General features: G+C 62.1%; 105 protein-coding genes (2 of these 105 running past the window's edge). 52 read left to right on the top strand and 53 right to left on the bottom strand.

Going from position 1 to position 115,343, the window contains the following annotated elements:
* From melA (AC1DV9_RS02030) to melA (AC1DV9_RS02055), 6 genes are all read right to left on the bottom strand, one after another.
* A protein-coding gene (gene melA, locus AC1DV9_RS02030; protein ID WP_477945883.1) for an alpha-galactosidase crosses the window boundary here: on the bottom strand, nt 1-990 show its 5' portion. 378 nt of this gene lie to the left of the window's left edge; only the first 990 of its 1,368 coding nucleotides appear in the window; it begins with the start codon at nt 988-990; its stop codon lies beyond the left edge, outside the window.
* Between the two features lie 22 nt (nt 991-1,012).
* A complete protein-coding gene (locus AC1DV9_RS02035) occupies nt 1,013-2,680 on the bottom strand; it encodes an ABC transporter ATP-binding protein (protein WP_112515237.1) in 1,668 nt (555 codons plus the stop codon).
* A gap of 10 nt (nt 2,681-2,690) precedes the next feature.
* A complete protein-coding gene (locus tag AC1DV9_RS02040; protein ID WP_477945884.1) occupies nt 2,691-3,821 on the bottom strand; it encodes an ABC transporter permease in 1,131 nt (376 codons plus the stop codon).
* A gap of 1 nt (nt 3,822) precedes the next feature.
* Nucleotides 3,823-4,830 (bottom strand): ABC transporter permease, encoded by a 1,008-nt coding sequence (locus AC1DV9_RS02045; protein WP_112514527.1) that lies wholly within the window; start codon nt 4,828-4,830, stop codon nt 3,823-3,825.
* Nucleotides 4,831-4,948: 118 nt separating this feature from the next.
* Nucleotides 4,949-7,036 (bottom strand): ABC transporter substrate-binding protein, encoded by a 2,088-nt coding sequence (locus AC1DV9_RS02050; protein WP_112515236.1) that lies wholly within the window; start codon nt 7,034-7,036, stop codon nt 4,949-4,951.
* Nucleotides 7,037-7,160: 124 nt separating this feature from the next.
* The gene (melA, locus tag AC1DV9_RS02055; RefSeq protein WP_477945886.1) at nt 7,161-8,627 is read right to left on the bottom strand and encodes an alpha-galactosidase; all 1,467 of its coding nucleotides are present in this window, start codon (nt 8,625-8,627) and stop codon (nt 7,161-7,163) included.
* Nucleotides 8,628-8,840: 213 nt separating this feature from the next.
* Between melA (AC1DV9_RS02055) and AC1DV9_RS02060 the strand changes: the two genes are divergently transcribed.
* A complete protein-coding gene (locus AC1DV9_RS02060; RefSeq protein ID WP_442208540.1) occupies nt 8,841-9,716 on the top strand; it encodes an AraC family ligand binding domain-containing protein in 876 nt (291 codons plus the stop codon).
* Nucleotides 9,717-9,783: 67 nt separating this feature from the next.
* On the top strand, nt 9,784-10,083 hold the full coding sequence (locus tag AC1DV9_RS02065; protein WP_112444142.1) for a YkgJ family cysteine cluster protein: 300 nt from the start codon (nt 9,784-9,786) through the stop codon (nt 10,081-10,083).
* 31 nt (nt 10,084-10,114) lie between these two features.
* On the opposite strand, the gene AC1DV9_RS02070 is transcribed toward AC1DV9_RS02065, so the two are convergent.
* From AC1DV9_RS02070 to arfA, 6 genes are all read right to left on the bottom strand, one after another.
* Nucleotides 10,115-11,038 carry an ArsR/SmtB family transcription factor gene (locus tag AC1DV9_RS02070; protein WP_112388666.1) on the bottom strand — a complete coding sequence of 308 codons (924 nt, stop codon included), beginning with the start codon at nt 11,036-11,038 and terminating at the stop codon, nt 10,115-10,117.
* Nucleotides 11,039-11,205: 167 nt separating this feature from the next.
* Nucleotides 11,206-12,030 carry a carbohydrate ABC transporter permease gene (locus AC1DV9_RS02075; protein ID WP_112388667.1) on the bottom strand — a complete coding sequence of 275 codons (825 nt, stop codon included), beginning with the start codon at nt 12,028-12,030 and terminating at the stop codon, nt 11,206-11,208.
* Nucleotide 12,031: 1 nt separating this feature from the next.
* Entirely contained in the window at nt 12,032-12,916 is an 885-nt protein-coding gene (locus AC1DV9_RS02080) for a carbohydrate ABC transporter permease (protein WP_405049558.1), read from the bottom strand.
* A 50-nt stretch (nt 12,917-12,966) separates the two neighbouring features.
* Nucleotides 12,967-14,235, bottom strand: a complete 1,269-nt coding sequence (locus AC1DV9_RS02085; protein ID WP_112444144.1) for an ABC transporter substrate-binding protein — start codon at nt 14,233-14,235, stop codon at nt 12,967-12,969.
* Between the two features lie 139 nt (nt 14,236-14,374).
* Nucleotides 14,375-15,460 carry an ABC transporter ATP-binding protein gene (locus AC1DV9_RS02090; protein WP_112388669.1) on the bottom strand — a complete coding sequence of 362 codons (1,086 nt, stop codon included), beginning with the start codon at nt 15,458-15,460 and terminating at the stop codon, nt 14,375-14,377.
* A gap of 62 nt (nt 15,461-15,522) precedes the next feature.
* On the bottom strand, nt 15,523-17,043 hold the full coding sequence (gene arfA, locus AC1DV9_RS02095) for an arabinosylfuranosidase ArfA (RefSeq protein ID WP_112514521.1): 1,521 nt from the start codon (nt 17,041-17,043) through the stop codon (nt 15,523-15,525).
* 240 nt (nt 17,044-17,283) lie between these two features.
* Here arfA and AC1DV9_RS02100 point away from each other — a divergent pair, with 240 nt between their 5' ends.
* The 8 genes from AC1DV9_RS02100 (at nt 17,284) to AC1DV9_RS02135 (ending at nt 28,300) form a co-directional block, all read left to right on the top strand.
* Nucleotides 17,284-20,118 (top strand): M16 family metallopeptidase, encoded by a 2,835-nt coding sequence (locus tag AC1DV9_RS02100; RefSeq protein ID WP_477945889.1) that lies wholly within the window; start codon nt 17,284-17,286, stop codon nt 20,116-20,118.
* 184 nt (nt 20,119-20,302) lie between these two features.
* Complete coding sequence (locus AC1DV9_RS02105; RefSeq protein WP_477945891.1) at nt 20,303-21,052, top strand: SDR family oxidoreductase; 750 nt, start codon at nt 20,303-20,305, stop codon at nt 21,050-21,052.
* A 224-nt stretch (nt 21,053-21,276) separates the two neighbouring features.
* On the top strand, nt 21,277-24,264 hold the full coding sequence (locus AC1DV9_RS02110) for an ATP-binding protein (protein ID WP_477945893.1): 2,988 nt from the start codon (nt 21,277-21,279) through the stop codon (nt 24,262-24,264).
* A gap of 3 nt (nt 24,265-24,267) precedes the next feature.
* Entirely contained in the window at nt 24,268-25,425 is a 1,158-nt protein-coding gene (locus AC1DV9_RS02115; RefSeq protein ID WP_477945895.1) for a YcaO-like family protein, read from the top strand.
* Nucleotides 25,415-26,185, top strand: coding sequence for a TfuA-like protein (locus AC1DV9_RS02120; protein WP_477945897.1), 771 nt, complete (start codon nt 25,415-25,417; stop codon nt 26,183-26,185). Before AC1DV9_RS02115 ends, AC1DV9_RS02120 begins: the two co-directional genes overlap by 11 nt.
* Before the next feature lie 48 nt (nt 26,186-26,233).
* A complete protein-coding gene (locus AC1DV9_RS02125; protein ID WP_477945899.1) occupies nt 26,234-27,442 on the top strand; it encodes a gluzincin family metallopeptidase in 1,209 nt (402 codons plus the stop codon).
* A gap of 21 nt (nt 27,443-27,463) precedes the next feature.
* Nucleotides 27,464-27,937, top strand: a complete 474-nt coding sequence (locus AC1DV9_RS02130; RefSeq protein WP_112597170.1) for a hypothetical protein — start codon at nt 27,464-27,466, stop codon at nt 27,935-27,937.
* Nucleotides 27,938-27,955: 18 nt separating this feature from the next.
* Nucleotides 27,956-28,300, top strand: coding sequence for a hypothetical protein (locus tag AC1DV9_RS02135; protein ID WP_477945901.1), 345 nt, complete (start codon nt 27,956-27,958; stop codon nt 28,298-28,300).
* On the opposite strand, the gene AC1DV9_RS02140 is transcribed toward AC1DV9_RS02135, so the two are convergent.
* The 8 genes from AC1DV9_RS02140 to AC1DV9_RS02175 form a co-directional block, all read right to left on the bottom strand.
* A protein-coding gene (locus tag AC1DV9_RS02140; protein ID WP_477945903.1) for an IS3 family transposase occupies nt 28,281-29,494 on the bottom strand; the annotation gives its coding sequence in 2 pieces (ribosomal slippage) (nt 28,281-29,158 and nt 29,158-29,494; 1,215 coding nt in all). The genes AC1DV9_RS02135 and AC1DV9_RS02140 overlap by 20 nt on opposite strands.
* A 239-nt stretch (nt 29,495-29,733) precedes the next feature.
* A complete protein-coding gene (locus tag AC1DV9_RS02145) occupies nt 29,734-30,456 on the bottom strand; it encodes an ROK family protein (protein WP_477945905.1) in 723 nt (240 codons plus the stop codon).
* Between the two features lie 63 nt (nt 30,457-30,519).
* Nucleotides 30,520-32,919, bottom strand: coding sequence for a glucan 1,4-alpha-glucosidase (locus tag AC1DV9_RS02150; protein WP_477945907.1), 2,400 nt, complete (start codon nt 32,917-32,919; stop codon nt 30,520-30,522).
* Between the two features lie 153 nt (nt 32,920-33,072).
* The gene (locus AC1DV9_RS02155; protein WP_477945909.1) at nt 33,073-33,807 is read right to left on the bottom strand and encodes an aspartate/glutamate racemase family protein; all 735 of its coding nucleotides are present in this window, start codon (nt 33,805-33,807) and stop codon (nt 33,073-33,075) included.
* A 1-nt stretch (nt 33,808) separates the two neighbouring features.
* Nucleotides 33,809-34,630, bottom strand: coding sequence for an ABC transporter permease (locus AC1DV9_RS02160; RefSeq protein ID WP_112514511.1), 822 nt, complete (start codon nt 34,628-34,630; stop codon nt 33,809-33,811).
* Nucleotide 34,631: 1 nt separating this feature from the next.
* The gene (locus AC1DV9_RS02165) at nt 34,632-35,546 is read right to left on the bottom strand and encodes an ABC transporter permease (RefSeq protein WP_477945911.1); all 915 of its coding nucleotides are present in this window, start codon (nt 35,544-35,546) and stop codon (nt 34,632-34,634) included.
* A gap of 159 nt (nt 35,547-35,705) precedes the next feature.
* On the bottom strand, nt 35,706-37,004 hold the full coding sequence (locus AC1DV9_RS02170) for an ABC transporter substrate-binding protein (protein WP_112388681.1): 1,299 nt from the start codon (nt 37,002-37,004) through the stop codon (nt 35,706-35,708).
* 29 nt (nt 37,005-37,033) lie between these two features.
* Nucleotides 37,034-38,116 carry an ABC transporter ATP-binding protein gene (locus AC1DV9_RS02175; RefSeq protein WP_477946356.1) on the bottom strand — a complete coding sequence of 361 codons (1,083 nt, stop codon included), beginning with the start codon at nt 38,114-38,116 and terminating at the stop codon, nt 37,034-37,036.
* A gap of 269 nt (nt 38,117-38,385) precedes the next feature.
* On the opposite strand from AC1DV9_RS02175, the gene AC1DV9_RS02180 reads away from it, so the two are divergent.
* Together AC1DV9_RS02180 and AC1DV9_RS02185 are read left to right on the top strand one after the other, a co-directional pair.
* Complete coding sequence (locus AC1DV9_RS02180; protein ID WP_477945912.1) at nt 38,386-39,099, top strand: GntR family transcriptional regulator; 714 nt, start codon at nt 38,386-38,388, stop codon at nt 39,097-39,099.
* A gap of 146 nt (nt 39,100-39,245) precedes the next feature.
* Nucleotides 39,246-40,607, top strand: a complete 1,362-nt coding sequence (locus tag AC1DV9_RS02185) for an APC family permease (protein WP_477945914.1) — start codon at nt 39,246-39,248, stop codon at nt 40,605-40,607.
* Here AC1DV9_RS02185 and AC1DV9_RS02190 read toward each other — a convergent pair.
* The 4 genes from AC1DV9_RS02190 to AC1DV9_RS02205 are packed head-to-tail and all read right to left on the bottom strand — an operon-like array spanning nt 40,604 to nt 44,660.
* Complete coding sequence (locus AC1DV9_RS02190) at nt 40,604-41,446, bottom strand: ABC transporter permease subunit (RefSeq protein ID WP_112514508.1); 843 nt, start codon at nt 41,444-41,446, stop codon at nt 40,604-40,606. The two genes, AC1DV9_RS02185 and AC1DV9_RS02190, sit on opposite strands and share 4 nt — an antisense overlap.
* A 3-nt stretch (nt 41,447-41,449) precedes the next feature.
* Entirely contained in the window at nt 41,450-42,331 is an 882-nt protein-coding gene (locus AC1DV9_RS02195) for an ABC transporter permease (protein WP_477945917.1), read from the bottom strand.
* Complete coding sequence (locus tag AC1DV9_RS02200) at nt 42,328-43,431, bottom strand: ABC transporter ATP-binding protein (protein ID WP_477945919.1); 1,104 nt, start codon at nt 43,429-43,431, stop codon at nt 42,328-42,330. The genes AC1DV9_RS02195 and AC1DV9_RS02200 overlap by 4 nt, the downstream gene beginning before the upstream one ends.
* 53 nt (nt 43,432-43,484) lie before the next feature.
* Nucleotides 43,485-44,660, bottom strand: coding sequence for an extracellular solute-binding protein (locus AC1DV9_RS02205; RefSeq protein ID WP_477945920.1), 1,176 nt, complete (start codon nt 44,658-44,660; stop codon nt 43,485-43,487).
* 207 nt (nt 44,661-44,867) lie between these two features.
* Here AC1DV9_RS02205 and AC1DV9_RS02210 point away from each other — a divergent pair, with 207 nt between their 5' ends.
* Complete coding sequence (locus AC1DV9_RS02210; protein WP_477945922.1) at nt 44,868-45,590, top strand: GntR family transcriptional regulator; 723 nt, start codon at nt 44,868-44,870, stop codon at nt 45,588-45,590.
* A gap of 39 nt (nt 45,591-45,629) precedes the next feature.
* Complete coding sequence (gene uxuA / locus AC1DV9_RS02215; RefSeq protein ID WP_477945924.1) at nt 45,630-46,817, top strand: mannonate dehydratase; 1,188 nt, start codon at nt 45,630-45,632, stop codon at nt 46,815-46,817.
* 102 nt (nt 46,818-46,919) lie between these two features.
* Here the strand turns inward: uxuA and AC1DV9_RS02220 are convergent, their stop codons facing one another.
* Together AC1DV9_RS02220 and AC1DV9_RS02225 are read right to left on the bottom strand one after the other, a co-directional pair.
* Entirely contained in the window at nt 46,920-47,993 is a 1,074-nt protein-coding gene (locus tag AC1DV9_RS02220; protein ID WP_477945926.1) for a Gfo/Idh/MocA family protein, read from the bottom strand.
* Nucleotides 47,994-48,004: 11 nt separating this feature from the next.
* Nucleotides 48,005-49,015, bottom strand: coding sequence for a Gfo/Idh/MocA family protein (locus tag AC1DV9_RS02225; protein WP_477945928.1), 1,011 nt, complete (start codon nt 49,013-49,015; stop codon nt 48,005-48,007).
* Between the two features lie 234 nt (nt 49,016-49,249).
* Between AC1DV9_RS02225 and AC1DV9_RS02230 the strand changes: the two genes are divergently transcribed.
* On the top strand, nt 49,250-50,389 hold the full coding sequence (locus tag AC1DV9_RS02230; RefSeq protein ID WP_477945930.1) for an HlyD family secretion protein: 1,140 nt from the start codon (nt 49,250-49,252) through the stop codon (nt 50,387-50,389).
* A gap of 1 nt (nt 50,390) precedes the next feature.
* Nucleotides 50,391-52,001 (top strand): DHA2 family efflux MFS transporter permease subunit, encoded by a 1,611-nt coding sequence (locus AC1DV9_RS02235; protein ID WP_477945931.1) that lies wholly within the window; start codon nt 50,391-50,393, stop codon nt 51,999-52,001.
* Nucleotides 52,002-52,004: 3 nt separating this feature from the next.
* On the opposite strand, the gene AC1DV9_RS02240 is transcribed toward AC1DV9_RS02235, so the two are convergent.
* Both AC1DV9_RS02240 and AC1DV9_RS02245 read right to left on the bottom strand, forming a co-directional pair.
* Complete coding sequence (locus tag AC1DV9_RS02240) at nt 52,005-52,928, bottom strand: DMT family transporter (protein ID WP_477945933.1); 924 nt, start codon at nt 52,926-52,928, stop codon at nt 52,005-52,007.
* A 116-nt stretch (nt 52,929-53,044) separates the two neighbouring features.
* Complete coding sequence (locus tag AC1DV9_RS02245) at nt 53,045-53,431, bottom strand: hypothetical protein (RefSeq protein WP_477945935.1); 387 nt, start codon at nt 53,429-53,431, stop codon at nt 53,045-53,047.
* Between the two features lie 132 nt (nt 53,432-53,563).
* Between AC1DV9_RS02245 and AC1DV9_RS02250 the strand changes: the two genes are divergently transcribed.
* Both AC1DV9_RS02250 and AC1DV9_RS02255 read left to right on the top strand, forming a co-directional pair.
* On the top strand, nt 53,564-54,739 hold the full coding sequence (locus AC1DV9_RS02250; RefSeq protein ID WP_477945937.1) for a M20 aminoacylase family protein: 1,176 nt from the start codon (nt 53,564-53,566) through the stop codon (nt 54,737-54,739).
* Nucleotides 54,740-54,751: 12 nt separating this feature from the next.
* Complete coding sequence (locus AC1DV9_RS02255) at nt 54,752-55,792, top strand: Ldh family oxidoreductase (RefSeq protein ID WP_477945939.1); 1,041 nt, start codon at nt 54,752-54,754, stop codon at nt 55,790-55,792.
* Between the two features lie 267 nt (nt 55,793-56,059).
* On the opposite strand, the gene AC1DV9_RS02260 is transcribed toward AC1DV9_RS02255, so the two are convergent.
* Both AC1DV9_RS02260 and AC1DV9_RS02265 read right to left on the bottom strand, forming a co-directional pair.
* Nucleotides 56,060-57,022 (bottom strand): dihydrodipicolinate synthase family protein, encoded by a 963-nt coding sequence (locus AC1DV9_RS02260; RefSeq protein ID WP_477945940.1) that lies wholly within the window; start codon nt 57,020-57,022, stop codon nt 56,060-56,062.
* Between the two features lie 125 nt (nt 57,023-57,147).
* Nucleotides 57,148-57,852: a GntR family transcriptional regulator gene (locus AC1DV9_RS02265; RefSeq protein ID WP_477945942.1), complete on the bottom strand. Its 705-nt coding sequence runs from the start codon at nt 57,850-57,852 to the stop codon at nt 57,148-57,150.
* Between the two features lie 186 nt (nt 57,853-58,038).
* On the opposite strand from AC1DV9_RS02265, the gene AC1DV9_RS02270 reads away from it, so the two are divergent.
* Genes AC1DV9_RS02270 through AC1DV9_RS02295 form a run of 6 tightly spaced genes read left to right on the top strand, consistent with a single transcriptional unit; the run spans nt 58,039 to nt 63,717 of the window.
* Nucleotides 58,039-58,920: a dihydrodipicolinate synthase family protein gene (locus tag AC1DV9_RS02270; protein ID WP_477945944.1), complete on the top strand. Its 882-nt coding sequence runs from the start codon at nt 58,039-58,041 to the stop codon at nt 58,918-58,920.
* Nucleotides 58,921-58,943: 23 nt separating this feature from the next.
* On the top strand, nt 58,944-59,603 hold the full coding sequence (locus AC1DV9_RS02275) for a GntR family transcriptional regulator (protein WP_112515226.1): 660 nt from the start codon (nt 58,944-58,946) through the stop codon (nt 59,601-59,603).
* Between the two features lie 53 nt (nt 59,604-59,656).
* Complete coding sequence (locus AC1DV9_RS02280; protein ID WP_477945946.1) at nt 59,657-60,988, top strand: ABC transporter substrate-binding protein; 1,332 nt, start codon at nt 59,657-59,659, stop codon at nt 60,986-60,988.
* Nucleotides 60,988-61,926 carry a carbohydrate ABC transporter permease gene (locus AC1DV9_RS02285; protein ID WP_112388703.1) on the top strand — a complete coding sequence of 313 codons (939 nt, stop codon included), beginning with the start codon at nt 60,988-60,990 and terminating at the stop codon, nt 61,924-61,926. Before AC1DV9_RS02280 ends, AC1DV9_RS02285 begins: the two co-directional genes overlap by 1 nt.
* Nucleotides 61,926-62,747 carry a carbohydrate ABC transporter permease gene (locus tag AC1DV9_RS02290; protein WP_162698697.1) on the top strand — a complete coding sequence of 274 codons (822 nt, stop codon included), beginning with the start codon at nt 61,926-61,928 and terminating at the stop codon, nt 62,745-62,747. The genes AC1DV9_RS02285 and AC1DV9_RS02290 overlap by 1 nt, the downstream gene beginning before the upstream one ends.
* A 22-nt stretch (nt 62,748-62,769) precedes the next feature.
* Nucleotides 62,770-63,717: a sugar kinase gene (locus tag AC1DV9_RS02295; protein ID WP_477945948.1), complete on the top strand. Its 948-nt coding sequence runs from the start codon at nt 62,770-62,772 to the stop codon at nt 63,715-63,717.
* Between the two features lie 4 nt (nt 63,718-63,721).
* Here the strand turns inward: AC1DV9_RS02295 and AC1DV9_RS02300 are convergent, their stop codons facing one another.
* The 5 genes from AC1DV9_RS02300 to AC1DV9_RS02320 all read right to left on the bottom strand — a co-directional run bounded on the left by AC1DV9_RS02300 (nt 63,722) and on the right by AC1DV9_RS02320 (nt 67,753).
* A complete protein-coding gene (locus AC1DV9_RS02300; RefSeq protein ID WP_477945949.1) occupies nt 63,722-64,366 on the bottom strand; it encodes a CDP-alcohol phosphatidyltransferase family protein in 645 nt (214 codons plus the stop codon).
* Entirely contained in the window at nt 64,363-64,755 is a 393-nt protein-coding gene (locus AC1DV9_RS02305; RefSeq protein ID WP_477945951.1) for a hypothetical protein, read from the bottom strand. The genes AC1DV9_RS02300 and AC1DV9_RS02305 overlap by 4 nt, the downstream gene beginning before the upstream one ends.
* Nucleotides 64,752-65,702: a phosphatidate cytidylyltransferase gene (locus AC1DV9_RS02310; protein WP_477945953.1), complete on the bottom strand. Its 951-nt coding sequence runs from the start codon at nt 65,700-65,702 to the stop codon at nt 64,752-64,754. The genes AC1DV9_RS02305 and AC1DV9_RS02310 overlap by 4 nt, the downstream gene beginning before the upstream one ends.
* The gene (locus tag AC1DV9_RS02315; protein WP_477946358.1) at nt 65,699-66,343 is read right to left on the bottom strand and encodes a lysophospholipid acyltransferase family protein; all 645 of its coding nucleotides are present in this window, start codon (nt 66,341-66,343) and stop codon (nt 65,699-65,701) included. Before AC1DV9_RS02315 ends, AC1DV9_RS02310 begins: the two co-directional genes overlap by 4 nt.
* A 108-nt stretch (nt 66,344-66,451) precedes the next feature.
* A complete protein-coding gene (locus AC1DV9_RS02320; protein ID WP_112514488.1) occupies nt 66,452-67,753 on the bottom strand; it encodes a hemolysin family protein in 1,302 nt (433 codons plus the stop codon).
* A 249-nt stretch (nt 67,754-68,002) separates the two neighbouring features.
* On the opposite strand from AC1DV9_RS02320, the gene AC1DV9_RS02325 reads away from it, so the two are divergent.
* The 3 genes from AC1DV9_RS02325 to AC1DV9_RS02335 all read left to right on the top strand — a co-directional run bounded on the left by AC1DV9_RS02325 (nt 68,003) and on the right by AC1DV9_RS02335 (nt 69,810).
* Complete coding sequence (locus AC1DV9_RS02325; protein WP_112388708.1) at nt 68,003-68,206, top strand: hypothetical protein; 204 nt, start codon at nt 68,003-68,005, stop codon at nt 68,204-68,206.
* 109 nt (nt 68,207-68,315) lie between these two features.
* On the top strand, nt 68,316-69,095 hold the full coding sequence (locus tag AC1DV9_RS02330) for a nucleotidyltransferase family protein (protein ID WP_112444412.1): 780 nt from the start codon (nt 68,316-68,318) through the stop codon (nt 69,093-69,095).
* A complete protein-coding gene (locus AC1DV9_RS02335) occupies nt 69,088-69,810 on the top strand; it encodes a metallophosphoesterase (protein ID WP_112597236.1) in 723 nt (240 codons plus the stop codon). Before AC1DV9_RS02330 ends, AC1DV9_RS02335 begins: the two co-directional genes overlap by 8 nt.
* Here the strand turns inward: AC1DV9_RS02335 and AC1DV9_RS02340 are convergent.
* Nucleotides 69,789-70,082, bottom strand: coding sequence for a DUF2934 domain-containing protein (locus AC1DV9_RS02340; RefSeq protein WP_477945955.1), 294 nt, complete (start codon nt 70,080-70,082; stop codon nt 69,789-69,791). The genes AC1DV9_RS02335 and AC1DV9_RS02340 overlap by 22 nt on opposite strands.
* 143 nt (nt 70,083-70,225) lie before the next feature.
* The gene (locus AC1DV9_RS02345) at nt 70,226-70,624 is read right to left on the bottom strand and encodes a VOC family protein (protein WP_477945957.1); all 399 of its coding nucleotides are present in this window, start codon (nt 70,622-70,624) and stop codon (nt 70,226-70,228) included.
* A 234-nt stretch (nt 70,625-70,858) separates the two neighbouring features.
* On the opposite strand from AC1DV9_RS02345, the gene AC1DV9_RS02350 reads away from it, so the two are divergent.
* Both AC1DV9_RS02350 and AC1DV9_RS02355 read left to right on the top strand, forming a co-directional pair.
* Nucleotides 70,859-72,016, top strand: coding sequence for a fumarylacetoacetate hydrolase family protein (locus AC1DV9_RS02350; protein ID WP_477945958.1), 1,158 nt, complete (start codon nt 70,859-70,861; stop codon nt 72,014-72,016).
* Between the two features lie 43 nt (nt 72,017-72,059).
* On the top strand, nt 72,060-72,221 hold the full coding sequence (locus AC1DV9_RS02355) for a hypothetical protein (RefSeq protein WP_477945960.1): 162 nt from the start codon (nt 72,060-72,062) through the stop codon (nt 72,219-72,221).
* Nucleotides 72,222-72,248: 27 nt separating this feature from the next.
* Here the strand turns inward: AC1DV9_RS02355 and AC1DV9_RS02360 are convergent, their stop codons facing one another.
* Nucleotides 72,249-74,417, bottom strand: coding sequence for a TonB-dependent siderophore receptor (locus AC1DV9_RS02360; RefSeq protein WP_477945962.1), 2,169 nt, complete (start codon nt 74,415-74,417; stop codon nt 72,249-72,251).
* Nucleotides 74,418-74,557: 140 nt separating this feature from the next.
* Here AC1DV9_RS02360 and AC1DV9_RS02365 point away from each other — a divergent pair, with 140 nt between their 5' ends.
* Entirely contained in the window at nt 74,558-75,508 is a 951-nt protein-coding gene (locus AC1DV9_RS02365) for a LysR substrate-binding domain-containing protein (protein ID WP_477945964.1), read from the top strand.
* Nucleotides 75,509-75,518: 10 nt separating this feature from the next.
* Here the strand turns inward: AC1DV9_RS02365 and AC1DV9_RS02370 are convergent, their stop codons facing one another.
* On the bottom strand, nt 75,519-76,088 hold the full coding sequence (locus AC1DV9_RS02370) for a helix-turn-helix domain-containing protein (protein ID WP_477945966.1): 570 nt from the start codon (nt 76,086-76,088) through the stop codon (nt 75,519-75,521).
* A 123-nt stretch (nt 76,089-76,211) separates the two neighbouring features.
* Here AC1DV9_RS02370 and AC1DV9_RS02375 point away from each other — a divergent pair, with 123 nt between their 5' ends.
* The 6 genes from AC1DV9_RS02375 (at nt 76,212) to AC1DV9_RS02400 (ending at nt 81,942) form a co-directional block, all read left to right on the top strand.
* A complete protein-coding gene (locus AC1DV9_RS02375; protein WP_477945968.1) occupies nt 76,212-77,156 on the top strand; it encodes an ornithine cyclodeaminase family protein in 945 nt (314 codons plus the stop codon).
* A 27-nt stretch (nt 77,157-77,183) separates the two neighbouring features.
* Nucleotides 77,184-78,317 (top strand): aminotransferase, encoded by a 1,134-nt coding sequence (locus AC1DV9_RS02380; RefSeq protein WP_477945970.1) that lies wholly within the window; start codon nt 77,184-77,186, stop codon nt 78,315-78,317.
* An 81-nt stretch (nt 78,318-78,398) separates the two neighbouring features.
* Nucleotides 78,399-79,178, top strand: coding sequence for a transporter substrate-binding domain-containing protein (locus AC1DV9_RS02385; RefSeq protein WP_112388718.1), 780 nt, complete (start codon nt 78,399-78,401; stop codon nt 79,176-79,178).
* 46 nt (nt 79,179-79,224) lie between these two features.
* Nucleotides 79,225-80,592: a M20/M25/M40 family metallo-hydrolase gene (locus AC1DV9_RS02390; protein ID WP_112514481.1), complete on the top strand. Its 1,368-nt coding sequence runs from the start codon at nt 79,225-79,227 to the stop codon at nt 80,590-80,592.
* Nucleotides 80,585-81,256: an ABC transporter permease subunit gene (locus tag AC1DV9_RS02395; protein WP_112388720.1), complete on the top strand. Its 672-nt coding sequence runs from the start codon at nt 80,585-80,587 to the stop codon at nt 81,254-81,256. The genes AC1DV9_RS02390 and AC1DV9_RS02395 overlap by 8 nt, the downstream gene beginning before the upstream one ends.
* Nucleotides 81,257-81,258: 2 nt before the next feature.
* Nucleotides 81,259-81,942: an ABC transporter permease subunit gene (locus AC1DV9_RS02400; RefSeq protein ID WP_112514479.1), complete on the top strand. Its 684-nt coding sequence runs from the start codon at nt 81,259-81,261 to the stop codon at nt 81,940-81,942.
* An 18-nt stretch (nt 81,943-81,960) separates the two neighbouring features.
* On the opposite strand, the gene scpA is transcribed toward AC1DV9_RS02400, so the two are convergent.
* Nucleotides 81,961-84,099 carry a methylmalonyl-CoA mutase gene (gene scpA / locus AC1DV9_RS02405; protein ID WP_477945973.1) on the bottom strand — a complete coding sequence of 713 codons (2,139 nt, stop codon included), beginning with the start codon at nt 84,097-84,099 and terminating at the stop codon, nt 81,961-81,963.
* Between the two features lie 103 nt (nt 84,100-84,202).
* Nucleotides 84,203-85,405 carry an MFS transporter gene (locus AC1DV9_RS02410; protein ID WP_112597259.1) on the bottom strand — a complete coding sequence of 401 codons (1,203 nt, stop codon included), beginning with the start codon at nt 85,403-85,405 and terminating at the stop codon, nt 84,203-84,205.
* Nucleotides 85,406-85,711: 306 nt separating this feature from the next.
* On the opposite strand from AC1DV9_RS02410, the gene AC1DV9_RS02415 reads away from it, so the two are divergent.
* From AC1DV9_RS02415 to AC1DV9_RS02425, 3 genes are all read left to right on the top strand, one after another.
* Nucleotides 85,712-86,761: an ABC transporter ATP-binding protein gene (locus tag AC1DV9_RS02415; protein ID WP_112388724.1), complete on the top strand. Its 1,050-nt coding sequence runs from the start codon at nt 85,712-85,714 to the stop codon at nt 86,759-86,761.
* A 117-nt stretch (nt 86,762-86,878) separates the two neighbouring features.
* Nucleotides 86,879-87,883 carry an extracellular solute-binding protein gene (locus AC1DV9_RS02420; RefSeq protein ID WP_477945975.1) on the top strand — a complete coding sequence of 335 codons (1,005 nt, stop codon included), beginning with the start codon at nt 86,879-86,881 and terminating at the stop codon, nt 87,881-87,883.
* Between the two features lie 51 nt (nt 87,884-87,934).
* On the top strand, nt 87,935-89,596 hold the full coding sequence (locus AC1DV9_RS02425; protein ID WP_477945977.1) for an ABC transporter permease: 1,662 nt from the start codon (nt 87,935-87,937) through the stop codon (nt 89,594-89,596).
* A 34-nt stretch (nt 89,597-89,630) separates the two neighbouring features.
* Here AC1DV9_RS02425 and AC1DV9_RS02430 read toward each other — a convergent pair whose 3' ends face one another.
* From AC1DV9_RS02430 to AC1DV9_RS02440, 3 genes are read right to left on the bottom strand one after another with little or no spacing between them, the layout of a single operon-like run.
* Nucleotides 89,631-90,623, bottom strand: a complete 993-nt coding sequence (locus AC1DV9_RS02430) for an aldo/keto reductase (RefSeq protein ID WP_162708454.1) — start codon at nt 90,621-90,623, stop codon at nt 89,631-89,633.
* The gene (locus AC1DV9_RS02435; RefSeq protein WP_477945980.1) at nt 90,620-91,495 is read right to left on the bottom strand and encodes an amidohydrolase family protein; all 876 of its coding nucleotides are present in this window, start codon (nt 91,493-91,495) and stop codon (nt 90,620-90,622) included. Before AC1DV9_RS02435 ends, AC1DV9_RS02430 begins: the two co-directional genes overlap by 4 nt.
* 12 nt (nt 91,496-91,507) lie before the next feature.
* The gene (locus tag AC1DV9_RS02440) at nt 91,508-92,494 is read right to left on the bottom strand and encodes an aldo/keto reductase (protein ID WP_477945981.1); all 987 of its coding nucleotides are present in this window, start codon (nt 92,492-92,494) and stop codon (nt 91,508-91,510) included.
* A gap of 205 nt (nt 92,495-92,699) precedes the next feature.
* Here AC1DV9_RS02440 and AC1DV9_RS02445 point away from each other — a divergent pair, with 205 nt between their 5' ends.
* From AC1DV9_RS02445 to AC1DV9_RS02470, 6 genes are all read left to right on the top strand, one after another.
* The gene (locus AC1DV9_RS02445; protein WP_310290735.1) at nt 92,700-93,851 is read left to right on the top strand and encodes an ABC transporter substrate-binding protein; all 1,152 of its coding nucleotides are present in this window, start codon (nt 92,700-92,702) and stop codon (nt 93,849-93,851) included.
* A gap of 101 nt (nt 93,852-93,952) precedes the next feature.
* On the top strand, nt 93,953-94,822 hold the full coding sequence (locus AC1DV9_RS02450) for a branched-chain amino acid ABC transporter permease (protein WP_112514474.1): 870 nt from the start codon (nt 93,953-93,955) through the stop codon (nt 94,820-94,822).
* 19 nt (nt 94,823-94,841) lie between these two features.
* Complete coding sequence (locus AC1DV9_RS02455) at nt 94,842-95,861, top strand: branched-chain amino acid ABC transporter permease (RefSeq protein WP_112514473.1); 1,020 nt, start codon at nt 94,842-94,844, stop codon at nt 95,859-95,861.
* The gene (locus AC1DV9_RS02460; RefSeq protein ID WP_112514472.1) at nt 95,858-96,580 is read left to right on the top strand and encodes an ABC transporter ATP-binding protein; all 723 of its coding nucleotides are present in this window, start codon (nt 95,858-95,860) and stop codon (nt 96,578-96,580) included. The genes AC1DV9_RS02455 and AC1DV9_RS02460 overlap by 4 nt, the downstream gene beginning before the upstream one ends.
* Nucleotides 96,577-97,305, top strand: coding sequence for an ABC transporter ATP-binding protein (locus tag AC1DV9_RS02465; protein WP_477945984.1), 729 nt, complete (start codon nt 96,577-96,579; stop codon nt 97,303-97,305). Before AC1DV9_RS02460 ends, AC1DV9_RS02465 begins: the two co-directional genes overlap by 4 nt.
* 2 nt (nt 97,306-97,307) lie before the next feature.
* A complete protein-coding gene (locus AC1DV9_RS02470) occupies nt 97,308-98,594 on the top strand; it encodes a nickel-dependent lactate racemase family protein (protein WP_477945986.1) in 1,287 nt (428 codons plus the stop codon).
* A gap of 4 nt (nt 98,595-98,598) precedes the next feature.
* Here AC1DV9_RS02470 and AC1DV9_RS02475 read toward each other — a convergent pair whose 3' ends face one another.
* Nucleotides 98,599-99,345, bottom strand: coding sequence for a FadR/GntR family transcriptional regulator (locus AC1DV9_RS02475; protein WP_477945988.1), 747 nt, complete (start codon nt 99,343-99,345; stop codon nt 98,599-98,601).
* Nucleotides 99,346-99,449: 104 nt separating this feature from the next.
* Here AC1DV9_RS02475 and AC1DV9_RS02480 point away from each other — a divergent pair, with 104 nt between their 5' ends.
* From AC1DV9_RS02480 to larB, 4 genes are read left to right on the top strand one after another with little or no spacing between them, the layout of a single operon-like run.
* Nucleotides 99,450-100,379 carry an NAD(P)-dependent oxidoreductase gene (locus AC1DV9_RS02480; RefSeq protein WP_477941805.1) on the top strand — a complete coding sequence of 310 codons (930 nt, stop codon included), beginning with the start codon at nt 99,450-99,452 and terminating at the stop codon, nt 100,377-100,379.
* An 11-nt stretch (nt 100,380-100,390) separates the two neighbouring features.
* On the top strand, nt 100,391-101,680 hold the full coding sequence (gene larC, locus AC1DV9_RS02485; protein WP_477946359.1) for a nickel pincer cofactor biosynthesis protein LarC: 1,290 nt from the start codon (nt 100,391-100,393) through the stop codon (nt 101,678-101,680).
* On the top strand, nt 101,677-102,468 hold the full coding sequence (gene larE / locus AC1DV9_RS02490) for an ATP-dependent sacrificial sulfur transferase LarE (RefSeq protein WP_477945990.1): 792 nt from the start codon (nt 101,677-101,679) through the stop codon (nt 102,466-102,468). The genes larC and larE overlap by 4 nt, the downstream gene beginning before the upstream one ends.
* Nucleotides 102,465-103,127: a nickel pincer cofactor biosynthesis protein LarB gene (gene larB / locus AC1DV9_RS02495; protein WP_477945992.1), complete on the top strand. Its 663-nt coding sequence runs from the start codon at nt 102,465-102,467 to the stop codon at nt 103,125-103,127. The genes larE and larB overlap by 4 nt, the downstream gene beginning before the upstream one ends.
* Before the next feature lie 34 nt (nt 103,128-103,161).
* On the opposite strand, the gene AC1DV9_RS02500 is transcribed toward larB, so the two are convergent.
* Genes AC1DV9_RS02500 through AC1DV9_RS02515 form a run of 4 tightly spaced genes read right to left on the bottom strand, consistent with a single transcriptional unit; the run spans nt 103,162 to nt 106,964 of the window.
* Nucleotides 103,162-104,007, bottom strand: coding sequence for a fumarylacetoacetate hydrolase family protein (locus AC1DV9_RS02500; RefSeq protein ID WP_442208472.1), 846 nt, complete (start codon nt 104,005-104,007; stop codon nt 103,162-103,164).
* Nucleotides 104,008-104,035: 28 nt separating this feature from the next.
* A complete protein-coding gene (locus AC1DV9_RS02505; RefSeq protein WP_112514465.1) occupies nt 104,036-104,779 on the bottom strand; it encodes an SDR family oxidoreductase in 744 nt (247 codons plus the stop codon).
* Nucleotides 104,780-104,796: 17 nt separating this feature from the next.
* Nucleotides 104,797-105,516: a FadR/GntR family transcriptional regulator gene (locus tag AC1DV9_RS02510; protein WP_112388741.1), complete on the bottom strand. Its 720-nt coding sequence runs from the start codon at nt 105,514-105,516 to the stop codon at nt 104,797-104,799.
* The gene (locus tag AC1DV9_RS02515) at nt 105,513-106,964 is read right to left on the bottom strand and encodes an FAD-binding oxidoreductase (protein WP_112388742.1); all 1,452 of its coding nucleotides are present in this window, start codon (nt 106,962-106,964) and stop codon (nt 105,513-105,515) included. Before AC1DV9_RS02515 ends, AC1DV9_RS02510 begins: the two co-directional genes overlap by 4 nt.
* A gap of 161 nt (nt 106,965-107,125) precedes the next feature.
* Between AC1DV9_RS02515 and gloA the strand changes: the two genes are divergently transcribed.
* Entirely contained in the window at nt 107,126-107,539 is a 414-nt protein-coding gene (gloA, locus tag AC1DV9_RS02520) for a lactoylglutathione lyase (RefSeq protein WP_112514463.1), read from the top strand.
* A 77-nt stretch (nt 107,540-107,616) separates the two neighbouring features.
* Here gloA and AC1DV9_RS02525 read toward each other — a convergent pair whose 3' ends face one another.
* From AC1DV9_RS02525 to AC1DV9_RS02540, 4 genes are all read right to left on the bottom strand, one after another.
* Nucleotides 107,617-108,585 (bottom strand): ABC transporter permease, encoded by a 969-nt coding sequence (locus AC1DV9_RS02525; protein WP_477946361.1) that lies wholly within the window; start codon nt 108,583-108,585, stop codon nt 107,617-107,619.
* A gap of 10 nt (nt 108,586-108,595) precedes the next feature.
* Entirely contained in the window at nt 108,596-110,098 is a 1,503-nt protein-coding gene (locus AC1DV9_RS02530) for a sugar ABC transporter ATP-binding protein (RefSeq protein WP_112514462.1), read from the bottom strand.
* A 5-nt stretch (nt 110,099-110,103) separates the two neighbouring features.
* Nucleotides 110,104-111,144 carry an ABC transporter permease gene (locus AC1DV9_RS02535; protein WP_003592569.1) on the bottom strand — a complete coding sequence of 347 codons (1,041 nt, stop codon included), beginning with the start codon at nt 111,142-111,144 and terminating at the stop codon, nt 110,104-110,106.
* A gap of 107 nt (nt 111,145-111,251) precedes the next feature.
* Nucleotides 111,252-112,331, bottom strand: a complete 1,080-nt coding sequence (locus tag AC1DV9_RS02540) for a sugar ABC transporter substrate-binding protein (RefSeq protein WP_112388744.1) — start codon at nt 112,329-112,331, stop codon at nt 111,252-111,254.
* Nucleotides 112,332-112,552: 221 nt separating this feature from the next.
* Here AC1DV9_RS02540 and AC1DV9_RS02545 point away from each other — a divergent pair, with 221 nt between their 5' ends.
* Complete coding sequence (locus AC1DV9_RS02545) at nt 112,553-114,163, top strand: GMC family oxidoreductase N-terminal domain-containing protein (protein WP_112514461.1); 1,611 nt, start codon at nt 112,553-112,555, stop codon at nt 114,161-114,163.
* A gap of 26 nt (nt 114,164-114,189) precedes the next feature.
* Nucleotides 114,190-115,343 carry the 5' portion of a glycerate kinase type-2 family protein gene (locus AC1DV9_RS02550; RefSeq protein ID WP_477945996.1) on the top strand. The gene runs 115 nt beyond the window's last position, so the window shows 1,154 of its 1,269 coding nt (coding positions 1-1,154); it begins with the start codon at nt 114,190-114,192; the stop codon falls past the right edge of the window.

The raw sequence follows: 115,343 nt of genomic DNA on the forward strand, positions 1-115,343 counted from the left end.
GTTGATGATCGAGGAAGCATATTCCTTCGACTGCTTGACCTCGATGGTGTTGGCTGTCCGGTAGGTTTCGGCCTGGCCCTTCCAGCGCTCGATCTGCTCGATGCAGCGCTTCGGATATTCGTCGAGCGGGATGCCGAATTTCTCGATCAGGTCCTCGCGGCCTTCCTTGATGAAATAGGGCGTGTATTCGGCGAAATGCTCCGAACTTTCGGTGACGAAATAGCCGAGGCGGGTCAGCATCTCGTAGCGCACCTTGTTCGGGCAGCGCGGGTTCCAGCCGGGCTTCGGCGCTCGGCCTTCGCGGTAACCACGGACGAGATCCGGATAGAGATCGCGGTAGGAGCCGTCCGGCTGCCGATGCTCGAACTTCAGATAGAAGGCCATGTGGTTGATACCGGCAGAGCGGTAGCGGATCTCTTCGTAGGGAATGTCGAGGTCATGGGCCAGTTCCATCGCCGTGCCCTGCACCGAGTGGCAGAGGCCGACCTGCTTGATGGTGGGATACTTCTCGGAGATCGCCCAGGTGTTGATCGCCATCGGGTTGACATATTGCAGCATGATCGCCTCGGGGCAGACGGCGAGCATGTCTTCGCAGATCTTCCAGAGATGCGGGACAGTCCGCAGGCCGCGCATGATGCCGCCGACGCCGAGCGTATCGGCGATCGTCTGGCGCAGGCCGTATTTCTTCGGCACTTCGAAATCGGTCACCGTGCAGGGCTCGTAGCCGCCGATCTGGAAGGCGACGACGACGAAATTGGCACCGGTCAGGGCCTTCCGCTGGTCCGAATAGGTCTCCGCCTTGGCATCGACGCCGAGCGTCGAGATCAGCTTGTTGACGACGATGGCGCTTTCTTCAAGCCGCTGCGGATTGATGTCCATCAGCGCAATCGTGGCGCCCGACAGCGCCGGGCGCTGCAGGATATCGCCGACGATATTCTTCATGAAAACGGTGGAGCCAGCTCCGATGAACGTAATTCTGGGATTTGCCATATGAACCTCCGGCGTCAGGCAGTCAGGCTACCTCGAAAGCGGCTTTCACGAGCCGTTCGGTGTAGGCGGTCTTGGGATTGGTGAGAACTTCGTTGACGGGACCCTCTTCCATGATCCGGCCATGCTGCATGACGATCACACGATGGCAGAGGGCACGCACGACCTTGAGATCGTGCGAAATGAACAGGTAGCTGAGGCCGCGCTCGTCCTGCAGCTTGCGCAGAAGCTCGATGATCTGCGCCTGGACGGAGAGATCGAGCGCCGAGGTCGGCTCGTCGAGCAGGATGAATTCGGGCTCGAGCGCAATGGCTCGGGCAATGGCGATGCGCTGGCGCTGGCCACCCGAGAATTCGTGCGGAAAGCGCGAGAGAATATTGCCCGGCATGCCGGCTGCAATGAGCGCCTCGCGCACGCGGTCGAGACGTTCAGCCCTGGTGGCGCCGAGCTTGTTGACGACGAGTCCTTCCTCGATGATCTGGCCGATCGTCATGCGCGGGTTGAGCGACGAGAAGGGATCCTGGAAGACGATCTGCATGCGCGAGCGCAGCGGCCGCATTTCGGATCGCGACTTGCCGTGGATCGGCTGCCGGTCGAAATAGATCTCACCGGTATCCGGGTCGTTGAGGCGCACCAGGGCCTGGCCGAAGGTCGTCTTGCCCGAACCAGATTCGCCGACGAGACCGAGCGTCTCGTGCCGGCGGAGCGTCAGGTTGAGGCTGTCGACGGCGACGAGCTCCTTCAGCTCCGGCTTGAAGAAGCCGCCATGGCGCATCATGAACGAGACGCGCACTCCGCGGGCGTCGAGAATGATATCCGATCCCTCTGGCAGCGGATTGGCCTGGCCGCGCGGCTCCGATGCCAGGAGATGCTTGGTGTAGGGATGCTGCGGATTGGCGAAGAGCTGCTCGGTCGTGTTGTGCTCGCGCATCTCGCCATGCTGCATCACATAGACGTAATCGGAGAACTGGCGGACGACCGTCAGGTCGTGGGTGATCAGGATCACCGCCATCCGCAATTCCTTCTGCAGGTTGCGGATGAGATTGAGGATCTGCGCCTGCACGGTGACGTCGAGCGCCGTTGTCGGCTCGTCGGCGATCAGCACATCGGGATTGTTGGAGAGCGCCATGGCGATCATCACTCGCTGGCGCTGCCCCCCGGAAAGCTGGTGCGGATATTGCTGCAGGCGGATTTCCGGATCGGGGATCTGCACCTGCTTCAGAAGCTCCAGCGCCCGCGCCTCAGCCTGCTTACGGCTGACCCTGTTGTGGACGCGGATGGCTTCGACGATCTGGCTGCCGATCGTATAGATCGGGTTCAGCGAGCTCATCGGCTCCTGGAAGATCATGGAAATCCGGTTGCCGCGCAGCTTGCGCCGGGCAGGCTCCGAGAATTTCAAAATGTTCTTGCCGTCGTAATCGACCGAAGACTGCGGGGCGACGACGGCGCGCTTCGACAACAGCCCCATGACGGTGCGCGCCGTCACCGACTTGCCGGAACCGGATTCGCCGACGATGGCGATCGTTTCGCCGCGATAGAGCTGGAAGGAAATGTCCTTCACCGCTTCCACGGTCCCGTGTTCGACCTTGAAATTCACGCCGATATTGCGCGCATCGATGATCGGTGTTTCGTCGCGGCCATCGTGGTCGTGGCGGACGGGTGGAGCGAAGGAACTGACGAGAGCGAGAGCCATCTGCATCACCTCAATAAGGATCGACTGCGTCGCGCAGACCATCACCCAGCGCGTTGAACGCGAAGACGGTGACGAGCACGAAGCCGACGGGAGCAAGGATCCAGGGATAGGTCCCGATGACGGAATAGTTTGCCGTGTCCTGCAGCATCAGGCCCCAGGAGATCAGTGGCGGCTTCACGGCAAAGCCCAGGAAGCCGAGGAAGGACTCCAAGAGCACGACGCTTGGAATATGCAGCGTCACGGCAACGATGACGTGGCTCATCACATTCGGGAAAATGTGCTGGAAGATGATGCGGCGGTCGGTGGCGCCGACGGCCATCGCCGCACGCACATAGTCGATACGGGCCAGCGCCAGCGTCTTTCCGCGCACCTCGCGCGACATCTGCGCCCAGCCGAGCGCCGACATCACGAAGATCACGAATGCGAGAAAGACGTTCGTCGGCGCGGTGATCGGGATCAGCGAGGTCAGCGCCAGATAGAGCGGCAATTGCGGGAAGGCGAGCACCAGCTCGACGAAGCGCTGGACCCAGACATCGAAGCTGCCGCCGAAGTAACCGGAGACCATGCCGACGGTCGTTCCGACGATGGTGACGATAAAGACGACGGTCAACGCGATCATCAGCGAGATGCGCGAACCGATGATGGCGCGCGACAGCACATCGCGGCCGAACTTGTCGGTGCCGAGGAAATGCACCGGCTCGCCGCCGACAGTGCCGAAAAAATGCCGGTTGGCCGGGATCAGCCCGAGCAGGCGGTATTCCGCACCCTTGACGAAGAAGCCGAGAACACGCGGATTGTCGTAGTCGGGGCCGACGATCGGCTGGAAGGTGACGGGATCGAGCTCCTCGGAATCGCCGAGCGCATAGACCCGCGGCCAGACGAGATTGCCGTCCTTGTCGTGGACACTCATCATTTGCGGCGGGGCAAAGCCGACATCCGTGGCCTTCGGGTCCATCGGCGCGAAGAAGTCTGCAAAAATCGCCATGATGATAAGCAGGCCGACCAGGATCAGGCCCATCATTCCGGTCCAGGACCGGCGCAGGCGGCGCCAGACGAGCGCCATATAGCTCTCGTTGCCATCCGGCACGTTCTTGACGGTTTCCTCATGCGGAGGTGGCGGAGAAGAGTCGAAAGCCAGCATCTCAGGCTCCTCCGTACTGACGGACGCGGGGATCAAGCAGCGCCAGCAGCATGTCGGCGATGATGTTGCCGACGATCAGCGTTGCCGAGAGAACCAGCATGAAGGTGGCGGTGACATAGACGTCGCCGATCGCCATGGAGCCGACGATGGCGGGGCCGACGGTCGGCAGCGAGAAGATGATCGCCGTCTCGATTTCGCCGGTCAGCATGTAGGGAAGCACGACACCCTGATACATGACGAGCGGATGCAGCGCATTCGGAACGGCATGACGCAACACGACGGCACTGCCGGACAATCCCTTGGCGCGCGCGGTTTCGACATATTGGGCGTTCAGCGTATCCAGCAGATTGCCGCGCATGACGCGCATGTTGTAGGCGAGGCCGCCGAAGGTGGCGATGGCAACGACCGGCCAGACATGGCTGACGAGATCCATGAATTTCGCCCAGGACCACGGCGCTCCGCCATATTGCGGCGAAAAGAAGCTGCCGATCTCGGTGACGTTGAACTGGAAGACCAGGAGATAGACGATGATCAGCGCCATCAGAAAGCGCGGCACGGTCATGCCGAGGAAGGAGATGCCGGACAGCAGGCTGTCGATCCACGTGTACTGGCGGGTTGCCGCCCAGATGCCGAAACTGATGCCGAGGATCGATGCGAAGATGTGGCAGACCAGGGCCAGCGCCAGGGTGCGCGGCAGTCGCTCGGCGACGACATCGGCGACTGGCTTGTTGTAGAACATGCTGTAGCCGAAATCGCCTTCCGTGATGATGCCCTTCATCCAGTTCACGTACTGGATGACCATCGGCTTATCGAGGCCATGTTCGACGCGGTAGGCCTGGGCCTGCGCATCTGCCTGTGCGAAGGAAGCACCGCTTTGATTGATCAGCTGTGAGCGGATGTAATCTGCGTAGTCGCCGGGCGGCGCCTGAATGATCGCAAATGTCACCACACTCAGAATGAAGAGGACGGGGATCGCCGAGGCGATGCGCATGAGCAGGAATCGTAGCATCGGACGGTTCGCTTCTCCTTGCCGCCAGTCGCTCGTCTCTAGCGCGGCCGGCTTGTTGATTATGCCCGGCCGCGCGCAGCACGCGCGGCCGGAAGCTCATTCGGTTGGGAGGGAGCTCTTAGTTGATCGGACCCTTGTCTCCGGGCTTGCCGGGCAGCTGCTGCGGGAACAGCTCGTATTTGCCCTGCTTGTCGGCGGCCACCCACAGACGCTCGCGGATGACGGAGTCTTCAGCCCAGTTGAACATGAAGATCGGCGTACCCTGCGGGACGTTGGAGAACCGCTTGTTGACGATCAGGGCGCCCGGATATTCCGTCAGACCGACGGTATCGACATTCTCGGTCGCGACCTTCTGATACTGCTTCATCAGATCGACGCGCTCGTCGTTGTTCTGGCTCGCCTGGAACTTGGTGACGAGATCGACCAGCTTTTCTTCGTAAGGCATCAGATCGACCTTGCCATCCTTGCCGGCGCGATGCTGCCAGCTGGTGCGTGGACCGATCGGAGCCAGCTGCTCGGTGTTCTGCACCACGGAAGCCAGTTCCGGCGTGTTGCGCTGGATCAGCCAGTCGAAGCGGCCGCCGTAATGGGCATCGTCACGCTTCGGACCGTCGAGGGCATTGATGATGACCTTGATACCGAGCTTTTCCATCTGCCCGACGACGCCTTCTGCAAGGCTCTTGTCGGTGGCGTAGCCGTTGTTGACCAGCAGCACGACCTCGACATCCTTGCCGTCGGCCGTTCCGGCCGGGAAGTTCACGAAGCCGTCGCCATCGGTATCCTTCAGGCCGGCCTTGGCGAGCAGCGCCTTGGCGCCTGCCAGATCGTAGGGATAGTAGACCGTGGAATTGCGGTCGTAGAAGCTCGTGCCCGAGGACAGGCCACCCGGATAGATCGCGGTGAACGGACCCTTGACCAGCGAGTCGCCGATGGCCTTGCGATCGACCGCCATGGTGACCGCCTTGCGGAAGTCCTCGTTGCGGTTCAGCTCGCGGATCGCTTCGCCACGCGCATCGGGATCGCCCCAGCCGTTGGCGGAGAGGTTCATGCGCAGGTTATAGCCGATCAGGCGCGGACCGAAAGCGAGACGCGCCGGAGCGGTCTTTTCGGCGGCACGCTTCAGCGATGCCACGAAATTCTCAGGCTGTTCGAGGTTCGAGAAGTCGCCCGAGCCGGCCACGGCCTGAACGTCACGGTCAGCCCAGGTCGAGAGCTTGTAGTGCAGCTCGTTGAGGTAAGGCAGCTGATTGCCCTTCTCGTCGACCTTCCAGTAATACGGGTTGCGGCGCATGACGATGATATCGTCAGGACGATATTCCACCGGCACCCAGGCACCCATGACAGGCATGTTCATGAATTCGGGCGGAAAGGCATTCTTGAACTGGTCGTAGGTGTTCTTCGAATATTTCGGGTGCTGCGGCTTCAGGATATGCGACGGGCCCGGGCAGAAATTCGGGTAAGCCATCGTGTAGAGATACTGCTTCGGGAAGGCCTCCTTGAAGGTCCATTCCACCGTGTAGTCATCTACTTTGGTGAGCGTCGTTCCCTCGCCGAAAGCCTCAGGCGATGCACCGCCGCCGAGCGGCGAGACGTTCGGGTCGACGACTTCGTCTTCCCAGTAGAACATGATGTCGTCGGCATTGAACGGCGCGCCGTCAGACCACTTGGCACCTTCGACCAGATGCATGGTCAGCTTGTGACCGTCGGCCGACCATTCCCAGCCCTTGGCCAGATTCGGCAACGGCTCGGTATCCTTGGCCTCGACCTGGAAGAGCGGCGCGGTGCGCGTCAGGCACTCGGAGAGGCCGATATCGATACCGCCCCAGCCCTGCGTCTGGCCGGCGCCATAGTTCCAGCCTTCCGGACGGCCACCGATGACATGACGCATCGTGTCGCCATAGACGCCGATACCGTCAGGCATGTTCGCGGTCTTGAAGACCAGCGGCTCCTTCGGGAGGCGATCCTTGACGGCCGGAAGCTTACCGGTATCGACAAAGTTCTTTTTGACCCAATCCGGCTCGTTATAGGAAGGAAGCGCCTTGAACTCCTCGATGGAGTCTCGCGACACGTATTTTATCTTGCCTTCCGCCGGAAACGGCGGCGGCGCTGGCGGAGTGGTCGGCTCGGAAGCGTAGGCATTCAAGGCCGCGACTGAGACGCCAAGCGCCAGTCCAGCCAGGATGCCGATCTTACGGAAATTCGTCATCGTCTCTCCCTCTTGTTCCGGAGCGCTTGCAGGCGTCTCCGCTTCTCCTCTAGGAATGATGAAGCAAGCCTTCGCGCGGCGGCCTTCCTCCCGAAGGACCGCCGCGGCTTGCTTCACCGGAAAATCAGACCGCCTGCTTCAGCGCCGTCTTTTCGGCCCGAAGCTCTTCAATCGAGCGGACGTTGCGGCGCGCAGCCCCTGCCCATTCCTTCGTCTTGACCTTGCTGTTGGCCAGACGCTCCTTGGCGGCAGGCACGGCATGCGCATATTGCGGCAGCCAGCGGGCCTGGGCGACGACCATCTCATCGACCATCTGCCAGACCTCTTCCGGCGTCGAGACGGCGCCGACTAGAGGATCGTGCAGCACGGCGAGCTTCAGCAGGTCGATATCGCCGGTCACGGCCGCATGAACCGACATGCGCTGAACGTTGATCGATGCCATGCAGGTGGCGGCGCAGGCTTCCGGAATGGTGACGCCCGAGACCATGTTGATGCCGAAGCGGTCGACGAAGCCGGGCGACTCGATGATCGCGTCGGATGGCAGGTTGGTGATCACGCCATTGTTCTTGACGTTGAAGTGGCCACGATACACCCGGCCGGTTTCCAGCGCCTCAAGAATATGGCTCGCATGCTCGTTGGAGCGCTTGGCCGGATCGATCGGCTTTTCGGCCGAGGCGAGGAACTGCGGGAACTCGGTCTCGAACCAGTTGCGGGTCTCGGTCGAGTGGCGCAGGTAACCCCCGGTCTCGCCGTGGATCCAGTCGGACATGTCGATCCATTTGGTGATCTCTTCCGGCCGCTTGCGGTACCAGGGCAGGTATTCCGACAGGTGGCCGTTGCTTTCGGTCGAATAGACGCCGAAACGCTTGAGCACGTCGATGCGCAGCTTTTCCTGCTGCGAGAAGACCGGATGCGCCTCGAAGGCGGCAACCAGCTCGTCCTTGCCGATCTTGCGGCCGTTGAGCTTCAGATCGACGAACCATGTCTGATGGTTGATGCCGGAGCAGATGTAATCGAGCTCGGAGAGCGACTTGGCGCCGAGCACTTCGGCGATCTGTTCGGCACCATGCTGGACGCCGTGGCAGAGACCGACCGTGTCGACCTTGCCATACTCGATCGCCGCCCAGGTGTTCATCGCCATCGGGTTGGCATAATTCAGGAATTTTGCGCCCGGCTCGGCCAGCTCGCGGATATCCTTGCAGAAGTCGAGAATGACGGGGATGTTGCGCTGGCCATAGAGAATGCCGCCGGCGCAGATCGTATCGCCGACGCACTGGTCGATGCCGTATTTCAGCGGAATGCGGATATCGTCGGCATAGGCTTCCAGGCCGCCGACGCGCACGCAGCTGATGACATAGCGCGCACCGGAGATCGCCTCGCGGCGATCGGTTGTCGCCGTCACCTTGGTCGGCAGCTTGTTGGATTCGACGATCTTGTCGAGGATCGCCTTGATCATCTGCAGGTTATGCTCGCTGAGATCGGTCAGCGCGAATTCGATGTCCTTGAATTCAGGCACGCATAGGATATCGGTAAACAGCTTCTTGGTGAAGCCGACGCTGCCGGCTCCGATGATAGCGATTTTGAAACTCATGTCCTTCACCTCGGTCCGATCGAATGTTACGTAGAGAGAAGACAAGGGAGAACCAAGCCGCACGTTTGCACATGCAGGTGAAAACCACTGGAATTGAAACCTGTATTCCTCCCGGCCGTTCGTCCGGCCGCGATCTCTTCCTCTTATGCGAAGGGATTATGCGCATATTCGGCAGGGCGGCCAGAGAAGGATTATGCTTTCGAGGGTAATTTTGTGCTGCACGATTTGATCGCCAACGGACAGGCCATGCGGACCGTTTCGCTGCCCCGCGGACGCCAGAGGCTGCACGCCATGCCGACCAGTGCGGGCTACGAAGTTCGCGAGAACGAGACCTATGACTGGGACGGCCGCAAGCGCGGCCAGACGCCGTTTACGGTGCTGCAGCACACGATCAGCGGCAGCGGCCACCTGCGTTATCTGAACCGCAACTACAAGCTCCAGGGCGGCGACACGATGATGGTGCTGGTGCCGCACAATCACCGCTACTGGCTCGAAAAGGGCGAGCGCTGGGAGTATTTCTGGATCTCGATGAATGGCGACGAGACGTTGCGCATCCACAAGATGGTGCTGGCGCTTGCCGGTCCGGTGCTCAAACTGCAGCAATCTACCATCGATCATCTTGCCGATTGCAGCCTGCGCCTGGTCAAGGGTGCAACGACCCCCGGCTCGGCTTCGGCCATCGCCTATGAGGCGGCCATGGCGCTCTATGACGACGTCTTCGGTTCGCCGGCCTTCATCGCCGAGCAGAGCCTGATGCAGCCGGTGATCGACCATATCAACATGTATCTGGAAAAACCGCTCCCGGTCAGCGAGCTCGCCGCCATCGTCGGCCTAAGCCGCGCCCACTTCTCTCGCAGCTTTTCCGAAAGCGAGGGCATACCACCCGCGGAGTATGTCCTGCAGCAACGGCTGCAGCGCGCCGCCAAGCTGCTGACCAAGGCCGACTTCCTGCCGGTCAAAGAGGTGTCGATCATGTGCGGCTTCGAGGATGCTAACTATTTCGCAAAGGTCTTCCGCCGCGTCTACGGCATCACGCCCACGGAGTTCCGCACCACCGGCATGTATGCCAGCATCGGCCGCAGCCGGTAGGGCGCTATCTCGGATGTGATCGCCAAACCGCTGTCGATCCGCACCCGGTTTGTGATATGCCCTGCCCATGGACACACAAACAGACTTCGACTGCCAGACATGCGGCGCTTGCTGCTCGTTCTCGGCCGACTGGCCGCGCTTCTCGACCGAGTCGGATGCCGAGCTCGATCTGATACCGCTGAAATATGTGGCAGCCGATGAAGCGGGTATGCGCTGCGAAGGCAACCGGTGCTCCGCCCTGGTCGGCGAGATACGGTCGAAGACATCCTGCGCCATCTACGCCGTGCGGCCGCATGTCTGTCGCACCTGCAGCCCCGGAGACTTCGAATGTCTCTCCGCCCGCGAATTTTTCGGCATCGGCAACTGATCTTGAAAACCGCCGGCGCTGGCGCAAGCTGCTAGAAATAGATCGACATTATCAGGTCCTGATCGAAATCGCCGAAACCCTTGCCGAAGATGTTCATTCCGCCAGGATTGTCGGCCTTTTCGTCGATGCCGATGCGGAAGCGGATCGAGTGGTGATCGGCGATACCAAGCGAGGCAATAGTTTGCGTGGAGACCATGGCGCCGTCGATCCAGGTTCCGGTCTCGTCGATCGTCCAGGTCTTCAGCTTGCCATATTGAGAGCCCGAGAGCTTCCACCAGGCCGGCGAATACATCCCGCGACGGTCACCGAAATCGCCGGGAGAAGTCCAGTGCCCGGCCTTGATGCCGTTGACCCAGATGGAGATGTCGGACGGCCAGTTGGCGTTGGTGGCCGGCGTTTCGGAGCTGAGTTCGGCTGAGAACTCCACCTTGCGGATCTTCTTGCCCGAGACCTTGGCATTGTTCGGGAACTTGTATTCGACATAGCCGCGGGTGAACCAGAGGAGTGCCGCCTGCATGCGCTGCGGGTCGAGGAAAACTTCCTGCACATCGAGCATGCCGATGACGTTGTTGACCGAACAGAGGCCGCAGGGCGCACCCACCTCGAACTCGGTGAAGAGGCCGATCGGCATGCTGACGGTGACCACGTCCTCGCTCGCCTTTGTGCCATTGGCGCCAAAGCGGATCAGTATCTCGTCATAGATGCTGGAGCAGACCTTCTGGTTGCCCTTGCTCGCCTTCATCGTCTGCGTCTGGATGAGGCCCGCCTGCTCCAGCGCCTTCAGGTTGGTCGCCGTCGTCGATTGCGGCAAGCCCATCTGCGCCGCGATGTCGTTGACATTCAGCGGCCCCTTCTGGCGCAACAGGTTGAGGATCTCGATCCGCGTCGGAGACCCGAGTGCCTGGACGACATCGGCGTCCCGCATCGGATCGACGGTTAGAAGCTTAGTCTCCATATGATAATACTGGTTCTCCAGTCTTTCTTGTTGGTTTCAGCTGATATCATGGGCGCAGGCACTGTGTCGCTGCTCAAATTTTACTAGGGGCCGGTCCGCGCCTCGGGAGAACTCTCGCGGACCGGCAGGGGCCTTCTCACCTCGGCCCTGAAGCAATCTCATGCACGTCATCCCTTGATGCCGGACGAAAGCATCAACGCCTGCGTCACGCGTTTCTGGAACAGAAGGTACGCAAGTGCGACGGGCATCGCGGCCAGAATGGCGACCGCCATGTCGCGCGCATATTTGACGCCGAAGGCATCGCGGGTCTGGGTAATGCCGACGGTGATCGTCATCATGTCGTCGGAGTTGGTGACCAGGAACGGCCACAGGAAGGCGTTCCAGGCCATGATGTAGGTGATGATCGCCAGCGCCGTTGTTATCCCCCAGTTCAGGGGAAGATAGAGCTTGAAGAGGATCTGGAATTCGCCGCAGCCATCGAGCTTGGCAGCTTCGCGCAGCTCCTTAGGTACGGAATCGAAGAACTGCTTGTAGACGATGACGACGACGGGGACGATCAGCTGCGGCAGGATGATGCCGCCCCAGGTGTTGATCAGGTTCAGCTTGTGCATCAGCACGAATTGCGAAATCACCAGCGCCTGCGACGGCACCATGAAGCTCGCCAAGATGATGCCGTAAAGCAGCTTGCGGCCGGGGAAAACGATCTGCGACAGCGCGTAGGCACACATGACGCTGATCAGGATGACGACGATGGTGACCGTCACCGAGGTGACGATCGAATTCAGATACCAGGTCGGCAGCTTGGTTTCGAACAGCGCGTAGTAATAGCCCGAAAAGTTGAGCACATCGGGGATGAAGGTCGTCTTCGCCACCACCTCTTGCTCCGGCTTGATCGAGGTGACGACCGCCCAATAGATCGGGAAGGCCCACATGCAGGCGATCAGGAGCGTCAGGACGAGGAGCAGCACGTTGCCGATTGTTTTTCCGGGCATCCTAGCGCTCCCTCACACGTAGCAGCTGGTACTGCAGCACCGAGACGACGACGATGATCGCGAAGAGGATGACGGCAACCGCCGAACCCGTGCCGCCGTGGTTCGAGCGGAAGGCTTCGCGATAGACGAGCTGCAGCAGCACATAGGTGGAATTGAAAGGGCCGCCTTCGGTCAGCAGGTAGACCTGGTCGAAGATCTTCAGCTGCAGGATCAGTTGAAGGGTCAATACCAGCGCGGTAACCGGCCAGATCAGCGGCCAGGTGATGCGCTTGAAGCACTGCCAGCGCGTCGCGCCATCCAGCATCGCCGCCTCGTAATAGTCATGCGGAATGTTGCGCAACCCGGCGATGAACAGCAGCAGGTTGAAGCCATTGGTCCACCAGACAGTCACCAGCGCCACCATTGGCATCGCCCAGATGGGATCGCGGAAGACACTGACGCGTTTGCCGGTCACGGCTTCGATGACGAACTGGGCGATACCGAACTGCTGGTCAAGAACCCATTTCCAGATCTGGGTTACGACCGAAACGGGCAGGATATAGGGAATGAAGAAGAGTATCAGGATCAGGCTCTGCACCCAGCCCTTGAGACGCACCACCATCAGCGCCAGACCAAGTCCGATCAGCGTGTTCGGAATGACGGTCAGCACTACGAAATAGCCGGTGTTCCAGACCGAGGTGAAGAAGAGCTTCTGATGGAACAGCTTGACGTAATTGTCGAAGCCCACCCACTGGCCCTCGCCGATCAACGGAGCGTCCGTGAAGCTGAGCGCAAACATCTTATAGACAGGATAGGCAAAGACCGTCGCATAGGCGATCAGGAACGGCGCGATCATTGCCACCGCCGTCAGCGTCTTGCGCCGCTTCTCATTGTTGATCACAGGCATCTCCTTCGAAGCGAAGGCTGGCCGGAGAAAAATCTCCGGCCAGCAACGGCTTATTCCTGGCTCTTCAGCTCTTCGCGCATCTGATCGATGGCATCGGCCGGATCGAGCTGGCCGTTGAGCGCGGGAACCACGAAGTTCTGCGTTGCCTCGTAGATCGGACCGGCGACACCGGCGAGCTTCGAGACCGGGTCGAACACGGCGGTATCGGCAAGCTTCGCATAGGTGGCGTTCGGCTGCATTTCCTTGAATTCCTTGCTGTCGGTCACCGGCTTGAAGGCGGGGATATGACCGGCGCTGGCCCAGGAGATGCTGTGCTCGTTCATCCAGGCGATGATCTGCAGCACGGCCTTGAGTTTCTCAGGCGTGATCGGCTTGCTGTCGCTGTTCGGAACCGCGAAGGAGTGCGAGTCCGCCCAGGTCGCCTGCGTGCCCATCAGGTTCGGGATCTCGATCGCACCCCATTCGAAGCCGAGTTCGCCCTTCTTGGCGAGGTCGGTCATGGTCGGCACTTCCCAGACGCCGTTGACATGCATCGCAGCCTTGCCGGAGGTGAACAGCGCGATCGAGGCTTCGTAGGAGATCAGCTTCGGCGAATAGCCGGTCGAAACCCAGTTCGCCATGGTCTGCAGTGCCTTGACGCCGGCGTCACCGGGCAGAATCTCGTTGCCATCCATGAACTTGGCGCCCTGCTGGGCAATCAGCGTATAGAAGACGCGCCACATCGAGCCGCCTTCGTCCGTATGCAGCGACAGCGGATATTCGACCTTGCCGGTTGCCTTGATCTTCTCGAGCGCGGCATTGAAATTGTCGAGGCCATCGAGCCCCTTCGGCAACCCATCGTCGCCCAGCAGCCCGGCTTCCTTCAGGATGTTCTTGTTGTAGTAGAGAACGATCGAGTGGACGTCGAAGGGGATGCCGTAGACCTTGTTGTCAAAAGTGCCCTGCTTCCAGGCCGCATCGACGTAATTTTCCTTCTTGATGCCGGCAGAGGCCAGTTCCTCGTCGGTGAACGGCCGCAGGATGCCGGTCGGCACCGCCAGCGGATAGCGCGACATGTGATAGGTCATGATATCGGGCTGCTGGCCGACGGCGGCCGCCGTCTGCACCTTCGTATAGAAGGGCACGCCCCATTCCAGCGTCGTCGCGTTGATCTTGATATCGGGGTGGGTGTCGTTGAATTCCTTGATCAGCGCCTTCATGCGAACGCCGTCGCCGCCGCTCAGGAAGTCCCACCAGGTCACGTCTGTTTGCGCGAATGCGGCTGCCGAGGGCAGCAAGGCTATGGCCGCCGAAACGGCAAGTTTCACCAGTTTTCTCACGTCGGTTCCTCCTCAATAAAAGTGTTATTCATGGGCATCTCACGGCACGGGACATCCGTGGCCGCAGACCTCCTCCAAGGCCTGCGTCCCCCTTCCCGCATGTCTTCGCCGAGTTCCGGATTCCGTCCGGATTTCGGTATCAGCTGAGCCTTCCGCCTTCGGCATCGAAGGCCAGCATTTCAGGCACCCTCAGCGAGAGGGTGATCTTTTCCTTGGGCTGCGGCCGGCTTTCCCGACACTCGACCGTCATTTCGGCACCCGTTGCCGTCAGCACATGCAGATAGCCGGTGCCGCCCAGTTCCTCGGTAAACTCGGCCGTTACAGGTAGCGGCAATCCGCCTTCCGTCGCGCCGAGCCCGATATGCTCTGGCCGCACGCCGACATGGACGACGGCGCCGTTCGCGACAGGCGCCCGTGTCGGCAGATCGAAGGTCTTGCCCGGTGCGTCGTCGAGTTCGATCGTCGCCGAATTTTGGCCTGAAACGATGACCTTGCCCTTCAGGAAGTTCATGCCCGGCGAGCCGATGAAGCCGGCAACGAACATATTGGCGGGATCGCGGTAGAGATCGAGCGGCGCGCCGACCTGCTGCACGACACCGGCCTTGAGCACGACAATCTTGTCGGCCAGCGTCATCGCCTCGACCTGGTCATGGGTGACATAGACCATCGTCGCGCCGATCTGCCGGTGCAGTCGGGCGATCTCCATGCGCATCTTCACGCGCAGTTCCGCATCCAGATTGGAGAGCGGCTCGTCGAACAGGAAGACGCGCGGCTCACGCACGATCGCCCGGCCGATGGCGACGCGCTGGCGCTGGCCGCCGGAAAGCTGGCTTGGCTTGTGATTGAGATAGTCCTCGAGCCGCAGGATATCGGCCGCAGCCTTCACCTTCTGCTGGATCTCCGCCTTCGGTCGCTTGGCGATCGACAGGCTGAACCCCATGTTTTCGAAGACGGAGAGATGTGGATAAAGCGCATAGGACTGGAAGACCATGGCGACGCCGCGCTTCGACGCTTCGGTATGCGTGACGTCCTCGTCTTCGATGCTGATCTTGCCGCCGCTGGTTTCCTCCAGACCGGCGATCATCCTGAGCAGCGTCGACTTTCCGCAGCCCGACGGGCCGACGAAGACCGCGAACTCGCCCTGTTCGATCTCGATATCAACGCCATGGATGACCTTGAACGAGCCGAACGACTTGCTGACGTCAGTCAGTTTGATTCCAGACATGCATCCTCCCGATTGGCATTCCCATCTGGGCGGCCTCCTCCGCCGCCCGGATGACAATCAGCTCACGCCGCGGCGACGGAGAGCAGGATGAAGTGATAGGACTTGGCCGGCAGCGAACCGCTGAGCTTGCCTTCATCCGTGACCTGCAGCCCGGAACCGGCCTTGGGAACGATGCGGTTCTGATCTTCGACCGAGTTGCGCGCCTTCAGGTCGTCGCCGACCATGGTGTGATGCTGGAGGATTTTCGCGCCCTTGAAACCCTGCAGATCGACATCGAGATCCATCGCCTCGTCGAGGCTGCGGTTGATGGCGAAGACGGCGATCGTCTTGCCGTCTTCCTGCAGCACGGCCGAGAGGTCGAGATAGGGAACATCCTGCGCCACTTCGCAATCGTAAGTCGGGCCTGACGCAGAAACGTTCAGCGCCGTGCCGCGGCCGTATTTCGAGGCGAACTGCAGCGGGTAGTAGATCGACTGGCGCCAGGCCGGGCCGCCTGCCTTGGTCAGGATCGGGGCGATGACATTCACCAGCTGCGCCATGCAGGCGATCTTGACGCGGTCGGAGCGGCGGATGAAGACGTTGATCAGCGAGGCGACGAAGATGGCGTCCTCGAGATTGTAGAGCTCTTCGAGCAGCGGCGGCGCTTCCGGCCAATCCCAATTCTTGTAGCGCTGATCATCTTCCTTGCGGTCGTGATACCAGACGTTCCACTCGTCGAAGCAGATCTTGACGTCGCGCTTCGAGCGCTTCTTCGCCTTGATATAGTCGATGACGCCGCCGATGGTGACGATGTAGCGGTCGAGCTCGATCGCCTTGGCGTAATAGTTCAGCGTGTCGTTCTCTTCGTTGCCGAAATATTTGTGCAGCGAGATGTAATCGACGCTGTCGTAGCTGGCTTCGAGAACCGTCGCTTCCCATTCGGGATAGGACTTCATCTTGTCATTCGACGAGCCGCAGACCACCGTTTCGAGCGTCTTGTCGAAATATTTGAAGGCCTTGGAGACTTCGTTGGCGAGATGGCCATATTCGGCCGCCGTCTTGTGGCCGACCTGCCAGGGACCGTCGATCTCGTTCCCGAGGCACCAGATGCGAACATTGTGCGGATCCTTGTAGCCGTGCTTGGCGCGCAGGTCACTCCAGTAGGTGCCGCCCGGATGATTGCAATATTCGAGGAAGTTGCGGGCATCGTTCAGGCCGCGCGAACCGAGGTTCATCGCCAGCATCATTTCGGTTTTGGCGAGCTTCGACCAGTCGGCGAATTCGTTGACGCCCATCTGGTTGGTTTCGCGGGTCCGCCAGGCGAGATCGAGGCGCGTCGGGCGCTGGTCGCGCGGGCCGATGCCGTCTTCCCAATGATAGGCCGAGACGAAGTTGCCACCCGGATATCGCACGATCGGCATATCGAGATCACGCACCATATCAAGAACATCGGTACGGAAGCCATCCTTATCCGCTTTTTCATGACCCGGCTCATAAATGCCGGTGTAAACCGCCCGGCCCATATGCTCCAGGAATGAGCCATAGACGCGCTTGTCGACGGTCGAGATCGTGAATTCCCTGTTCAGGGTGGCTTTAGCCCGCATCGGTGTTCCTCAAAGTTTATTGAAACTGATTTTTTGCCACGCTATTCTGAGAGATTTTTTAAATCAAGCATTTTGTTTTATATCAAAAAATCAGATTTGAACGGCGGTAAACGCGACCTCTGTTGCGACAAAATGCCTGTATCGCTCAACTGCGGCAGAAGAGATTGCTGCAAGCCGCAACCTATGAAAGACTCCTGACAGAAACACCCTGTCGCCTCTCATTTGCGGGATTCGAACCATATGCGTTATCTCACCTGCCTGCGGTTCATCGCAGCAGTCGCCGTCGGCTGCATCGCCGCATCAGGGAATACCCTCCACGCACAGGAGCCGCAGAGTTGGCCGCAGAGCCGCAGCGACATCCCGGCAGATCCCGATATACGCTTCGGCATTCTCCCCAATGGCTTGCGCTTTGCCATCGTGCACAACGCCACTCCGCCGGGGCAGGCGGCGATCCGCTTCCGGATCGGCGCCGGTTCACTAAACGAGAGCGACGAGCAGCAGGGCTTGGCGCATTTTCTTGAGCACATGGCATTCAAGGGTTCGGCCCATGTCCCCGAAGGTGAGATGATCCGCATCCTGCAGCGCAAGGGTCTGGCCTTCGGGCCCGATACCAACGCCAATACCGCCTATGACGAAACCGTCTACTCGCTTGATCTTCCCGAAGTCGATGCCGGCACGCTCTCGACCGGTCTGATGCTGATGCGCGAAACGGCGAGCGAGCTGACCCTCGACACCGGCGCCTTCGACCGCGAGCGCGGCGTCATCCTTTCGGAAGAGCGGTTGCGCGACACGCCACAATACCGGGCGTCGATCGGCGTCACCAACCTGCTGCTCGAGGGCCAGCGCGCCACCCTCCGCTCACCAATCGGCAAGATCGACATCATCAAGAATGCGCCTGTCGACCGCGTCCGCGACTTCTACAATGCCAATTACCGTCCCGACCGTGCGACATTGATGGTGGTTGGTGACGTCGATCCGGCTGCACTGGAGGCCGACATCCGCAAGCGCTTCAGCGACTGGCAGCCGCGTGGCGCTGCGGTTACCGAACCGGATCTCGGTGCGTTGAAGGCAAAGACCGAAAGCGCCGATGTGATCACGGTGCCGGGCAGTGCGACCAATGTTCAGATCATCTGGACACGCCCATTCGATACCTCTCTCGACACCTATGCCAAGCGGCGCCAGCAACTGGTCGAGGACCTCGGTCTTCTGGTGCTGCGGCGGCGCCTTTCGACCATTGCCAGCAAGCCGAACGCGCCCTTCACCAGCGCCGACGCCGGCTCGCAGGATCTGCTCGAATCCGCCCATGCAGTGATGATCGCCGCAAACGGCGATCCGGAAAAATGGCAAGCGGCGTTGAGCAGTATCGACCAGGAACAGCGCCGGCTGCTGCAGTTCGGCGTCTCCCAGCCAGAGCTCGACCGCGAAATCACCGAATATCGCGCCCTGCTTCAATCGGCAGCATCGGGCGCAGCGACCCGGACGAGCACCGGCATCGCCTCGACCCTCGCCTACACCGTCGATACCGATCAGGTCTATACGTCGCCATCCGAAGACCTGGCCCTCTTCGAACGCATGACGAAGGACATCAAGGCCGGGGAGATCAACCTGGCCCTGCCGGTCACCTTCTCCGGCAATGGCCCGCAGGTGATGCTGCTGACGCCCGCGGCTCCGAAGGGAGGCGCAGATGAGCTGCGCAAGACTTATGACACATCGCGCGCTATCGCCGTGACGGCTCCGGTGGCGGCGGCGGAGATCGCCTGGCCCTATACGGATTTCGGCGCGCCGGGCACAGTCGTCGAACGCCGCGTCGTTGACGATCTCGGCCTGACGATGGTGAAATTCGTCAACGGCGTGCGGCTCACCGTCAAGCCGACGAAGCTCCGGGCCGACGAGGTTCTGGTGCGAGAAGATATCGGCCACGGCCGTATCGGCCTACCCAAGGATCAGGCCTCGGTGCTCTGGGCCTCGCCCGCCGTCATCCTCTCCGGCGTCAAGGCCATGGATTATCCCGATATTCAAAGAGTGCTGGCGGCGAATGTTGTCGGCATCGATTTCTCCGTCGGCGACAGCTCGTTCCGCTTCAACGGGCAGACGCGGAGCAGCGACCTGCAGACGCAGTTGCAGCTGATGGCCGCCTATACCTCGGATCCGGCATACCGGCCGGAGGTTTTCGACCGGGTGAAGCAGGCCTACCTGAACAATCTCAATCAGTATGCCGCGACCCCTGGCGGCGTCATCAGTCGCGATTTCGCAGGATTTGCGCATGGCGGCGACCCCCGCTGGACTTTCCCCGGCAAGGCAGAACTTGGCTCCGCCCAGTCAGCCGAGTTCGAAAAGTTTTTCAGACCGGCGGTTGCCAGCGGCCCGGTCAACATCACCATAGTCGGCGATGTCACGGCCGATGAAGCGATCGCTCTGACCGCACGGACATTCGGCGCCCTGCCGACACGTCCGGACGCAGCTCCGAGCACAGCGCCGCTCAAAATCAGCTTCCCTACTCCAACCGCGTCGCCCGTCACCGAGACACATAGCGGCAGGCCCGACAATGCCGCAGCCATAGTCGGAGTACCGGTCGGCGATATGCTCTCAGACCTGAAGCGGTCTTTCACCGCCAACCTCGCCGGACAGGTCATCCAGAACAGGCTGATCGACCAGTTCCGCATCGCCGAAGGCGCGAGCTATGGCGTGCAGGCCGATGTCGATCTATCGAAGGACATTCCGGGTTTCGGCTACGCCTATATCTATGTCGACACGACGCCAGGGAAGCTCGCGCGTTTCTATGAACTCGTCGACCAGGTCACGGCCGATCTGCGGAAGAACACTATCTCTGCCGACGAGCTCAGCCGCGCCCGCGCCCCCGTCATCGAAACAATGAAGCACCAGCAGCAAAGCAACGAATACTGGATCGAGCACCTGCAGGACGCCCAGACGGATCCCCGCGGACTGCAGCGCGTCCGCGACAACCTCAGCGGCTATGACGATGTCACCGCCGAAGACATCCGCCAGTTCGCGATCGCCTACCTGAAGCCGGAAACGTTCTGGAAATTCGAGGTGCTGCCCGCAGCGGGACAGTAAAAGCGTCCGGTCGAACGGCTTGGCTGGGCGCTGTGGCAAACCACAGCCTCGCCTTTGCGCGTTCGGAATTTCCGAACTTCAGAATTGGAATTTGCTGTCTAATCCGGACACTGCTTTTCGGCTACATCATTCTCATCAACCCCGGCAATGCGCCGGGCAATCGATCAACCGAAAGGATTTCGCCATGTCCAGACTTGCAAACAAGACAGCCCTCATCACCGGCGGCACCAGCGGCATCGGCCTGGAGACGGCCCGCCAGTTTATCGCCGAGGGTGCGCGCGTTGCCGTGACCGGCAGCAGCGCGGCCGGCATCGAAAATGCCCGCAAGGAACTGAGCGACAAGGCGCTCGTGATCCAGTCCGACGCCGGAGACGTCGAGGGTCAGAAAAAGGTCGCGCAGCAGATCGAGGAAGCATTCGGCCATCTCGACATTCTCTTCGTCAATGCCGGCGTTGCCCAGTTTGGTCCTATCGAAGGCTGGTCGGAAGCCGCCTTCGACAAGTCGATTGCGACGAATGTCAAAGGCCCCTACTTCCTGATCCAGGCGCTGCTGCCGATCTTCGCCAAGGGCGCGGCCGTTGTTTTGAACACCTCGATCAACGCCCATATCGGCATGCCGAACTCGAGCGTCTACTCGCTGACCAAAGGCGCGCTTCTGACGCTTGCCAAGACGATATCCGGCGAACTTGTCGGCCGTGGCATCCGCGTCAACGCCGTCAGCCCCGGCCCCATCGCCACGCCGCTCTACGGCAAGCTCGGAATGTCGGAAGCGGACTCGAAGGCGATGGCTTCGCAGGTTCAGAGCCAGATCCCGGTTGGCCGCTTCGGCGACGCCAGTGAAGTCGCCAAGACCGTCATTTTCCTCGCTTCCGACGAAGCGTCCTATATCGTCGGCAGCGAGCTGATCATCGACGGCGGCATGAGCAATCTCTGAAGACCGAACTCGTTCGAAGCGCCCGCGGTGAATGAAGCGGGCGCTTTCGAGTAGCGCGACGGCAATGATCACGCTTCGGTTGCGGTTATTCTATGCAAGGCAGGAAGCAATCAGCGATTAGCCGCGAATGCCGCGCTTTATATTAGCGACAAGGCATGAAATGCTTGCATCACGGCCGTAAATCGGTTGTCCTTGGCGATGCCGTGAATGTGGGCAAGCTCGCCATGAAGAAGATTCAAGCGCGATTTCGGTTTGCGGGCGAGCGCCGTCAGGTGACGGCACTTTTCTACGATATTGTCGGCTCTACCGAGCTGTTGCTGCGAACCGAGCCCGAACAGTTCTTCCGCTCCGTTTCGGCGCTTCATCAAAGCGCGGACGCCATCATCGCCAAACATGGCGGCTTCGTTCATCAGCGGCTTGGCGATGGCGGCTGTTGCTATTTCGGCTTTCCCAATCAATCCGAAGACGCCGCCGAAAGCGCGGTTCGGGCATCACTGGAACTGGTCGGATCCCTGACCAAGCCGAAGAGCCGGACAGGGCGGCCGCTGAAACTGAGGATCGGGATCGCCACCAGTTTCGTCGTCTTCTCCGCGGAGGGCGACGAAATTGTTGGCGCTGCTCCGATACTGGCGGCCCGCCTACAGGGCGAGGCAGACCCGAATTCGGTGCTCGTGGCGGATTCGACCGTCCGCTTGACACAAACGGCTTTCGACTATGCCTTCATCCGGGAAGCCAATCTCAAGGGTTTCGACGAACCGGTCGCGCTCTGGCGTCCCAAGGACCGGCATCCGGCGGCGGCCAACGAACAGTCTATCGCCAGCGAGCGGCCGCCGCTCCGCGGCAGGACCGGTGAGCTCGCCATTCTGTCCGATGCGTGGCGTTCGGCCCTTGATGGAAGGGGCAGCTCGATCGCGCTGACCGGTGAGGCCGGCATCGGCAAATCACGCGTCGTCGATGAGTTCATCAGCAGCACAAAGACACGGCCGCAGGACCTTGCCATCCTGCAATGCGGCCGCCGTCTGGAGGGGCAGCCGCTCTTTCCATTCACGGCCTTCATCGACCGGCTTGGCGCCTCGCCCGCTCTCAGGGATGGCGGGATAGCGGCATTCAACGACGCCCTGGTTCTGTCGGGACGGCCTGTCGATAGGAAGCTGGTCGAGCCGCTCGCCAATTTCACGGCCAGCGCGACGACCGCGATGTCTGGCAGTCTCCGTACATCAGATCTATCCGGGCGGGCGTTCAGGCAGTCCGTCATCGAAGCCGCCGCGCATGTTCTCACCTGCAATGCACCGGCCTCTCCGGCGCTGATCGTCTTTGAGGATGTTCATTGGGCCGATGGCATGACGCTGGGGCTTCTGGAGCGTCTCCGGGCGCTGGCCGCCGAGCAGCCGATCCTCGTGATCCAAACGTCGAGGCTGGCAGGCGCACCGGCGGGCGCCACCGAAATCACCCTGTCCGGTCTGGCATCCGATGCGGTGCGGGACCTCGTAACCTCGATCTGGGGCAAGCCGGCGCCGCCTGGACTATCGGATTTCATCCTGGACCAGAGCGATGGCATGCCGCTCTACGGCGAGGAGCTGGCCAGCTTTTTCCGCTCGCGCAATGCGCTGGCCGGATCGCCCGCAGAGTGGAAAAGACAGCTGACGGAAGGCGGTGTGACGTCGCTCAACGATCTGCTGGCCGCCCGGCTTGCCGGAAGCGGGTCTGCCAGGCTGACAGCCCAGATCGCCAGCGTCATCGGCCGTGAGTTCAGCCTCCCGCTGCTGATGCATCTTCTCGACAGTATTGCCCGGCAGCCGCCCGACCATCCGGTCGCGCGGCTTATCGCTGAGGGGATTATCGAGCTCGTGCCCGAGGCCCGCGACACTTTCCGGTTCCGGCATGTGCTGATGCAGGAGGCCGCTTATGGCAGCCTCCTGAAAACCGACAGGCGCCGCATCCACCGGCTGATCGCAGAACGGTTGATCGGCGAGGAAGTGCCAAGCCTGCCTGCCGCAATCGCCGCCTGGCAATGCGCCGAGGCGGGATTGCACGAAGATGCGGCCAGGTTCGCCCTGGAAGCAGCCGAGGCCAGCGTCTCGCGCTCCGCCATGAATGAAGCTGGCATTTCGATCGCACTCTGCGCAGAGGAGCTCAGGCGCGTGACCGCGGCACGCAACGGCCGGGCCGACCTGCGGCTCAGACTGCTGGAAGTTCAAGGTGTTGTCGCGACCGCGCTCGCAGGAGAGGGCTCGAAAGCCGCCCAGCGGGTCTATTCGCGCGCCATGCAGCTGTTGCGGACGCAGCCGCCGCTGGTCCGCGCGAGGCATTTCCCGGTTTATTGGGGATGGTGGTTCACCGCGCCTACCGTGCTGGAGCAGCAAACCCGCGCCCGGATTCTCGTTGCCGATATGCAGGGCGTTGAAGATGACGAGACGCGGCTTCAGTCTTTTCACTGCGGGTGGGCGACGAGCTTCCATGCCGGCGAGCACGAGTTCTGTCTCGACTGTGTCTCCAGGGGACTTCATCTCTACGATCCCGAGCGGGCGGTCAGGAATCGTGCCTTCTTCGGCGGACACGATGCGAAGGTGTGCGGACTGGGCGAGAGCGCACTTTCCTATCTGCTTCTCGGCCGTCCGGACGATAGCGAGAATGCGATCGCCACCTGCCTTGATTGGGGTGAAGCAACCAATCACGCCGGCACCATGGTGCACGCGCTCTATTATGCGATCGTCCTCAGGCGATGCCAGGATCGCTTTGACGACGTTCATGCCCTTGGCGAGCAGATGTATGCGCTGGCCGGCCGGCACGGCCTCTCTGCCAGCCAGGCCCGTGCCAATATGTATTGTGGCTGGGCCGAGCTGATGCGCTCTGCAGGGCGCCGCGGGGCAGACCGCTTCCAAGACGGGCTGACGCTTCAGCAACAGCTGGGCACCGACGACAATCTCTCCATGCATAGCGACATGCATGCGCAGGTGCTGCAACTCACCGGCAGACCTGCCGAGGCCATGGAAGCGCTGCAAACTGCAATCGCGGCAGGAAGCGCAAGCGGCCAGCTGTTCTGGCTCGCGGAGCTCTACCGGCGGCGCGCCAATCTCAAGCGCCAGCTGCAGCACAAGGCGCCCGAAGTCATCAGGGATTTCGCAAAGGCAGTCCGCATCGCGGAAACGCAAAAAGCTGTCTGGCTCGCCGGGCGGGCAAAACGCGATCTCGATGAATTGGCAGGGCTTTGAGCCATGGACGAGATCGCGGGCGAAGCGTTTTCGGCCATGCTTGAGAACGGGCGGATACCCTCCCCGCCCGATCCTGCCGGGACCGTCCGGCGCATCCTTGAACGAAAACGTGACTACGGGATCACCAGGCTGGGTTCGGTGACCGAACTCGACTGGATCGGCATCACGGTGGTGCAGGTGGTGCGGCCGCGCTCGCTCTCCGTCGCGGTCAGCCAGGGCAAGGGGTTGACTGTTCCACTGGCGGCGATTTCGGGGCTGATGGAGGCTCTCGAAGGCTGGGCGTCCGAAAGGATTGATCTCACGCGGATTTTTCAGGGCACGATCGAGGCGCTGGACCCACAGGGATATTGGACCCATCTTCAAGGAGCGGATGACACCGTCCTTCCCTGGATCGAAGGCACCGATCTCTTTTCTGGCAAGGCGATGCCGGTTCCGCTCGGCCTGGTCGATTCCGCCTACACCTTTCCATCGCCGCATCCGGCATGGATGCCCCGGGACACGACGGGCCTTGCCGCGGGCACCAGCCTCGAAGGCACCGTTGCACACGCCTGCCTCGAATGTCTTGAGCGTCACGCGCGATGCGAGGCGATGGCCACGCCGCATTTCTTCGATCGCTATCAGGTCGACGCGCGCTCCGTTCAAGCCGGCAAGGCTTCGGAAGTTCTGCATCGCTTGATTGAGACAGGCTTCGTCACCGGCATATGGAAAATTCCGGCGCCGCACGATCTGCCTGTCTATTGGTGTCATGTGATGGAGGACGCCGGCCGGGCTCCATTCGCGCCGTTACCCGCGGAAGGCTTCGGATGCGCGCTTACCGACGACGCGGCCCTGACATCCGCCCTGCTCGAGGCCTGCCAATCGCGGCTTGGCGTGATCTCCGCCGCACGGGACGACATCAGCTCTGACCTCTACCGCTATCCTGATGAATCAGAGCTCCGGGAGTGGCGCAGGCAGCTTTCCCGTGGCGGGAGCGCTTTTGCCGAAACCGGCAGGCCTGAACAGGATCGCCCGCTCCGGCGGATCGGGCGCGCTCTCCGGCACGCAGGTGCAAGGGCAGCCATCCTGGTCAGCCTTCATGCGGATGAGACGATCCCCCTTCATGTGGTCCGGGTCATCACGCCACCGCTCCAGACGAACCCGGAGGCCGATATTGGGCGCTGATATCGTTGTCTTCCTCGGCCCATCATTGGATGCGATCGAGGCGCAAACATATCTCGATGCAGTCTACGAACCTCCGGCAGGCGGCGGCGACATCATCAGAGCCGTGATCACGCACACTCCGGCAGCGATCGCGATCATCGACGGCGTCTTTGCGCAGGCGCCCGGCGTGCGCCATCAGGAGATCCTGTGGGCGATGTCGAAAGGCGTAAGCGTCTATGGCGCGGCCAGCATCGGCGCCCTGCGTGCCGCCGAACTCGCAGGCGAAGGCATGATAGGGCATGGCATGATCTATCGCTGGTACCGGCGGTTTCCGCTTGCCGACGATGCCGATGTCGCCGTGCCGATGGCACCAGTGGAATTTGGATCGCGAAGGCTGGGCGAGGCCATGATAGACATCAGGCTGGCGCTGAAGCAGGCTCAACGGGAGGGTGTGCTAGAAGCATCCCTGCGGCTCCGGCTTGAAGCGGTCGCGCGCACGCTTCATTTCCGCGACCGGTCGTTCGTAAGCCTCATCGCAGCCGCACAAAACCATCTGGGGCTGACAAGCGAAATAGCGCCCTTGAAGAATTGTCTGAAGACAGGAGCAATCAGCCGGAAGAAGACAGACGCAATCTCTCTCCTGAACTATTTGAAATACCAGAGAAGAATAGGTTTAAAAACACCCATTCAGAGCCATTTTGAGCTTACGGAAGCCTTCACTTACGATATGGAGTCATGCAACTTACTCGATAATCTCTTGCAGAAACTACAGTTTCTCTGATATAAAGCCGCCTGTTGCTTGCTGTAAACAGAAGCGACGGAGGCAGCGTTGGATGCCGTTACTCACCCGAAGAGCGCAGATCATCTGGCAGCCGTAGCGCAGCCATTGGGGACACGTTTCCTCATTTTCCCGCAGCCTCCCTACATCCCTGGGTATGAGAAGCCCGAAGTCGTGTGGATCGGCCCGTCCGCCGGTCCCGTTCTCGCGGGGCCTTCCGACAAGCGCATGTATGTAGTCAGCCCGGCCGAGGAGAAGATCCCGTATCTGGCGCCGGATATTCCTCCCTATCCTGGGCTTCTGCGGCCACCGGTTGAGCCTGGACCCGACGGACATTTCGATCACATCGGTCCGGATTCACCGCAATTTCTCTCGACGCACAGCTATGCCTGTGCCCGCCGCGTTCTCGATATCTGCGAGAGCTATGCCGGGCATACCATCGCCTGGTTCTTCGAGCCGACGCTTGAGCGGCTAGAGATCGTCCCGCGCATCGCCCATTGGGAAAACGCACAATCCGGCTTCGGCTTCCTGGAATTGGGAGAAGAACAACCGGAGACCCCGGCATCCTGCTTCGCGCTGAATTTCGACGCCGTTGCCCATGAAATGGGGCATCTCGTGCTGCTCAGTGAACTCGGCATTCTCCAGAGCGACGGGCGTGGCAGCGATTTCTTCTCCTATCATGAAGCGGTCGCCGACCTGATATCACTGCTCGGCCTGCTGCAATTCGATACGGCGGTCGATCGCCTGCTGCGCCGGACCGGCGGAAACCTGCTCGTGCACAACGAGCTCGACCGTTTCGCCGAGCTCAGCGCCGAAAAGCAGCTGCGATCCTTCAACAACGCGCTTCGCCTCAGCGATGTCAGCAGCGAGGTGCACGACAGGTCGAAGCCGTTTGCCGCCGGCATTTTCGACTGTCTGATCGAGGTCTATCAATCGCTGCTCTTTGAGCGCGGATTGTCGAAGATCGATCCGCGCCGCTACAGCGACCTTCGCCAGCAGATGGCGCCGGCTCTGATCGAAGAAGCGCTGCGCAACTCAAGGCGATCCGCCGATCTGAACCATTTTGCCACCAAAGCCGCCCTGCAGGAGGCTGGCGACATCGTCGGCGAGGCTCTTGTCGGCTCGTGGCACGATCTCGAACCCGACAGCGTGACATTCCAAAATGCTGCCGGGGCATTTCTCGAGACCGCATGGCAGGGCCGCGGCTCCGCCTATATCGACCAACTGGAAGATTGCATGAGGTGGCGTGAAATCCTTTGACAACCTGAGGGGGACGCATCGATGACATATGAGAGCATTCCAGCACCGCCATTGGCTGGATCCCAGTATAGCGCGAACGAGATTATCCTCTACGGCGTGGATCTGAACGACGGCAAACACATTGCCCATATGGACGCGGGGCTTGGCGGCAACGCGGATTTGCAAATCAAACTCGACAGCAAGGTCGGGATCACCGGCTTCACCGTTCTTACCTACGGATACGCTTTTGAAGGCCACTGCTACAGGCTGGATACAACCAGAATATTCATCATCACTGGCCCGAATGCAGAACCTGCCGTCGGCTGTGGCTTCGACGGGCTAGGTTACAAGATGTGGCGGATTACCGCGTCGACGAAACTTCTGGAAGTCTCCACGGCGCTCGGCGATGCGCAGGAACTCATCCTTGACGCTCAACTTCCGGGCAAAAGATCTCCGAGTTCCTATGCGATCACGCTCAGGATGGCGCACCGCGGTGGGCGCTTGAGCAACGACTAGCGGAAACCATGAGAGGACATGAAAATGCCTTGCGAAGTGACAGTCATTTTCACCGAGGATTTCGACACTGTTACCGTCAGCGATGGTCACGTTCCGTATGCCTTTACTATCGGCGAAGACAGGATCCCTGTCGAAGACCTCCCGGTAAAATCAGATTTTGCCTTCAAGATCTCGGTGACGCTTTACGATGGAACCACACAGATCTTCATCGAGAGTACAAAAAAGAAGAAGGGCTCGGGCAAGATCGTGGAAGACATTGCCGTGTACCAGATACCTGCCGAGAGCGCACCGAACGGCGAAATCAAATATCCTGGAGTGCCCCCCATTTCGCCGGACAGATCAGCTATTGAGACAATGCTTTGATGAACTCCCTTGGGGAGGCCATTTTGAGCGCTGAGTGTGGATGGATTTCATTATAGTCTTCAATCCATCCGTCGATCTTCCGGAGAGCTGTGTCGGCGCCCGGAATGGATGAGATGCGTATGTAGTCCCGCTTCAAGGTTTTGACGAAGGCTTCAGACATGCCGTTCGATTGTGGGCTGGCAACGGGCGTGAAGCATGGAATCAGGTTGAGGGCTTGAGCAAACAGCCTGGTCTCGCGCGCGGTGTATGCACTGCCGTTATCAGATAAATGTTCTATTGCGTGCGGGGCGCTGGTTGCGCCGAAGCGCTTTTCGACGGCCTCCAACATCATGTCTCGAATGTCGGAACCTGATATCCCGGCATTGGCGACGGCTGCCCATGAGATAATTTCCCGGTCAAACGCATCGATGATGAACGCGAGACGAACCACCTCGCCATTCCAGCAGGTGAACTCAAGGCCGTCCGAGCACCAGCGGAGATTAGACCGCATCACCATGACCTTGCCGTCGTGGACACGGCCTATTCGCACCGCCGTGTGTTTCTCAAGGATCATAGCATGATTGGCCATGATGCGATGAACTCGCTTGCGATTGACGACGGGCAGATCGGCGGCTCGCCGCTGCCTGTTGAGAAGGGCAGCGATCCGCCGATAGCCATAGGTCGGCCGAGCATCCACGAGTTTACGAATGGCAGGCAGCAGTTCGGCATCGTCCGCTTTGAGATACGGCCCACGCGGCTTGGACTTGCCTTTAAGACGCTCCACCAGATTCGAACGCGATACGCCCAGGACATCTGCCACCGTCTTCATCGGGAACCGTCCTTCGGCAACAAGATCGGCCGCGATATCGGTTTTTTTGAGTGGGCTTTGGAAAGAGCTTCGCGGAGAATCTCGTTCTCCAACGTCTTGCGCCCGAGGATGCGCTCAAGCTCGCGCACTCGATCTTCCAGCTTCTTCACCTCGGAATTGCCGATCACTGGCTCGTCAGAATCCACGGCCACCGCACCTCCCTCGCTCAGGAGCCTGCGCCAGCGATACAGAAGATTTGGCGCAACTCCATGTCGCCGAGCCGCAGAGGAAACGGTCTCCCCTTGGGCATAGCTTTCCTCGATGATCTGCAGTTTGCGTTCCGTTGTCCAGCGTCGCCGCCGGACGTCGCCAATCATCAGATCAACCTGTCGAAACTCGTTAGACATAAGCTTATCCTCAAGCCTGTGCTTGAGCGTTCCTGCTTATGCTGAGTGTCCGGTCGAAAGTGGGGGCAGTTCATATCCCAAACCCGCCGCGATCGCCGGAGCCAGACTTGACGATCTCGATGCGGCCATCGTTCGACTGGAGCAAAGACTTGGTGGCGGTGGCGGGCGATAGCGCAGTTGCGTGACTGAACGCAGCACCAACCGGGCCGCCCTGACGAGGTGCCCGGTTCGCCCCCAGTTCACGCCAGACTACTGTGCAGCTTCAAGGCCGGATCCTGCCATATCCGGAAGCCGCCTTTGAAGGCGTTTTCGTTGTCGCCGCGGCGGCAGCCGTCCGGCATGTCCTTGATCTTGTCGACATTGCCGCCGCCGATGACGATATAGTCGGGCTGCAGGGCAGCCCGCAGGCGCCCGGCGACATCCGCTACGGACTTCCGCCATTTGGCCTTTCCGTCCGCCTCAAGGCCGCGGAGGCCGACATAGTCCTCGAAGGTCTTTTTCTTTTTGTAGGGAAGATGCGCCAGTTCCATCGGCAGACAGACGCTGTCGGCGACCATCGCCGCGCCCAGCCCGGTGCCCAACCCGAGAAACAGCATGCGCCCGCCCTCGTAGCTGCCGATCGCCTGCATGAGGGCGTCGTTGACCAGCTTCAGCGGCTTGCCAAAGGCCTTTTCGAAATCGTAGTCCTTCCATCCGGCCGCAAGATTGTGCGGGTCAAGCGAAGGCTTGTTGTCCGAGACAGGACCGGGATAGCCCATGCCGATGACATCGTAATTCCAGCCCTCCGCCATCTCGCGCACCGCCTTCACCATCTTGTCGGGCGACATGTCTGGCCCCGAAACGACCGCGCGCTTTTCGCCGCCGGTGCTCAGGTGGACCTTCACATGTGAGCCGCCGAGATCGATGGCGAGCACCGTTTGTGCGGTCTGAGGCGTTTCGGCAGCATTGTTGGGCGTGTCCATGAGGAAATCCTGCTTCTTCCGACGGAGTTGGTTTGAAAAGGTGCGGTGCGTTTAGCATTCGGGCTAGTGCGTGGTGACCTCGATCTTGAAATCACGGCCCTCCCAGCTGTTCCGGTCCTTCCAGAAAATCGTGAAGGAGATCGCCGATCCCGCCGGGAAAGCGGCGGTCGGCACGTCGGCGAGGTGGGTGCCCATCGAACTATCGGCCGTATCGATATCCTGCGTGGTTTTCCAGCCGTCGGCGGACCAATGGATCAAAGCGGGCTCGAACAGTTCGAAGCGCAGCAACCGGCCCGACGGCACATAGTCGGTCGTCGAATTCGTGCGCCAGACCCACGGCGCCGGTGCCGGCTTGCCCTCCACATAGCGCTTCAGCGTCTGCGGCGGCATGTCGAACACCGCCCCATCCTTCAGCGATCTCAAGAGCTTGATATGTTCGGCATGCGCCCAGACGAGCGGCATGGCGCTTCCCGAGGGGCGGCCGAGGAACAGCTCCTTGTCGGCAATGTCCGCCTCGTCCCAGATCTGCTCCGGCAGCAATCCGCCATCGCTGGCCGATGCTTCCAGCGTTGCGAGCAACCGCGCCGCCTCATCTTTTCTTCCGGCCGCAATTTCGAAATGCGCCCGCTCGCCTGTCAGAAGCGGCCAGAGGCGGCCGATACCCGCGCCATCAAACGGCGAACCATCTTCCTTTTCGCCGTAGCCATCCTCGTTATAGCGATACCAGTAGGGCCCGGCGGGAAGATCGCGCTTTAGCAGCGAGTCGATCGCCTTCACGGTGTTGACGATCCGCGGATCGTCCGCCGCCCGCAAACCGAAACGCACCAGCGCCAGCGCATCGGGGCTGACGAGCAGTCCCGATTCCAGCGTCATCCCGGCATTGTCGCGGTTCTTGATCGGCACCAGTGCCGGTGATCGCGCATGACCTTCGCCGGTGAAACTGCCGATCCGCATGTAGTAACCGTCGATGCCGAGGCTTTGCGACAGCGCCGTGTTCCTCGCATACGTCCAGCTTTCGATCTGCTCGTTCCAGCTGTCTGCGACTTCCCTCAGATAGCGCGCCAGATCGCGATCCGATGCAGCGTCCATGGCGTCCGCAGCGGCCAGCAGCCCGGCGATCTCGACCGCGAGCGTGAAAGGCGAGAAGCCGCCATCTTCCTCCCACCGGTCCTGCTGGGTTGCCGGGCCGTTGCGGACGACGTATCGGGCCGCGGCCCTGACCATGCCCTGATAGCGCCCGGCATCGGATGGGCCAATGACCTTGGCTCTGAGCAGCATGTCATAGAGCAGGATCGGAAAAGCCGTCTCGTCCATCTGGATGCCCTTCCAGTAGGGCCGCCCGTCGAGCCAGGAATTCTGTACCCAATGGCCGTCGGCCTCCTGGGTCGCGACCAGATAGTCGAGAACCTCGAGCGCATCGGCATGTGCTCCGGCCGCGAGCAGCCCGCCTGCCGTTTCGACGAGATCGCGCGTCCAGACAAGATGATAGCCGCCAAGATCGTCATCGCCTTTCGACGAGCCCCAGGGAATGGAGAGGCTGGCAATGATTGCGCCCGAGGCATCGTCACGATGCGTCGCCAGAACCGCGGTGCTGACGCGATAGCGGTTGAGTTCGCGCGGATCATGCGGCTCATCGAGGGGAAGCAGACCGCTTTGCCATGTGCGCCATCCGGACTTGTAGGCTTTCAGTGCGGGCTCAAGGCCCTGCTGCAGGCTGAGCAACACCCGGAACGCCGCCTCTTCCGGCTGCGTTCCGAAGCCGAGGGCGATCAGCGCCCGGCCCCCGGTCTGCGACAGATCGAGCGTCCCGCCGAGTGCCACATTGCCGTCTTCGGCGCGTTGATACTCCTGCCGCAGCCCCTCGCCGCGCGACAATGTCTGCCAGGCATCGGAAAAGCCGACGAAACCGGCTGAACGGGCAAGCCAGGGCACCGACGCGGCAACGGCCAGCGACCGGCCTGTCCCATAGGCGAAGAGCATCGGATGCCCCTTGAAATCGTCGTACCAGCCGGTGTTGTTGGCGCCGCCGTTGACGAGATGCGGCGATATGATTGCGTGAAGCTGGTAATCGGAGAGCGGCCCTATCAGCGCCTCGAACTGGATCTCCTGCAGCACGACTTCGCGGTCGGGATCAGAAAGGATCGTCTTGGTGATCCGGTAGCGCCCGTCCTTTGATGTGTTGATCAGCCGGAATGCCGGAACGCCGTCCTCCAGCGTCTCGACGACATGATCGGCGTCACGCTTTTCCTCGGAGAAATAGTCCTTCGCGGTGACGGCGAAGCCGAAATCGCGGATGCTCGCCTGATCGAGCCGCGGCGCGTAGACCTCGTTGAGGATACCGTGGCTGGCGGTGAACCAGACCTGACCGGCTTCCCCGGGCGCGCGCCCAACGGCGGACTTGTCGCTCGATGTCCAGCGCGGCAGAATTCCGGGTGCCCCCGGCGGCGTGGTCGGCTGCGTCAATGGTCTGATCCTTCGTTCGCCCTTATGCGAGAACCGCTCCGCATTCTGGGAAAGGACGCGCGAGTGCAGGCTCAGCAAAGCACCTGAAACGGAACCTGTCGAGGACAGAGTGAACGGCGAAGCCGTGATGGCGGCAAGGTGACGCGGCGAATGTCAGCCGGCAGGAGCGAATTGGCTCATGGCGCCGAGATAGGGTTTGGGAAGCGGTGAGGCATAGGAGCCGCGCTTGCTGGTCGACAAACCAAGCGATACCAGCGCCTCCGCCTGCTTGACCGCAGCCGCGACGCCATCGACGACGGGCACGCAGTAGTGCGCCTGCAGCTCGCGGGCGAGATCGGTCATGCCGGCGCAGCCAAGCACGATCGCCTCGGCGCCGTCCTCTACAAGGGCGCGTTCAATCTCGGCCCGCAGCTTGCCGATCGCCCCGGATGCCTCGTTCTCCAGTTCGAGAACCGGAATGTCGGAGGCCCGCACCCTGGCACGGTCACCCATGCCATAGCGGCGAACCAGATTGTCGATCAGCACCCGCGAACGCTCCAGCGTGGTGACCACAGTGAAGCGCTGGGCCAGAAAACCGGCGGTGGCAACAGCGGATTCGCAAAGGCCGAGCACCGGGACGTCGCAGAAGCTGCGAGCCGCCTCCAGCCCGGTATCGTCGAAGCAGGCGATGATGGCCGCATCATAGCCTTCCGCCTGCCTGTCCTTCAGCTCCGCGAGCAGCCCCGGCAGCGCCATGGCGCCGTCATAGTGGCCCTCGATCGAAACGGGCCCCATGCGCGACGTCGCGGAGATGATCTCCGTGCCTGCAGCAGCGACCGCGCGGGCTGCAACCGCGGCCTTCTCTGTCATCGAGGCCGTGGTATTCGGGTTTACCAATAGTATGCGCATGTTACCTGATCTTTGCCTGCCGGCGGCCAAGCATCATCATGATGCCGAGCGTGCCGAGGATGATGGTGAAGGAGAAGACCGTGGTGACCGTGCCCAGCGCATAGAGCACCGGCGTCGTGACATTGGTGGTCATCCCGTAGATTTCGAGCGGCAGCGTGTTGTAGCTGCCCGACGTCATCAGCGTGCGGGCGAATTCGTCATAGGAGAGCGTGAAACCGAACAGGCCGACGCCGATCAGGCTCGGCAGGATCATCGGCAGAACCACATGGCGGAAGGTCTGCCAGGAGGTGGCGCCAAGATCGCGAGCCGCCTCTTCGTAGGCCGGCGAGAAGCGGTTGAAGACGGCAAACATGATCAGCACGCCGAAGGGCAGGGTCCAGGTCAGATGGGCGCCGAAGGCCGAGGAATACCAGGCGGGCTTCAGGCCGCTCTGCTGGAAGACCACGCCGATGCCGAGCGAGATGATGATCGAGGGCACAACGAGGCTGGCGACCGTTGCGTAGAACAGCGCCGTCGCGCCGCGGAATTTTCTGCGGAAGGCGAGGCCCGCCAGCAGCGAGACAACCACCGTGACGATCATCACCATCAGGCCGAGCGTGAAGGAGCGCTTGAACGATGCCCCGAAATCGCCGACCGCCTGTTTCTCGAACAGATTGGCGAACCAGTGCAGCGAAACGCCGTTCAGCGGAAAGGTCAGGCCGCCGTCCGGCCCCTGGAAGGAGAGGATCAGGATCGCCGAAAGCGGCCCGTAGAGGAAAAGCACGAAGACGATGAAGAATGCCGTCAGCGCGTAGAATTCGAGGCCGCGTCTATCACCGTTCATCTCAAAGCTCCTTGCGGATATCGACGACGCGCAGGATCGCGGCGACCATCAAGAGCACGACGACCAGCAGCACGACGGCGTTTGCGGCAGCGGCCGGATATTGCAGCAGCGACATCTGGTTCTTCATCATCAGCGCCACCGAGGCGCTCTGGCCGCCGGACATGACCTGAACGGTCGAGAAATCGGCCATGACGAGCGTGACGACGAAGATCGAGCCGATGGCGATGCCGGGCTTTGCCAGCGGAATGACGACGTTCCAGAGGATCTGCCAGCCGGAGGCACCGGCATCGCGCGCCGCTTCGAACAGCGAGCGGTCGATGCGCATCAGCGTGTTGAAGATCGGCGTCACCATGAACAGCGTGTAGAGATGGACCATGGCGAGCACCACGGCGAAATCGGAATAGAGCAGCCATTCGATCGGCTGCGGCACGATGCCGGCGGAAACGAGGGCGGAATTGACGAGGCCGTTGCGGCCGAGCACCGGGATCCACGAGATCATGCGGATGATGTTCGAGGTCATGAAAGGCACGGTGCAGACGAGGAAGAGGATCATCTGCGTCGAGGTCTTGCGGATGTGGAAGGCCAGGAAATAGGCCACCCAGAAGCCGATGAACAGCGTCAGCGCCCAGACGATGACGGTGAATTTCAGCGTGTTGAGATAGGTCTTCCAGGTGACCCATGAGCCGAGCGTATCGGTGTAGTTCATGGTCAGGAAGGCCGGATAGAGCCCGGCGAAGTCGTAGTCCCAGAAGCTGACGACCGCGATCATCGCGATCGGCAGGATGAAGAAGATGCCGAGGATGATGAAGAGCGGCGCCGCCTGCAGATAGGAGATGGCGGCAAGCGGCAGGCGGAAGCCGGTGCTGCGGACGCGGCCGATTTTGTCGTTTGTCTCTGCAGAAGCGATCGTCGCCATCAGCCATTCCCTCGGACTTAACGTTGGATGGAGAGGGCGAGGGATCCGAAGACCCCTCCCCGACCCTCCCCACAAGGGGAGGGAGAAGTTCAGCTGCGGCCTCGCCAAACTCCCTCCCCCTTGTGGGGAGGGTTGGGGAGGGGAAAGCCGCAATCCGCCTTAGGCAGCGATGAACTCGTTCCAGCGGCGGACCATGTAGCGGTCCTCGTCCATCACCGAGTTCCAGCAGGCGACGTGGCCCATGCGCTCCTCGAAGGAGCCGCCATCGCGCACGGCACCGGCCTTTTCCATGACCTTGCCATCCGGGCCCTTGATGTCGCCCTTTGCGGCCTTGCCCTCGATCCAGTAGCCCCATTCGTCTTCCGACATGAACTTCTTGGCGGTGTCCATGCAGGCGGAATAGTAGCCCTGGCGGTTGAGGTAGCCGCCGACCCAGCCGGACGTGTACCAGTTGATATATTCGTAGGCGGCGTCGAGTTCCTTGCCCTTCAGATGCGAGGCGAGGCCGAGACCGCCGCCCCACGAGCGGTAGCCTTCCTTGAGCGGCTGGAACTTGCAGGCGATGCCCTTGGAGCGGACGGCGGCGACGGCTGGCGACCACATGGACTGGATGACCACTTCGCCCGATGCCATCAGGTTGACGGACTCGTCGAAGCTCTTCCAGAAGGCGCGGAACTGGCCGTCGCCCTTGGTCTTGATCAGGAAGTCGATCGTCTTGTCGATCTCTTCCTTGGTCATGTTGCCCTTGTCGGCATATTTGATGTTGCCGGCCGCTTCCATGATCATCGCCGCATCCATGATACCGATCGACGGAATGTTGAGGATCGAGGTCTTGCCCTTGAAAGCAGGATCGAGAATGTCGGCCCAGCTGGTGATATCGCGGCCGACGAGATCGGGACGGATGCCGAGCGTATCGGCATTGTAGATCGTCGGCATCATCGTGAAGAATTCGGTCTCGCTCTTGGCAAAGGTCTTGGCGTCCTTGGCCTCGACATAGCCAACCGTATGCGGCGCGGTGCCCTGCGCGATGACGCTGTCAGCCTTCAGCTTGCCGGTCTTGAAGAGCGGTACGACCTGGTCGTAATATTTCAGCTTCTTGGTTTCCATCGGCTGGATGACGCCGGTCGGATAGACCTTCTTCAGGATCCAGTATTCGATATCGGCGATGTCATAGCTGTCAGGCTGGGTGACGGCGCGCTGCGCCGCGGCGTCGGAATCGGTCGCCGTCATCTCCAGCGTGATGCCGAGATCGGCCTTGCACTTCTCGGCGATGTCGTTGAGGTTCGAGACGCCAGTGCCGAACTGGCGAAGCGTGATATTGGACTGCGCCCAGATCGTCGGGAAGCCGGTGATCAGGCCCGAGCCTGCGGCAGCACCGATCGCCGCAGCGCCGGTCTTCAGAAGCGAACGGCGGGAAATCCCGGCCTCCGTGTTGGTTGTCGTCTTTTCAGTCGTCATGTCAGTTCCCCTTTTTTTGATGGCAAGGTTCATGCACGGCCAAGGAGGACGGCGTCCTCGATGGCCCAACTCAGAGACACCGCATCGCCGACCGATACGGGTTTGGCGAAATAATCGCCGTCGCTCGCGATGACCGTGAAGTCGTCACTGCCCGCGCCGATGACGGTGAGCTTCACCGTCGCGCCGCGATATTCGATGTTGGAAACGACGCCGCCGAAGCCGAGCGTCTTGTCGCTGGCCGCCTCGAGACGGACGCGATCCGTGCGGATGCCGATATCGACGGCTTCGCCCGCAAGCCTACCGCCGCCGCGCACCGAGAAGGTCTGCCCCTCCGGCGCCTCGAGCACCAGCATGTCGTCCTTGACGGAGGTCACGCGGCCCGAGAGAACATTATGATCGCCCATGAAGCGCGCGACAAAGGCCGTCGCCGGACGCTCGAAGACCTCGCGCGGAGACGCCGCCTGCTCGATCTTGCCATCGTTCATGATGACGATCACATCGGCGAGCGCCATCGCCTCTTCCTGGCTGTGCGTCACATGCACGAAGGTGATGCCGAGTGTCTTTTGCAGCTTCTTCAGTTCGGCACGCATGCGGATCTTCAGGAACGGGTCGAGCGCCGACAGCGGCTCGTCGAGCAGCAGCGCTTCCGGATCCGTAATCAGCGCGCGGGCCAGCGCCACGCGCTGCTGCTGCCCGCCGGAGAGCTGCGCCGGACGCCGCGTCGCATAGGCCTCCATCTGCATCAGCTTCAGCATGTCGAGCGCCTTGGCGCGGCGCTCTTCCTTCTCGACACCCTTCATCTTCAGGCTGAAGGCGACGTTGTCGATGAGGTCGAGATGCGGAAACAGTGCGTAGGACTGAAACATCATCGCCGTGCCGCGCTTGGCGGGCGGAAAGTCGGTAACGACGGTATTGCCGAGGCGGACGTCTCCCGAAGAAATGCTCTCGTGACCGGCGATCATCCGCAATGTCGAGGTCTTGCCACAGCCGGATGGGCCGAGGAAGCAGCAGTAGGATCCCGCCGGGATCTTGAGGCTGATGGCATGCACGGCCGTCGTGCTGCCATAGACCTTGGAAACGGATGCAATATCGATCTCTGCCGCTTTCGACATCATGTCTTCCCCTGTTCGAGTAAGACAATGCATCTGCCGTGCCAGTTTCTGCTGCACTGCGTCAAAGCCATGGGATTCAACGGAAAACAGGATTAGACTGGCTTAAGCGCAAATTAGAGGCAGTGAAAATTCTGCACAGGAAATAGGCTTTCGTCTGCAATTTACGCAGTATATCGTATACAATTTGAGCGCCATTTTGCGCGCAAAATTCGTTTAACTTCTGATGCAAAGCTGGCTATCATTGCGGCTGCAATCAGGTACCCGTTTTCATGACTCCTTCAGCCAACGCGCTTTTGCAGGCAGACGATTCAGCCGACACCGGCACCCAGCAGATCCGCGATGCAATCCGCGACGCGATCGTCGAACGCCGGCTCGCGCCTGGAACGAAACTGTCGGAAGCCGATGTCGGCAATCTCTTCAATGTCAGCCGCACGCTGGCCCGCGCTGCGCTTCAGGCGCTCTCTTACGAAGGCCTCGTCAGCGTCGAGAAAAACCGCGGCGCCTTTGTCGCCTATCCCTCGCCAGATGAAGCGAAGCAGATCTTCGCGGCCCGCCGTCTCGTCGAACCGGGCATCCTGCGCGAGGCAGCCGCCCGCATCACGCCATCGCAGATCCAGCATCTCCGCCAGCTGCTTCAGGAAGAAGGACGCCTGATCAGCGAGCGCGGACAGACAGCGCGCCGGGCCGAAATCAAGGCCTCCGGCGACTTCCACCTGACGCTGGCATCGATATCGGGCAACGCCATCATGCAGCGTTTCATGGAAGAGTTGGTTGCCCGCTCATCGCTCGTCATCGCCCTCTACGGCCAGTCGGCGGTTTCGAGCTGCGGCCATTCCGAACATGGCGATATCGTTACCGCCATCGAGGCTGGTGACCTCGACCGCGCCTGCGATCTGATGGTGCATCACATCTCCCATATCGAGGCTGATCTCGATCTGCGCGAGCGCAAGAGCTTCGGCCTGAAGGAAGCTTTTTCGATCTAGGCAAACGCCCTTAGGTGCCGGCGGTCGCTCCACCCGGCCGGCGGATACAGCACGCTCTCCGAGCAAATCTCTGCTTTTCTTCCGGAATTCCCGCTCTAGTTCCAAAAAGAGGAGCCGCTTGCGGCTGGGATGACGAGGAGCAACTGATGAGCGGAGCGCCGTTGAAAAGCCTGCCGGAGCAGCCGGAACTGAAACGGGTGATGGGACCGGGCCTGCTGCTGCTCTTCATCGTCGGCGATATTCTCGGCACCGGCATCTATGCGCTGACAGGGCAGGTTGCAGCCGAAGTCGGCGGGGTCGTCTGGCTGCCATTCCTGATCGCTTTCGTCGTGGCGCTGCTGACAGCGCTGAGCTACCTCGAACTGGTCACAAAATATCCGCGTGCCGCGGGCGCGGCGCTCTACACGCATAAAGCTTTCGGCGTCCACTTCCTGACATTCCTGATCGCCTTTGCCGTCATGTCCTCCGGCATCACCTCGGCATCGACGGCATCGCGCGCCTTTGCCGCCAATTTTTCCGAGGCTTTCGGCTTTGAATTCGGCGACTATGGCGTGACCTTTATTGCCGTCGCCTTCATCGCGCTGATCGCCGCCATCAACTTCCGCGGCGTCGGCGAAAGCGTGAAGCTCAACGTTGTCCTGACGATGGTCGAACTGACCGGACTGCTGATCATTATCGGCATCGGATTCTGGGCGATTGCCGGTGGTGAGGGCGACGTATCGCGCGCCTGGACCTTCCAGCCGAGCAGCGAGCATGGCGTGTTCTGGTCGGTCATCGCCGCCACGACGCTCGCCTTCTTCGCCATGGTCGGCTTCGAGGATTCCGTCAACATGGCGGAGGAATGCAAGGAGCCGAGCCGGATCTTCCCGAAGGTACTACTTGGCGGCCTATTCATAACAGGCGTTATCTACGTGCTGGTTGCCATCTCAGCGATCACGCTGGTGCCGGCCGCCGAGCTCGGCGAAGGCGAGACGCCGCTGCTGAAGGTGGTGCAGGCGGGCGCGCCGAACTTCCCGATCGGCGTCTTCGGCATCATCACCATGTTTGCGGTCGCCAATTCGGCGCTGATCAACATGATGATGGCGAGCCGGCTGATCTATGGTATGAGCCGCGAAGAGGTGCTTCCGGCCGCTCTCGGCAAGGTTCATGCCGCGCGCCAGACGCCCTATATCGCCATCGGCTTTACATCATTGCTGGCCGTCGGCCTGATCCTGTTTGCCGGCGGCGTTCCGGCACTCGGCGGAACCACGGCTCTGCTGCTGCTCGGCGTCTTTGCCGTCGTCAATATCGCCGTGCTGGTGCTGCGCCGCGACAAGGTCGATCACCCGCATTTCCGCACCCCGACCATCGTGCCGGTCCTCGGCGCGGCGACCTGCCTGTTCCTCGTCGGTCCGTGGACCGGACGCGACCCGATACAATACGTCATCGCCGCCTGCCTGATCGGCATCGGCGTGGTGCTCTGGTTCGCGACCATCGGCTTCATGCGAAGCGCGAACCAGAATGCCTAATGCGACGACTGCTGCTTGGCGCGGGCGACGATCTGCGTCGGGTTGACGAACTGCAGCGCGATGATGAGCCAGAAGAGCGTCGTGATCATGTAGATCACCGCCATCGCGTCGATCGACTGCGCCGCGCGCACACCGGAGGCAAAGACCGCGTAGTAGAGCGAGACGACCAGCGTCTGCGTCGTCGGCCCCGAGATCAGGAAGGTCAGCTCGAACATGGCGATGGTGCGCACCAGAACCAGAAGCAGCGCCGCCAGCATGCCGGGAAGAAGCAGCGGCAGCAGGATGCGGATGAACAGGCTCGTGGTCCCCGCCCCGAACACCCGGGCCGCTGCTTCGATGCGCGGATCGATCTGTTCGATGAACGGGATCATCACCAGCACGACGAAAGGGAAAGACGGCACGAGATTGATCAGCACGACGCCCCAGAAGGTACCGCCGAGGCCGAGCTGATAGAGCACGGTCGCAAGCGGAATGCCGTAGGTCAAAGGCGGGATCAGCAGCGGCAGCAGGAAGAGCAGAACGATCAGCTTCTTGCCGGGGAAGTCGCGACGGGCCAGCGCATAGGCCGTCAGCACCCCGAGAATGCCCGAGATCACCGTCACCGTGAAGACGATCTGGAAGGTGACGAGGACGACGCTCGACAGCTGGAATTCCTTCCAGGCGCTGAAATACCAGCGCGTCGTCCAGCCGGCCGGCAGCCAGGTGCCGAGCCAGCGCGTCGAGAAGGAATTGATGATGACGACGGCGATGACGGCCAAGAGGTTGAGGATGAAAAGTCCTGCAACGGCCCAGACGGCGAAGCGCCAGATTTTCGATGTGAGGCCCTGGTCACGGATCATGGCTCAGCCTTTCGTGCCGCCGGCAGGGCCGCGATAGAAGAACGAGCGGCCGGCGAGAACCGCCACCACGACGACAAGCTCGACGGCACCCATGATGAGCGCGATCGCCGAGCCCAGTGAATGGTCATATTGCTCGAAGGCCGCCTGATAGGCCGCAATCGAGATGACGCGCGTCGGCCCGGCCGGCGCGCCGAGCAAGACCGCCGAGGGAAAGACTGCAAAGGCCTGCACGAAAGCAAGGCAAAAGGTGACGGCGAGACCCGGCACCAGAAGCGGCAGGAAGACCCGGAAGAAGCGCTTGCGCGGACCGGCCCCCAGCGTCGCCGCCGCCTGTTCGATCGCCGGATCGATGCCGGTGATGTAGGAGAGCGTCAGAAGGAAGGCGAAGGGAAAGCCGGTGATCAGCAGCGAGGCGAAGACGCCCCAATAATTGTTGGTCAGCTTCACCGGCGCATCGAGGATACCGATCAGCAGCAGCGTCTGATTGAACCAGCCGCGCGGGCCGAGAAAGGTCAATAGGCCGTCGGCGACGAAGACCGTTCCGAGCGTGATCGGCAGCACCAGGATCGTCGTCAGCAGGCGCTGGCGGCGCATCAGGCGGACGCGGAAGGCGATCGGCACGGCGAGCGCCAGATTGAGGATGGTGACAGGCAACGCCAGCCACATCGTAGCGCCGATGGTGTTGTACTGGAAGGGATCGCTGAAGAACTTGGCATAATTCGCATACCACGCGCCGCCATCCTTCGGCGTCAGCGAATCCACCACGCCATAGAAGAAAGGATAGACGAACAACGCGAGCATGAAGATCAGGCCCGGCAGCACCAGCATCGTCGTGCCGTCGAGCCCGCGGACCGCAAGCCGGGTGCGAAGCGATGGCCCGCTCATGCAGCCGTTTCCTTGAAGAGCAGCGCCCGCCCGGCGGCCGGCTGCAGGAATGTCGCAGCGCCGCGCAGCAGCACGTCGTCCGAGCGGAAATAGAGATCGGAGCCGTCAGCCGACTTGGCCAGACCAAAGAAGGCGCGACCGCGATATTCCATGCTGCTGACGGTGGCGGGAATGCCATCGCCGGCGACCGCGACCAGATCTTCAGGGCGCACGGAAAGCACCGCGGCATCGCCCACCTGAAGCGGTACGCGCATCGTGCCGGTCAGCCGCGCCGGGCCAACCTCGATTTGCGCTTCGTCACCCGACACCGAGGTAACGCGGCCGCGGATACGGGTGCGGAAGCCCATGAAATCGGCGACGTTCAGATTGACCGGGCGCTGGTAGAGATCCTGCGGCGTGCCGATCTGCTCGATATGGCCCTGGCTCATGACGACGATGCGATCGGCCAGCGATAGCGCCTCGTCCTGGTCATGCGTCACGTAGATTGTCGTCGAGCCGATCTGGTCGTGAATGCCGCGGATTTCGGCGCGCATTTCAAGACGGAGCTTGGCATCGAGATTGGAAAGGGGCTCGTCCATCAGGACGATCGGCGGACGGATGACGACGGCACGCGCAATCGCCACGCGCTGCTGCTGGCCGCCGGACAACTGGCCGGGCAGCTTGTCTGCCTGGCTTTCGAGCCGGACGAGCGCCAGCGCATCATTGATCCGCTTGTCCGCTTCCGGCCCCTTGATGCCCTGCATCGCCAGACCGAAGCCGACATTCTTGCGAACGCTCATATGCGGAAAGAGCGCATAGCTCTGGAACACCATGCCGAAGCCGCGCTTTTCGGGCTCCAGCTGGTCGATGCGGCTGCCGCCGAGACGGATTTCACCGCCCGACAGGGCAAGCAGCCCGGCGATACAGTTCAGCGCCGTCGACTTGCCGCAGCCCGACGGGCCGAGCAGTGCGATGAACTCGCCGGGTTCGATCGCAAGATCGATACCGTCGAGCGCGTTATAGGCGCCGAACGAGCGGCGAAGGCCGTCCAGTTCGAGACGGGCCTTGTTGCGCGACGACGGCGCTGCGTTCTGGGCGGGCGCGTTCAATCGAAACTCCATACATATCGAGGCAATGAGGGCGCCGGCCCTATGACCGGCGCCATGGATTGCGATCAGCCCTTCTTGGCGCCGATCTTTTCGTCCCAGATGCGGAAGGCTTCGACGAGCTGCTTGGGCTCCAGCGGCACTTCCAGCGGGTTGTTGGCGATCCAGTCGTCATATTCGGGACGGCCGAATTCCTTGATCACGTCCTGGCTCTCCTGCGGCGCCATGTCGATGGTGACATCCTTGACGGCCGGGCCCGGATAGAAATAGCCGGCGTCATAGGCGATGGCCTGCTGCTTCGGCTGCAGGATGTAGTTCAGCACATCCATCAGCACCGCGATCTTCTCGTCCGATACGCCCTTCGGGATGACGGCATAATGCGCGTCGGTGACCCAATGGAAGCCGTCGAGCTTCTGCACCTTGGCTTCGGCGGGAACGATGCCGAGGGCGCGCGGGTTGATGTCCCAGCCCGTCGTCGTGGCCACGATGTCACGGGTACCTTCGCCGAGTTCCTTGAACACCACGGCGGTGCCGGTCGGGTAGTATTCGATGTTCTCGCCGAGAGCGGCCAGATATTCCCAGGTCTTCGTCCAGCCCTTGGCGGGATCACGCGGATCGCTGTCGCCGAGAAGGTACGGAAGACCCATCAGCAGCGTGCGGCCGGGGCCGGAATTGGCAGGGCGGGCGTAGAGGAACTTGTTCTTGTTCTGCTTCGTCCAGTCGAGCAGCTCCTGCGCCGTCTTCGGCGGCGTCGCCACCTTGTCCGGCATGTATTCGATCAGCGGGCCGGACGGGTAGTAGGTGATGACGACACCCTGATCCTTGGCAAGGCCCTGCATCTTGAAGGCCTGCGGCTGCAGGATGCTTTCAAGATTGGGAAGCTCGGATTTATGCGCGCCGAGATCGATCCAGAGACCCTGGTCGACACCAGCCGAAAGCGCGTCGGTGCCGGTCAGCACAAGATCGATATCGACCTTGCCTGCCGCCTGCTGCGCCTTGATCTTGCCGGGCAGTTCCGGGGCCGGCGCCTTGGTGAAGGCGAAGCTCGACACCCAGTCGGCCTTTTCGGCGGCATAGGCTTCGAACATGCCCTGCGTCAGCGCAAGATTGCCGGCAACGTCGGCTATGGTGATCGTCACCGGGCTCGCCGGCTTCTTCGCCTGGGCAAACAGATGGCTGGGCAGCATGCCGGCAACGGCAACGCCCGCGGCGGTACTCACGAATGTTCTGCGCGTAATGTTCATGGGTCTCTCCTCCTCTTGTGCGGCGTCTGCGGACGAGCCCAGACAGCCTGCTCTCCCGTGATCTGCCAGGCGAGATCAAAACGCCGGCCAACCGCCGAAAAGCGGTTGAAAGCCTTGCAAAGCGACCGCTCCTCATCGGCAAGCCTTGGCAATGGATGAGGATTGATATACTAGTATGCACAACAGAGTCAACGTGCAGGAAATAGCATGCGGCAGGCATCCGGCTCCGAAGCGATCGACTTTCCGCCCACGGTGGAAAGACCGGCGAAGCTGCGCCGTGTGACGACGGCCGACGCCATTTTCAACCAGCTCTACGCCGATATCGTCTCGCTGCGCATGCCGCCCGGCATGGCCCTCCAGGAAAAGAAGATCGCCGAAGAATTCGGTGTCAGCCGTACCCCGGTGCGCGAGGCACTGCTGCGGCTTGCCGAAGGCGGGCTCGTCGATATCTACCCGCAGTCGGGCACTGTCGTTTCCCGGGTTCCCGTTTCGGCCATTCCCGAAGCCGTTGTCGTGCGCAAGGCGCTGGAAACGACGACCATCGAAGCCGCGACGCGCATCGCAACACCCGCAGATATCGAGCGGCTCGATATGATCATCAGCAGGCAGAAATCGTTGGCTTCGCTGGGCGACACATCGGGTTTTCACGAGGAAGACGAAGCCTTCCACGAAGCGATCACCCGGATTGCCGGCTATCCCGGCATCTGGGCGATCCTGAAAACCGTGAAAGTGCAGATCGACCGCGCCCGCCGCCTGACGCTGCCGGCGCTCGGGCGCATGGACAATGTGGTGCGCGAGCATATCGTCATCCGCGATGCGATCGCCAGTCATGACGTCGATGCTGCCCGCGAGGCGATCCTGCATCACCTCAGCGCCGTCATCCCCGATGTGGCGGAGCTGCGCACCCGCTATCCCGATTATTTCTGCTAGAAGCCAAAAATATAGAAACGACTGACGAGGAGGAACCCGATGCGGCAAGGATGGAGATGGTTTGGGCCCGAAGCCCCGGTGACACTGGACGAGGTGCGCCAGACCGGCGCCACCAACATTGTCTCTTCGCTGCACCAGGTTCCAATCGGCCGCGCTTGGACGGAAAAGGAAGTCTCCGAGCGTAAGTCGATGATCGAGACGACACCCGCCGGGCGTTCGCCGCTCGCCTGGTCCGTCGTCGAAAGCATCCCGATCCCCGATGCCGTCAAGCGCAAGGGCGGCAAGGCGAAGGCCGAGATCGAGGCCTGGATCGCCAGCCTCGAAGCGGTCGCGGCCAACGATATCCCGATCGTCTGCTACAATTTCATGCCCGTCGTCGACTGGACCCGTACCGAACTCGACTACGTCACGCCGACAGGCGCCACCGCCATGCGCTTCGACCACGAGCGCTTTGCGGCCTTCGATCTCTTCGTCCTGCAGCGCCAGAGCGCCGGAAACGATTACTCGGCTGAAGACCAGCAGCGGGCACGCGAGGTCTATGACGAGATGAGCGAGGAAGAGATCTCCGAGATCACCCGCATCATCACCTCTGCCCTGCCGGGCTCCACCACCGAGCCGCTGACCATTCCCGGCTTCCGCGACAAGCTCTCAAGCTATGCCGGCATCGATGCCGCGAAGCTTCGCCAGCATCTGATCGAATTCCTGCAGGCCGTGACGCCGGCTGCCGAAGCCCGTGGCGTCAAGCTGACGCTGCATCCGGACGATCCGCCGCGCTCACTGTTCGGCCTGCCGCGTATCGCCTCGAATGCCGAGGATTATGCGGCGCTCTTCGATGCCGTTCCCTCGCCTGCCAACGGCATGTGCTATTGCACCGGTAGCCTTGGCGTCCGCGCCGAAAACGATATGCCCGCGATCGCAAGGCGTTTCGCCTCGCGCATCTATTTCGCCCACCTGCGCGCCACCAAGCGCGAAGGCGACGGCCGGACCTTCCACGAAAGCGCCCATCTGGAGGGCGATGTCGACATGGTCGCGGTGCTGAAGGAACTCGTTGCCGAAGACAGCAAGCGTAGCGCCAAGGACGAGATCGTCTTCCGCTCCGACCACGGCCACCGCATGCTCGACGACCTCAACAAGACCGTCACACCCGGCTATCCGGCGATCGGCCGCATGCGCGGCCTGGCAGAGCTGCGCGGGATCCTCTACGCGCTGGGGTCTATCCCGTCGTAAGACTTGCGAGGGCCACATCTTGCGATCTTGCCCTCTCCAATACCCTCATCTCTTTGCCTCGGGCTGCGCCCACGGGATGTCACAGAGATGGGGTGGATTGAGCTACCCTTCCGGCAGCCAGGAACGATAAAGCGGATGCTCCGCCGTGATCGGCAGCGGGGTCGGCTTGCCGGTTCGTTGCGAGTGATAGGCTGCAGTCACCAGTTCCAGAGAGTTGCGCGCGTCCTGCAGCGTCACCGGCGGCTCCGTGCCATCAGTGATTGCCTGATGCAACAGCTCGAACTGGCGGGTATAACCGTCTTCCTTGACTTTGTAACCTGCAAGAGCGTCATCGACACGCTTCTGATGCTCCTCGGTCCCGGCGATGAAAGTCCAGGGATCGCGGCCCATCGTATAGGGCTCCAGAATGCTTTCGGCGACCAGATCGTGGAAGCAGAAGCGCAGCCGCGAGATTTCCTTGCGCGACCCCAGCGTCATCGACAGCGCCGCCAGCGAGCCGTTCTGCATCTTCACCGAAATGGCCGACGTGTCCTCGACCTCGATCGGATTGACCAGCGTCGCGCCATAGGAAAACACCTCGGCGCAAGCGCCGTGCACATAGTTCAGCATATCGTGCGCGTGGATGGCGTGGCCGAGCAGCCCGCCGCCGAGTTCGCTTTTCCATTTGCCGCGCCATGGCACGGCGTAATAATCCGGGCCGCGCCACCAATGCGTTTCGATCGTCGTCAGGAACGGGCGCCCGGTAAGGCCGAGTTCGATCAGCCGCTTCAGCTTCTGCAGGCCGGAACCGTAGCGATACTGGAAGATCGGCATCAGCATCTTGCCGCCGGCGCGCGCGACGATCCCGGTCATCTCGTCGACCTCGGCGATCGAGCCGAACAGCGGCTTCTCGCAGATCACATGCTTGCCTGACTCTATTGCCTTCTTGCAGAGCGCGAAATGCGTGTCCGGCGGCGTGCAGATGTCGATGACATCGAGGTCAGCGCGGGCAAAAAGCGTATCGGCATCCTGCGTATATTCGCCGATGCCGTGGCTCGCGCAGAGCTCCCGTCCCCGCTCCTCGTCCAGCGAGCAAAGGACAGGCACTTCGAACAAATCCTTGTTCCAGTCGAAGCCCGCAAGATGCCGGGCGGCAATACCGGCTCCGATGACGCCGACGCGCAATTTCTGTGTCATGGCAGGCTCTCCTATCGTCCGCCGAGCCTGACGGCATTGGTCTGCGCTTCCAGCGACAGCCGGCAGACTTCATAGACATGGGTCTGCAGCATCGCGGTCTCGCTGCGACCGCGCACATCGGCGGTGAAGGCATCGAAATAGTCGAGTTTCTCATCGCTGCAGTCGATGTGGATGTTTTCCTTGCCGTTGACCAGGAAGAGATGGTCCTTGCCGGGACGCCCGGAAATATCGATGTATTTGCGCAGCTCGATATAGCCTTCGGTGCCGAGGATGGTCAGACGGCCATCGCCCCAGGTGCCGAGCCCTTCGGGTGTGAACCAATCGACGCGGACATAGCCTGACGCCCGGTCGGAGCGCAGCAGCACTTCGCCGAAATCCTCGAATTTCGGCTTATCGGGCATGCCGAAATTGCCGATCGAGCTGGCGACGACCTCGCCCTTCGTCGAGCCTGTATAGAACAGGAATTGATCGACCTGATGCGAGGCGATATCGACGATGATGCCGCCAAAGGCTTCCGGATCGAAGAACCAGTCCGGCCGTGTCGGCAGCTGCAGCTTGTGCGGTCCCATGCCAATCGTCTGGATGACCTTGCCGATCCGGCCTTCCTTGACCAGCTTTCCCGCCTTGACGGCGGAGCGCACACAATGGCGCTCGGAAAAGCAGATCGAGAAGATGCGGTCTGTCTCGGCAACCGTCTTCTTCACCTCTTCAAGCTGCGCGAAGGTGGTGACGCCCGGCTTGTCGGTCATGACGTCCTTCCCCGCCTTCATGGCGCGGATCGCAAGGCCTGCACGGTCACGCGGGATGGCGGCGATGCAGATGACATCGATCGACGGATCGGCAAACAGCTGTTCGCGATCGATCTGCGGGGTATCCGGGTAGGTTTTCTCGAAGTTTTCGCGCAGCGCCGGAACCGAGGTTTTCGGGCAGTAGCCAACGAATTCTCCGCCGGCCGCAAGCAATCCTTTGACGTGATCGAACGTGTGCCCATGATCGATCCCGATGACCGCAAATCTCAACATCTCGAAATAATCCTCCTGCTTGCACGGCGCGCCGCGACCCGCCCGCTCCTCTTGTAACCATTCAGATACTTGCGCCAATTCTGTGTCAAGCAATGTTTAGCCGCAGAATGCGAGAAATTCTCCGGCGCAATTGCAGTGCCCAAAAAGCCGCAGGGACGGCAGCCTGGGACCAGGAACTGAAAGCCCGGTTGATGCGTTCTGGCGCTATTCCTCCATCAACGACCGAGATCCGCCGTGGACCAGAAACAGCGCACCGCACCGCAACTGGACGAAGATCAACGCGAGGAACCGAAGGACAGCGCAGACGCTGAGCCCACCGGCAAAGAGGAAAAGAAGCCTTCGATTGTCCGGCGCCATCCTCTGGTGGCACTCCTCATCGTTGTCGCGATCGCGGCCGTCGCGGTCCTCGGCTACCTCGTCTGGCTGATCTATTTCCATCCCTATGAAAGCACCGATGACGCCTTCATCGATGCGCGCAGTTTCTCGGTCGCAGCCAAGATTTCCGGCTATGTTGCCGATGTTCCCGTCTCCGACAACCAGCATGTCGATGCCGGTGCCGTCATCGTCAAGATCGATCCACGCGACTACCAGATTGCCCTCGATCAATCGAACGGCCAGATCGGCGTCGCCAAGGCCGCGATATCGAGTGCCGAAGCGCAGATCGCCGCCGCCGGTGCGGCAATCGATGAGGCAAAGGCGCAGCAGACCTCGGCCGCCGCAGCCCTCCAATATGCCAATGATGAAAACAGCCGGCAGCAGCAATTGGTCAAGAGCGGCGCCGGTTCCGAACAGTCGGCCCAACAGGCCGCGTCGACTTTGCGGCAGAACCAGGCGAATTTCGCCCAGTCGCAGGCGAGCGTCACCTCAGCGGTGAAAAACCAGGCCGCCGCCGAAGCGCAGAAGGCGAGCGCGATCGCCACCCTTCACCAAGCCGAGGCGCAGGTCGAGGCGGCGCAGCAGAACCTCGACTACACGACCATCACCGCAGCTCAGCCCGGCCGGGTTGTCAAGCTCAGCGGCTCGAAGGGCCAATATGTGCAGGCGGGTCAGGCAATCGCCATGTTCGTTCCCGACGAGATCTGGATCACCGCCAATTTCAAGGAAACGCAGCTCACCGACATGCGCCCCGGTCAGCCCGTCGATGTGACGATCGACGCCTATCCGGATCACCTGCTGAAGGGCAAGGTGGATTCCGTACAGCCCGGCTCCGGCACCGCCTTCTCGCTGCTGCCGGCTGAAAATGCCACCGGTAACTATGTGAAGGTGACCCAGCGCGTGCCGGTGAAGATCATCGCCGACAACTGGCCGAAGGACATCGCCATCGGCCCCGGCATGTCGGTGATCCCCACCGTGACGGTCCGGCCGAGGAACTAAGATGAGCGGCGCCGCAACCACGGCCGGAAGCGCGCGCTCAGCCGCGTCCGGGGCCTCGAACCCATGGCTGATCGCAATGGTCGTATCGCTCGCGACCTTCATGGAAGTGCTTGACACGACGATCGCCAACGTGGCGCTGCGCTATATTTCCGGCGGCCTCGCCGTCAGCGCGGATGAAGCGTCCTGGGTGGTCACCACCTATCTGGTTTCCAATGCCATCATTCTGGTCGCCTCCAGCTTCATCGCCAAGCGCTATGGCCGCAGGCGCTTCTATCTGCTCTGCCTTGCCACCTTCACCGTCGCCTCGATCTGCTGCGGTCTTGCCTGGAATCTCGAGTCGCTGCTGGTTTTCCGGATGATCCAGGGCTTTGCCGGCGGCGGCATGGTGCCTATATCGCAGTCGATCCTCGCCGACTCCTTCCCGCCCTCCAAGCGCGGCCAGGCATTCGCGATGTTCGGTGTCGCCGTCGTCGTCGCCCCGGTGATCGGCCCGACGCTCGGCGGCTATCTCTCCGACAATTTCTCCTGGCACTGGTGCTTTCTGATCAACGGGCCGGTCGGCGTTTTTGCCTTCATCCTCGTGTACATGCTGGTGCAGGAGCCGGAATCGCTTCGCAAGGAGCGCGCGGAAATGCGCAGCAAAGGCACGCGCTTCGACATTACCGGCTTCCTACTGGTCGCAACATTCCTCGGCGCGCTGGAACTGGCGCTCGACCGCGGGCAGACGGAGGATTGGTTCGGCTCGAACTTCATCATTGCCACGGCCGCAGTCTGCGCGCTGGCCCTCGCCCTTGCCATCCCGTGGCTGATGACCCATCGAAATCCTGTGATCGATGTCCGGCTGCTTGCCAGCCGCCAGTTCGGCGCCTGCGTCATCGTCATGCTGGCAACCGGCGCGATCCTGATCGCCACGACGCAATTCGTGCCGCAGGTGCTGCAGACCAATTTCGGTTACACCGCGACCTGGGCCGGCTTTGCCCTGTCGCCCGGCGGCCTTGTGACGATGATGATGATGTTTGCGGCCGGACGCCTGACATCGATGGTCCAGCCAAAATATCTGATCGCCATCGGCATGGCGATCATCGCGCTGGCGATGTGGGACATGACGCGGCTGAACGCCGATCTGAACTTCGGCTTCTTCGTCTGGTCGCGCCTCTATCTCGGCCTCGGCCTGCCGCTGATATTCATTCCGATCACCGCCGCCTCCTATGACGGCCTACGGCCCGATCAGACCGACCAAGCCTCAGCGCTGATCAACGCGGCACGCAATACCGGCGGCTCGATCGGCGTCTCGATCGCCTCCAATGTGCTGGCCCACCGCGAGCAATGGCATCAGAGCCGGCTGGTCGAGCATGTCATCCCGTCGGAACCGGGCTATACGAACGCGCTCAATCAGGCGACGCAGTTCTTCGCCCATCGAGGTTCAAACCTGCTCGATGCGCAGTCGCAGGCGATGGGCTGGATCGGCAATCAGGTGCAGACCCAGGCGAGCTATCTGGCCTATATCGACGTCTTCCACGTCCTGATGATCATCTCAGCGCTGATGGTGCCGCTGGCGCTGATCCTTCGACGCATCGATCTCAAGCAGGATGCGGCACCTGGAGGGCACTGAGAGTTAGTGCCCATCCGGCGGCACGGCTTCGGCCGGCACGGTGCCCTTGATATTCTTGCGATGGAAGATGAACAGCCCGGCGAAGACGATGATAGCGGCGCCGACAATGATCTGCGTATCCGGCACATCGTTGAAAAAGACGTAGCCGAGCACGATCGCCCAGAGCAGCAGAGTATACTGCAGCGGCGCCAGCAGCGAGGCGGGCGCCAGCTTCAGCGCGCGGGTAATCAGCAGATGCGCGCAGGTAGCGACAACGCCGAGGAGCAGCATGCCGCCGAGATCGATAAGCGTCACGTTTCGCCAGTCGCCGGTTAGCACGACCAGCACGATGCCGGTTGCAAGGGCGGCGATCGTCTGCCACGTCACCAGCGTCGTATCGCTGGTGGAGCGCAGATAGCGGTTCATAACGAGGGTCAGCGCGAAGGCCAAGCTGCCGACGAGACCGAAGATCGATGGCAGTGAAAGCATCGCCGTCGATGGCCGCAACGCGATTACGACACCAACGAAACCGATGAAAACAGCAAGCCAGCGCCGCCAGCCGATCTTCTCGCCGAGGAAGAAATGCGAAAGTGCGGCAACATAGATCGGCCCAGCCATATAGAAGGTCATGACGTCGGCCAGCGGCAGATAGGCAACGGCCGCATAGAACAGCCCGACGTCAAATGTGGCCATGCAGACGCGCATCAGCTGCAGGCGTTTCTGCTCCACATTGAAAAGCGCCCGCGGACCCTGGCGGACGATCATCGGGCCGAGCACGAAGAAAGCGCCGAGGGAGCGGATGACCAAGACCTGACCGACGGCAAAGCTCGCCACCAGCCATTTGCCCATCGCGTCATTGAGCGCGAAAAGCAGATCGCCGATCAGCATGAAGACGATGCCGGTCATGACGATATTGCCGGCGGCGGCCGTGGCTGAATTCGGTTTCATTATCGGGTATTTCCTCGCGCCAGCAGCACAATCGATGCCGCTCGCGGCTTCGGCCTTAACGGCCGCGATGTCAAGCGTTCGGTGGCGCTAATTTATGCAGGTGAGCGCAGACAGGACTAATGAATGATGCGAACTGGCGCATCCTGCGCGGGCGATGCCGCAGCGCCATCCCTGGAGGCGCCATGCAGATCCGCGGCAGCGGCGGCGAGGCCCAGGAGTGCTGCGCGCAGCTGGTCGTTTGTGCTCTTGCCGGCACCAAGATCGACCACAGCATCCCACAACTCATCCGCGATCACGCGGAGATTGTCCTGGTCGTCATCAAGCAATTCGCAGATGGTCTCAACCCGGGAGACGGTATCCTTCACCAGATCTCTCTTTCCCACATCGGAAAGATCGGTCACTTTATTGGCAACCGAGACGAGCTTTATGACAAGTCCCGGAATTGTTTCTTCGCGATACATCGATTGTCCCATCCGCCGATCAGAATAGAATTGATTATTCATAACGATTCTGCCGCCCCCAATTGGGTGAGATGGCGAAAAAGTCCAGCTTTAATTGACTGCGTTCTGGAAAACGGCCTGATGCCGGGCTATGCCCTTGCTGACAGTCAAGCGAATGCGTTTCCTGGAGGCTCCATGACATCCGATCCGTCCCTCGCCGCCCTTGCCGAAGAGGCAAAGGGCTGGCGCCGCACCATTCATCAGCATCCGGAACTGCTTTTCGACCTGCCCGTCACGTCGGCGCTCGTCATCGACAAGCTGACATCCTTCGGCTGCGACGAAGTTGTCAGCGGTCTGGCGAAATCGGGCGTTGTCGCCGTCATCAACGGCAAGCTCGGCGCCGGCAAGACGATCGCGTTGCGCTGCGACATGGATGCGCTGCCGATGTCGGAACAGACCAACCTGCCGCATGCCTCGAAAGTCGAGAACATGATGCATGCCTGCGGCCATGACGGTCACACTGCCATGCTGCTCGCCACCGCCAAACATCTCGCCGAAACGCGCAACTTCGCCGGCAAGGCCGTGCTGATCTTCCAGCCGGCAGAAGAGGGCGGCGGCGGCGGCCGGGTAATGATCGAGGAAGGCGTGCTCGAACGCTTCGGCATCGAGGAAGTCTATGGCATGCATAACGAGCCCGGCCTTGCTGTCGGCTCCTTTGCCATCCGCAGCGGCCCGATCATGGCAGGCGGCGACCGTTTCATCATCACCATCAACGGCAAAGGTGGCCACGCAGCCTCGCCACATCTCAGCCACGACCCGGTCATCGTCATGGCGCATATGATCACCGCGCTGCAGTCGATCACCTCGCGCTTCATCGATCCGTTCGATCCGGTGGTTCTGTCGATCACCTATGTTAACGGCGGCAATGACCGGGCGCTCAACGTCATCCCGGCGGCCGTCCAGATCGGCGGCACCATCCGCACGATGCAGCCGCAGACGCGCAAGGCCGTCGAAGCGCGCTTCCGCGAGGTGGTGACGATGACCGCCAAGGTGTTTTCCGCCGAGGCCCAGATCGACTGGCGCCCCGGCTACCCGGTCACCGTCAACGATGTGGCAAAGACCCGGGTCGCGGTCGCCGCAGCCGAACGCGTGGCCGGCAAGGGGCGCGTGAACGACGACTACCCGCAGACCATGGGCTCGGAAGATTTCTCCTACATGCTGGAGAAGCGCCCCGGCGCCTTCATCTGGCTCGGCAACGGCGATAGTGCGGACCTGCACAACCCCGCCTATGATTTCAACGACGAGGCGATCATCCACGGGGTCAACTATTGGCTGGCGCTGGTCGATCAGCAACTCGGGGCCAAGGGCTGAGGAGCCGCATTGATGACTGACACTTCGATTTTCACGGCCGGTGAACTGCAGGCACGCGTCGTCGCCATTTTCAGGAAGGCCGGCATGAACGGCGTCCAGGCCGAGGCGGTCGCCCGTGTCATCACCGCAGGCGAACGCGACGCCTGCAAATCGCACGGAATCTACCGCATCGAGGGCGTGCTGCGCACCATCAAGGCCGGCAAGGTGACACCCGATGCCGTGCCTGAGGTACTCGCCCAGCCTGATGGCTCGGCGATCGTCAAGGTGGACGCCAAGGGCGGCTTTGCCAATCCGGCCTTCGAGCTTGGTCTGCCGCTGCTGGCAGAACGTGCCCGCGCCTCCGGCCTCGCGGCGCTCGTTATCAACGACTGCACGCATTTCTCGGCTCTCTGGCCCGAGGTCGAGGCTGTCGCAGCCGAAGGCCTCGCAGCAATCGTCATGTGCCCGAGCTACGCAACGGTGGCGCCGGCTGGCGGCAACAAGCCGCTGCTCGGCACCAATCCGCTCGCCTTCGGCTGGCCGCGCCCGGACAAGACGCCCTACGTCTATGATTTCGCCACCTCGGTCGCCGCCCGTGGCGAGATCGAGCTTCACCGCCGCGCCGGCAAGAAACTGCCGGAGGGATGGGCGATCGACGCCGATGGCGAACCGACGATCGAGCCTGAAGCCGCACTCGCCGGCGCCATGCTGCCCTTCGGCGGCCATAAGGGTTCGGCGATCAGCACAATGGTCGAACTGCTGGCCGGTATCATGATCGGCGACCTCACCAGCCCCGAAGTGCTCGACTATCTCGGCACCACGACCCTGGCGCCGCGCCACGGCGAACTGGTGCTTGCGTTCTCGCCACAGGCCTTTGCATCAGGCCGCGCCGGAGATCCGTTCGCCCGCGCCGAAGTTCTCTTCGAAGCGATCGCCGGCCAGGGTGCCCGTCTCCCCTCGCAGCGCCGCTATACGGCGCGGGTTAAGTCGCTTGCTGAGGGGATTGTGTTGACGAAGGCGGAGATAGAGCAGCTGGACCGGCAGCTGACGCTGGGGTTGGATTCTGTTGGGTGAGTAGGCGACGCCTGTACTTCACCGCCAACGCCGACTTGGCATATTGAAGCGGGCAGCGCTCCGCAAACTCCCCTCATCCCTGTGCTTGTCACAGGGATCCAGCCAGCCCCAAGCCCTTGGGCCGAAAAGACTCTTCCCACCGCGCAGACGCGCGGTGACTGGATTCCTGTAGGAGCACAGGAATGAGGGAGACGTAAAGACAACCGCTCAAAACAAAAGCGGCCGGAGTTGCCTCCAGCCGCCTCAAAACTCAGACCTAGAAAAGTCTCAAGCCTTATACTTTGCAACCGCGCCCGGAAGCTTGCTCCACTCGCCGTACCAGCTGTTGAACAGCTTGAACTGGATCTCGACATAGCCGCGCTGGCTGTCGTTGAGGGTGTCGCTCTCGTTGAAATGCAGCGTGTATTCCTCGTCGCCCTTCAGCACCATCATATGCTTGAAGAACAAGACGAGATCCGGACCTTCATCGAAGGAGGAGAGGACGGCGAGAGCCTGTTCCAGCTCCAGAGCCCGCTGACGCGCATCGACGTCGCCCTTCGCAGCCGCCTGTGACAGGTTGCAGAGCGTGATGACTTCCTTCGGCAGGACGTTGCCGATGCCGGTGATGGCGCCGGTGGCGCCGCAGTTGACGAAGCCGTGGAAGACCGCGGTGTCGACACCGATCATCAGCGAAACGCCGTCATCGCGGCTGGTGATGTTTTCGGCCGCATAGCGCATGTCTGCCGGACCGCCGAATTCCTTGAAGCCGACGAGGTTGGAATGCTCGGCGCGCAACGCGAAGAACAGTTCGGCGCGGGTGGCGAAGCCGTAATAGGGGCTGTTGTAGATGACGGCCGGAAGATCCGGGGCTGCCGAGAGGATCGCCTTGAAGTGCGCCTTCTGGGCGGCGATGACCGAGCCGCGCGAGAGCACGCGCGGGATGACCATCAGGCCGTGGGCGCCGACCTTCTGGGCGTGCGCCGCATGGGCAACGGCCGAGGCGGTGTTCACCGCACCGGTGCCGACGATGACGGGAATGCCGGCCTTGACCAGGCGCTCGACGCCTTCCATGCGCTGCTCGTCGCTGAGCAGCGGCCAGTCACCCATGGAGCCGCAATAGACGACGGCCGACATGCCGTCGGCGATCAGCTGCTTGCCCTTGCGCACCAGCGCGTCGAAGTCCGGGGTCCGGTCCTTCTTGCAGGGGGTCATGAGCGCCGGGATGACGCCGGAAAAGATCTTGGCCTTCATGTCAAACTCCTTCAGCGGATAGCGAATGATCGGGGCAGCACGGGCACGGACCTATCAGCGCCTCAAGCTCTGATATATCATTTAGCACTTTGTATTTTATTTGTCGACAAGAAATTGCCGACGTCTCACAAATCGATATCGTGCCTCTGGTTCCGCGAGAACAATGCCTGGATCTGCGCAACGATCTGCTCGGCATGCGCCTTCGCCAGCCTGTCGGCGGCATCGATATCCCGCGCCTCGATCGCCGCGATCATGTCCTCGTGCTCGTCGACGAATTGCTGCGGCAGGCGGTCGCCGTAGGACTGGTAATAGAGCCTCAGGATACGGCGGCCCTCGTCGAGCAGCCGGTTGAACAGGCTGATATAATAGGGGTTGCGTCCGGCCTCGGCGATTGCCGCATGCAACGCCGCATTGGTGGCGATCATCGCCAGCGCATCGCCGGCCTCTGCGGCAGCCGTAAAGCGGGCCTGCTCGGCGCGGATCGCCCTCAGGTCCTCAGGGCGATGATATTGCGCGGCAAGCCGCGTCGTCACCCGGTACATCAGCACCAGGGCATCGAAGAAGGTGTGCATGTTGAGAAAGTCGATATTTGCCACCATCGTCGAGCGATTCGGCAGCGTATCGATCAGCCCCTCGCCGGAAAGCCGGACGAGCGCCTCGCGGATCGGCGTACGCGACATCTTGAAGCGCTCGGCAAGCTGCACTTCGTCGATCGGGCTACCCGGCGGCAGCACCAGATCGAGGATCTCGTCGCGCAGCAGCTCGTAGACCATCTTCACGCCTGAGCCGCGCTTGCGCTCGGGAACGGAGGCCGGGTCGGTTTCGGTCATCGCGGAAATCCTTGTCTCTCACCTATCGAGTAAGGGGGCACGCGCACCGGATCAATCTTTTTTCCGCAGGCGCCCTATCGGCCCGTCAAAAGCCGCTTCATGCCCGGCACCCATCCACAACAAACAGGTTTACAGTAAATTACTAACATGTTAGCTCTCTGATTACTGACTTCAGGAGAGAAAACGGTGGCGGGATTTGGTTTGTCGGTCGCTCTGGCGACGCCTTTCAAAAGCAGTGGCGCGATTGCGGCCGATGTCATGGTGAAGCAGGCGAGGCGGAGTCTCGCAGCCGGCTGCGCCAGCGTCACGCTGTTCGGCACGACCGGCGAAGGCGCCTCGATCGGCACCCAAGAGCGCGCACGGATCCTCGATGCCTTCATCGAAGCAGGGATCGAACCGTCGCAGATCGTTGCCGGTGTGCTTGTCGATGCCGCCGAGGATGCCGCCCATCAGATGGCGCAGGCGCTCTCGAAAGGCGTGCGCAACATCTTGCTTGCCCCGCCGTCCTACTTCAAGAACGTCAGCGACGACGGGCTTTTTGCCTGGTATGCCGACGTCTTCGCGCAGGTGGGCGACAAAGCCCGCGATGTGCTGGTCTACAACATTCCTTCGGTGACAATGGTTGCCCTCAGCATCGATCTGATCGGCCGCCTCAGGACTGCCTTCCCGGCGATCGTCACTGGCGTCAAGGATTCATCCGGCGACTGGCCCTATACCGAAACGTTGTTGAAGACCCATGGCGACCTGATCATACTGATCGGCGACGAGCGCCATCTCGCCAAGGGCGTGCGGCTGGGCGGCCAGGGAGCGATTTCGGGCATGGCGAATTTCGCGCCGCTCGAGGTCCGCGCCATGGCGGTCGATGGTAAGGACGATACGCGCGTCGAACGTTTCGTTGCAGAGCTCCTGAAGCATCCCGTGACGCCCGCCGTAAAAGTCATGGTGGCAACCATGACGAACGATGAAACATGGCTTGCAGTCCGTCCGCCTTTGACGTCAATCTCGGCCGGCGGCAGACGCGAACTCGCTTCTGCCTTCGAAAGCCTGTTTCGCACCAAGGCGGCCTGAGCGGAATGTACGAGGAGAAGCCCATGGATGGAGCCGACGAGCAGCCGACGCTACGGGAGAAAGCCTATGAGAGCTTTACCCGGCATCTGCTGGCGCGCGACGTCCGTCCCGGGCAATTCGTCTCCCAACGCCGGCTGGTCGAACTCACGGGACTGACGCTCGGCGCCATCAGGGAGCTCATCCCGCGTCTGGAGGCGGAGGGGCTGATCAAGACGGTGCCGCAGCGCGGCCTGCAGATTGCCCATATCGACCTCAACCTGATCCGCGAAGCGTTCCAGCTTCGCCTGTTTCTTGAGAAGGAGGCCGTCGCCCTGTTCACGCAGACGGCCACCGACGCGACCGTTGCGGCCATGCTCGCCGAGCATCGCGACATCGTCGCGGCAATCGAGGGCGGCAACGCATCGCATGAGCTCGAAGTCCATGCCCAAGCGGTCGACTGGGGCATGCACGACGCCTTTATCGACGCGCTCGGCAACACGATCATTTCCAACGCCTACCGCGTCAACTCGATCAAGATGCGCCTGATCAGCCAGGAGCGCTTCCGCATCGACGGCCGCGTCGGTCCTGTCATGGGCGAGCACCTCAAGGTGCTGGAGGCCATCGAACGGCGCAATGTGGACGAGGCGGTCAATGCCCTCGCCGCACATATCAATCACGCGCGAAGCCGTGCGCTGAGACTATAGACGATCGCCCGCGGTGAGGAGATCGCAGGGCACAAAGGAGGAGGAGAAACAGCATGGCATCTTCATTCATCAATCCCACCCGCCGGAGCTTTCTGGCGGGATCTGCCGCGGTCGGAGCAGTCGGCATCCTGGGCGTCAAGCCGGCCTCGGCGGCGGTCGACTGGAAGCGCTTCGCGGGAACGACGCTCGAGGTCAACCTGGTCAAGAGCCCGCGCAGCGAAACGATCCTGAAATATCTCAGCGAATTCGAGACACTGACCGGCATCAAGGTCAATGCCGAGGCGACGCCCGAGCAGCAGCAGCGCCAGAAGACCACCATCGAACTCAGCTCCGGCAAGCCGAGCTTCGACGTCGTCCACCTCAGCTACCATGTCCAGAAGCGCCAGTTCGAAAAGGGCGGCTGGCTGGCCGATATCAGCGGCTTCCTCAAGGATCCCTCGCTTACCGACCCATCGCTGGTGGAAAGCGATTTTGCCGAGGCCGGCATGACCTTCGCCAAGGATTCCGAGGGTAAGCTGCGCTCACTGCCCTTCTCGGTCGATTACTGGATCGTCTACTGGAACAAGGAACTCTTCGAGAAAAAGGGCCTGTCCTATCCGGCGACCTTCGAGGAGATGGTCAGCGCTGCCGAAGCCCTGACCGACAAGAGCAGCAACACTTATGGTTTCGTCGCCCGCGGCTTGAAGAATGCCAACGTACCGGTCTGGACGACACTGATGCTGGGCTACGGCACGACGCCGCTCGGCCCGGACGGCAAGCTGCGGACGACCTCCGACGAAGCCGTGGCTGCCGCCAAGATGTACCAGCAGCTGATGACGAACGCAGCGCCGGTCGGGGTCTCGGGCTTCAACTGGGCCGAAGCGCAGTCTGCCTTCCTGCAGGGCAAGATCGGCATGTGGCTCGATGGCGTCGGCTTCGCACCGCCGATCGAAAACCCGGAAAAGTCCCGCGTCGTCGGCAAGGTCGGCTACGGGGTCATGCCGAAAGGCCCGAAGGCGCAGGCAGCGGCGACGACGGGCGACGGCATCGGTGTTGTTGCCGCCAGCAAGAACAAGGAAGCCGCCTACCTCTTCTGCCAGTGGGTGATCTCCAAGGAAATGGGTGCCCGCCTGCTCCAGGCCGGTGCCGGCGTTCCGTTCCGCAACTCCGTGCTCGAGGATCCGAAGGTTCGCGAAGGCGTCAAGATGCCGAGCGCCTGGGTCGATGCCGTTGCAGGCTCCGCCAAGGTTTCGCAGCTCGCCCTGCCGGTCATCATTCCGGTCACCGAGTTCCGCGACATCTATGGCGTCGGCCTCACCAACATGATCGGCGGCGCCGATCCGGCGGCCGAGCTGAAGACGGCAACCGCGCAGTTCGAACCGGTCCTGGCACGAAGCGAGGGATAATGGCATCCGTGAGCATGGAAACCGCGCGGAGCGGACGTGACGCAAAAGCGAGGAGCAAGCCGAACAGGCTTGCTCCGAACTATTGGCCCTTCGTGATCCCGGCACTGATCGTCATTGCCGCGGTCATCGTCTTTCCGTGGGTTTTCACGCTGTGGATGAGCGTGAATAGCTGGACACTTGGCCAGGCCGTCGTCTTTGCCGGCCTGGACAATTATATCCGGCTGTTCACCGACTTCCGTTTCTGGGAGTCGCTCTGGCACACGGCTGTTTACACGCTGCTTGCCGTCGTCGCCCCCCTGTTCTTCGGAACACTGGCCGCACTGATCTTCGACGCGCAATTTCCGCTCCGAGGCCTGCTGCGCGGCATTTTCGTCATGCCGATGATGGCGACGCCTGTTGCTATTGCGCTCGTCTGGACCATGATGTTCCATCCGCAGCTCGGTGTGCTCAATTATCTTCTGTCGCTCGCTGGCATCGGTCCGCAGGAATGGATCTACAACCAGAAGAGCGTCATTCCTTCGCTGGTGCTGGTCGAGACCTGGCAGTGGACACCGCTGATCATGCTGATCGTGCTTGGTGGTCTGGCCGCCGTGCCGCGCGAACCCTATGAAAGTGCCGAGATCGACGGCGCCAATGTCTGGCAGAAATTCCGCTATCTGACGCTTCCGATGATTGCGCCCTTCCTGATGATCGGCGTCATCATCCGCTCGATCGACGCCGTCAAGAGCTTCGACATCATCTATGCGATGACGCAGGGCGGGCCCGGCACGGCGTCGGAGACGATCAACATCTATCTCTACAACACCGCCTTCTCCTACTACGACATCGGATACGCTTCGGCGATGGCAGTGATCTTCTTCGTCATCATCGTCGTCCTGTCCTTCGTTTTGATGATGGTCCGTCAGCGCGCCAACTGGTCGGATACGGAGACACGATGATGAAGCGCAAGACGCTCGACCGCATCGGCCTTTTCTTCGTCGCTCTGGTGATGGTCTCGCCGGTCATCCTGTTCTTCCTCTGGATGATCTCGTTATCGCTGAAATACGAAATCGACAACGGCGCCTATCCGCCAATCCTGATCCCGGAACGCTTCGCCTGGTCGAACTATCTTCAGGTGTTTCAGGAGAACAATTTCTTCCTGTATTTCTGGAATTCGATCCTGGTTACCGGCGGCGCGACATTGCTGGCCCTTCTGATCGGCGTTCCCGCCGGCTACGGCATCGCCCGGCTCAAGGCGGAGCGCTCGGCGATGGTGATCATGATCGCCCGCATGACGCCGGGTCTTTCCTTCCTCATCCCACTGTTCCTGTTGTTTCAATGGCTGAACCTGCTCGGGACGCTCTGGCCGCAGATCATCATCCATCTCGTGGTCACCGTGCCGATCGTTGTCTGGATCATGATCGGGTATTTCGAGACGACGCCAAAGGAGCTGGAGGAGGCAGCCAGCATCGATGGCGCGACGGCCTGGCAGGTGTTCCGCCTGGTGGCGCTGCCGATCGCCAGGCCCGGCATCGTCGTCGCCTTCATCCTGTCCGTGATCTTCTCGTGGAACAACTTCGTCTTCGGTATCGTGCTCGCAAGCCGCGAAACGAGAACGCTTCCGGTTGCGGTCTATAACATGCTGTCCTTCGAGCAGGTGAGCTGGGGGCCGCTGGCCGCGGCCGCGCTGATCGTCACCTTGCCGGTGCTGGTGCTGACGATGTTTGCGCAGAGACAGATCGTTGCCGGATTGACCTCAGGCGCGGTCAAGGGCGGCTAGGCAGGACAATTCAACCAAACGAGTGACCGCAGCCTTGAACCTGTCATCTCCTCCATTCACCGGCCAGCGCCATGTGCTTTGCGTTGGCGCAGCAGTACTCGACACGCTGTTCAGGGTGCGATCGATCCCGGAGAAGCCGGGCAAGGTGCTTCCCTACGAAATGCTGCAGGTTGCCGAGGGTATGGCCTCAAGCGCCGCCTATGCGATTGTCAGGCTGGGCGGCATGGCAAGCCTCTGGGCCGCCGCCGGCGATGACCCCGCCGGGCATCAGATCATCTCCGATCTGCAGCAGGCAGGCATAAACGTGGAAGGGATGACGCTCGTACCGGGCGCACGCTCCGCAGTCTCAAGTATTCTCATCGACGATGATGGCGAGCGGCTCATCGTTCCCTTCTACGACAAGCGGCTGCACGAGGTAGTGCGCGATGTGACGCCCCCCGATCTCTCAATCTTCGATGCGGTCATGGTGGATGTGCGTTGGCCCGGGCTGGCCAAAAAGGTACTTCAGGCAGCCTGCCAGGCCGGCAAACCCGCCATCCTCGACGGCGACGTTGCGCCTGCAGAAACGCTGGATATGCTGGCGAAAGAGGGCGATCATCTGCTTTTCTCGGAACCCGCCGCACGTCTGCTCTGCTCATGCGACGACCCTGCCGCAATGGTGCCGATCCTTCGCGAGCGCTATCCGCATGCCCTGATCGCCGTGACTGCAGGAGAACGCGGCTGCTATTGGTGGAATCAGCAGGAAGACGCCGTCGCTCATGTTCCAGCCTTTCGGGTGAAGGCCATCGATACGCTGGCGGCGGGCGATGTTTTCCACGGAAGCTATGCCCTGGCGATTGCCGAGGGCGTCAGGCCCGAAGATGCGATCCGGCTGGGTTCGGCTGCCGCCGCGCTCAAATGCACGGTCTTCGGCGGTCGCCTCGGCGCACCTGATCGCGCTGCCGTCATGGCCTTGCTGTCAAAGGACTGACGCGTCAGCCGCCGCGCTTCATTGCCTGAACGAGGTTGCGGCCGCGCCGCAGCGCGGTGATTGCCGCGCCGACGGCCACGATCCAGAGCGCGGCCCACAGAACATCGTTGTGCAGGCCGAGCAGTGGTTCGAAGATCGACAGGACGGCTGCCGCCGTGACGGTTGCCATGCGGTGCTGCTTGGCCATCGGGCCGGAGAAATCGGCGCCTTGCCCGCAGGCACGGCCAAGCTCGCGGACATAGGCGGTGAGAACCGCAAAAGCGGCCGCCGCCCAGCCAAGGCCGGCAAAGCCGATGCCGAGGCCAATGCCTGCGAAAATCAGGATATCGGCGGCGCGATCCGGAAACTCGTTCCAGAAGGGACCGTCGGCCGCAGCCTTGCCGCCCTCGACCGCGACCATGCCGTCGAACAGATTGCAGAGCAGACGCAGTTGGCAGGAAAGGGCTGCGAGGAGAAGGAAGATGATCCGGGCTGTGCCAATGTCCTGTCCGGCGAAATAAAAGAACAGTCCGGCCAGCGCCGCGGCCACGATGCTCGCCTGCGAAATCTGGTTCGGCGTCACCGACTTTTGCGCCAGCCAACGGGCGATTGCCTGCGCCCACCATGTATTGCGGCTCGTCAGCGGACGGCGGTCTCCGGCCTCGGTCACGGCGCAGTTCTCCCTCTTGAGATCGAATAATTGTAGATCGCCGCATAGCTGGTGGAAACGGCAAGCGGCACGGCGATGGTGTTCAGGATTTCGGGCGTGCCGCTCAGCATATGGAAGGCGACAAGAATGGTCGCCGATCCCAGGCAGGCAATCAGCGGCGGCGCGACGAGACGGACGCCACCGGAAAACAGATTGGACAGTGCCTCGACCGCCCGTTTCAGAAACAACGTCAGACAGGCGGAAAGCATGCCCTGCACGGCGCCTGCCATCAGCATGGCCGGCAAGGGATAGGAACGGTTGGCGAAGAGCGCCCAGCTGCCCATGGCGAGAAAGGCGAAGGCGACATGCACGGCGCTGCTTCGGCCAAGCCGCGCGACGAGGCCGCTCATGTCAGCGACCACCAGTAACGAACGAGATGGAAGAAGATCGGCGCCGAGAAGACGACGGAATCGAGCCGGTCGATCAGGCCACCGTGGCCCTCGATGATGTGGCCCCAATCCTTGACGCCGCGGTCGCGCTTGATCGCCGACATGACGAGCCCGCCGAAGAAGCCCATCAGGGTGATGATGAGCGCCAGGAGGCCCGCCTGGAAGGGCGTGAACGGGGTGATCCACCAGAGCGACGCACCAATCAGCGTGGCACTGGCGATGCCGCCGATGAAGCCTTCGACGGTCTTTGAGGGCGAGAGTTTCGGCGCAATCTTGGTGCGGCCAAAGAGCTTGCCCCAGACATATTGCAGCACATCGGACAGCTGCACGACGATAACGAGGAAGGCGATCAGCAGGACGTTGCGGCCTTCATATCCGGGGATCGTCAGCGTCAGCAGCGCCGGCACATGCGAGGCGCAGAAGACGCAGATCATCAGCGCCCATTGGACTTCCGCGATGCGGATCAGGAAGCGCTCGGTATCGCCGCGCAACACCGAGATGATCGGCATCAGCAGGAACGCATAAACCGGCACGAAGATCGAATAGATGCCGTATTCCTCGGCCCAGAGCAGATAATACTGGATCGGCAGAACGACGAAGAAGGCCGAGGCGAGCGCCCAATGGTCGGCCCGCTTGGTATTGGTCAGCGTGATGAATTCACGTAGCGCCGCAAAGGAGCAGAAGGCGAAGAGAATAATGACCCCTGCCCGCCCGGCCAGAAAGGCGACGCCGATGAAGATCACCATGATCCACCAGGCCTTGATGCGGGCATTGAGGTTTTCGATGGCGCTATTGGAACCGTCGGGCGACAGCTTGCGGTGCAGCACATAGCCGATGGCGGATGCCAGGATCAGCACACCGAAAATGCCGAGAACCAGGGTGATCAAATCGTGTTGCGCCCCGTTCATTCGCCAGCTCCGGCCGTTTTCGGCGACAGCGCCAGCATCGCGGCGCGCAGACGCTCAAGAAAATCTTCCTTCGTCTCGCCTCTCTCCAGCTGCATCGGGCTGCCGAACGTCACGGTGCAGATCAGCGGTATCGGCACGATTTCTCCCTTCGGCATGACGCGGTTCAGATTATTGATCCAGACCGGCACGAAATCGATATCCGGCCGCGCTTCGGCGAGATGAAAGATGCCACTCTTGAACGGCAGCAGCTGTTCTTCGGTCTGGTTTCGCGTGCCCTCTGGGAAAATGATCAGCGACGAGCCGCTGTCGATGGCATCGGCCATCTGCGCAATCGGATCCTGCGTCCGGTTCTCGCGGTCCCGCTGGATCAGCACCGAATTGAAGACATCGCGGCCGATGAAGGTACTGAGCCTGGATTTCAGCCAATATTCGGCACCGGCCACCGGCCGGGTTTCGGCCCGCATTCTGGGCGGCAGCACCGCCCAGACGAGAATGAAATCGCCATGACTGGAGTGATTGGCAAAATAGACGCAGCGCCGTGGCGGCAGGCCTTCGCTCGACCAGATGGCACGCACCGCGGTTATGGCGCGCGCAAACAGCACGATCGCCACCGCGGCGGGCTTTGCAATCAATGTCCGCATGTCCTGCATCAAGGCTTCCTGCATTCAGGGTTGCAGGAACCTAGCTGCCTTTTGCGCAGACGGGAAGCAGCACCGTAAGCCGGGTAAGATTTCCACAGGCGGCCGGCATCACGCCGACCGTGCTTCTCCCTCATCGGCCTCGGCCGACACGAGAATCTTGTCGACGCGGCGACCGTCCAGGTCGATGACCTCGAAGCGCCAGCCATTCTTGACGAAACTCTCACCGAGCTCCGGCAGGTGCTTCAGCTCTTCGAGAATGAGACCGGCGACAGTCTGGAACTCGATGTCGTCGTCGAGCTTGAAGCTCATGAACTCGGCGAATTCGTCGATCGGTGTCCAGCCGGATACCAGATAGGAGCCATCGGTGCGGCGAACGATTGCCTGTTCTTCCGAAGGACCTTCCAGCAGCGCGCCCATGATCGCTTCCATGATATCGCCCGACGAGATAACGCCTTCGAAATGGCCGTATTCGTCATAGACGAGAACCATGTGAACGGGCGATTTGCGGATCGCCTGGATCGCATGCGTTGCGGTCGACAGATCCGAAATGACCGGAACTTCGTGAGCCAGCGCCTGGATGTCGGCGTGGCCATTCGCATTCATGGCGTCGTAATAGTCCTTGACGAACAGGACACCGAAGACTTCGTCCGAGCTGCCACGGCGAACCGGCAGACGCGAGCGGCGCGTCGCATGCAGCAGGGTGCGGATTTCTTCCGGAGTGTCATCGACATCGACGACCTCGACATCGCGGCGCGGCGTCATCAGGGCGCGGGCCGTGCGGTCGGCAAGGCGCATGACGCCCGAAATCATCGCCGATTCTTCGCTTTCGATCACGCCGGCACTCTGCGCTTCGGCAAGAACCGTCTTAATCTCTTCGTCGGTCACGCCGTCGCTAACCTTGCCGGACTGGCCAAGCAGCTTCAGCACCAGCTTGCCCGATGCATCGAGCAGCCAGACGAGCGGCAGCGCAAATTTGGACAACACGACCATGGCAGGCGCCACCTTGGCGGCAACCGCTTCCGGTTCGCGCAGCGCGATCTGCTTCGGCACAAGTTCGCCGACGATCAGCGACAGGTAGGTGATGGCGACGACCACGGTACCGACGCCGAGCGCATCCGACAGCGCCGGGCCAACGCCCTGCTCCGACAGCCACTGCGTCAGGCGTCCCCCGAGCGTGGCGCCGGAAAAGGCGCCCGAAAGCACGCCGACGAGGGTGATGCCGATCTGCACGGTGGACAGGAAGCGTCCGGGATTTTCGGCAAGTCTGATGGCCTGGGTGGCCCCCAGGCTGCCGTGATCGGCGAGAACTTTAAGACGGGCAGGGCGGGAAGAAACGACAGCAAGTTCGGACATGGCGAGCACACCGTTCAGAACGGTAAGCAGGACCACGATAATGATTTCGACTAACAAAAGGAGCCTATGATATCGACAAGGATGCCCCAAGATAAGGGTAAAGCGCTGACATTGAAAGCAAACGATCCGTTGAATGGCGGATATTTTTTCGTGACCGGAGCGTTTCCATAGCGATGTCTGGCATGTTTCGGAACGCCGCAGGCCATCGTCTCCGCGGCACAACCAAAACCTTCACGTTTCCAAAAAGCGGAACTTTTAAGCGTTTTATCGGTTCTTCATCCTCAACGAGCCTGGGGAGAATACCTTATGACACAGATCCGAGAAACCGAGCGCCGTGGCCGTACTTTGCGCGGCCGCCCGTATAGCCTTCCGGAATTTGCCAAGAAATACGGCCTTGAAGACGATCAGGCCGAAGATTTGTTCGTGCGCTTCGGCCCGTCCTCGATCGAACTCGATCTTCTGATGGCCGCCAAGCGCCGTCCGCCTGTGCGTCTCGAGCAGGTGATGTAATCGATCCCGACCCGGTCATGCGGCTCGCGAACGGCAGTCTCTGACGAAAGAATGGACGATGAACGCCACGACCGCAGCCAGCAAGAAGGCCAAGCCGAATGCCGCGATGATGAAAGCGCGGGCGGTTCCGCAGCTGATTGACCCGGATGCCGAACCGTTCGTCGCTGAAGCCGTGCGTGAGCTTGTCGATTGCAAGATCCCGTTTCTGGTCGCCGGTACCTATGCTGTCTGCGCCTACACCGGCATCCAGCGGCAGACGAAGGATTTCGACATCTTCTGCAAGGCCGGTGACTACGGCCGCATCCTTGGGCATTTCAAAGACAAGGGTTACGCCGTCGAAGTCGAGGATGAGCGCTGGCTCGGCAAGGTCTTCAAGGGCAAGCATTTCTTCGATGTCATTTTTGCATCGTCCAACGGCACGATGCCTGTCGGCGACGACTGGTTCAAGGATGCGCGTCAGGTGGAGATGTGCGGTTGTCCGGTCTGGATCATCAGCCCGACAGAGCTGCTTTGGTCGAAATTCTTCGTACAGCTGCGCCACCGCTATGACGGCGCAGATATTGCCCATGTGATCCTGCGCGCCCACGACAAGATCGATTGGCGCAAGCTGCTTGGCTATATGGAAGTGCACTGGGAAGTGCTGCTGATTGCCATCCTGAACTTCCGGTGGATCTACCCGACCGAGCGCGACAAGATCCCGCAATGGCTGATCGACGAGCTGCTGGAGCGCCTTGCGGCCCAGCGCGAGCTGCCGCTGCCGCAGATGCGCATCTGCCGCGGACGGATGTATTCGCGCGTCGATTTCGAGATCGACGTCAAGGAATGGGGTTTTGCCGATGTCGGTGGCGAGGGACAGCCGCGCGGCGAATGGGAGGAAGCCGATGGCTGAGACGAGAAAGAAGATCCGCGTCGCCGCCGTCGCCGACCTGCATGTGAAGGAAGACGGCGCCAAATCCTACAAGGAGCTTTTTGCCGAGGTCTCCGGTGTTGCCGATGTTCTCGTCATGGCAGGAGACCTCACCGATCTCGGCAAGCCCAAGGAGGCTGAGCTTCTCGCTGCCGATCTGCGCAGCTGCACGGTTCCCGTCGTTGCCGTTCTCGGCAACCATGACCACGAAAGCGGGTCTGTCGAGGACGTGACCCAGATCCTGACCGATGCCGGGGTGAAACTGCTGAACGGCCAGGCGGCGGAGATAGCGGGCGTCGGCTTCGTCGGCGTCAAAGGTTTTGCCGGCGGCTTCGGCCGGCATATGCTCGGCTCCTTCGGCGAGAACGCCATCAAGGCGATGGTCGCCGAAAGCGTCGAGGAATCGATGCGGCTTGAAAATGCCATGCGCCAGGTGCGCGCCGACAGATCGATGGTGATCCTCCACTACGCGCCGATCGCCGAAACCGTCGTCGGCGAGCCGCTGGAGATCTACCCGTTCCTCGGATCCTCGCGTCTGGCGGAAACCATCGACCGCTTCAAGGTCAATGCGGTCGTCCACGGCCATGCCCATCGCGGCACATACGAGGGCCGCACACCTGGCGGGGCGCCAGTCTATAACGTTGCCGCCCATATCGAAAAACCGACCGGCAAGGCCTATGCGCTGCTGGAGCTGTAAATCTGGGCGCGTTTACCAATCTTGCGGACCGGCTTCTGTTCCGGCCGGACGACACGAAACGCGTCGTTTTCAGCAGCCCGCATCAGGCGGCCGGTGCGGCGCAACATGTCGATCAGCTCACTGCCGTCGGTCGATGCGCGCGTTCGTTCGAGCTGCTCGTATTCCGCCATCGCCTGCTGCCAGTGAGCACCGCCCCGATCGTGCGGGCGGCCCTCTTCCTCCCAGATGGCATAGGCACGCTGATTGATCCAATCGTCCTTCGTACGGCTCATGATATGTCCAACTGAAATAAGCAAAATAATCTCCGGGAAGACTGCCAGAGCGGGCTTACGGAGTCGTTACTTGCGTGGACGAAATTTGAGCGGATTTACTTGCATTATCAGCAGCAAGATCAGGCCGGAAGAATGTGCGCGTTCTACTGCCTGCGCTCGGCAAGCTCGATGATGATGCCGTCGGGGTCGCGCAGGAAGGCGATCTTGTGCAGCACCTCGGAATTGAAGGCGAGACGCGGCCGCTCCTTCACCTCGACGCCGGCTGCTTCGAGCTTTGCAAAAGTCTCGTCGACGCTGTCGAACAGGAAGGTCAGATGGCGCATCCCAGCCGTCCCGTCAGGCACATCCACCGCTCTGGCAGCGCCGCCTGGCGGCGCGACGATCTCCAGCATGCCGCCGCCTGCATCCAGAAATACGAGATCGAAGCCATCCGGCTGCTTCTTGCGAAGATGAAGTCTGAGGCCGAGCAGACCACAATAGAAATCGACGGTGCGATCCATGTCGCTGACCGTCATGCCGACGTGTTCGAAGGATTTCAGCATTGCAGGCGGGGCCTCCTCTCCCCGGCAGGCGGATGAAAAATCGCTGCCGAACCTACGCCCCTGCAACCGGGCCGCAAGTCCGAAATCTAGCCTTCAACGAAACGTGCAGTCAGTTTTTCCGGTGATCAGCCTTGCCCGCGCTGGCCGAATGTGATCGATTTCCGGCGCTGCTGGAGGGCGGCAATTTTCCGCAATTTCCATGAGCAATCGCTCATCAGCATTGGAGGGGTTACCATGTCCCAGCTTCTCGACGCCGCTTCCGCAAACGGCCTCTTCGTCGGCCGCATCTGGAACCCTGAGGCCGGTGGCCCGTCGATCGTGACGATCCGCGACGGGCAGCTCATCGATATCACTTCCAAAGACGTGCCGACGCTGAGCGCGCTGCTGGAACTGGCCGATCCCGCAGGTTTCGTCCGCACGGCGGCCGGGACGCCTGCCGGAACGCTGGAGGCGATTGCCGCAAACAGTACCGGCACTCCGGATACGAGCAAGCCCTATCTGCTGGCGCCCGCCGATCTTCAGGCGATCAAGGCCTGCGGCGTCACTTTCGCCCAGTCGATGATCGAGCGCGTCATCGAGGAGAAGGCGGCCGGCAACCCTGACCGCGCCGCTTCGATCCGCGATCGCGTTGGCGCGCTGATCGGCGGCAGCCTTGCGAATATCAAGGCGGGCTCGCCCGAGGCCGCCAAGGTCAAGCAGGCGCTGATCGATGAAGGCATGTGGTCACAATATCTCGAAGTCGGCATTGGTCCCGATGCCGAGGTGTTCACCAAGGCACCGGTTCTGTCGTCGGTCGGCTGGGGCGCCGATGTCGGTTTGCACCCGATCTCCACCTGGAACAATCCGGAGCCCGAGATCGTGCTGGCGGTCAACAGCCGCGCCGAGATCAAAGGCGCGACACTCGGCAACGACGTCAACCTGCGCGATGTCGAGGGCCGCTCGGCGCTGCTGCTCGGCAAGGCGAAGGACAACAACGCATCCTGCTCGATCGGCCCTTTCATCCGCCTGTTCGACGACAGCTACACGCTCGACGACATGCGCAAGGCCGAGCTTGACCTCAAGGTAACAGGCGAGGACGGCTTCGTTCTGCACGGCAAGAGCTCAATGTCGAAGATCAGCCGCGATCCGACTGATCTCGTCAAGCAGACCTGCGGCGAACACCACCAGTATCCCGATGGCTTCATGCTGTTTCTCGGCACCCTCTTTGCCCCGACCCAGGACCGCGACGCCAAGAACCAGGGCTTCACCCACAAGCTCGGCGATGTCGTGGAGATCTCTTCGGCCGGGCTCGGAACGCTTAGCAACACCGTGCGCCTGTCGACGCAATGCCCGCCCTGGACATTCGGCATCTCGGCCCTCTTCAAAAGTCTCGCAAGGCGCGGCTTGTTGTGAGCGGCAATTGTGCTTGGCGCCGCAATCGGGTTAGAAGAGCAGCATGAACGACAACGTCATCGAGTTTAAGAAACCGAACAAGCCGAAGCCGCCGCGCCAGATCAATCCGGCGCTGCGCAAGCTCATCGTGGTCCTGACCATCCTGGTGCTCTTTGCGGCCGCCTGGGGCTATTTCAACTTCTTCGGCGGCCAGCCAACGCCGTAAGCGTGCGGGCGCGGCTTCGCCGTTTCCTCACCAGTTGAAGGTCAGCTTGCCCATCACCGTCCGGCCATCGCCATAGGTGCAGCCGAACGAGCTGCAGCTGGCGATATATTCCTTGTCAGCCAGATTGCGGACGTTAAGCGAGGCGGTGACGCCTTCTTTCTTGTAGGTGAGTGCCGCATCGAAGAGGGTGACTCCGTCGAGGTCGTAGGTGTGCAGGACTGCGGGGGTACCGTAGCTTGCGTATCCATAGCGCTGGCCTACATAGCGAACACCCGCGCCGATGCCGACGCCTTCAAGCGGGGAGCCTTCTGCGAAGCTGTAATCCATCCAGAGGCTGGCGGCATGTTCCGGGACACCGTCCAGCGGAAGGCGATTCGTCAGCATTCCAGGGGCGATCGTGTCTGTATCCGTATAGGTGTAGGCCGCTCTGAGATTGAGGCCATCCGTCAAACTTGTCACTCCTTCGAGCTCGATGCCTTTGGCATGAACTTCGCCGATCTGACTGGTAACGCCGCCAACCGTCTGCAGGACATTTTGCTGACGCAGATCGTAGACCGCCGCGGAGAAAAATCCGTCCCAGCCTTCGGGCTGATACTTCACGCCGATTTCGACCTGCTTGCCTTCCGTGGGACGGACATCGGAAAAGGTTGCCGTGGGCGCAACCGGCTCAAACGAAGTGCTGTAGCTGACATATGGTGCGATACCATTGTCGAAGACATAGCCCAGCCCGACGCGTCCCGTCAGCTTTTGGTCATCGCGATCCAGAGATCTGACCGCCGGCGTCGCACCCAGGAAATTCGTCGTGGTGCCATCCGTACTTGCCCAATCCTGCCTCAGGCCAAATGTCGCCCGCCAATTGTTGTAGGCCATCTCGTCCTGAACATAGATACCGACTTGACTGAGGTCGGTGTCCACCAGCGTGTCCGTCGTACGGGACAGCAGGCTGATCGGTCCACCATAGGCGGGATTCAGGATATCGAGCGGCGTTGCCCGGAAGAACCGGGTGCGCGCATTGTTGCTGAAATAGCGATAGTCCAAGCCGATCAGAAGCTTGTGCTCCAGATCACCGGTCTCGAATTCTCCCAGCAGACTATTGTCCACATTGAAGGTGTTGAGCAGTTCGTCCTGGAAAGTCGCATTGCGCAGGATTGAGTGACCATCGGCGCCGACACCCGGACCATAGGCTACGTTCGCGACGGTCGTTGACATCCCCAGCGCCTGATAATCCCAATCGAAATTCGAGTAGCGGACATTCTGGCGGAAGGTCCAGGTGTCGTTCAGCTTGTGCTCGAACTCATAGCCGAGATTGGTCAGCGTCCGGTTGGAATGGTCGAAGCTCTTGTCGCCGACATAGAAGTCCGGGCTGAGCGTATTGGCAAACATCGCAGGCACGCCCGACGGCGTGCTCGGATTGTCGTGCTGCACGCTGGTCAGGATCGTCAGCTTGGTGTCTTCATCGGGCTGCCAGGTGACGGCAGGGGCGATGAAATAACGGTCGTTGTCGAGCTGATCGACCTGGGCGCTCGCGGTTCTTGCCAGGCCAGTTACACGGTAGGCGAAATCCGACCCGTCGCTGACCGGGCCGCCGGCATCGAAATAGGTGCCATAGGTATCGTAGCTGCCGATCTGCAGGCCCACCTCGCCAAAGCGGTCGAAGGTCGGCCGCTTGCTGATCAGGTTGATGATGCCGCCCGGATTGCCCTGGCCGAACATCACGGAGGCCGGGCCGCGCAGCACTTCGATACGCTCGAGCTGATAGGGATCGATCGCCGGCGCGCCTGCCGTCCGCATCAGTCTCAGGCCGTTCAGATATTGCGACTGACGGCCATCGAACCCACGGATGCGCGGCGCATCGAAGCGCGGATCTGATCCGCCCGGCTGGCTGACGACGCCGGGCGTGTAGTCGAGAGCCTGGCCGACGGTTTCGGCATCCTGCGCCTTCAGCTGGTCGGCGGTGATGACGGAGATCGACTGCTGGGTTTCGAGAATCGGCGTTCCGGTCTTGGTCGCCGTCGAACTCGTCCTTGCAACGAAACCCTTCACCGGCGCATTCGGGTCCTGCTTCGCCCGGCCCTGCACGGTGATCGGCGCGAGCTCGGTCACGGTCTGCGCATCCTGCGCGACCGCGGCTGCCGGAAGAAGCGCTGCCCCGCAAACGGTGGACAGCAGGACAAGCGATAGATTCTTCACGCGCACGGCAACCTCATGGAGACGAGGACGGGACGACCCGCCTAAAACTTGACAATTTCAGTCACGTTACTAGACGCTTTCGTTTTTTTGATCCAATAAGGCAATGAGCGTTTTTCATAAGCGCTGGTTCTGAAAACAGGTGGCAATTGGCGAATAGCTCCGCGCTCGAGCTCAGGCATCTCCGATATTTCGTTGCGCTTGCCGAAGAGCAGAATTTCGAACGTGCGGCGGCCCGGTTAGGCATCGCCCAGCCCGGCCTCAGCCAGCAGATTATCAAGCTCGAAGCCCTGCTCGGTGTGGCCCTGCTCGATCGCAGCCGCCGCTCGGTGCGGCTGACGCGGCCGGGACTTGAGCTCGCCGAACAGGGCCGCCGCGTCCTCGGTCAGGCAGAGAACGCCATCGACGCCGTTCACCGCGCTGCGCGCGGCGATCTGGAGCGGGTCTCGGTTGGCTATGTCGCCTCGGCTGCCTATTCCGGCGTGCTCGGCGATGCGCTTTCGAAGTTCAAGGCCGCGAGCCCTGGTGTCGAATTCCAGCTGATCGAGATCGAGATGCGCCAGCAACTCGAAAAGATCGCCGACAAGACGCTCGATTTTGGCTTCATCCGGCCGCCGATCTCGCTTCCGCCGGGCTTGGCAGCGGAAGTCGCCGTGCGCGAGGATTTCGTCGTGGCCCTGCCTGCCGGGCATCGATATGCGGGTGCCGCATCCGTGTCCCTGAAATCACTTTCTCCGGAAGTGTTCATCACACCGCGCCAACCCGCCGATACCGGCTTTCACCGCAACACGATCGCCGCCTGCCGCGAAGCCGGTTTCGAGCCTCATATCAACAGCTCCGGCCGGGATTTCATAACGATCGCCAGCATGGTCGTGCTCGGCGTCGGCGTTGCGCTGGTGCCGCGCTCGTTCCAATGCATCCAGCTTCCGGGCATTACCTACACCAGGCTGAAAGGATGCTCGGTGACATCGGATCTGGCGATCGCCTATCGCAAGGTCGAGCCATCGCCGGTCATCAAGGGCTTCATCGCCCACTTCAAGAAAAACCTGGCACGCGATCAGGACGGTCTTCGCGATGGTACCAGCGACGGGGGCTTCTGAGCCGAGCGGTCTATGACACCACGTTGCGGATGAACTTCACGATTTCAGTCTGACGGTTCGCGTAGGAATAGTCCTGGGCCGAGCTGTAAATCGCAAAAGTCCCGGCCGGGTAGTCCTTCGCGGCGCCGCCGACGGTAAGGGTCAGCACGCCTTCGGTGACGAAGATCATTTCGTGCCAGCCCTGCGGGTCCGGTTCCGCGTCATAGCGCTCGCCGCCTTCAAGCGACCAGAGCCACATCTGTGTCTCGTGGGCCGCAGGCGCGGTGCCGAGCAGCACGCCGGCGCTTGCCGGGCCGGTTCCGCGCCAGGTCACCTCGTTGATATCGGCAGAGGAGCTGCGGTCGGGATCACGCACCAGATCGACAAACCCGACGCCCATCGCCGCCGCCAGCTTGTCGAGACTGGAGAGGCTGATATTCGCATCACCGGCTTCGACGGCGACGATCATCCGCCTGCTGATCCCCGATGCTTCAGCCAGTGCCACCTGGCTCATCCCGGAGGCCTGACGATGCCTGCGAAGATTGCCGGAAACATGCGCTAGGACATCGCGACGCACTTGACTGTGCAATATATTGCTCATAGGCTCCTTTTACTCTTGATGGGCAGACTATTCAACAGCGATTTCAGCCGTGCGTGGGGCACCTACGCGGGAGCGGATATTTGCGCGCAGCCGTCTGCCCCGCATTTAAAGGCGAGGTCATTCATGTCGCAACAGCCAATCGTTCTCCACGAAGCCGATATCACCGCCCTTCTTCCGAAAGTGGACGTCCGCTCGGTGCTGGAGCGCATGTTCCGCTCGCTGGCAGATGGCGATGCCGTTCAGCCGCCGCAGACGCTGAGCCTGTTTCCGCGCGATGCCGGCGACTTCATCACCTATCTCGGCGTGCTCTCGGGCGAGAAGATCTTCGGCGCCAAGCTTTCACCCTACATCCCCGGCGACGGCAAGGCGCTGGTCACGGCCTGGACGCTGCTGATGTCGATGGAAACGGGCACGCCGGTACTGCTCTGCGATTCCAAGAAGCTGACCACCGAGCGCACCGCGGCGACATCGGTCATCGCCGCCGATGTCCTGGCGCCTTCAGATGCGTCGGTGCTCACCATCGTCGGCTCCGGCCCGGTGGCGCTTGCCCATCTGCGCTATGCGGAAACGATCCGCGCCTGGAAAGAAGTGCGCATCGCATCGCCGAACGTCGCCGGCCGCAAGGACATTCCTGCCGCGATCGCCAGTGGCGTTGCGGTCAGCCAATACACCGATGCCAATGCCGCCGTTGCGGGCGCCGACGTCGTGCTGCTTTGCACTTCCTCGGGCAAGCCCGTCATCGACGTCAAGTCGCTGTCGAAATCGGCCGTCGTCACCTCGATCAGCACCAATGCCGCCAATGCCCACGAGGTTGATCCCGCGGCCCTGCAGGGCTTCGACGTCTATTGCGACTACCGCGCGACGACACCGGCATCAGCAGGCGAAATGAAACTGGCTGCCGCCGCCGGACAATGGAGCGCTGATGCGCTTTGCGGCGACCTGCCCGAACTGCTGGCCGGAAGAGCCAAGGCTCCCAGCCGCGAACGCCCGGCCTTCTTCCGCTCGATCGGCCTCGGCCTCGAAGACGTCGCAGCCGCCGTCGCCCTGCTCGCCGCCGCCCGCGCCTAAGACACAAGCAATAGCCAGGAGAATGACATGAAGATCCGCAATTTCGGCGTCGAGATTTGGATGAACAAATACGAGAACGTCTGCGAGCTGAACCTCGCCGAGACCTGCGTTGAATCGCTGACTGTCGGCGAATTGCTCGACATGGCAGGCAAGACGGATATCGCCGCCGAATTGCTGCCGCTGAAGCTCACCTATGGCGAGATCGAAGGCAGCGTGCGGCTGCGCAATCTGGTTGCCGGTCTCTACGAGCGCCAGAAGATCGAGAATACCGTAATCACTCACGGCGCCATCGGCGCCAACGCACTCGTTCACCTGACCCTCGTCGAAAAGGGCGACCGCGTCATCTCCGTCCTGCCGACCTATCAGCAGCACTATTCGATCCCCGAGAGCATCGGCGCCGACATCCAGGTCCTCAAGCTGACAGAGAAGACCGGCTTCCTGCCCGATCTCGAAGAGCTGAAGAAGTTGGCGACCCCGGGCACCAAGCTGATCGCCATCAACAACCCGAACAACCCGACCGGTTCGCTGATGGACCGCGCCTATCTTGAAAAGATCGTCGAGATCGCCCGTGCCTGCGGCGCCTGGATCCTCTGCGACGAAGTCTATCGCGGCACGGATCAGGAAGGCGCAGACGGCATGACCGCCTCGATCGCCGATCTCTACGAAAAGGGCATCAGCACCGGCAGCATGTCGAAGACCTATTCGCTGGCCGGATTGCGTCTCGGCTGGATTGCCGGCCCGGAAGATTTGATACATGCGGTTTCCGTTCATCGCGATTACAACACGATCAGCGTCGGCCGCCTCGACGACCACTTTGCGGCGATCGCGCTCGAAAATCGCGACAAGATCCTGAAGCGCAGCCATCAGATCACCCGCAGCGGCCTCTCCATCCTTTCGGACTGGGTCGATGCCGAGCCGCTCATTTCCTGGATCAAGCCGAAATCCGGCACCACGGCCCTGCTGAAATACGATTTGCCGATCTCCTCCGAGGACTTCTGCCTTCGCCTTCTCGAGCAGAAGGGCGTGATGCTGACGCCGGGCAGCGCCATGGACATGGAGGGCTATCTGCGCATCGGCTACACCAATGGCGAAGCGGTGCTCCACGAAGGCCTGAAGCGCATTTCGCAGTTCCTGAAGGAGGCCGCCGTTTCGGCCGCCTGATCTCTTCGAAAACCCAAGAATTCCAGCCGCCCGGTTGCGGGCGGCGGATCGAGTCCGTTTCCAAACAAAAGGGGAATTTCCATGAAACGACTTTTGACAGTGCTCTCGCTTTCGCTTCTCGCGGGCACCGCCTTTGCCGACGAGCTTCGCATCGGCACCAGCGCCGATTACCCGCCGTGGGAATCGGTCGATGCCAGCGGCAACATCATCGGCTTCGACAAGGATGTCGGCGACGAGATCTGCAAGCGCATCGCCGCCACCTGCAACTGGCAGAACCAGGCCTATGACGGCCTGCTGCCGGGTCTTCAGGTCGGCAAGTTCGACCTCGTCATCTCCGGCGTGTCGATCAACGACGAACGCTCGCAGAAGGTCGATTTCTCGGCCGCCTATGCCGACGCTCCGAACGCGATCGTCACCGCGCCGGGCAGCGATGCAGCCTCGGCCAAGTCTGCCGCCGATCTCACCAAGGCCCTCGCCAAGGCTTCGATCGGCGTTCAGTCCGGCTCGACCCACGAGCAGGTGATCCGCGCCCATTTCCCGGATGCCGACGTACGGGTCTACGACCGTCCCGACCAAGTTGCCGACGACCTCGTCGCTGGCCGCATCGATGCCGGCCTGATGGAGCGTTCCGCCTGGGAGCCGCTCATCAAGGATCGCGGCGCCGACAAGCTCGCCTATGCAGGTCCGCTGCTGACCAGCGCCGACTTTGCCGAATTCGGCAAGGGCCAGGGCGTTGCCATGGGCAAGGGCAAGGCCGAGCTGAAGACCAAGGTCGACGGCGCCGTCGAAGCGATGCTGAAGGACGGTACGGTCAAGACCATTTCCGAGAAGTGGTTCGGCTACGACGCCTCCAAGAAATAATGGCATGCGGGAGGCGGCATGCCCGCCTCCCCTTCCAGGAGAGACCATGCGCATTTCACCCGACATCCTGGCGGCAGCCAGGAACGATCTGTCCGCCCTGGTGGCCATTCCATCCGTCAGCGCCCGTGGCGAAGGCATGGAGGCCTGCGCGGACGAGGTCGAGCGCCTTCTTGCCGAAGCCGGTTTCAGCACGGGGCAGCACAAGGGCGATGTCGGCCCGTTCGTCGTCGGCGAGACCGGCGATGGACCGTTCACGCTTGTCATCTACAATCACTACGACGTGCAGCCGGAAGACCCGGTCGCCCTCTGGACTGATCCGCCCTTCGTGCTCACCGAGCGCGATGGCCGCCTCTACGGCCGGGGATCGGCCGACGACAAGGGCGAGTTCATCAGCCGCATAGCCGGTTGGAATCTTTTCCGCCAAGCCCATCCCGGCGCCCTGCCGTTCAAGCTGATCTGGATCGTCGAAGGTGAAGAGGAGATCGGCAGCCCGTCGCTGACCCGCTTCCTCGACAGCCGCTTCCCGGACACCAGGGCCGACCTCTGCTGGTGGGAATTCGGCGAGGTCGACAAATCAGGCCGCCCGATCATTCTCATGGGCTTCAAGGGCATCCTCGCGGTCGAGCTCGAATGCCGCACGGCGCGGGCCGACCTGCATTCGAGCCTTGGCGCCATTTTCGACAATCCGCTCTGGCGCCTTGCGGCTGCCATTGCCTCGCTGCGAGACGCTTCAGGCCGCATCCTGATCGACGGCTTTTATGACGGCGTCGTCGCGCCGGATGTCCGCAGCCGCGCGCTTGCCGCGACCCCGCCCTTCCCGCTCGAAAGCCTGCAGGCCGAAACCGGCGGACAGCGCCTGCTCGATGGCGTCGATGCTGAGACATTCTACGAGCACCTGAATTTCGAACCCTGCCTGAACGTCAACGGCTTCCATGGCGGCTATGACGGCGACGGGGCAAAGACCGTGCTGCCCTGCACCGGAATGGCCAAGCTCGACTTCCGGCTGGCACCGGGCCAGCACCCGGTAGAGATCGCCGCATTGCTGCGCCGTCACCTGGACGCGAAGGGATTTGACGACGTCGAGATGAAAATCCTCGATGCCGAGGTTCTCGGCGTCAGAAGCGACCCGTCGCATCCCGCCGTCGATCTCGGGGCGGCGCTGCTGGAAAAATGGTTCGGGCGGCCAGCGGTGATCCAGCCGAGTTCGGCCGCCTCGGGGCTTGCGCATCCTTTCGTCCATAAATTCGGCGCTACCCTGTTCGGCGCCGGGCTGACGCATCACGGCGCGATGCTGCACTCTCCGGACGAGAATATCCTGATCTCGCATTTCGAGAACATGATCGGCTTTTCCGCCGAGTTTTTCGCGGCCCTTTGCGAGAGCGCAGTGACCCGGGAGGCTGCCGCAGATGCTTGATGCCCTCGTCCAATATCACGGACAGCTTCTGCAGGGGCTGTTGACCACCCTGATCGTTGGCGTCGCCAGCTTCGTCGCGGGCTTCGTCATCGCCGCAGCCCTTGCGCCGCTCGCCGTCTATGGCAGTCCGCTGACGCGCAAGATCATCATGGGCTATGTCGGGCTGATCCGCGGCCTGCCGGAACTGCTCGTCATCTTCCTAGTCTTCTATGGCGGCACGGTGCTGCTGACCAAGATGATCGGCCGCTATGTCGAAGTCGATGCGTTGACGGCGGGTGTCGTGTCGCTGTCGGTCGTTGCCGCCGCATACCTGACCGAAATCCTGCGCGGCGCTCTGCTCAGCGTCTCGCAGGGACAGTGGGAGGCAGCACTGTCGCTCGGGCTGCGCAAGCCCCGCGCCTTCCTTCTCGTCATCCTGCCGCAGATGATGGTGCGCGCCCTTCCCGGCCTTGGAAACCAGTGGCTGGTGATCCTCAAGGAAAGTGCCCTCGTCTCGGTCGTCGGCCTTGAGGAGCTGATGCGCAAATCGGTGGTCGCCGCCGGCGCGACGCATCAACCACTCGCCTTCTATCTGGCCGCTGCCGGCCTCTATGTTGCCATCACCGGCATCTCGTCCCTTCTCCTGAAGGCGTACGAGCTGCGCCTCACGCCGCATATGAGGTGACCATGCTCTCCTTCGATCTGTTTCTTCCGGCGTTTCTGACCGTCAAGGACGGCTTCATCCTCACCGTGCTGATCACCGTGGCGAGCTTCGCGCTCGGCCAGGTTCTGGCCCTGCCGCTGGCTTTGGCGCTGACCTCCTCGCGCCGTTCTCTGCGCGTGCCGGTCTCCACCTATACGTTCCTGATCCGCGGCAGCCCGCTGCTGGTCCAGCTGTTCATCGTCTATTACGGCCTCGGCCAGATCGATCTGATCCGCCACAGCTTCCTGTGGCCGGTGCTGCGCAGCCCCATCTATTGCGCCATCTTCGCAATCGGCCTGAATTCGGCCGCCTATTCCGCCGAGCTGCTGGCCGGTGCGATCCGCCAACTGCCTGTAGGGCAATGGGAAGCCGGGCAGGCACTCGGGCTGCATCGCCTAATTCTGCTGTTGAAGATCATCCTGCCGCAGGCCTACCGCGCCATCCTTCCGGCAATTGCCAACGAACTGGTGCTGGTCATGAAGGGCTCGACGCTCGCCAGCGCCGTGACCGTGATGGAAATGACCGGTGCCGCCCGCGTCTTCGTCGCCCGCACCTACGCGCCCTTCGAAACCTTCCTGATCGCCGGTACGCTCTATCTGTTGATGGGTGCGGTCTTCGGCCGGATCTTCCGCTTCATCGAAATGCGGGTGGCAATCCCCGGGCGGTAACGGCCCCGGCCGGTAGCATCAGGTATTTCGCCTGATTCCCTGGAGGAGATCGAGCACGGAGTTTGCGGCATCGAGCACGTTGGTGCCGGGTCCGAAGACGGCTGCGACACCGTGGTCGGTGAGGAACTGATAGTCCTGACGCGGAATGACCCCGCCGCAGACGACGATGACGTCGCCACCACCCTTTGCCTTCAGCGCCTCGACCAGCTGCGGCAGCAGCGTCTTGTGACCGGCCGCCAGCGACGAGACGCCGATAACATTGACCTTCTCGCCAATCGCCATACCGGCCGCCTCGTCGGGCGTCTGGAACAGCGGCCCGGCCAGCACGTCGAAGCCGACATCGCCGAAGGCCGAAGAGATGACTTTCGCACCACGGTCATGGCCGTCCTGGCCGAGCTTGGCGACCATGATCTTCGGCTTGCGCCCGAGGCTCTGCGTTACCTCCGCCATGCGGCCCTTCAGCACGGCAAGCTCCGGCTGATCGCGATAGGCCTCGCCATAGACGTCCCTGATGACCTCGGGCACCGCCGCATGATCGCCGAAGGACGCGCGCATCGCATCGGAGATTTCACCGACGGTGGCGCGCGCCCGCGCGGCCTCGACAGCGGCGGCAAGCAGGTTTCCTTCTCCAGTGCGGGCGATGTCTGCAAGGGCTTTCAGCGTTTCGGCAACCTTGACGCTATCGCGGCGGCGGCGGGTATCCTCGATCCGCTTCACCTGCGCGGTGCGCACAGCCGCATTGTCGATCGCCAGGATGTCGAGTTCTTCCTCGGTCTCGAGCCGGTATTTGTTGACGCCGACGATCACGTCGTCGCCCTTGTCGACAGCGGCCTGACGGCGCGTCGCGGCTTCCTCGATCAGCCGCTTCGGCAGGCCTTCGTTGACGGCCTTGGTCATGCCGCCCAGCGCCTCGACCTCCTCGATCAGTGCCCAGGCCTTGTCGGCCAACTCCTTGGTGAGGCTCTCGACATAATAGGAACCCGCCAGGGGATCGACGACCTTGGTGACGCCGGTCTCGTGTTGCAGGATCAGCTGGGTGTTGCGGGCGATGCGGGCCGAGAATTCCGTCGGCAGCGCGATCGCCTCGTCGAAGGAATTGGTGTGCAGCGACTGCGTGCCGCCGAGCACGGCCGACATCGCCTCGAAGGCGGTGCGGATGATGTTGTTGTAGGGATCCTGCTCCTGCAGCGAGACACCCGATGTTTGGCAGTGGGTGCGCAGCATCAGCGACGAGGCCTTCTTCGGCTGGAACTCCTCCATGATCTTCGTCCACAGCATGCGGGCGGCGCGCAGCTTTGCCGCCTCCATGAAGAAGTTCATGCCGATGGCGAAGAAGAACGACAGGCGTCCGGCGAACTCATCGACATCGAGACCCTTGGCGATGGCCGCGCGCACATATTCGCGGCCATCGGCCAGCGTGAAGGCAAGCTCCTGCACCAGTGTCGCACCGGCTTCCTGCATGTGATAGCCGGAGATCGAGATCGAATTGAACTTCGGCATCTCCCGCGCTGTATATTCGATGATGTCGGCAACGATCCGCATCGAGGGCTCGGGCGGATAGATATAGGTGTTGCGGACCATGAACTCCTTGAGGATGTCGTTCTGGATGGTTCCTGAGAGGGCTGCGCGCGAAACGCCCTGCTCTTCACCGGCGACGATGAAGGAGGCGAGGATCGGGATCACTGCGCCGTTCATCGTCATCGACACCGAGATCTTCTCGAGCGGAATGCCGTCGAACAGGATCTTCATGTCCTCGACGCTGTCGATTGCCACACCCGCCTTGCCGACATCGCCCTCGACGCGCGGATGATCGCTGTCATAGCCGCGATGCGTTGCGAGATCGAAGGCGACGGAGACGCCCTGCTGACCGGCGGCAAGCGCCTTGCGGTAAAAGGCGTTGGAGGCTTCGGCGGTCGAGAAGCCGGCATATTGGCGGATCGTCCAGGGACGTCCGGCATACATCGTCGCCCGCGGTCCGCGGGTGAAGGGAGAAAAGCCCGGAATGCTGTCCAGGTGACCGGCGCCTGAGAGATCCTCGGCCGTATAGAGCGGCTTGACGTCGATGCCTTCGGGCGTGTGCCAGGTCAGCGTATCCGGAGAAGCCTTCAGCTCCTTCTCGGCAAGCGCCTGCCAATCGGCCACGGTCTTCTTCGTCATGTCATCCTCCGGCATGTCATTGCGCCGCACGCTATCACCAGGAATGCATGCGGCGCGATAGGCCTTAGGATAATTTACGCGAGGGTCTGCGTCACCTGCGGGGTCACCCGTGTGCGTGCCTGGGGATCTTCGGCAGGAAGATCGTCAGCAGGCCGAGTAGCGGCAGGTAGGAGCAGATCTTGTAGATGAACTCGATGCCGTGGCTATCGGCGAAGTCGCCGAGGAAGGCGGCGCCGAGACCACCTGCGCCGAAGGCGAAGCCGAAGAACACCCCGGCGATCAGCCCGACACGGCCCGGCACCAGCTCCTGCGCGAAGACAACGATCGCCGAGAAGGCCGAAGCGAAGATCAGGCCGATGACGACGCTGAGAACACAGGTCCAGAAGAGGTTGGCATAGGGCAGCAACAGCGCGAAGGGAATGACGCCGAGGATCGAGAACCAGATGACGAAGCGGGCGCCCAGGCGGTCACCGATCGGGCCGCCGAGGAAAGTGCCGACGGCAACCGAGCCCAGGAACAGGAACAGCATCAGCTGCGCCTGCTGCACGCCGAGCTGGAAGCGATCGATCACGTAGAAGGTGAAGTAGCTCGAGATGCTGGCCATGTAGACGTTCTTCGTCGCGGTCAAAAGCACGAGGATCAGGAGCGCGATCACCACCTTGTTCTGCGGCAGCGGCAAAGTGCGGCTGACGGCCGGCTTGCCGGCATTCTGGCGGCGGTGGCTCATGTACCAGTTGCCGACCCAGCCGAGCACGATCATGCCGATCAGCGCGATGCCGGAGAGCCAGGAAACGCTGTGCTGGCCGAGCGGGAAGACGATGAAGGCGGCAATCAGCGGGCCGATTGCCTGGCCGGCATTGCCGCCCACCTGGAAGAAGGACTGCGCAAAGCCGTGACGGCCACCGGAGGCAAGCCGCGCAACGCGGGAGGATTCCGGGTGGAAGACGGCCGAGCCGAAGCCGATCAGGCTGGCAGCGACCAAGAGCAGCTCGAAGCTGCCGGCATTGCCGAGCAGGATCAGGCCGCAGAAGGTGCTGGCCATGCCGACGGGCAGCGAATAGGGCATCGGCCAACGGTCGGTGAAGATGCCGACGAAGGGCTGCAGCAGCGAGGCGGTGACCTGGAAGGTCATCGTCAGCAGGCCGATCTGCACGAAATCGAGGTTATAATTGGCCTTGAAGAGCGGATATAGCGACGCAAGAAGCGACTGCATGATATCGTTCAGCATGTGGCAGAAGCTGACTGCCATCAGGATCGACATTGTCGTCTTCTGGAAACGCGGCGCGGTTTCGCTCACTACGGCCATGAATATATCCTCCTGCAACAGGATTCCTTGCCTGCTGCGGTCATGTGATGAAGAAATGGAAGCGTTCGGGACCGGGTGAAATCCTCCCGGTGGCGTTCGCTAGCACAGCATCTATCGCAACTTCTGCGTCCGGCACAGCCCGCTTTGGCCAAGAGCGGTACGCCAATGTCTAAAATTTGCGCGCCTGCGCCATTTTTGCTGCGCCTCCGAAGACTGGCGTTGAACGCGGGATTTCGGGCGGTGGTTGTACGCGGGCCTTGGGCTCCCTAAAGTAAGGCGGTTCGAACCAAGCTTCCAAGGACCCGCATGCAGGACAAGGCCTCTTCACCCGCGCTCGAGATATCAGCGATCCGCCGCAGCTTCGGCGCCCAGGCAGCACTTGCCGGCCTTTCGCTCACCGTCGCCCGTGGCGAGATCGTCACCCTGGTCGGCCATTCCGGCTGCGGCAAGTCCACGCTGCTCAGAGTGATCGCAGGCATCGAGCGGCCGGATGGCGGGGCAGTGGTGCTGGAGGGCGAGATGGTGTCCGGGCCGGACCGCTTCGTCGAGCCGGAAGAACGCAAGATCGGTTTCGTCTTCCAGGACTATGCCCTCTTTCCGCATCTGACGGCGATGCAGAACATTCTCTTCGGTCTGCGCAGGCGGCCAAAGGCCGAAGCGGCAGCGATGGCGGCGGAAGTCATCAGCATTGCCGGGATCGGCCATCTGACGGACCGCTACCCGCATATGCTCTCTGGCGGCGAGCAGCAGCGCGTGGCACTTGCCCGGGCGCTGGCGCCGCGGCCGCGCATCCTGCTGATGGACGAGCCATTCTCCAACCTCGACCAGGGGCTGCGCGAGCAGGTCCGCACCGAGACGATCGCACTTCTGAGAACACTCGGCACCACCGCCATCATCGTCACCCATGATCCGCAGGAGGCGCTGTCGGCGGGCGACCGGGTGGTGCTGATGCGGGCGGGTGAGATCGTTCAGGTGGGAACCGGCTACGATCTCCACGACCGGCCGAACTGCGCCTATGCCGCCGAATTCTTTTCGCTGGCGAACAAGATTCCCGGCATCAGCAGGAACGGCCGCATGGAAACGGCAATCGGCAGCTTCGCGCATGGGCTCGACCTGCGCGACGAGGAAAGCGGCACCGTCTATGTGCGCTTCCAGGATATCACGGTCTCGGTCGATGAAGGTGACCTGCCGGCCCGCATCATCAGGCGCTCCTTCCAGGGGGAAATCGAGGAACTGACGCTCGATGTCGAGGGTCTCCAGGCTCCGATCCGGACCCGCACCATGCGGCGCCTGCCGGACGATGCGCAGAGCGTGCGAATCTCGATCGCTCCCGAACGGGTGCTCGCCTTCGCCTGAACGGGTGAGAACGCCATCACGAAGCCGTGATGGCGGCGACTTAAACTTGACTATCTCCGTCAAGAACTGCAGCTACGGGGCGCAGTCATTTACGGGGGTAGTATGATGCAAACCAAAATGTCCGCGGCTTTCGCCGCTGTTTCTCTGTGCGCTCTGCCGGCAACTCTTTCCGCAGCCGAGCTCAATCTCTACACGACACGTGAGCCGGCGCTGATCGCGCCGCTTCTGGAGGCCTACACGGCGAAGACCGGTACCAAGGTCAACACCGTGTTTCTCAAGGACGGTCTTGCCGAACGTGTGGCAAGCGAAGGTGCCGCCTCTCCGGCGGATATCCTGATGGCCGTCGATGCCGGCAATCTGGTGGACCTCGCCGAAAAGGGCGTCACCCAGCCGATCGAGTCAGCCACGCTCAACACCGCCATCCCGGAACAGCTTCGCGATGCGAAGGGCTACTGGTTCGGCCTGTCGATGCGTGCCCGCGTACTCTATGCCGCCAAGGATCTCGATCTGACGGCCTTCAACTACGAGGATCTCGCCGATCCCAAGTGGAAGGGCAAGATCTGCATCCGCTCTGGCCAGCATCCGTACAACACGGCGCTGTTTGCCGATTACATCGCCCATTACGGCGAGGCCGAAACCGAAAAGTGGCTTTCCGGCGTCAAGGACAACCTCGCCCGCAAGGCGGCCGGTGGTGACCGCGACGGCGCAAAGGACATCCTCGGCGGCGTCTGCGACATCGCGATTGCCAACTCCTACTATGTCGGCCTGATGCGCTCCGGAAAGGGCGGCGAAGATCAGGTCAAGTGGGGCGAAGCGATCAAGGTGGTCCTGCCGACCTTCAAGAACGGCGGCACGCAGGTCAACATCTCCGGCGCGGCCGTTGCCAAACACGCGCCGAACAAGGAAGAGGCCGTGAAGCTTCTGGAATATCTCGTCTCCGACGAAGCCCAGAAGATCTACGCCGAAGCCAATTACGAATATCCGGTCAAGACCGGCGCCTCTGTCGATCCGATCATCGCCTCCTTCGGCGAACTGAAGATCGACAGCAAGCCGCTGGCCGAGATCGTCGGCTACCGCAAGGAGGCGAGCGCGCTCGTCGACAAGGTCGGTTTCGACAACTAAGGCGATCGGGGCGCATGCTCTGCGGGCGCCCCTTTCCGTTCGGATGATCGCATGTCCCTGACATCAGTGGCAGATCGCCCCGCAAGGCGGCCGGTCAGCGCCTGGCTTTCCGGAGCCGGGCTTGTTGCGTTTCTCGTCATCCTGCCCTTCGGCGGCCTCGCCTTCGAAGCCTTCAAAGGCTCGCCGTCGCTTTGGAGCCATCTGTTTTCGACGATCCTGCCAGTGGCCCTTGCCGATACCGTGATCCTGCTTGGCGGGGTCGGCCTGCTGACGGCGGCAATCGGCACGCTGACAGCCTGGCTGGTGACCGCCTATGATTTTCCCGGCCGCCGCATTCTCGAATGGGCGCTGCTGCTGCCGCTGGCGGTGCCGACATACATCATCGCCTATGCCTATCTCGATATCCTGCACCCGATCGGATCCGTGCAGGGCGCGATCCGCTGGCTGCTCGGCTATGAAAGCCCACGCCAGTTCCGCCTGCCCGATATCCGTTCGATGACGGGCTGCATCCTGCTGCTCGGCATGGTGCTTTATCCCTATGTCTATATTCCTGTCCGGGCGATGTTCCTGACGCAGTCGGCCAATCTCATCGAAGCGGGACGGATGCTCGGCATTAGCAGGCGCGGCGTCTTCTGGCATATCGCCCTGCCCCTTGCCCGCCCGGCCGTTGCCGTCGGCGTCAGCCTGGCATTGATGGAAACACTGAACGACGTCGGCGCCGCCGAATTCCTGGGCGTCCGCACGCTTACTGTCTCGATCTACACGACCTGGATCACCCGCACCGATCTGCCCGGCGCGGCGCAGATCGCGCTGGCATTGCTGTTCATCGTCGTGGCATTGATCGCCATCGAACGCTGGGCCCGGCGCAATCAGCGCTACGCAACAGACAGCCGCCGCAGCCGTGGCCTGCAGCCGCAGAAGGTCTCTCTGTCCAAGGGTCTCCTTCTCACTGCTCTCGGCTTCCTGCCTGTTATCCTCGGCTTCGCGGCGCCGGCTGTCTATTTGGCCTCGGAGGCCTGGAAGCGCTTCCGCTTCGCCGGGGTTTCCACCAATTTTCTCAGTGAGGTCGGATACACAGTGGTCTTCGCCTCGGTCGCCACCGCCGCGGTCATCCTTCTCGGCCTTCTGCTTGCCTATGCCGGCCGTCTATGGCCGGGTGCGGGCTCATCCTTGCTGATGCGGATTGCGGCAACCGGCTATGCCGCACCGGGAACAGTCGTGGCGATCGGCGTGCTGATCGTCCTCGGCAGTGCGGACAGGATGATTTTCCATGCCGGTACTCAATGGTTGGGCGTCGCCACCGGATTGTTCTTCATGGGATCGGGAGCGGCCCTCGTCTATGCGCTGACGGTCCGCTTCCTGGCGATTTCGGCGGGCGGCATCGACGCCGGATTGGCGCGGATTCCTGTCACGCTCGACCACGCATCGCGCACCCTTGGCCAGACGCCGTCAGGCACATTCCGCCTCGTGCACCTGCCACTGTCGAAGACGGCGATTGCCGCCGCCGCACTGCTGGTCTTCGTCGATTGTGTCAAGGAACTGCCGGCGACGCTTCTGCTGCGCCCGCTCAATGTCGAGACTTTCGCCACGCATCTCTATGGCGAGGCAGCGAGGGGAACATACGAGGAGGCATCGATCGCCGCTCTCGCAATCGTCCTCGTCAGCCTCCTGCCCGTCATCCTGCTCTCGCGGGTCGGCACTACAAGGCGCTGAAAGGCACCCGCGCGGTTGGCGCGGGCGCTTTGTTCTAGCGTTCGCGCTCGAACAGCGCGTCGGTTTCCTGCCACAGGGCGTCGGGGATCGGCAGCTTCGCCCAGTCGAGATTCTGCGCGATGCGCTCCGGCCGACTCATGCCGAGAACCGCGGCCGAGACCTGTGGATTGCGGAACGCGAACTGGATCGCCGCCGCCTGCAGGGGGACGCCGTGGCGCTCGCAGATCGCCTCGATCCGCTTGGCCCGGGCGACGACTTCCTCCGGCGGAGCGCCGTAGTCGAAGGTCGTGCCTGAATTGCCCGGACCCGTGGCGAGAATGCCCGAATTGAACACCCCGGCCACGACAATCTCGACACCCCGACGCGCCGCTTCCGGCAGCAGATCGGCTTCAGCCGCCCTGTCGAGCAGGGTATAGCGCCCGGCCATCATGACGGCATCGAGCGCGCAGGCCTCGATAAACCGCGTTGCGACATCGCTCTCGTTGACGCCGACACCGATCGCCTTGATGTGACCGGCCTTTCTGAGATCGTCGAGCGCCCGGTAGCAGCCCTCGACGGCCTCGTTGAAACGCCGCTCGTAGGCATCCCGGTGGGTGAAACGATCGACATCGTGGATATAGACCAGATCGAAATCCGCGATGCCGAGACGGTTTGCCGATTGCTCGAGCGAACGCATCGTTCCGGCATAGCTGTAGTCGAAGACCGGCTTGAGGCGCAGCGGCGAGGCCCACAGGCCGTAGTCGACCCTCTCACCATAGGGCGGCGCCATATAGCGGCCGACCTTGGTGGAGACGGTGACGGTCTTGCGGTCGATGGTTCGCAGGAAGGTGCCGAGGCGCAACTCGCTGAGACCGTGGCCATAGAGCGGCGCGGTGTCGAAATAGCGCATCCCGCCATCATAGGCCGCAGCCAGGACATCGGCCGCCTGCGCCTCGGTCACATCCCGGTAGAGCGTTCCGATGCCGCTCGCGCCGAAGCCGAGGCGAGAGGCAAAGCCGATCTTGCCCGAAGTCGTAACCGCCGTCATGCCCGGTCCTCCCCAAAGCCTGGAAGCCGGTAGACCTCGATCGCGTTCAGTCCGAAGATCCGCTCGCGCTCGGCGCTCGACAGATCCTTCAGGCATTCCTGCAGCGCCTCGACGACACGGTCGTAGCTCGCCGCCACCAGGCAGACCGGCCAATCGGTGCCGAACATGCAGCGATCGGTGCCGAAGACATCGAGCACTTCATGGACGTAGGGCTTCAGGTCCTCAGGCGTCCAGCTCTGCCAGTTGGCTTCCGTCACCATGCCGGAGAGCTTGCACCAGACGTGGTCACGTTGCCCTTTGAACTGGCGGATCAGCACCGCCCATTCGTCGAAACCGCCATTGCGGATTTCCGGCTTAGAGATGTGGTCGAGTACGAAGCGCGTTTCAGGGAAGGCGTCCACTGTCGCGATGCAGGACGGCAGTTGCGGCAGGTTCGGCACGAGGTCATAGACAAGCCCGGCAGCCTCGACAGCTTTCAGGCCCTTCTTGACATCGTCACGCAGCAGCCAGTTCGGGTCGCTTTCTGTCTGGATAAGGTGCCGGACGCCGACCAGCCACTTACCCTGAGGCGACGATTGCAGTTCGGCAAGCGTCTGGACGAGTTTCGGATCGGTCAGATCCACCCAGCCAACGACACCGGCGACGAAATCCGTCGCCTCCGCCGTCCTGATGAAATCCCAGGTCTCGCCGAGATCGTTCCAGGTCTGCACCAGAACGGTTCCGTTGACGCCATACTTCTGCAGAGCCGGGCGCAGATCGTCCGGCTCGAAGACGCGGTTGATCGGCTCGAAGGGGCCGCTCAGCCAGCCATAATCGCCACCGCTTTTGGGATCCCAGAAGTGATGATGGGAATCGATGATCGGGCTTGTCATGGTTGACGCTCCCTACCAGCGCTGATGAACATATTGCTTGATGTAGGTGTCGTAGATCGACCTGATCTCCCGCATCGCGCTGTCGGAAATCGTGGGCAAGCTGGCGGCCTCAGCATTGGAGCTCGCCTGCGCCGGATTGCGGGCGCCCGGAATGGCGACCGTGACGGCGTCGAACATCAGGATCCAGCGGAGCGCGAATTTCGCCATAGTCGTATCGCCGGAGACCAGGGGACGAACCTTTTCGACCGCCTCCAGACCGACCTCATAGGGCACGCCGGAGAAGGTCTCGCCGACATCGAAGGCTTCGCCGTTGCGGTTGAAGAGCCGGTGGTCATTGCTCTCGAACTTGGTGTCCTTCTTGAACTTGCCCGACAGCAGCCCGCTTGCCAGCGGCACGCGGGCGATGATCGCCACCTTCTTTTCCTCCGCCTGCTTGAAGAAATGCTCGATCGGGCGCTGGCGGAAGGCATTGAAGATGATCTGCACGCTGACGACGCCGGAATATTCGATCGCCTTCAGCGCCTCCTCGACACGCTCGACGCTGACGCCGTAATTGCGGATCTTGCCCTGCTCCACCAACCGGTCCAGACGTCCGAAAACTTCGGGGTGGTAGTAGAGATCCGTCGGCGGGCAATGCAGCTGAACGAGATCGAGGCAATCGGTCTCGAGGTTCTTGAGGCTGCGATCGATCCAGCCATTCAGGTTTTCAGCGCTATAGCCTTCGACGGACTGTTCGGGCAGGCGGCGTCCGGCCTTGGTGGCGATGAACGGGCGTTCGCCGCCGCGTTCCTTCATCACCTTGGCGATCAGGCGCTCCGAATGGCCGTCGCCATAGACATCGGCGGTGTCGATGAAGGTGACCCCTGTGTCGAGGGCGGCGTGCAGGGCGGCAAGCGCCTCCGTATCGTTCACCTCTCCCCATGCGGCGCCAATCGCCCAGGCGCCAAATCCGATCTCGCTGACCTTGCGGCCTGTCCGGCCGAACTCCTTCGTTCGCATCTCTCACTCCCTGATTTGCGGTGACCGGCAGGCCGGTACCGTCTGGTTAGACTTGCTTGACATTCTCCGTCAACCCAATTATCAGAAAACAGGGTTGTACGACAACCCGGTAAGTACGCAAAATCTGCATCGGGAGGATGAGACCGTGCGATCACTTGTTTTGGGAGGCATTTCTCTAGCGCTTAGCCTCGGCGCGTCACTGCAAATGGCATCGGCTGAAGACACGATCAAGATCGGTGTCGTGGCCGCAGAATCCGGCGCTTTCGTCTCGGCCGGTCACACCTTGCCGGCGGGCGTCGGCCTGGCCGTCAAGGAAATCAACGACGCGGGAGGCGTCAAGGTCGGGGACAAGACCTACAAGGTCGAGATGGTCAAGCGCGACGACCGCACAGACATCTCCACCGCCATTGCCGCGACCCAGGAACTGGTTCGCGACGAAAAGGTCTCGGCGATCTTCGGTTCGGAAACCCACGACTTTACCCTGGCGATGACCAAGATCACCCAGCCCGCCAAGGTGATCCAGTTTGCCGGCAACAGCACGCTGGCAAAGATCCTCAACCCGCAGTCCGTCGCCCCCGGCGCCGAAGACCATTACCTCTTCCAGTCCGAGCCGCAGGAATTCCAGCGCTCCGGCTCGACGGCCCGCGGCGTTCTCAGCCTGCTGACCCCGCTCGTCGGCCACCCGCTGAAAAAGTCAGTCGTCATCGTCGGCAACGACGCGACCGGCCAATTCCTGACCTCCTACTACGTCAAGGCACTGAAGGCCGAAGGACAGGAAGTCCCCGAAGTCATCTCCTATCCGCCTGACACCACCGACTTCTCGCCGTTCCTGACGCGCGCCAAGAGCCTGAACCCTGACGTCGTGCACTTCTGGTACAATGGTGACTCGACGCTGACGGCCCTGCCGCAGGCGCTCGAACTCGGCGTTGCCCCCAGCTACTTCCTGTTCGGCGTCGACCCGGGCATCTGGAAGGAACGCGGCCTGACCGCCGACGTGCCGGTCGCCATGAGCTGCGTGCCGATCTGCTGGGGCGAATCCTCCAACGCCAATGCGAAGACCTATTTCAAGGCCTACTTCGCTGCCGGCGCACCGAAGGGCGTAACTTCCTCGGTCTCTCTGCTCTACTACGACTATGTCCATATGCTCGCCGAAGCCTGGACCAAGGCCGGTTCGCTCGATCCGGACAAGACCGTCGCAGCCCTGGAATCGCTCCATCACAAGGGCGTGGTTTCCGATGACCTCTCCTTCAACAAGAGCCATCAGGTGACGCACGCAACCGAGGTCTGCGCTGCAGCGCCAGGCGGCGACATCTCCTGCGCGATGCAGCAGCCACCCGCCGAAGCCCCCGCGGAATAAACTGCCGATGCGCCTCCCGCCGGCCCCCTGCGCCGGCGGGACTTTCGTCATTGAAAGCGGACGCGCTTGAAGCGCTGTCCCCGTAACAGCGGAACAGAGCTGTGGACATTCTCATTCAGCAAATCCTCAACGGCCTGTCGATCGCGAGCGTTATCACGCTGATCGCCGTCGGGGTCACCTTGATCTTCGGCCTGACCGGCATCATCAATTTCGCGCATGGCGAATTCCTGATGGTCGGCAGCATCGTCACCTGGCTTGCCGTGCAGGCCGGTCTCGGCTTTTTCATCGCGCTCGTGCTCGCCGTCCTTGCGGTCGGCGTCATGGGCTTCGTGCTCGAACGCGGGCTGTTCCGCTTCACGCTGACGCGACCGACCAATGGCTTCATCGTCTCGCTCGGCCTGATCGTCGTGCTGCAGCACATCGTCATTTTCTTCTACGACCCGAACCAGAAGAGCATTCCTCGGCCATTGACCGGCGTCTGGGAGATCGGTGGCGTGCGCATCGCCTCGGTTCGCGTCATGGTCATTCTCGTCACCATCGCCGTCGTGGCACTGACCTTCGCCATGGTCACCCGCAGCCGCTATGGACGCGCGCTGCGCGCCGCCGTCGATGATCGCGATACGGCTGCACTGATGGGCATCCCGGTCCGTCGCTACATCACCGGTGTCTTCGTGCTCGGCAGCGCCCTTGCCGGTCTCGGCGGCGCGTTGCTCATCGCCCTCTTCCCGATCACGCCGTTCACCGGCGGCACCATGGTCATGAAGGGCTTTGCCGTGGCGCTGATCGGCGGCCTCGGAAACCTGACCGGTGCTGTCGTTGCCGGCCTCATTCTCGGCATCGTCGAAGGTTTCAGCGCCGGCTACGGCTTCTCCGCCTGGACCGACGCCTATTCCTTCGCCCTGATGATCCTGGTTCTGCTCTTCCGCCCGAACGGCCTGTTCGGCGGCACGAGCGGGCCGAAAATGGCCTGACGCGCGAAAGGCACATGCTATGAACACCTCACTTTCGTCGCTCCGCTCGCTGATCCCGGCTCTCGTCGTGCTGGCGATCCTTGCCTTCGTCCCGGCGCTCGGCGCCAGCAACCGCATGCTGTCGCTGGCGATCTCCGCCGGCATCAACATCGTCGCCCTCTATGGCCTCTCGGTGCTGTTCGGCCAGACCGGTATCCTCTCCATGGGCCATGCCGCCCTTGTCGGCGTCGGCGCCTATGCGGCGGCGCTGCTTGCCCGTGATACCGGCATCGGCTTCTGGGTGGCTCTGCCGCTCGGCGGCATCGCCGCTGCCGCCTTCGCGGCCATCATCGGCGTTCCCTCGCTGCGCGTCTCCGGCCACCACTTCGTCATCATGACTTTCGCCTTCGGCCAGCTGCTGACCATCGTTCTGACCAATGGCGGGGATTTCACCGGTGCGGCCACCGGGCTTGACCTGCAGCTGCCGGTCAGCTTCTTCGGCATGCGTCTCGATGATCTCGTCCCCTACTACTTCGTCGTTCTGGCCTTCGTGGCACTCAGCGCTATCGCCAGCTGGGGGATCATCAACTCGCCCTACGGCCGGACGCTGCGCGCCATCCGTGAAAACGAGAAACTGGCCGCCTCGCTCGGCATCAATGTCGGCCGCCACAAGATCGGCGCCTTCATCGTCAGCGGCGTCTTTGCCGGTGTCTCGGGCGTGCTGCTCGCCTATTTCCTGCGGCACATTTCGCCCAGCCAGTTCGCCTCCTTCCCGAGCATCTACCTGGCGCTGATGGTGATGATCGGCGGCGCGCGCCTGCTGCTCGGCCCGATCGCCGGGGGTATTCTCGTCTCCTTCCTGCCTGAGGTGCTGAACCTCGATCCGGTTGAATCCCGCATCCTCTACGGCGTCTGCCTGATCGCCGTCATCCTGCTGCTGCCGAACGGCCTGATTGCCGGCCTCGTCGACGGCTGGAACAGGCTCGTTCGCGGCCCGGCCCAAAAACAGGCGTCGCGCCAGACGGCAACCGCCAAGCATGCTTCGGAGGCAGGCCGATGAACGCCATTCTTGAGATCAGCGGACTGAAGAAGCAGTTCGGCGGCGTCACAGCACTATCCGGTGTCGATCTGTCGATCGAAGAGGGCGAGATCCTCGGCATCGTCGGTCCGAACGGCTCCGGCAAGACGACGCTCTTCAACGTCATCACCGGCGTCTACCGGCCGACCGAGGGGCATGTCCGCTGGCGCGGGCGGGACATCACCAGCCTTGCCGCCCATGAAGTGTCGGGCGCCGGTATCGGCTACACCTTCCAGCAGGCCATGGCCTTTCCAGGCCTCACCGTCTGGGAAAACGTCCAGATCGCCTGCGAGCACGCACGCAACACCAGCCGACCCTACCCCTGGACGACGCCTGCTGCCCTGCTGGATTTCGTCGGACTGACTGCACTCGCGAATGAGCGCGCCGGCGTGTTGCCCTTCGGCAATCTGCGTCTCCTCGGCATCGCGCTGGCGCTCGCCACGCGGCCTTCGCTGATCCTGCTCGACGAACCGGCGGCAGGCCTGAACGACAAGGAGACCGCAACGCTGGTCGGGCTGGTCAAGCAGTTCCCGGCCCACGGCATCAGCGTCTGCGTCATCGATCACGACATGAAGCTGATGCAGATGCTCTGCAAGCGGCTTGTCGTCCTCGATTTCGGCTCGAAGATCGCCGACGGGCCGACACAGGACGTTCTTTCCAATCCGAAGGTGCTCGAAGTCTATCTCGGAGGTGCGCTGTGAACCTGCTCGATGTTTCCAATGTGACAACAGGGTATGGCCCAACGGTCGTCAACCGCGATGTCTCCGTCACGCTCGGCGAGAACGAGGTGATCACCATTCTCGGCCCGAACGGCGCCGGCAAATCGACGTTGCTGCGCACCATTGTCGGCCTCGTCAAACCGCGCGCCGGGACGATCAGCTTCGCCGGCGAAAACGTGACGGGTCGTACGCCGGATATCATGGCCAAGCGCGGCGTCGTTCTGGTGCCGGAGGGGCGGCGAATCTTCGGCGATATGACCGTCGAGGAAAACCTGCGTCTTGGCGCCTATGCGCGGCGTGACACAGAAGCCGTCGAAGCAGACGTCAAGACGATGGAGAGCTTCTTCCCGATCCTGGCCACCAAGCGGCAGCAAAAGGGTGGCTCGCTGAGCGGTGGCCAGCAGCAGATGCTGGCGATCGCCCGTGGCCTGATGGCGAGACCCCGCGTACTGCTGCTCGACGAGCCGTCGCTCGGGCTTTCCCCACTGCTCGTCAAGGAGATCCAGACGATCATTCTCGACATCGGCAAGACCTTCAACGCCTCCGTTCTGCTGGTCGAGCAGAACGCCGGCTTGGCTCTTTCCGTCGCCACGCGCGGTTATCTGATGCAGAACGGCCGCATCGCGACGTCGGGGCCGATCGCAGAACTCAAGGACATGTCGCTGATGCGCGAGCTCTATCTCGGCGGCGTGACGGAGCAGGTGTGACGATGGACAAGATCGCTCTTTCCTACGGCCGCGGCCATCTCGACATCACGCTTCCGCCCGGCGCCCGATCCACGGTGATCCGCAAGCAGCAACTGCCGAAACTCGCAGATGGCAGGGCGGCGGTGATCGAGGCGCTGCGCCATCCGGTTGCCTCCGAACTTCTTTCTGACCTTGCAAACAACCGCCAAAGCGCCTGCATCCTGATCTGCGACATCACCCGGCCGGTGCCGAACCGGCTGTTTCTGCGCCCGATGATCGAGACGATGATCGCGTCGGGCATTCCGCAGGAGAAGATTTCGGTTCTGGTCGCCACCGGCCTGCACCGGCCGAATCTCGGCGATGAGCTGGCCGAACTGGTCGGTGATCCCTGGGTGCTCGAAAATGTCCGCGTCGAAAACCACTATGCCAGGGACGAGGACGCCCATATAGATTTCGGTTTCACCAAGACGCGGAACACGCCGGTCAAGCTCGACCGGCTGTTCGCCGAGGCCGATCTCAGGATCGCCACCGGCCTTGTCGAGCCGCATTTCATGGCCGGCTGGTCTGGCGGGCGAAAGGTCATCGCTCCCGGCGTTGCCCATCACGAAACGATCCGAACGTTCCATTCGGCACGCTTCATGGAAGATCCGTTGGCCGTCCAATGCAATCTGATCGGCAATCCGCTGCACGAGGAGCAACTGGAAATCGTCCGGATGCTCGGTGAGGTCTATGCGCTGAATACCGTGCTGGACGAGGATCGCGACCTCGTCTGCGTCACCTTCGGCGAGATCATCGCCAGTCACCAGGCAGCGGTGGATTTCGTCAGCGGTGCAACACAGATCCCTCTCGACCGGAAGTTCTCCACCGTCATCACCTCCTCGGCCGGCTATCCGCTCGACAAGACCTACTACCAGACCATCAAGGGCATGGTGACGCCGCTCGATATCCTCAAGCCCGGCGGCACGCTGATCATCGCCTCGGAATGTTCGGAAGGCTTCGGCTCACCGGAATTCCGCGAGGCGCAGGCAAGACTGGTCGAGCTCGGCCCGGAGCGCTTCCTGGCAACGCTCACCGCAAAGAGCCTGGCCGAGATAGACGAATGGCAGACGGAGATGCAGCTGAAGCCGATGCGGCTCGGCCGCGTCGAGCTCTATACGACCGGGCTGTCGGGCGACGACCGGACGCTGACAGGCGTCGGCATGATCGACGATATCCAGGCGGCCATCGCCCGCAGCATCAGCGCCAGCGGCGACGCCGATGTCGCCATCATCCCGGAGGGGCCTTATGTCGTGCCTCGATATGCGGCGTGAGCGGCTAGCGATGAAGGTTGGCGTCGCGCAACTCTTCGAAGCGCGCGGTGCTCTTCGACAGGTGATTGCGCAGCGCCTTGCGGGCGGCGGCTTCGTTGCCGTCGCGGATCGCGGCGAAGATCGCGTGATGCTCCTCGCGCATCCGCTCGGCATGCTGCTCGCGCCCGGCCGCCGTCATCTTGTCGAGACGCGCCCACTGGCGCGGCACCATCGCCGTGCCGAACGTATCGAACAGCCGCCCGTAATAGGAATTCTGCGTCGCGACGAGGATCGAGCGATGGAAGGCAAAGTCTTCCTCGGCACCGTAGCCGCCTTCGGCTATCGCGCGGTCCAGCGCATCGAGCCGGTCCTGCATGCGGGCGATATCCTCCGGCGTGCGCCGGAGTGCTGCGAGACCGGCAGCCTCGTACTCGATGCCGAGGCGCAATTCGAGAACCCGCAGCACCTCGTCGATCGATTCCAGATCGTTGGGGATGATCGAAAAGGACCGCGGCGTCGGATCGTTGGAGACGAAGGCGCCGAGCCCCTGGCGGGTCGTAATCAAGCCTTTGGCACGCAGCGTCGCAAGCGCCTCACGCACGATCGTGCGGCTGACACCCGTCGCTTCCATGATCGCCTGCTCGGTCGGCAGCCGCTGGCCGGGCTTCAGATCGCCGGATTCGATCTGGGCGATCAGGCTGTCGGCCAGCCCGCTGCGCAGATTCGGCGTCTGCGGAATGGTGTTGAAAACGGCGTTGTCCCTGTCCTTCATGCTGTCGCGACGTCCATTCTCGCCGTCAGGCGGCGGCCGGGGAATAATGCCGTTGCTACCGCATACCAGCACAAAAAGCAAAAGCCCGCCCGGCGGGGATAACCATAACGAACGGGGAGGAAAGAATGAAAGAGAAAATCGGCTTCATCGGTCTCGGTGCAATGGGATCAGGCATGGCGGCCAATCTGCTGTCGAAAGGCTGGCCACTGACCGTCATGGCCCACAGAAAGCGCGAGGCCGTCGAGCAGCTGAAGGCGCAGGGCGCCAGCGAAGCGGCGACGCCCAAGGCACTGGCGCTGGCATCGGATGTGGTGGTGCTCTGCGTCACCGGTTCCGAGGAAGTTCAGCAACTCCTGTCCGGTCCAGATGGCCTGCTCGCCTCCGGAAAGCGGATGCTTTTGATCGACTGCTCGACCTCAAACCCCGCCGTGACGATCAAGCTCGCTGCCGAACTTTCAGAGCAGGGCATCACGCTCGTCGATGCGCCGCTGGCCCGCACGCCAAAGGAAGCGGCTGAAGGCAAGCTGGATGTGATGGCCGGTGGCTCTGCCGATGGCATTGCCCGCGCCCGGCCGATCCTCGAAGCCTTCGCCGCTCGCATCATCGAGACCGGTCCGGCGGGTACCGGGCATACGATGAAGCTGCTCAACAACTTCGTGTCGATGGGCTACTCGGCGATCTATTCGGAAGCATTGATGATTGCCGCGAAGGCCGGCCTGACCCCTCAGGTGTTCGACAGCGTGCTGCGCGGCAGCCGCATGGATTGCGGTTTCTACCAGGCCTTCTTCGAGTTCGTGCTGAACCGCAACGAAAACGCTCAGCGCTTCGCCATGGCCAATGCGCTGAAGGACATGTCCTATCTCGCCTCGCTGGCCCAGGCGCTGCAGGCGGTCAATCCGGTCGGCGCTGCCGTTCGCAACAGCTTTGCGACGGCGGTTGCCGCAGGGCGCGGCCAATCCTTCGTACCGGCCCTTTCGGATGTTATCGCGGCGGCAAATGGTGTCTCGCTGACCGAAGCGGCGGACGGAAAATAGGACGGATGACCGTGCTCGAGATTCACCTCGATCCCGTCGGCGGCATTGCAGGCGACATGTTCGTGGCAGCCCTGCTCGATCTCAGGCCGGACCTGAATGCCGGCTTGCAGGCGGCGCTGAAACTCTGCCCGCTGATCGAAAACGTCGCGTGCGAACTCGTGGCGCATCACGACGGCGTGCTGACCGGCAGCCGTTTCAAGGTGTATCATGCCGAGCACGGGGCGGATCACCCGCATGATCACCATCATCACCATGACCATCACGGCCACCACCACCATGATCACGGCCATGCGGAGCACGATCACAGCCATGCAGGGCATCACCATCATGTCGCCTGGCGGGACATCCGCGATGCGCTGAGCCGTTCGGCACTCGACGGAGAAACCATCCGTCACGCGACAGGTATCTTCGAAAAGCTGGCGGAAGCCGAAGCCAAAGTCCACGGCACGACGCCCGAAGACGTCGCCTTTCACGAGGTCGGCGCGTGGGATTCGATCGCCGACATCGTCTCTGCCGCCTGGCTGATAACGCAGCTCGGCGCAGTGCATTGGAGCGTTGGTCCGGTCCCGCTCGGAAGCGGCCGGGTGAAGACCGCGCATGGGCTGCTCCCGGTTCCGGCGCCGGCGACCGTTCACCTGCTGAAGGATTTCGATGTCATCGATGACGGGATCGGCGGCGAGCGCGTCACGCCGACGGGTGCCGCCATCCTTGCCTATCTCTGCGGGACAAGGACTGCACCCGGCCGAAGGGTGCTGAAGGCATCAAGCCACGGCTTCGGCACCAAGCGGCTCCCCGGCCTCAGCAACTGCCTGCGGCTCCTGGCTTTCGAGCGCCGCGACGAGGTATTAGCCTTCAACGGCACGGTGGCGGTGCTCGAATGCGAGATCGACGACCAGACCGGGGAAGATATCGCCCAGGCGGTGGACCGGCTGCGTGACCGGCCGGATGTGCGCGACGTCGTCCAGATGCCGGTCTTCGGCAAAAAGGGCCGGATGATGACGCATCTCCGGGTGCTTGCCGACCCATCGAAAAGCGGAGATGTCGCCGCCGCCATTCTCGACGAAACGACAACGATCGGTGTGCGCGCCACGACGGCGGAGCGGATGACGCTGAGCCGCGAGCAGGAAACGGTCGAGCACGCAGGAAAGATCTACGCCTTCAAGCTCGTCGACCGCCCCTCGGGCCGCACCGCCAAGCTCGAAGCCGACAGCCTGACATCGACCCCGGGGGCGGCAGCGCGCGGCAGCCTGAGGAACCTTCTGGAGGGGCTGTTGAAACAGAAAAGAGGAGACCTGTTGTGAGAAAGGCTCTGGAGGAATGTCTCGCCTCGCTCGGCGACGTCTCGATCGCGGTCAGCGGCGGCATCGACTCGCTGACGCTGGCGGTCATTGCGACCCGGCTTCTCGGACCGGCGCGCGTCAACATCATACACGCGGTCTCGGCCGCCGTCCCCGGAGAAGCCACCGAGCGCGTCAAGATGCTGGCGGGAAGCGAAGGCTTCGACCTCGAGATCATCGACGCCGGCGAATTCTCCGATCCGGATTATCTCCGGAACCCCGTCAACCGCTGCTTCTTCTGCAAGGGCAATCTCTACGGCGCCATCGCCGCCCGGTCGAGCCGTCAGCTGCTGTCGGGGACCAATCTCGACGATCTCGGCGAGTACCGTCCGGGGCTCGAAGCGGCCAAGAATTTCTCCGTCCGTCATCCCTTCGTCGAGGCCGGTATCGGCAAGCAGGGCGTGCGCCAACTGGCCCGTGATGCGGGCCTTGGTGCGCTGTCGGAACTGCCCGCCTCTCCCTGCCTCTCCAGCCGGATCGAAACCACCATCGCCATCGAGCCGGAAATGCTGGCGGCCGTGCACCGGATCGAGACGTTCCTGACAGAGACGCTCAGACCCCAAACCGTCCGCTGCCGCATCAGGCGCAGCGGCATCGCCATCGAGCTCGACCGCGATGCGCTGGCACTGGCAACGGCGATGAACGACGTCGGCAACGACCTGCGCGGCATGCTGCCCAGCGCCTACAGGAACGGCCCGCTGACCTTCGAGCCCTACCGCAACGGCAGCGCTTTCGTCGGTGCCAGGCCATGACCGGCGATGCCGTCTTCGATTTCGCCAGGGCCGAACGCATCGGTCTCAGTGAGGCCGTGTTCTGCGCCGGCAAGACGCCGCAGCAGATTGCGGCGATCCTTCGAAGCGCCAGCGAGCGGGATGCCGGTCTGCTGCTGACGCGGCTCGACGACCAGAAGTTCGCGGCGCTCCCGGATGAATTGACGGCCGCCACGGACTGGTGCCCGCTGTCGCAAACCGCATTCTTCGGCCCGGTGTCGCCAGTATCCTCGACCGGAAACGTCGTGATCGTCGCAGCCGGAACCTCGGACGCACCGGCCGCCCGGGAAGCCGAGCGGACCCTTCGCCACGCAGGCGTCGAGGCATCCGTGATTATCGATGTCGGGGTCGCCGGGCTCTGGAGACTGATGGACAGGATCGAGGAGATCCGTCGCTTCCCCGTCGTCATTGCCGTCGCCGGCATGGACGCGGCGCTCGCAAGCGTTCTCGGCGGCCTCTACAGCGGCAGCCTGATCTGCGTGCCGACCTCGGTCGGCTATGGCGCGGCCGAAGAGGGCCGCACCGCACTCAACGCCATGCTGGCCAGCTGCGCGCCGGGGCTGCTCGTCACCAATATCGACAACGGCTACGGCGCCGCCTGTGCGGCGCTGCGCATGCTTGGTGTCATGAAACTTCGCTGATCGGGGAGCCGCAAGAGGGCTCCCCGATCTGTCCTTATGCAGCGTCCACAGTCAGCTGCGTCTGCTCGCCGAGACCGTCGATGCCGAGCTTGATCGTCTGCCCGGCCTTCAGGAACAGCGGCGGCTTCATGCCGAGGCCGACGCCCGGCGGCGTGCCCGTCGAGATGATATCGCCCGGCTGCAGGCTCATGAACTGCGAGATGTAGTGAACGAGGAAGGAGACGCCGAAGATCATCGTCTTCGTCGAGCCGTTCTGGCGCATCGTGCCATCGACGGACAGCCACATCTTCAGGTCCTGCGGATCGGCGATCTCGTCGCGCGTTACCATCCAGGGGCCGATCGGGCCGAAGCTGTCGGCCGATTTGCCCTTGGTCCATTGTCCGCCACGCTCGGCCTGGAATTCGCGCTCCGAAACGTCGTTGATCAGGCAGTAGCCGGCAACATGTTTCATCGCATCCGCTTCCGAAACATAGCGGGCCTCGTCACCGATGACGATGCCGAGCTCGACTTCCCAATCGGTCTTCTTCGACTTGCGCGGGATGATGACGTTGTCGTTCGGGCCGGTAATGGCGCTGGTGGCCTTCATGAACAGGATCGGCTCTTCGGGAATGGCCGCACCGGTCTCGGCGGCGTGGTCTGCATAGTTCAGGCCGACGCAGATGAACTTGCCGGTGCGCGAGACGCAGGGGCCATACCGGCCGGGCTCGGCAACGACGGGCAGGCTCTCGATGTCGATCGCGGCGATTTTTGCCAGACCCGCAGCCGTCAGGCTGTCACCTGATATGTCGCCGACATGACCGCTGAGGTCCCTGACCTTGCCGTTCCTGTCGAGAATGCCGGGCTTTTCGGCGCCGCGCTCACCGTATCTCAGAAGCTTCATATCGATTGTCCGTTTTTCAGATGTGTCTTCAGGCGTTCGCCCAGCCACCATCGATGACGATGGCATTGCCGGTCATGAAGGCCGATTCCTTGCTGGCGAGGTAGACGACCAGGTCTGCGACTTCTTCGGGCGTACCGAGGCGTCCCATGGGCTGGCGGGCGATGAAGCCGGCGCGGGCCTGATCGTAGTCGCCGAGCGCCCGCATGCGGTCCTGCAGCGACGGGCTTTCGACCGTGCCGGGGCAGATCGCGTTGGCGCGGATGCCCTGCCCGACATAATCGAGCGCTACCGATTTCGTCAGGCCGATCACCGCCGCCTTGGTGGTGCCGTAGATGAAGCGGTTCGGCGCCGCAATCACGGTCGAGGCGACCGATGCCATGTTGACGATCGAGCCGCCGCCGCGAGCGATCATGCCCGGCAGGAAGGCGCGGATCATCCGGTACATGGCGCGGATGTTCAGGTTGACGGAAAAGTCGAAGGCATCCTCGTCGCAATCGAGGATCGAGCCGTGATGCACGAAACCGGCGCAATTGAAGAGAATGTCCGGCGCATCGATCTCCTTGGCGAAGGCGCTGATCTCCGCCGGGTTCAGCACATCGAGCTTGCGCGCGGTAACGCCCGCCTGATCGCGCAGCGTATCGAGCTTTGCGGCGTCGATATCCGTGGCGCAGACGCGCGCGCCTTCACGAAGGAAGGCGAGCACCGTGGCACGCCCCATTCCCTGCCCGGCTGCGGTCACGACAGCGGTTTTTCCCTCAAGTCTTCCAGTCATGTCATGTCCTCAACAGATTATTCGGGTTGTTCTCCGGCCAGCCCGACGCGGTTTGCGGCACCATGGAGGTGCGCCCGCATCGCATCGCGGGCCTCGTCGCCGTCGCCCGCTTCGATGGCATCGAGAATGCGTTGATGCTCACCGAGCGTCACGGCCGCCAGATCTTCGGAGCGCTGCTGGTTTCCGGAGGCCAGAATGCTTTCGCGCACCCGCTCGGAAACGAACATCAGGAACTGGACCATGTAGAGATTGCCCGTCGCCGCAGCGACGGTCTTGTGGAATTCGAGATCGGTCTTAAGCCACATGACGCTGCCGTAGGGGGCATCACGCATCGTCACCAGCGCATCCTTCATCGCCGTCAGGTCGTCGCCGGTCCGGCGCTTGGCGGCAAGGGCCGCCGCCTCGACTTCGAGAATGCCGCGGAGCTCAAACAGCGACTGGAAGGCCGCAGCCTGCTGCAGGGCTTCGTAGTCGATCGTCAATGTCGTGGCATTCGGCTGGTCGGCGACGAAGGCGCCGCGGCCCTGCTGCGACCAGATCCGGCCCTCGGACCGCAGCCGCGCGATCGCCTCGCGCACGACGTTGCGACTGACACCGAATGTCTGCGCCAGCTGCTGCTCGGTCGGCAGCTGATCACCCGGCCTCAAACGCCCCTGGGCGATTTCGCGCGAGATCGAACTTGCGACCAGCGTCGACAGATGTGGGCCCCGATTGACCTTGTCGAGTTTCAGCGTCATTCCCTACCCCCTGCCATGCCATCTGCACTTGCCAATATCCGCCCCTCGCTCAAGAGATGCCGCGGGTCGAATGCATCCTTGATCCGGCGCGAGAGCTCCAGCGTCAAGGGGTCGGCACGTTTCAGGAAGGCGTCCTGCTTGACGCGGCCGATGCCGTGTTCAGCGCTGATCGAGCCACCATGCTTGTCGACGACGTCGAAGATTACTTCCTCCGTGGCATGAAACAGCCCATCGAACTGGTCATCCGGCATGCCGACAGGGGGAACGATATTCAGATGGATATTGCCATCGCCGACATGACCATAGGTGACGGCAATCGCCTCGGGATGTTTCTGCGACAACGCCTCGAGCGTGTCGCCGACGAAGGCGGCGAGGCTCGAGATCGAGACCGAGACATCGGTCCTCAGATATCGTCCGCCGCGGCCCTGCGCCTCGACCATCATCTCGCGCAGCAGCCAGAGCCGGTCTCCCTGCGCCTTGCTGCTGGCGATGACGCCATCGAGTACCAGATCGGAGGCATCGCCGAGAAATCCTTCGAGCAAGGCACGAAGATCGACACGTCCGGCCGCCGAAGCCTCGATCAGCACATAGACGGGATAGGCCTCGCTCAGCGGATCGGGAAGATCGTCGCGGGCATTGATGGCAATCTCGATGCCGCCGCGCAGGATAAGCTCGAATGCCGTCAGCAGGTCGCTGCATTGGCGGCGCGCCCGCGCATAAAGCTGCATGGCATCGTCCACCGAGGCCAGCCCGACCAGCGCCGTTTCCACCTGTTCCGGCTTCGGAAAGACCTTGAGCGCCACGGCGGTGACGATGCCGAGCGTGCCTTCGCTGCCGATGAAGAGCTGTTTCAGGTCATAGCCACGGTTGTCTTTGCGCAGCGTGCGCAGACCGTTCCAGATCCGGCCGTCGGCAAGCACGACCTCGAGGCCGAGCACCAGGTCGCGGGTCATGCCATAGCGCAGCACGTTGAAACCGCCGGCGTTGGTCGAAACGTTGCCGCCGATCCGGCAGGTACCCTGCGCCCCGAAGGTGATCGGCAGAATACAGTCGGCGGCTTCGGCGTGGCGCTTGGCATCTTCGAGAATGCAGCCGGCCTCGACGACCATGGCGAAATCGATCGGATTGACGGAGCGTACCTTGTTCATCCGCTCCAGCGAAACGACCACCTCGCCGCCCGGATAGCTCGGCACTGCCGCGCCAACCAGCCCGGTCAGCCCGCCCTGCGGAACGACATGGATCTTCTCTTCATGGCAAAACGCCATCAACCGGCTGAGCTCAGCGGCCGAGCGCGGCCGCGCCACGGCCAGCGGCCGGCCGTAATGCTCTCCGGACCAATCGCGGCTGTAGCGCTCCAGCGCCTCGCCTTCCGTCAGGAGCAGGTCTGCCGGCATAGCGGCAGAGAGGGCGGCAAGCGCTCTTTCCTGGAGGGGCGGAAGGGCATTCATTCGGTTGCTCCGGTTAAGCGGGAAAACATCTGGACAACTGGGTCACTTACATGGTTATCATACAACACTGGTTTCGAACATCAAGTGCGGCGATCTTTTCCAATGCTCGCCTTTCGCTAAAAACCAGTGTAAAAACGATAACTTGCAGGAGGATCCGTATTATGACCGCAGCGTCCGGCCAATTTCGAAATATGCACACCATGATCCGCGTGTTCGACCTCGACAGGTCGATCAAATTCTACACGGAACTGCTCGGCATGAAGCTTCTTCGCAAGGATGACTATCCGGGCGGAAAGTTCACCAATGCCTTCGTCGGCTATGGTCCCGAGGAGACCGATACCGTCATCGAGCTGACCTACAACTGGGGCCGCGAAGAACCCTACGAACTCGGCACCGGCTTTGGCCATCTGGCACTCGGCGTCAACGACATCTATGCCGTCTGCGCCGCGCTTGAGAAGCAGGGCGCCAAGATCCCGCGCCCGCCGGGCCCGATGCTGCACGGCACCACGCATATCGCCTTCATCGAAGATCCCGACGGTTACAAGATCGAGCTGATCGGCCTCGACACGATGTAAGTCCCGCTTCGTCTTCCGGAGGCCGCGCTGCAGAGCGCGGCCTTTTTTGTTTGCCGGTAGCGTCTCCGCGCGGCCCATCATTTGATGATCGCAATCTTGCTGCGGTCGATGGTGATGGCGACGGCGAGGATCAGCACCGAGCCGAAGACGACGTTTTCGGCGAAGATGTTGATTCCGATGAAGGTCATGCCGATGCGCACGATCGAGATGATCAGCGCGCCGACGGCCGTGCGGGCAACGCCACCGAGACCGCCGGTGATCGCCGTGCCGCCGACGATGACGGCAGCGATTGCCGGCAGCAGCAGCTGATTGGCCAGATTGGGCGAGCCGCTCGACAGACGCGCAGCCAGGATCACGCCGGCAATCGCCGCCAGCATGCCGGAGATTGCGAAGGCGACGATCTTGGTCCGCTCGACATTGATACCGGCAGCGATCGCCGCAGGTTCACCGGCACCGATCGCCAGGCTGTGGCGGCCGAAGCGCGTATATCTGAGACCGAAGAATGCCAGGATGCCGATGATCGCGGCAATCCAGATGACCGTCGGCAGGCCCGCAAAGTTGTCGTTGATCCAGGCAGTGTTCAGACGGCCGGCTTCCTCGATGGTGATCGCCCGCCCGGCCGCTGCCCACAATGCGATACCGGCGACGACACCGCCGGTCGCCAGCGTCGCCACGAAGGACGGCACCTTTAGGCGGACATGGACGTAGCCGCTCAGCGCGCCGAAGACGAGGCCCGACAAGATTGCCACCGGAAAGGCGAGCATGCCGATCTGTGGCAGAAGCTGTGCCAGGATGACACTCGACAGTGACGCCACCGACTGGATCGACAGGTCGATGCCGCCGATCAGGATGACGAAAGTGACACCGGCAGCGAGAATGAAGAGCACTGCCGTGTTCGACAGCAACAGGATCAGCGTATCGCCGGTCAGGAATCCGGGGGCCGCGATCTCGATGACAAGGACCAGCACGACGAGAAGTGCGGGCGGAATGGCGCCCTGCATCCAGCCTGCGGCGAGAAGGGATTTCATATCCTTGAAACGTTCCATCATCGCCTCCTCACACCATCGCCCGGACAAGATCGACCTGATCCGGCTTGTTTCCGGGCGCCGCATCGAAATGCGCGGTGACGGCGCCATCGCGCATCACCAGCACCCGATGCGACAGGCCAATCGTTTCCTCCAGCGTGTCGGAGATCAAAAGGATCGCGACACCCTGCGAGGACAGGTCGCGCACCAGTTCATAGACTTCCTCCTTGGCGCCAACATCGAGGCCGCGCGTCGGGTGATCGAGGATCAGGATCCGCGAACCCGCCGTCATCCAGCGCGCCAGAACCACCTTCTGCTGGTTGCCGCCGGAGAGTTTCCGGCAGGCGATATCAGGCCCCGGCGCCTTGATGCGCAGCCGCTTGATCCAGTCGGCGGCGAGCCGCCGCTCGCGGCGATAATCGATTGCGCCGTTGCGCATCACCGAGGAGAGGTCGGCGAGCGTGATGTTTTCGGCGATCGACAGGAACATCACCAGCCCCTCGACGCGGCGCTCGCGCGGGATATAGCCGATGCTCTTGCGAACCGCCTGTTCCGGCGTGCGGAACTGCACCGCCTCGCCGTTGATCTTCAAGGTTCCGCCGGTATGGGTCATGAAGCCGCCGATCGTGCGAGTCACTTCCTCGCGGCCGGAGCCGACAACGCCGGCAATACCGACGATCTCGCCGGCATGGATCTGCAGGTCGACATCGTGAAACGCGCCATCGATCGCCAGTCTGCTGGCATCGACGACGATCTCGCTCTTCGGCGGCAGCTGCTTGTCTTCCTTGTAGTAGGTCGACTGCAGGCCGCGCCCGACCATGATCTCGTGCAGTTCGGGTCCGGTGACATCGGCAGCCCGATGCTCGGCCACCACCTGCCCGTCCTTCATCGTGTAGACACGGTCGGAAATGCGCAGCACCTCGTCCAGCCGGTGCGAGACGAAGACGAAGCTTGCACGCGATTTCAGCGAGCGCACGCGCTTGAACAGCACGTCGATATCGCTGCCGCTCAGAACCGAGGTCGGCTCGTCGAGCAGGATGACCAGCGGGCGCGAGACGGTCTCTTCCAGCGTCAGGGCCTTGGCGAGTTCGACCATCTGGCGCGCCGCAAATGTCAGTTCAGAGGTGCGCGCGGTCACGTCGATATCGACGCCGATCTTGTCGAGCTGGCGCTTTGCCGCTGCCCGCATCGCTTTCCAGTCGACGATGCCGAAGCGGACGAACTGGCTTTCCTGGCCGAGATAGATGTTCTCGGCAACGGAGATGTTGAGCAGCAGCGACTGCTCCTGGAACACCATGCCGATGCCGTTGGCGGCGCCGTCGCGCGCATTACGCAGCTTCAGCGGCTGGCCGTCGAGCATCAGCGTGCCGCTGTCAGGCTGATGGGTGCCAGCAAGGATGCGCATCAATGTCGATTTGCCGGCACCGTTTTCGCCGATGAGGCCGACGACCTCGTTCGGCCGGATTTCGAGCGAGACGTTCTTCAATGCATGAACGCCGGCGAAGGATTTGCTGATATCGTTGGCTGAAAACATGGCGGTCACTTCACGATCTGGAGACGCAGGCGGTCGAGCGACAGCGCGACGGCAGCGATGATCATCAGGCCCTGAACAGTCTGCTGCACATAAGGCGAGACGCCGAGCAGGATCATGCCGTTGCTGAGAACGGTGACGATCAGGACGCCGACCAGCGTATTGATGACGCCGCCTTCACCGCCGGTCAGCGCCGTACCGCCGACCACCACGGCAGTCACCGCCGCAAACAATCGGCCATCGGCGATGACGGCATCGGAGCGGCCGAGCTGGGCCGCGGCAAGAACACCGGCAATGCCGAAGAAGAAGCCCGCCAGCCCGAACGCCATGATGCGGACGCGGCGGAGATTGATGCCCGACAGTTCGGCGACATCCTCGCCCCCGCCGATCGCCATGATATGGCGGCCGAGACGGGTATAGTATTGAACGGTGCAGGCAATCAGGAATGCGGCGAGCGCCACCCAGACGGCGAAAGGCAATCCGAGAAAGCGGGCAAGCGCCAGATCGCGGATCGACGGATCCATCAGGCGCACGGCGGAACCACCGAGCATATAGACGGAGATGCCGAGCCCGATGAACCAGACACCGAGCGTCGCCATGAAGGACGGGATTCGGAGATAGGTCTGGATGATGCCGGTCGTCAGGCCCATGACGGTGCTGGCGGCGATGGCCGCGATGACGGCAAGCCAGCCGTAGGCATTGGCATTGGCATCATTGGTGGCGAGCAGCACGGTCACCATGGCCGCAACCGAAAGCGAGCCCTCGACCGAGAGGTCGATACTGCCGAGCAGGATGATGAAGGTCAGGCCCATGGCGAGCGTCAGCGGAACCGCGGCGGAATTGGCAACGCGCACCAGGTTGCGAGGCTCGATGAAATTGGGATTGGCGATGGTAATCAGAATGCAGAGCGCGATCAGCACCAGCGCCGGAGCGTAGGCGCGCAAGCGCTTGAGGTTCGGCCCGCTGAACAGGCGGCTTCCAACAGTCGGCATGGCACCTGCCTGTTCGCTCTTTGTCATAGTCTTGATGTTTTCGGCATTGATGGTCAACAGACGGCACCTCACTGCGTCATGCGGAGGAGCTGGCAGGCGCCGTAGCGCCCGCCAGCGACGAGGCAGCCTCGGGAGGAGCCGATGCTGCGGGAGAGACGGTACCGCTAGGTGCGGATGGCGCCTGTCACACGACCCCAAAGGTCGTTCCAGTCCAGCGTCGGATGCGAGTCGATGTTGGTCTTGTAATATTCCTCGACATTGTCCTTCGCGATCAGCACGGCCTTGCCGTAGAACTCGCGATGGTCAGCCGGCTCCTTGGCCGGGTCGAACTTTTTCTGGAGTGCTGCGAGGCCGATGGCGAGGCCCATGCCGCCCTGCCAGAACGGATCCGAGGTGACCGTGCAGGCAAATTCGCCCTTGCGCACCGCGTCAACCGCAGCCTTGATGCCGTCAACGCCGACTACGGGAACCTTGCCAGCGAGGTTTTCGGCGCGCAGCGCTTCGAGAGCGCCGGTGCCCATGTCGTCGTTGGCGGCCCAGATGCCCTTCACGTCATCGCCGAAGCGCGTGAGCAGGTTGCTCGTCAGGTCATAGGCTTCCGACGACTTCCAGTTGGCGACCTGGAAATCCAGGAGCTTGATGTTGGTGTTGGCAGCCAGCGCGTCTTCCAGACCCTTCTTGCGCTCGATCGCCGCCGTGTTGGAAATCTGTCCGCCAAGCGCGATGATGCCGCCGGAGCCGCCGATCGTCTTGAAGAGGATTTCGGCAATCTGCTTGCCGCTGGAGATGCCGTCGAATTCGATATGCGAGACGTAGTTCGGATTGAAATCCTTCGGATGCAGGTCCGCCGGCTTGTTCCACTGCGTCACGACATAGGCACCCGCCTTGGCGCAGGCTTCGACGATCGGGCGCGCATCCGGCGTATCGTTCGGGTCGGAGTTCAGCACCATGTTGCCGCCGGTCTTGGCGAGCATCGCCTTGATGTCGGCAATACCCTTTTCGCTGTTGCCTTCGGAAACCAGCGTGACGTGGTCGAGGCCGATCGCGGAGGCGAAGGCCTCGGCACCCGTCTTCCAGACGGCATGATAGGGGTTGGAAAGAGAGCGGATGGACGTGACAAGCGTCGGCTTGTCAGCGGCGAAGAGCTGCCGTGGCAGGGCGGCGACCGTCGCACCCGCTGCGACCGTCGCCAGAAACGATCTGCGGTTCATGCTGCCGAAACGCGAATTCATCTTATCGTTCATTCGAAAACCTCCCGTTGAATGACGAAGATAGCGATGCCGTCCTTGTTTCCCCGGCATCTCCATCTGAAGCGACGTCGTCATAACATTTGTACGACAACCCTTCAAGACGATAACCGTACCCTTTCTCTTGACGAGGGGCAAGAGACTTGAGATTGTGATCGCGAATTGATGCCGGGACAACGAGGAGCGACCGGTTTCATCTGGATTTTACGGAGGAAAGAATGCCCGATTACATCATCGTCGGGGGCGGCTCGGCGGGATGCGTGCTTGCTGCGCGCCTGAGTGAGGATCCGGACGTATCCGTGACCCTGCTGGAGGCCGGCCCGCGCGACAGCAATATGTATATCCATCTGCCCGTCGGCTTCTTCAAGATGACCGCGGGGCCGTTGATCTGGGGCTATGAGACGGTCGCCGGGCGCGAGATTGCCGGACGCAAGATGGTCTATCCGCAGGCACGCGTGCTCGGCGGCGGCAGCTCGATCAATGCCCAGGTCTTCACCCGCGGCTGCCCCGAGGATTACGACGGATGGCGCGACCTCGAGGGATGCACCGGCTGGGGCTATGAGGATGTCCGGCCCTATTTCCGCAAGTCCGAAGGCAACGACACGTTCGGCGGCGCCCATCACGGCACCGAAGGACCGCTCGGCGTCAGCTCGCAGACGCCGCATGCCCTCACGCGGGTTTTCGTCCGCGCCGCGCAGGAAGCGGGTCTCCCCTTCAATCCCGACTTCAATGGTGGATCGCAGGCTGGCGCCGGCTTCTACCAGACGACGACCCGCAATGGGCGCCGCAGCAGCACGGCCGTCGGCTACCTGAAGCCCGCCGCGCACCGCAAGAATCTGACGATCCGCACCGATACCGCCGTCAACCGCATCGTCATCGAAAATGGCTGCGCCGTCGGCATCGAGATCATCGAAAACGGCCGCCCGGCGCTGCTGCGTGCCGAGCGCGAGGTCATCCTGACATCAGGCGCCATCGGCTCCCCGAAGATGCTGATGCTCTCCGGCCTCGGCCCTGCGGACGAATTGCGGGCGCTCGATATCGACGTCGTCAGGGACCTGCCGCAAGTGGGCAAGAACCTGCAGGACCATATGGATGTCGACGTGCTCGCCGAACTCACCGGATCGCATGGCATCGACCGCTACAAGAAGCGGCATTGGCAGGTGGCGGCCGGCATCGAATATGCGCTGTTCGGCAAGGGTCCGGTCGCATCCAACATCGTCGAAGGCGGCGGCTTCTGGTGGGGCGACCGCGCCGAGGCGACGCCGGATCTGCAATTCCACTTCCTGCCCGGCGCCGGTGTCGAGGAAGGCATTGGCGGCGTACCCGGCGGCAATGGCTGCACGCTCAATTCCTATCACGTCCGGCCGCGCTCGCGTGGGACGGTAACGCTGCGCTCCAAGGACCCGGCCGTTCCACCTGAGATCGACCCCAACGCCTTTGCAGAGCCTTACGATCTGGAACGCGCCGTCGATGGCATCAAGATCTGCCAGGAAATCCTCTCGCAACCGGCCTTCCGGCCCTTCGTCAAACGGCTGCATCTGCCCGACGGTAATATCCGCACGCAGGAGGAATACCGCCAGTTCGCCCGCCAATACGGCCGTTCTGCCTATCATCCCGTCGGCACCTGCCGCATGGGTGGCGGCGAAGACGCCGTCGTCGATCCGGACCTCAAGGTGCGCGGCATCGATCGCCTCAGGGTCTGCGACAGCTCGGTGATGCCGCGGCTGATCTCCTCGAACACCAATGCGGCAACGGTGATGATCGCCGAAAAGGCGGCCGATATTCTCAAGGGCATCTTGCAACGGCAGCCACAGCACGATTACGCATGACGATCCTTTCCAGCGCAGATCATTCCATGACCCATTCCATCCCGTCTCCCCGCGAATTCCTGGCCTCGCTTTTCCACGCCGCCGTCAAGGCCGCCGATCCCCTGACGGGGATTGCCGCGCACTTGCCGGAAAAGCCGAAGGGCAAGACCGTCGTCATCGGCGCCGGCAAGGGGGCCGCGCAGATGGCGCGGGCACTCGAAAGCCTCTGGGACGGCCCGCTCGAAGGCGTCGTCGTCACCCGCTACGGCTATGGCTGCGAGACCGAACATGTCGAGATCATCGAAGCCTCGCATCCGGTGCCGGATGCTGCTGGTCTCGCCGCATCGAAGCGGCTGATCGAAACGGTGAAGGATCTCTCCGCCGATGATCTCGTCATCGCTCTTGTCTGCGGCGGAGGCTCGGCGCTGCTGCCCTCTCCACCGCAGGGACTGACGCTCGAAGACGAGATTGCGCTCAACGAGATGCTGCTTGCCTCGGGCGCGCCGATCTCGGCGATGAACGTCGTGCGCAAGCATCTGTCGACCATCAAGGGCGGACGGCTGGCAGCAGCGACCAATGCCCGCGTCGTCAGCCTCATCGTCTCCGACATTCCCGGCGACAATCCTGCCCATGTCGCATCCGGCCCGACGGTGCCCGATCACTCGACCCGGCATGAGGCGCTGGAGATCATTGCCCAATACGGCCTCAAGCTGCCGCAGGCGGCAATCGATCACCTCAATTCGGCGGCAGCCGGCGCGCCGCTCCCGGATGATCCGGCCTTTGTCCGCAACAGCCACGATATCATCGCCTCGGCCGGCGTTTCGCTGGAGGCCGCTGCCGCATTGGCTCGTGCAAACGGCATCGAGGCGGCAATCCTCTCGGATGCGATCGAGGGCGAATCCCGCGATGTGGCGCAGGTCCACGCGGCCATCGCCAAGGAAGTGCTCGGCCGCAACCGGCCGTTCGCCAAACCCGTCGTCATCCTTTCCGGCGGTGAAACGACGGTGACGCTGCGCGCGAAGGGCGGCAAGGGCGGGCGTAACGGCGAGTTCGCGCTGGCGGCAGCCCTTGCCCTTGACGGGCACGAGATCCATCTCATCGCCGCCGACACGGACGGCATCGACGGCTCGGAAAACAATGCCGGAGCCTTTGCAGACGGTGCAACGGTGAAGCGGCTGCGCGCAGCCGGTCTCGATCCGCG

It is taken from the genome of Rhizobium sp. 01L410 (assembly GCF_056400165.1).

Coding starts and splice junctions, on each gene's coding strand:
- AC1DV9_RS02035 (WP_112515237.1), bottom strand. CDS start 2,680: ATGGCTCTCGCTCTCGTCAGTTCCTTCGCTCCACCCGTCCGCCACGAC.
- AC1DV9_RS02040 (WP_477945884.1), bottom strand. CDS start 3,821: ATGCTGGCTTTCGACTCTTCTCCGCCACCTCCGCATGAGGAAACCGTC.
- AC1DV9_RS02045 (WP_112514527.1), bottom strand. CDS start 4,830: ATGCTACGATTCCTGCTCATGCGCATCGCCTCGGCGATCCCCGTCCTC.
- AC1DV9_RS02050 (WP_112515236.1), bottom strand. CDS start 7,036: ATGACGAATTTCCGTAAGATCGGCATCCTGGCTGGACTGGCGCTTGGC.
- melA (WP_477945886.1), bottom strand. CDS start 8,627: ATGAGTTTCAAAATCGCTATCATCGGAGCCGGCAGCGTCGGCTTCACC.
- AC1DV9_RS02065 (WP_112444142.1), top strand. CDS start 9,784: ATGGACACACAAACAGACTTCGACTGCCAGACATGCGGCGCTTGCTGC.
- AC1DV9_RS02070 (WP_112388666.1), bottom strand. CDS start 11,038: ATGGAGACTAAGCTTCTAACCGTCGATCCGATGCGGGACGCCGATGTC.
- AC1DV9_RS02075 (WP_112388667.1), bottom strand. CDS start 12,030: ATGCCCGGAAAAACAATCGGCAACGTGCTGCTCCTCGTCCTGACGCTC.
- AC1DV9_RS02080 (WP_405049558.1), bottom strand. CDS start 12,916: ATGCCTGTGATCAACAATGAGAAGCGGCGCAAGACGCTGACGGCGGTG.
- AC1DV9_RS02090 (WP_112388669.1), bottom strand. CDS start 15,460: ATGTCTGGAATCAAACTGACTGACGTCAGCAAGTCGTTCGGCTCGTTC.
- arfA (WP_112514521.1), bottom strand. CDS start 17,043: ATGCGGGCTAAAGCCACCCTGAACAGGGAATTCACGATCTCGACCGTC.
- AC1DV9_RS02100 (WP_477945889.1), top strand. CDS start 17,284: ATGCGTTATCTCACCTGCCTGCGGTTCATCGCAGCAGTCGCCGTCGGC.
- AC1DV9_RS02105 (WP_477945891.1), top strand. CDS start 20,303: ATGTCCAGACTTGCAAACAAGACAGCCCTCATCACCGGCGGCACCAGC.
- AC1DV9_RS02110 (WP_477945893.1), top strand. CDS start 21,277: ATGAAGAAGATTCAAGCGCGATTTCGGTTTGCGGGCGAGCGCCGTCAG.
- AC1DV9_RS02115 (WP_477945895.1), top strand. CDS start 24,268: ATGGACGAGATCGCGGGCGAAGCGTTTTCGGCCATGCTTGAGAACGGG.
- AC1DV9_RS02130 (WP_112597170.1), top strand. CDS start 27,464: ATGACATATGAGAGCATTCCAGCACCGCCATTGGCTGGATCCCAGTAT.
- AC1DV9_RS02135 (WP_477945901.1), top strand. CDS start 27,956: ATGAAAATGCCTTGCGAAGTGACAGTCATTTTCACCGAGGATTTCGAC.
- AC1DV9_RS02145 (WP_477945905.1), bottom strand. CDS start 30,456: ATGGACACGCCCAACAATGCTGCCGAAACGCCTCAGACCGCACAAACG.
- AC1DV9_RS02155 (WP_477945909.1), bottom strand. CDS start 33,807: ATGCGCATACTATTGGTAAACCCGAATACCACGGCCTCGATGACAGAG.
- AC1DV9_RS02160 (WP_112514511.1), bottom strand. CDS start 34,630: ATGAACGGTGATAGACGCGGCCTCGAATTCTACGCGCTGACGGCATTC.
- AC1DV9_RS02165 (WP_477945911.1), bottom strand. CDS start 35,546: ATGGCGACGATCGCTTCTGCAGAGACAAACGACAAAATCGGCCGCGTC.
- AC1DV9_RS02170 (WP_112388681.1), bottom strand. CDS start 37,004: ATGACGACTGAAAAGACGACAACCAACACGGAGGCCGGGATTTCCCGC.
- AC1DV9_RS02175 (WP_477946356.1), bottom strand. CDS start 38,116: ATGTCGAAAGCGGCAGAGATCGATATTGCATCCGTTTCCAAGGTCTAT.
- AC1DV9_RS02180 (WP_477945912.1), top strand. CDS start 38,386: ATGACTCCTTCAGCCAACGCGCTTTTGCAGGCAGACGATTCAGCCGAC.
- AC1DV9_RS02185 (WP_477945914.1), top strand. CDS start 39,246: ATGAGCGGAGCGCCGTTGAAAAGCCTGCCGGAGCAGCCGGAACTGAAA.
- AC1DV9_RS02190 (WP_112514508.1), bottom strand. CDS start 41,446: ATGATCCGTGACCAGGGCCTCACATCGAAAATCTGGCGCTTCGCCGTC.
- AC1DV9_RS02195 (WP_477945917.1), bottom strand. CDS start 42,331: ATGAGCGGGCCATCGCTTCGCACCCGGCTTGCGGTCCGCGGGCTCGAC.
- AC1DV9_RS02200 (WP_477945919.1), bottom strand. CDS start 43,431: ATGGAGTTTCGATTGAACGCGCCCGCCCAGAACGCAGCGCCGTCGTCG.
- AC1DV9_RS02205 (WP_477945920.1), bottom strand. CDS start 44,660: ATGAACATTACGCGCAGAACATTCGTGAGTACCGCCGCGGGCGTTGCC.
- AC1DV9_RS02210 (WP_477945922.1), top strand. CDS start 44,868: ATGCGGCAGGCATCCGGCTCCGAAGCGATCGACTTTCCGCCCACGGTG.
- uxuA (WP_477945924.1), top strand. CDS start 45,630: ATGCGGCAAGGATGGAGATGGTTTGGGCCCGAAGCCCCGGTGACACTG.
- AC1DV9_RS02220 (WP_477945926.1), bottom strand. CDS start 47,993: ATGACACAGAAATTGCGCGTCGGCGTCATCGGAGCCGGTATTGCCGCC.
- AC1DV9_RS02225 (WP_477945928.1), bottom strand. CDS start 49,015: ATGTTGAGATTTGCGGTCATCGGGATCGATCATGGGCACACGTTCGAT.
- AC1DV9_RS02235 (WP_477945931.1), top strand. CDS start 50,391: ATGAGCGGCGCCGCAACCACGGCCGGAAGCGCGCGCTCAGCCGCGTCC.
- AC1DV9_RS02240 (WP_477945933.1), bottom strand. CDS start 52,928: ATGAAACCGAATTCAGCCACGGCCGCCGCCGGCAATATCGTCATGACC.
- AC1DV9_RS02245 (WP_477945935.1), bottom strand. CDS start 53,431: ATGAATAATCAATTCTATTCTGATCGGCGGATGGGACAATCGATGTAT.
- AC1DV9_RS02250 (WP_477945937.1), top strand. CDS start 53,564: ATGACATCCGATCCGTCCCTCGCCGCCCTTGCCGAAGAGGCAAAGGGC.
- AC1DV9_RS02255 (WP_477945939.1), top strand. CDS start 54,752: ATGACTGACACTTCGATTTTCACGGCCGGTGAACTGCAGGCACGCGTC.
- AC1DV9_RS02260 (WP_477945940.1), bottom strand. CDS start 57,022: ATGAAGGCCAAGATCTTTTCCGGCGTCATCCCGGCGCTCATGACCCCC.
- AC1DV9_RS02265 (WP_477945942.1), bottom strand. CDS start 57,852: ATGACCGAAACCGACCCGGCCTCCGTTCCCGAGCGCAAGCGCGGCTCA.
- AC1DV9_RS02275 (WP_112515226.1), top strand. CDS start 58,944: ATGGATGGAGCCGACGAGCAGCCGACGCTACGGGAGAAAGCCTATGAG.
- AC1DV9_RS02280 (WP_477945946.1), top strand. CDS start 59,657: ATGGCATCTTCATTCATCAATCCCACCCGCCGGAGCTTTCTGGCGGGA.
- AC1DV9_RS02285 (WP_112388703.1), top strand. CDS start 60,988: ATGGCATCCGTGAGCATGGAAACCGCGCGGAGCGGACGTGACGCAAAA.
- AC1DV9_RS02290 (WP_162698697.1), top strand. CDS start 61,926: ATGAAGCGCAAGACGCTCGACCGCATCGGCCTTTTCTTCGTCGCTCTG.
- AC1DV9_RS02305 (WP_477945951.1), bottom strand. CDS start 64,755: ATGAGCGGCCTCGTCGCGCGGCTTGGCCGAAGCAGCGCCGTGCATGTC.
- AC1DV9_RS02310 (WP_477945953.1), bottom strand. CDS start 65,702: ATGAACGGGGCGCAACACGATTTGATCACCCTGGTTCTCGGCATTTTC.
- AC1DV9_RS02315 (WP_477946358.1), bottom strand. CDS start 66,343: ATGCGGACATTGATTGCAAAGCCCGCCGCGGTGGCGATCGTGCTGTTT.
- AC1DV9_RS02325 (WP_112388708.1), top strand. CDS start 68,003: ATGACACAGATCCGAGAAACCGAGCGCCGTGGCCGTACTTTGCGCGGC.
- AC1DV9_RS02330 (WP_112444412.1), top strand. CDS start 68,316: ATGAAAGCGCGGGCGGTTCCGCAGCTGATTGACCCGGATGCCGAACCG.
- AC1DV9_RS02335 (WP_112597236.1), top strand. CDS start 69,088: ATGGCTGAGACGAGAAAGAAGATCCGCGTCGCCGCCGTCGCCGACCTG.
- AC1DV9_RS02340 (WP_477945955.1), bottom strand. CDS start 70,082: ATGAGCCGTACGAAGGACGATTGGATCAATCAGCGTGCCTATGCCATC.
- AC1DV9_RS02345 (WP_477945957.1), bottom strand. CDS start 70,624: ATGCTGAAATCCTTCGAACACGTCGGCATGACGGTCAGCGACATGGAT.
- AC1DV9_RS02350 (WP_477945958.1), top strand. CDS start 70,859: ATGTCCCAGCTTCTCGACGCCGCTTCCGCAAACGGCCTCTTCGTCGGC.
- AC1DV9_RS02355 (WP_477945960.1), top strand. CDS start 72,060: ATGAACGACAACGTCATCGAGTTTAAGAAACCGAACAAGCCGAAGCCG.
- AC1DV9_RS02370 (WP_477945966.1), bottom strand. CDS start 76,088: ATGAGCAATATATTGCACAGTCAAGTGCGTCGCGATGTCCTAGCGCAT.
- AC1DV9_RS02375 (WP_477945968.1), top strand. CDS start 76,212: ATGTCGCAACAGCCAATCGTTCTCCACGAAGCCGATATCACCGCCCTT.
- AC1DV9_RS02380 (WP_477945970.1), top strand. CDS start 77,184: ATGAAGATCCGCAATTTCGGCGTCGAGATTTGGATGAACAAATACGAG.
- AC1DV9_RS02385 (WP_112388718.1), top strand. CDS start 78,399: ATGAAACGACTTTTGACAGTGCTCTCGCTTTCGCTTCTCGCGGGCACC.
- AC1DV9_RS02390 (WP_112514481.1), top strand. CDS start 79,225: ATGCGCATTTCACCCGACATCCTGGCGGCAGCCAGGAACGATCTGTCC.
- AC1DV9_RS02395 (WP_112388720.1), top strand. CDS start 80,585: ATGCTTGATGCCCTCGTCCAATATCACGGACAGCTTCTGCAGGGGCTG.
- AC1DV9_RS02400 (WP_112514479.1), top strand. CDS start 81,259: ATGCTCTCCTTCGATCTGTTTCTTCCGGCGTTTCTGACCGTCAAGGAC.
- scpA (WP_477945973.1), bottom strand. CDS start 84,099: ATGACGAAGAAGACCGTGGCCGATTGGCAGGCGCTTGCCGAGAAGGAG.
- AC1DV9_RS02410 (WP_112597259.1), bottom strand. CDS start 85,405: ATGGCCGTAGTGAGCGAAACCGCGCCGCGTTTCCAGAAGACGACAATG.
- AC1DV9_RS02415 (WP_112388724.1), top strand. CDS start 85,712: ATGCAGGACAAGGCCTCTTCACCCGCGCTCGAGATATCAGCGATCCGC.
- AC1DV9_RS02420 (WP_477945975.1), top strand. CDS start 86,879: ATGTCCGCGGCTTTCGCCGCTGTTTCTCTGTGCGCTCTGCCGGCAACT.
- AC1DV9_RS02425 (WP_477945977.1), top strand. CDS start 87,935: ATGTCCCTGACATCAGTGGCAGATCGCCCCGCAAGGCGGCCGGTCAGC.
- AC1DV9_RS02430 (WP_162708454.1), bottom strand. CDS start 90,623: ATGACGGCGGTTACGACTTCGGGCAAGATCGGCTTTGCCTCTCGCCTC.
- AC1DV9_RS02435 (WP_477945980.1), bottom strand. CDS start 91,495: ATGACAAGCCCGATCATCGATTCCCATCATCACTTCTGGGATCCCAAA.
- AC1DV9_RS02440 (WP_477945981.1), bottom strand. CDS start 92,494: ATGCGAACGAAGGAGTTCGGCCGGACAGGCCGCAAGGTCAGCGAGATC.
- AC1DV9_RS02445 (WP_310290735.1), top strand. CDS start 92,700: ATGGCATCGGCTGAAGACACGATCAAGATCGGTGTCGTGGCCGCAGAA.
- AC1DV9_RS02455 (WP_112514473.1), top strand. CDS start 94,842: ATGAACACCTCACTTTCGTCGCTCCGCTCGCTGATCCCGGCTCTCGTC.
- AC1DV9_RS02460 (WP_112514472.1), top strand. CDS start 95,858: ATGAACGCCATTCTTGAGATCAGCGGACTGAAGAAGCAGTTCGGCGGC.
- AC1DV9_RS02470 (WP_477945986.1), top strand. CDS start 97,308: ATGGACAAGATCGCTCTTTCCTACGGCCGCGGCCATCTCGACATCACG.
- AC1DV9_RS02475 (WP_477945988.1), bottom strand. CDS start 99,345: ATGAAGGACAGGGACAACGCCGTTTTCAACACCATTCCGCAGACGCCG.
- larB (WP_477945992.1), top strand. CDS start 102,465: ATGACCGGCGATGCCGTCTTCGATTTCGCCAGGGCCGAACGCATCGGT.
- AC1DV9_RS02500 (WP_442208472.1), bottom strand. CDS start 104,007: ATGAAGCTTCTGAGATACGGTGAGCGCGGCGCCGAAAAGCCCGGCATT.
- AC1DV9_RS02505 (WP_112514465.1), bottom strand. CDS start 104,779: ATGACTGGAAGACTTGAGGGAAAAACCGCTGTCGTGACCGCAGCCGGG.
- AC1DV9_RS02510 (WP_112388741.1), bottom strand. CDS start 105,516: ATGACGCTGAAACTCGACAAGGTCAATCGGGGCCCACATCTGTCGACG.
- AC1DV9_RS02515 (WP_112388742.1), bottom strand. CDS start 106,964: ATGAATGCCCTTCCGCCCCTCCAGGAAAGAGCGCTTGCCGCCCTCTCT.
- gloA (WP_112514463.1), top strand. CDS start 107,126: ATGACCGCAGCGTCCGGCCAATTTCGAAATATGCACACCATGATCCGC.
- AC1DV9_RS02525 (WP_477946361.1), bottom strand. CDS start 108,585: ATGGAACGTTTCAAGGATATGAAATCCCTTCTCGCCGCAGGCTGGATG.
- AC1DV9_RS02530 (WP_112514462.1), bottom strand. CDS start 110,098: ATGTTTTCAGCCAACGATATCAGCAAATCCTTCGCCGGCGTTCATGCA.
- AC1DV9_RS02540 (WP_112388744.1), bottom strand. CDS start 112,331: ATGAACGATAAGATGAATTCGCGTTTCGGCAGCATGAACCGCAGATCG.
- AC1DV9_RS02545 (WP_112514461.1), top strand. CDS start 112,553: ATGCCCGATTACATCATCGTCGGGGGCGGCTCGGCGGGATGCGTGCTT.